Annotated in this window: 93 protein-coding genes, 2 tRNA genes and 1 riboswitch (1 of these 96 running past the window's edge); of the genes, 51 read left to right on the top strand and 44 right to left on the bottom strand. The window is 54.6% G+C overall.

Annotated elements, in window-relative coordinates; genetic code table 11:
- Positions 1 to 881 (bottom strand): Ig-like domain-containing protein (locus tag BM258_RS03550; protein ID WP_175527903.1); only part of this gene is annotated, 881 nt, incomplete at its 3' end.
- A gap of 277 nt (positions 882 to 1,158) precedes the next feature.
- On the opposite strand from BM258_RS03550, the gene BM258_RS03555 reads away from it, so the two are divergent.
- The 8 genes from BM258_RS03555 (at position 1,159) to BM258_RS03590 (ending at position 15,779) form a co-directional block, all read left to right on the top strand.
- A complete protein-coding gene (locus BM258_RS03555; protein ID WP_090069008.1) occupies positions 1,159 to 2,970 on the top strand; it encodes an ABC transporter transmembrane domain-containing protein in 1,812 nt (603 codons plus the stop codon).
- Positions 2,967 to 5,501 (top strand): peptidase domain-containing ABC transporter, encoded by a 2,535-nt coding sequence (locus BM258_RS03560; RefSeq protein ID WP_090069011.1) that lies wholly within the window; start codon positions 2,967 to 2,969, stop codon positions 5,499 to 5,501. The genes BM258_RS03555 and BM258_RS03560 overlap by 4 nt, the downstream gene beginning before the upstream one ends.
- A gap of 216 nt (positions 5,502 to 5,717) precedes the next feature.
- Positions 5,718 to 7,052 (top strand): HlyD family type I secretion periplasmic adaptor subunit, encoded by a 1,335-nt coding sequence (locus BM258_RS03565; RefSeq protein WP_175527904.1) that lies wholly within the window; start codon positions 5,718 to 5,720, stop codon positions 7,050 to 7,052.
- Between the two features lie 179 nt (positions 7,053 to 7,231).
- Entirely contained in the window at positions 7,232 to 8,737 is a 1,506-nt protein-coding gene (locus BM258_RS03570) for a TolC family outer membrane protein (RefSeq protein WP_090069014.1), read from the top strand.
- 227 nt (positions 8,738 to 8,964) lie between these two features.
- Complete coding sequence (locus BM258_RS03575) at positions 8,965 to 11,115, top strand: EAL domain-containing response regulator (RefSeq protein ID WP_090069017.1); 2,151 nt, start codon at positions 8,965 to 8,967, stop codon at positions 11,113 to 11,115.
- Between the two features lie 21 nt (positions 11,116 to 11,136).
- Entirely contained in the window at positions 11,137 to 13,740 is a 2,604-nt protein-coding gene (locus tag BM258_RS03580; protein ID WP_090069019.1) for an ATP-binding protein, read from the top strand.
- Positions 13,741 to 13,841: 101 nt separating this feature from the next.
- Positions 13,842 to 15,092 carry a BaiN/RdsA family NAD(P)/FAD-dependent oxidoreductase gene (locus BM258_RS03585; RefSeq protein WP_090069020.1) on the top strand — a complete coding sequence of 417 codons (1,251 nt, stop codon included), beginning with the start codon at positions 13,842 to 13,844 and terminating at the stop codon, positions 15,090 to 15,092.
- Between the two features lie 189 nt (positions 15,093 to 15,281).
- Positions 15,282 to 15,779 carry an MmcB family DNA repair protein gene (locus tag BM258_RS03590; RefSeq protein ID WP_090069021.1) on the top strand — a complete coding sequence of 166 codons (498 nt, stop codon included), beginning with the start codon at positions 15,282 to 15,284 and terminating at the stop codon, positions 15,777 to 15,779.
- A 106-nt stretch (positions 15,780 to 15,885) separates the two neighbouring features.
- On the opposite strand, the gene BM258_RS03595 is transcribed toward BM258_RS03590, so the two are convergent.
- Positions 15,886 to 16,440 (bottom strand): ActR/PrrA/RegA family redox response regulator transcription factor, encoded by a 555-nt coding sequence (locus BM258_RS03595; RefSeq protein ID WP_244544584.1) that lies wholly within the window; start codon positions 16,438 to 16,440, stop codon positions 15,886 to 15,888.
- 108 nt (positions 16,441 to 16,548) lie between these two features.
- Complete coding sequence (locus BM258_RS03600; RefSeq protein ID WP_090069023.1) at positions 16,549 to 17,937, bottom strand: ActS/PrrB/RegB family redox-sensitive histidine kinase; 1,389 nt, start codon at positions 17,935 to 17,937, stop codon at positions 16,549 to 16,551.
- Positions 17,938 to 18,377: 440 nt separating this feature from the next.
- On the opposite strand from BM258_RS03600, the gene BM258_RS03605 reads away from it, so the two are divergent.
- The 3 genes from BM258_RS03605 to BM258_RS03615 all read left to right on the top strand — a co-directional run bounded on the left by BM258_RS03605 (position 18,378) and on the right by BM258_RS03615 (position 22,364).
- The gene (locus BM258_RS03605) at positions 18,378 to 18,830 is read left to right on the top strand and encodes a DUF2852 domain-containing protein (protein WP_090069024.1); all 453 of its coding nucleotides are present in this window, start codon (positions 18,378 to 18,380) and stop codon (positions 18,828 to 18,830) included.
- Between the two features lie 156 nt (positions 18,831 to 18,986).
- A riboswitch (FMN riboswitch) is annotated at positions 18,987 to 19,172 on the top strand.
- A gap of 124 nt (positions 19,173 to 19,296) precedes the next feature.
- Entirely contained in the window at positions 19,297 to 20,205 is a 909-nt protein-coding gene (locus BM258_RS03610) for a DMT family transporter (RefSeq protein ID WP_090069025.1), read from the top strand.
- Between the two features lie 161 nt (positions 20,206 to 20,366).
- The gene (locus tag BM258_RS03615) at positions 20,367 to 22,364 is read left to right on the top strand and encodes a beta-N-acetylhexosaminidase (RefSeq protein WP_090069026.1); all 1,998 of its coding nucleotides are present in this window, start codon (positions 20,367 to 20,369) and stop codon (positions 22,362 to 22,364) included.
- Positions 22,365 to 22,403: 39 nt separating this feature from the next.
- Here the strand turns inward: BM258_RS03615 and BM258_RS03620 are convergent, their stop codons facing one another.
- Positions 22,404 to 23,378, bottom strand: a complete 975-nt coding sequence (locus BM258_RS03620; protein WP_090069027.1) for a complex I NDUFA9 subunit family protein — start codon at positions 23,376 to 23,378, stop codon at positions 22,404 to 22,406.
- Between the two features lie 297 nt (positions 23,379 to 23,675).
- On the opposite strand from BM258_RS03620, the gene BM258_RS03625 reads away from it, so the two are divergent.
- Positions 23,676 to 23,762 (top strand) — tRNA-Leu (locus BM258_RS03625).
- A 368-nt stretch (positions 23,763 to 24,130) separates the two neighbouring features.
- Here the strand turns inward: BM258_RS03625 and BM258_RS03630 are convergent.
- The 7 genes from BM258_RS03630 to BM258_RS03660 all read right to left on the bottom strand — a co-directional run bounded on the left by BM258_RS03630 (position 24,131) and on the right by BM258_RS03660 (position 31,968).
- The gene (locus BM258_RS03630; RefSeq protein ID WP_090069028.1) at positions 24,131 to 24,913 is read right to left on the bottom strand and encodes a DUF1684 domain-containing protein; all 783 of its coding nucleotides are present in this window, start codon (positions 24,911 to 24,913) and stop codon (positions 24,131 to 24,133) included.
- A gap of 28 nt (positions 24,914 to 24,941) precedes the next feature.
- A complete protein-coding gene (locus BM258_RS03635; RefSeq protein ID WP_090069032.1) occupies positions 24,942 to 25,694 on the bottom strand; it encodes an ABC transporter ATP-binding protein in 753 nt (250 codons plus the stop codon).
- Positions 25,691 to 26,503 (bottom strand): ATP-binding cassette domain-containing protein, encoded by an 813-nt coding sequence (locus BM258_RS03640; protein ID WP_090069035.1) that lies wholly within the window; start codon positions 26,501 to 26,503, stop codon positions 25,691 to 25,693. Before BM258_RS03640 ends, BM258_RS03635 begins: the two co-directional genes overlap by 4 nt.
- Entirely contained in the window at positions 26,500 to 27,345 is an 846-nt protein-coding gene (locus BM258_RS03645; RefSeq protein ID WP_090069038.1) for an ABC transporter permease, read from the bottom strand. Before BM258_RS03645 ends, BM258_RS03640 begins: the two co-directional genes overlap by 4 nt.
- On the bottom strand, positions 27,345 to 28,298 hold the full coding sequence (locus BM258_RS03650) for an ABC transporter permease (RefSeq protein WP_090069041.1): 954 nt from the start codon (positions 28,296 to 28,298) through the stop codon (positions 27,345 to 27,347). The genes BM258_RS03645 and BM258_RS03650 overlap by 1 nt, the downstream gene beginning before the upstream one ends.
- A gap of 200 nt (positions 28,299 to 28,498) precedes the next feature.
- On the bottom strand, positions 28,499 to 30,025 hold the full coding sequence (locus BM258_RS03655; protein ID WP_090069043.1) for an ABC transporter substrate-binding protein: 1,527 nt from the start codon (positions 30,023 to 30,025) through the stop codon (positions 28,499 to 28,501).
- Positions 30,026 to 30,405: 380 nt separating this feature from the next.
- On the bottom strand, positions 30,406 to 31,968 hold the full coding sequence (locus tag BM258_RS03660; RefSeq protein WP_090069045.1) for a putative bifunctional diguanylate cyclase/phosphodiesterase: 1,563 nt from the start codon (positions 31,966 to 31,968) through the stop codon (positions 30,406 to 30,408).
- 404 nt (positions 31,969 to 32,372) lie between these two features.
- Between BM258_RS03660 and BM258_RS03665 the strand changes: the two genes are divergently transcribed.
- Entirely contained in the window at positions 32,373 to 33,584 is a 1,212-nt protein-coding gene (locus BM258_RS03665; RefSeq protein WP_090069048.1) for an MFS transporter, read from the top strand.
- 63 nt (positions 33,585 to 33,647) lie between these two features.
- Here BM258_RS03665 and BM258_RS03670 read toward each other — a convergent pair whose 3' ends face one another.
- Positions 33,648 to 34,895 (bottom strand): ROK family transcriptional regulator, encoded by a 1,248-nt coding sequence (locus BM258_RS03670; RefSeq protein ID WP_090069050.1) that lies wholly within the window; start codon positions 34,893 to 34,895, stop codon positions 33,648 to 33,650.
- 303 nt (positions 34,896 to 35,198) lie between these two features.
- On the opposite strand from BM258_RS03670, the gene BM258_RS03675 reads away from it, so the two are divergent.
- The 4 genes from BM258_RS03675 to BM258_RS03690 all read left to right on the top strand — a co-directional run bounded on the left by BM258_RS03675 (position 35,199) and on the right by BM258_RS03690 (position 38,775).
- Positions 35,199 to 36,215: a substrate-binding domain-containing protein gene (locus tag BM258_RS03675; protein WP_090069053.1), complete on the top strand. Its 1,017-nt coding sequence runs from the start codon at positions 35,199 to 35,201 to the stop codon at positions 36,213 to 36,215.
- Positions 36,216 to 36,290: 75 nt separating this feature from the next.
- Positions 36,291 to 37,352: an ABC transporter permease gene (locus BM258_RS03680; RefSeq protein WP_090069056.1), complete on the top strand. Its 1,062-nt coding sequence runs from the start codon at positions 36,291 to 36,293 to the stop codon at positions 37,350 to 37,352.
- Positions 37,352 to 38,131: an ATP-binding cassette domain-containing protein gene (locus BM258_RS03685; RefSeq protein ID WP_090069059.1), complete on the top strand. Its 780-nt coding sequence runs from the start codon at positions 37,352 to 37,354 to the stop codon at positions 38,129 to 38,131. Before BM258_RS03680 ends, BM258_RS03685 begins: the two co-directional genes overlap by 1 nt.
- Positions 38,128 to 38,775 (top strand): nucleoside/nucleotide kinase family protein, encoded by a 648-nt coding sequence (locus BM258_RS03690; protein WP_244544585.1) that lies wholly within the window; start codon positions 38,128 to 38,130, stop codon positions 38,773 to 38,775. The genes BM258_RS03685 and BM258_RS03690 overlap by 4 nt, the downstream gene beginning before the upstream one ends.
- Positions 38,776 to 38,867: 92 nt before the next feature.
- Here the strand turns inward: BM258_RS03690 and BM258_RS03695 are convergent, their stop codons facing one another.
- From BM258_RS03695 to BM258_RS03730, 8 genes are all read right to left on the bottom strand, one after another.
- Complete coding sequence (locus BM258_RS03695) at positions 38,868 to 39,971, bottom strand: ABC transporter ATP-binding protein (RefSeq protein ID WP_407062696.1); 1,104 nt, start codon at positions 39,969 to 39,971, stop codon at positions 38,868 to 38,870.
- A complete protein-coding gene (locus BM258_RS03700; protein ID WP_090069064.1) occupies positions 39,968 to 41,902 on the bottom strand; it encodes a glycoside hydrolase family 127 protein in 1,935 nt (644 codons plus the stop codon). Before BM258_RS03700 ends, BM258_RS03695 begins: the two co-directional genes overlap by 4 nt.
- A 27-nt stretch (positions 41,903 to 41,929) precedes the next feature.
- Positions 41,930 to 42,799, bottom strand: coding sequence for a carbohydrate ABC transporter permease (locus tag BM258_RS03705; protein ID WP_090070296.1), 870 nt, complete (start codon positions 42,797 to 42,799; stop codon positions 41,930 to 41,932).
- A gap of 26 nt (positions 42,800 to 42,825) precedes the next feature.
- Complete coding sequence (locus tag BM258_RS03710; RefSeq protein ID WP_090069067.1) at positions 42,826 to 43,755, bottom strand: carbohydrate ABC transporter permease; 930 nt, start codon at positions 43,753 to 43,755, stop codon at positions 42,826 to 42,828.
- A gap of 89 nt (positions 43,756 to 43,844) precedes the next feature.
- Positions 43,845 to 45,092: an ABC transporter substrate-binding protein gene (locus BM258_RS03715; RefSeq protein ID WP_175527953.1), complete on the bottom strand. Its 1,248-nt coding sequence runs from the start codon at positions 45,090 to 45,092 to the stop codon at positions 43,845 to 43,847.
- A 128-nt stretch (positions 45,093 to 45,220) separates the two neighbouring features.
- Positions 45,221 to 46,270: a LacI family DNA-binding transcriptional regulator gene (locus BM258_RS03720; RefSeq protein WP_090069069.1), complete on the bottom strand. Its 1,050-nt coding sequence runs from the start codon at positions 46,268 to 46,270 to the stop codon at positions 45,221 to 45,223.
- 370 nt (positions 46,271 to 46,640) lie between these two features.
- Positions 46,641 to 47,711, bottom strand: a complete 1,071-nt coding sequence (arsB, locus tag BM258_RS03725) for an ACR3 family arsenite efflux transporter (RefSeq protein WP_090069072.1) — start codon at positions 47,709 to 47,711, stop codon at positions 46,641 to 46,643.
- On the bottom strand, positions 47,711 to 48,220 hold the full coding sequence (locus BM258_RS03730) for an arsenate reductase ArsC (protein ID WP_090069074.1): 510 nt from the start codon (positions 48,218 to 48,220) through the stop codon (positions 47,711 to 47,713). The genes arsB and BM258_RS03730 overlap by 1 nt, the downstream gene beginning before the upstream one ends.
- Before the next feature lie 177 nt (positions 48,221 to 48,397).
- On the opposite strand from BM258_RS03730, the gene BM258_RS03735 reads away from it, so the two are divergent.
- From BM258_RS03735 to BM258_RS03745, 3 genes are all read left to right on the top strand, one after another.
- Positions 48,398 to 48,763 (top strand): ArsR/SmtB family transcription factor, encoded by a 366-nt coding sequence (locus BM258_RS03735; RefSeq protein ID WP_090069077.1) that lies wholly within the window; start codon positions 48,398 to 48,400, stop codon positions 48,761 to 48,763.
- A gap of 65 nt (positions 48,764 to 48,828) precedes the next feature.
- On the top strand, positions 48,829 to 49,842 hold the full coding sequence (locus BM258_RS03740; protein WP_244544615.1) for a permease: 1,014 nt from the start codon (positions 48,829 to 48,831) through the stop codon (positions 49,840 to 49,842).
- A 24-nt stretch (positions 49,843 to 49,866) separates the two neighbouring features.
- Positions 49,867 to 50,103 (top strand): thioredoxin family protein, encoded by a 237-nt coding sequence (locus tag BM258_RS03745; RefSeq protein ID WP_090069080.1) that lies wholly within the window; start codon positions 49,867 to 49,869, stop codon positions 50,101 to 50,103.
- 92 nt (positions 50,104 to 50,195) lie between these two features.
- On the opposite strand, the gene BM258_RS03750 is transcribed toward BM258_RS03745, so the two are convergent.
- A complete protein-coding gene (locus tag BM258_RS03750; protein WP_175527906.1) occupies positions 50,196 to 51,011 on the bottom strand; it encodes a helix-turn-helix domain-containing protein in 816 nt (271 codons plus the stop codon).
- A gap of 221 nt (positions 51,012 to 51,232) precedes the next feature.
- On the opposite strand from BM258_RS03750, the gene BM258_RS03755 reads away from it, so the two are divergent.
- From BM258_RS03755 to ade, 6 genes are all read left to right on the top strand, one after another.
- Positions 51,233 to 52,999, top strand: coding sequence for an adenine deaminase C-terminal domain-containing protein (locus BM258_RS03755; protein WP_244544586.1), 1,767 nt, complete (start codon positions 51,233 to 51,235; stop codon positions 52,997 to 52,999).
- 123 nt (positions 53,000 to 53,122) lie between these two features.
- Complete coding sequence (locus BM258_RS03760; protein WP_090070305.1) at positions 53,123 to 54,133, top strand: BMP family lipoprotein; 1,011 nt, start codon at positions 53,123 to 53,125, stop codon at positions 54,131 to 54,133.
- 52 nt (positions 54,134 to 54,185) lie between these two features.
- Complete coding sequence (locus tag BM258_RS03765) at positions 54,186 to 55,694, top strand: ABC transporter ATP-binding protein (protein ID WP_090069086.1); 1,509 nt, start codon at positions 54,186 to 54,188, stop codon at positions 55,692 to 55,694.
- On the top strand, positions 55,691 to 56,761 hold the full coding sequence (locus BM258_RS03770) for an ABC transporter permease (protein WP_090069089.1): 1,071 nt from the start codon (positions 55,691 to 55,693) through the stop codon (positions 56,759 to 56,761). Before BM258_RS03765 ends, BM258_RS03770 begins: the two co-directional genes overlap by 4 nt.
- Positions 56,754 to 57,686, top strand: a complete 933-nt coding sequence (locus BM258_RS03775) for an ABC transporter permease (protein ID WP_090069092.1) — start codon at positions 56,754 to 56,756, stop codon at positions 57,684 to 57,686. Before BM258_RS03770 ends, BM258_RS03775 begins: the two co-directional genes overlap by 8 nt.
- Positions 57,687 to 57,700: 14 nt before the next feature.
- The gene (ade, locus tag BM258_RS03780) at positions 57,701 to 59,491 is read left to right on the top strand and encodes an adenine deaminase (protein ID WP_090069095.1); all 1,791 of its coding nucleotides are present in this window, start codon (positions 57,701 to 57,703) and stop codon (positions 59,489 to 59,491) included.
- 141 nt (positions 59,492 to 59,632) lie between these two features.
- On the opposite strand, the gene BM258_RS03785 is transcribed toward ade, so the two are convergent.
- The gene (locus BM258_RS03785; RefSeq protein WP_090069098.1) at positions 59,633 to 61,993 is read right to left on the bottom strand and encodes a 1-deoxy-D-xylulose-5-phosphate synthase N-terminal domain-containing protein; all 2,361 of its coding nucleotides are present in this window, start codon (positions 61,991 to 61,993) and stop codon (positions 59,633 to 59,635) included.
- Between the two features lie 124 nt (positions 61,994 to 62,117).
- On the opposite strand from BM258_RS03785, the gene BM258_RS03790 reads away from it, so the two are divergent.
- A complete protein-coding gene (locus BM258_RS03790; protein ID WP_090069101.1) occupies positions 62,118 to 62,588 on the top strand; it encodes an Lrp/AsnC family transcriptional regulator in 471 nt (156 codons plus the stop codon).
- A gap of 145 nt (positions 62,589 to 62,733) precedes the next feature.
- Here the strand turns inward: BM258_RS03790 and proX are convergent, their stop codons facing one another.
- The 3 genes from proX to BM258_RS03805 form a co-directional block, all read right to left on the bottom strand.
- The gene (gene proX / locus BM258_RS03795; protein WP_090069102.1) at positions 62,734 to 63,744 is read right to left on the bottom strand and encodes a glycine betaine/L-proline ABC transporter substrate-binding protein ProX; all 1,011 of its coding nucleotides are present in this window, start codon (positions 63,742 to 63,744) and stop codon (positions 62,734 to 62,736) included.
- 84 nt (positions 63,745 to 63,828) lie between these two features.
- Positions 63,829 to 64,752, bottom strand: coding sequence for an ABC transporter permease (locus BM258_RS03800; protein WP_090069105.1), 924 nt, complete (start codon positions 64,750 to 64,752; stop codon positions 63,829 to 63,831).
- Positions 64,753 to 64,765: 13 nt separating this feature from the next.
- Positions 64,766 to 65,962: a quaternary amine ABC transporter ATP-binding protein gene (locus BM258_RS03805; protein ID WP_244544587.1), complete on the bottom strand. Its 1,197-nt coding sequence runs from the start codon at positions 65,960 to 65,962 to the stop codon at positions 64,766 to 64,768.
- A 789-nt stretch (positions 65,963 to 66,751) separates the two neighbouring features.
- Here BM258_RS03805 and BM258_RS03810 point away from each other — a divergent pair.
- Both BM258_RS03810 and BM258_RS03815 read left to right on the top strand, forming a co-directional pair.
- Positions 66,752 to 69,139 (top strand): glycyl radical protein, encoded by a 2,388-nt coding sequence (locus BM258_RS03810; RefSeq protein ID WP_210186649.1) that lies wholly within the window; start codon positions 66,752 to 66,754, stop codon positions 69,137 to 69,139.
- Positions 69,126 to 70,043 (top strand): glycyl-radical enzyme activating protein, encoded by a 918-nt coding sequence (locus BM258_RS03815; protein WP_090069111.1) that lies wholly within the window; start codon positions 69,126 to 69,128, stop codon positions 70,041 to 70,043. Before BM258_RS03810 ends, BM258_RS03815 begins: the two co-directional genes overlap by 14 nt.
- Here the strand turns inward: BM258_RS03815 and BM258_RS03820 are convergent.
- Positions 70,037 to 70,567, bottom strand: coding sequence for a helix-turn-helix domain-containing protein (locus BM258_RS03820; RefSeq protein WP_090069112.1), 531 nt, complete (start codon positions 70,565 to 70,567; stop codon positions 70,037 to 70,039). The two genes, BM258_RS03815 and BM258_RS03820, sit on opposite strands and share 7 nt — an antisense overlap.
- Before the next feature lie 82 nt (positions 70,568 to 70,649).
- Complete coding sequence (locus BM258_RS03825) at positions 70,650 to 71,291, bottom strand: GntR family transcriptional regulator (protein ID WP_244544588.1); 642 nt, start codon at positions 71,289 to 71,291, stop codon at positions 70,650 to 70,652.
- 250 nt (positions 71,292 to 71,541) lie between these two features.
- On the opposite strand from BM258_RS03825, the gene BM258_RS03830 reads away from it, so the two are divergent.
- From BM258_RS03830 to BM258_RS03900, 15 genes are all read left to right on the top strand, one after another.
- Entirely contained in the window at positions 71,542 to 72,567 is a 1,026-nt protein-coding gene (locus BM258_RS03830; RefSeq protein ID WP_090069118.1) for a TRAP transporter substrate-binding protein, read from the top strand.
- Between the two features lie 97 nt (positions 72,568 to 72,664).
- Positions 72,665 to 73,168 carry a TRAP transporter small permease gene (locus tag BM258_RS03835; RefSeq protein ID WP_175527907.1) on the top strand — a complete coding sequence of 168 codons (504 nt, stop codon included), beginning with the start codon at positions 72,665 to 72,667 and terminating at the stop codon, positions 73,166 to 73,168.
- Positions 73,165 to 74,442 carry a TRAP transporter large permease gene (locus tag BM258_RS03840; protein WP_090069123.1) on the top strand — a complete coding sequence of 426 codons (1,278 nt, stop codon included), beginning with the start codon at positions 73,165 to 73,167 and terminating at the stop codon, positions 74,440 to 74,442. Before BM258_RS03835 ends, BM258_RS03840 begins: the two co-directional genes overlap by 4 nt.
- Positions 74,443 to 74,444: 2 nt before the next feature.
- Positions 74,445 to 75,434, top strand: a complete 990-nt coding sequence (locus BM258_RS03845) for a phosphoglycerate dehydrogenase (RefSeq protein WP_090069126.1) — start codon at positions 74,445 to 74,447, stop codon at positions 75,432 to 75,434.
- A 38-nt stretch (positions 75,435 to 75,472) separates the two neighbouring features.
- Entirely contained in the window at positions 75,473 to 76,408 is a 936-nt protein-coding gene (locus BM258_RS03850; protein ID WP_090069129.1) for a dihydrodipicolinate synthase family protein, read from the top strand.
- A 5-nt stretch (positions 76,409 to 76,413) separates the two neighbouring features.
- Complete coding sequence (locus BM258_RS03855; RefSeq protein ID WP_090069132.1) at positions 76,414 to 77,331, top strand: ribokinase; 918 nt, start codon at positions 76,414 to 76,416, stop codon at positions 77,329 to 77,331.
- Between the two features lie 405 nt (positions 77,332 to 77,736).
- Positions 77,737 to 78,132: a BA14K family protein gene (locus BM258_RS24725; protein WP_090069134.1), complete on the top strand. Its 396-nt coding sequence runs from the start codon at positions 77,737 to 77,739 to the stop codon at positions 78,130 to 78,132.
- A gap of 504 nt (positions 78,133 to 78,636) precedes the next feature.
- Positions 78,637 to 80,049 (top strand): bifunctional enoyl-CoA hydratase/phosphate acetyltransferase, encoded by a 1,413-nt coding sequence (locus BM258_RS03865; protein WP_090069137.1) that lies wholly within the window; start codon positions 78,637 to 78,639, stop codon positions 80,047 to 80,049.
- A gap of 36 nt (positions 80,050 to 80,085) precedes the next feature.
- Positions 80,086 to 81,288, top strand: a complete 1,203-nt coding sequence (locus tag BM258_RS03870; protein ID WP_090069139.1) for an acetate/propionate family kinase — start codon at positions 80,086 to 80,088, stop codon at positions 81,286 to 81,288.
- A gap of 217 nt (positions 81,289 to 81,505) precedes the next feature.
- Positions 81,506 to 82,516, top strand: coding sequence for an NAD-dependent epimerase/dehydratase family protein (locus BM258_RS03875; protein ID WP_090070309.1), 1,011 nt, complete (start codon positions 81,506 to 81,508; stop codon positions 82,514 to 82,516).
- 243 nt (positions 82,517 to 82,759) lie between these two features.
- A complete protein-coding gene (locus BM258_RS03880; protein ID WP_090069142.1) occupies positions 82,760 to 84,112 on the top strand; it encodes a malonyl-CoA decarboxylase in 1,353 nt (450 codons plus the stop codon).
- A gap of 377 nt (positions 84,113 to 84,489) precedes the next feature.
- Positions 84,490 to 86,169, top strand: a complete 1,680-nt coding sequence (locus BM258_RS03885) for a methyl-accepting chemotaxis protein (RefSeq protein WP_090069145.1) — start codon at positions 84,490 to 84,492, stop codon at positions 86,167 to 86,169.
- A 171-nt stretch (positions 86,170 to 86,340) separates the two neighbouring features.
- A complete protein-coding gene (locus BM258_RS03890; RefSeq protein ID WP_407062697.1) occupies positions 86,341 to 87,567 on the top strand; it encodes a class I SAM-dependent methyltransferase in 1,227 nt (408 codons plus the stop codon).
- Positions 87,564 to 88,415, top strand: coding sequence for a TrmH family RNA methyltransferase (locus tag BM258_RS03895; protein WP_090069149.1), 852 nt, complete (start codon positions 87,564 to 87,566; stop codon positions 88,413 to 88,415). Before BM258_RS03890 ends, BM258_RS03895 begins: the two co-directional genes overlap by 4 nt.
- A gap of 54 nt (positions 88,416 to 88,469) precedes the next feature.
- On the top strand, positions 88,470 to 89,114 hold the full coding sequence (locus BM258_RS03900) for a DsbA family oxidoreductase (RefSeq protein ID WP_090070311.1): 645 nt from the start codon (positions 88,470 to 88,472) through the stop codon (positions 89,112 to 89,114).
- Positions 89,115 to 89,201: 87 nt separating this feature from the next.
- Here the strand turns inward: BM258_RS03900 and BM258_RS03905 are convergent, their stop codons facing one another.
- Positions 89,202 to 91,205 (bottom strand): methyl-accepting chemotaxis protein, encoded by a 2,004-nt coding sequence (locus BM258_RS03905; protein ID WP_090069152.1) that lies wholly within the window; start codon positions 91,203 to 91,205, stop codon positions 89,202 to 89,204.
- Between the two features lie 541 nt (positions 91,206 to 91,746).
- Positions 91,747 to 92,553: an undecaprenyl-diphosphate phosphatase gene (locus tag BM258_RS03910; protein WP_090070314.1), complete on the bottom strand. Its 807-nt coding sequence runs from the start codon at positions 92,551 to 92,553 to the stop codon at positions 91,747 to 91,749.
- 214 nt (positions 92,554 to 92,767) lie between these two features.
- Between BM258_RS03910 and BM258_RS03915 the strand changes: the two genes are divergently transcribed.
- From BM258_RS03915 to BM258_RS03930, 4 genes are all read left to right on the top strand, one after another.
- Complete coding sequence (locus BM258_RS03915; protein ID WP_090069154.1) at positions 92,768 to 93,460, top strand: glutathione S-transferase family protein; 693 nt, start codon at positions 92,768 to 92,770, stop codon at positions 93,458 to 93,460.
- A gap of 24 nt (positions 93,461 to 93,484) precedes the next feature.
- A complete protein-coding gene (gene queG / locus BM258_RS03920; RefSeq protein ID WP_090069156.1) occupies positions 93,485 to 94,672 on the top strand; it encodes a tRNA epoxyqueuosine(34) reductase QueG in 1,188 nt (395 codons plus the stop codon).
- Positions 94,669 to 95,547 carry an SDR family oxidoreductase gene (locus BM258_RS03925; protein WP_090069159.1) on the top strand — a complete coding sequence of 293 codons (879 nt, stop codon included), beginning with the start codon at positions 94,669 to 94,671 and terminating at the stop codon, positions 95,545 to 95,547. Before queG ends, BM258_RS03925 begins: the two co-directional genes overlap by 4 nt.
- 202 nt (positions 95,548 to 95,749) lie before the next feature.
- Positions 95,750 to 95,826: transfer RNA gene (locus tag BM258_RS03930), tRNA-Arg, on the top strand.
- Between the two features lie 43 nt (positions 95,827 to 95,869).
- Here the strand turns inward: BM258_RS03930 and BM258_RS03935 are convergent.
- From BM258_RS03935 to BM258_RS03965, 7 genes are all read right to left on the bottom strand, one after another.
- Positions 95,870 to 96,661 carry a tyrosine-type recombinase/integrase gene (locus BM258_RS03935; protein WP_244544589.1) on the bottom strand — a complete coding sequence of 264 codons (792 nt, stop codon included), beginning with the start codon at positions 96,659 to 96,661 and terminating at the stop codon, positions 95,870 to 95,872.
- Between the two features lie 259 nt (positions 96,662 to 96,920).
- Complete coding sequence (locus tag BM258_RS03940) at positions 96,921 to 97,166, bottom strand: hypothetical protein (RefSeq protein ID WP_090069164.1); 246 nt, start codon at positions 97,164 to 97,166, stop codon at positions 96,921 to 96,923.
- A 3-nt stretch (positions 97,167 to 97,169) separates the two neighbouring features.
- Positions 97,170 to 97,385: a phage head-tail joining protein gene (locus tag BM258_RS03945; protein ID WP_090069167.1), complete on the bottom strand. Its 216-nt coding sequence runs from the start codon at positions 97,383 to 97,385 to the stop codon at positions 97,170 to 97,172.
- The gene (locus BM258_RS03950; RefSeq protein WP_090069170.1) at positions 97,385 to 99,178 is read right to left on the bottom strand and encodes a prohead protease/major capsid protein fusion protein; all 1,794 of its coding nucleotides are present in this window, start codon (positions 99,176 to 99,178) and stop codon (positions 97,385 to 97,387) included. Before BM258_RS03950 ends, BM258_RS03945 begins: the two co-directional genes overlap by 1 nt.
- The gene (locus BM258_RS03955; protein WP_090069173.1) at positions 99,175 to 100,596 is read right to left on the bottom strand and encodes a phage portal protein; all 1,422 of its coding nucleotides are present in this window, start codon (positions 100,594 to 100,596) and stop codon (positions 99,175 to 99,177) included. Before BM258_RS03955 ends, BM258_RS03950 begins: the two co-directional genes overlap by 4 nt.
- Entirely contained in the window at positions 100,593 to 101,075 is a 483-nt protein-coding gene (locus BM258_RS03960; protein WP_090069175.1) for a hypothetical protein, read from the bottom strand. Before BM258_RS03960 ends, BM258_RS03955 begins: the two co-directional genes overlap by 4 nt.
- Positions 101,076 to 101,147: 72 nt before the next feature.
- Entirely contained in the window at positions 101,148 to 101,672 is a 525-nt protein-coding gene (locus BM258_RS03965) for a hypothetical protein (RefSeq protein ID WP_090069178.1), read from the bottom strand.
- 89 nt (positions 101,673 to 101,761) lie between these two features.
- Here BM258_RS03965 and BM258_RS03970 point away from each other — a divergent pair, with 89 nt between their 5' ends.
- Together BM258_RS03970 and BM258_RS03975 are read left to right on the top strand one after the other, a co-directional pair.
- Entirely contained in the window at positions 101,762 to 101,995 is a 234-nt protein-coding gene (locus tag BM258_RS03970; protein ID WP_244544590.1) for a helix-turn-helix domain-containing protein, read from the top strand.
- 4 nt (positions 101,996 to 101,999) lie between these two features.
- Positions 102,000 to 102,662, top strand: a complete 663-nt coding sequence (locus tag BM258_RS03975) for a hypothetical protein (protein WP_090069181.1) — start codon at positions 102,000 to 102,002, stop codon at positions 102,660 to 102,662.
- 8 nt (positions 102,663 to 102,670) lie between these two features.
- Here the strand turns inward: BM258_RS03975 and BM258_RS03980 are convergent, their stop codons facing one another.
- From BM258_RS03980 to BM258_RS04005, 6 genes are all read right to left on the bottom strand, one after another.
- Positions 102,671 to 104,527: a phage terminase large subunit family protein gene (locus BM258_RS03980; RefSeq protein WP_090069183.1), complete on the bottom strand. Its 1,857-nt coding sequence runs from the start codon at positions 104,525 to 104,527 to the stop codon at positions 102,671 to 102,673.
- A complete protein-coding gene (locus BM258_RS03985; protein WP_090069186.1) occupies positions 104,520 to 104,984 on the bottom strand; it encodes a hypothetical protein in 465 nt (154 codons plus the stop codon). The genes BM258_RS03980 and BM258_RS03985 overlap by 8 nt, the downstream gene beginning before the upstream one ends.
- A gap of 282 nt (positions 104,985 to 105,266) precedes the next feature.
- Positions 105,267 to 107,171, bottom strand: coding sequence for an AAA family ATPase (locus BM258_RS03990; RefSeq protein ID WP_090069189.1), 1,905 nt, complete (start codon positions 107,169 to 107,171; stop codon positions 105,267 to 105,269).
- Positions 107,172 to 107,644: 473 nt separating this feature from the next.
- The gene (locus BM258_RS03995) at positions 107,645 to 108,919 is read right to left on the bottom strand and encodes a TRAP transporter large permease (protein WP_090069191.1); all 1,275 of its coding nucleotides are present in this window, start codon (positions 108,917 to 108,919) and stop codon (positions 107,645 to 107,647) included.
- A 15-nt stretch (positions 108,920 to 108,934) separates the two neighbouring features.
- On the bottom strand, positions 108,935 to 109,453 hold the full coding sequence (locus BM258_RS04000) for a TRAP transporter small permease (RefSeq protein ID WP_090069194.1): 519 nt from the start codon (positions 109,451 to 109,453) through the stop codon (positions 108,935 to 108,937).
- 246 nt (positions 109,454 to 109,699) lie between these two features.
- Complete coding sequence (locus tag BM258_RS04005) at positions 109,700 to 110,677, bottom strand: TRAP transporter substrate-binding protein (RefSeq protein WP_090069196.1); 978 nt, start codon at positions 110,675 to 110,677, stop codon at positions 109,700 to 109,702.
- An 823-nt stretch (positions 110,678 to 111,500) separates the two neighbouring features.
- Between BM258_RS04005 and BM258_RS04010 the strand changes: the two genes are divergently transcribed.
- Complete coding sequence (locus tag BM258_RS04010) at positions 111,501 to 112,859, top strand: sigma-54-dependent transcriptional regulator (protein ID WP_090069198.1); 1,359 nt, start codon at positions 111,501 to 111,503, stop codon at positions 112,857 to 112,859.
- 36 nt (positions 112,860 to 112,895) lie between these two features.
- On the opposite strand, the gene BM258_RS04015 is transcribed toward BM258_RS04010, so the two are convergent.
- Both BM258_RS04015 and BM258_RS04020 read right to left on the bottom strand, forming a co-directional pair.
- The gene (locus tag BM258_RS04015; protein ID WP_175527908.1) at positions 112,896 to 114,587 is read right to left on the bottom strand and encodes an ATP-binding protein; all 1,692 of its coding nucleotides are present in this window, start codon (positions 114,585 to 114,587) and stop codon (positions 112,896 to 112,898) included.
- A gap of 685 nt (positions 114,588 to 115,272) precedes the next feature.
- On the bottom strand, positions 115,273 to 115,343 hold the 3' portion of the coding sequence (locus tag BM258_RS04020; protein WP_090069204.1) for a Gfo/Idh/MocA family protein. The gene runs 916 nt beyond the window's last position; the window shows 71 of its 987 coding nt (coding positions 917-987); its start codon lies off the right edge, out of view — the gene reads right to left on this strand; its stop codon occupies positions 115,273 to 115,275.

Raw genomic sequence — 115,343 nt, forward strand, 5'->3', positions numbered from 1 at the left:
TCCACGGAGCTGGATGACAGATCCACCGCGGTTGGCGCATCATTGGTGCCGGTGACTTCAATGGTGACGGTGCCCTGATCGGTGGAGCCATTGCCATCATCTGCGGTATAGGTAAAGGAGACCTCACGGCTCTCACCCACAGCCAGATCATCAAAGGCCGTGCCCGGATCAAAGCTGTAGGAGCCGTCGTCATTCAGCGTAACGATGCCCTCGGAGGGCTGGCCATCAAGGCTATAGCTGATCGTATCCCCATCCAGATCGGTCGCGGTGACAGAACTGGAAAGAACACTATTCTCGCCTGTGGTCTCTGCGATGTCGTCTGCTTCAACAGGTGTGTTTTCCTCTGGTGTGCCGCCTCCATTTGCAGGAGGCAGCGTGCCACCCGAGGGTGACGCCGTGTTGATCGGGCTGCTCTGTGCCGTCGGAAGAACAGAGGCCTCATCGTCGCTAAGCGGAGCTTCGCTGCGCGTCAAGTCTGCCGAGCCATTGTTGATGGAGAGGATAGGGCTTTCCTGACCTGCGTTGGCAATATCTTCCGGGGCTGACAATCCGGAAGAGGAAACAGGAGAGACAAAATCATCACCAGCCGGGGCAGATGCAAGCGAAGAGGGCTGTGTCGACAGAGAACCAGAGCCAACATCGGCAGCGCTGCCATCTGCTTCACCGGGTGACTGCGTCGGAAGCAGCGTTTCGTCCTCATTGGCGAGGCCATAATGAAGGTTCGGGTTCAGGATATCCTGACGCAGTGCAATATGGTCGCCGGTGTCGTAGTCACTGGCTTTTTCCATTTCTGCTTTTTGCAGGGTCTGCTGGGCGCGGTTGGATTCAAATTTGGATGCAGCCGCTTCGGATTTTACATCTGGGGTATTGGTGTCAGCCATTGCCAGGTTCCTTAACTCGATTACGCCTTCTGCGATCAGGCATTTGGCCCTGACGCTATAATATGCGTGCTTAATCGGGCCTTTCGGAAACTGGTTATGAATGGGTTAAGAGCGGCTTTTTCGGTTTAATTGAATTGGAATTGTCTAAAAATTACAAAGGTGGTTAAGAAAAGATCAAGAGAGTTGGCGCCATATTGGGGAAGTCTGGAAATTTCCGTTAACTCAATTGTCCTCCCGGTCACCACTGCGGCAGGGTAATGACACATGAGCGCAATGAATGATGACAGGTCGCAAGCCTGAAAAACCAAACGGCATGATCGCTGCCTTTCGAGCTGGCGTAGCGCGGTTCCACGCGGTTTTTCAACCTCCTAGCTCCATGCAGACAACATGGTTCGCAGAACAGGTACGTGTTCCCAAGCGGATCATGGCGGCGTCTTTTGTCATCAATATGCTCGGACTGGGTATGCCCTTGGTCATCTTGCAGATTTATGACCGCATCATACCCAACCAGTCTTATGCGACGCTGTTCTATTTGATTGCTGGTCTCGTCACCGTGCTGATCCTTGATACCCTTCTGAAAGTGGTTCGCTCGCATATCTCCGGCTGGTCTTCATCCTATATTGATTATGTGTCAGGCGTGGAGGCGATCCAACGGATCTTGCGAGCGCCGCCCGAGGCTTTGGAAAAGAGCGCGGCCAGTACGCATATTGATCGCATGAATGCGCTCTCGACCACTGCGCGTATGTTTGCCGGTCCAGCCCGGATGGGGCTGGTTGATTTGCCCTTTATCTTCATTTTTCTGGGCGTGATGGCCATCGTCAGCCCGACCATCGCCGGATTGCTGGTTGCTGTCTTTTCCATTTTCGCCTGGCGGCTGCTCAAGCGCGCCAAGGATATCCAGAGCCTGCAGGATGAACGCCAACAGTTGGATCGGCGCAAATATGACTTCGTGATTGAAGCTTTGTCGGGCATTGAATCGATCAAGACCATGTCTTGTGAGCCCCAGATGATGCGCCGTTATGAGCGGCTGCAGGAAGCCATTGCCGTTGCCTTTCATCGTTCGGTCAAACTGGACGGGGCAACGCAGTCCCTGAGTGCTTCCTTTGCTTCCATCACCATGATCACGATTGTTTCCAGCGGGGCCTTGCTTGTCATTGAGGGCACCCAGTCCATTGGGTCGCTGGCTTGTTGTCTGCTGCTGGGGGGCCGGGCGGTCGAGGTTCTGGTGCGTTCTGTTCGCTCGTGGAGTGAATTGAGTAATTTCGATCTGGTCAAGCAGAATGTTGACGAACTCCTGTCGGTCAATCCAGAGCCGGACAAGGTGATGGCTCCTGCCGAACTGGCGTCCGGAGAGGTCATCCTGGATGAAGCTGTTATGGCGTCCCGAATGGGCGATGGCCATGGCGCTTACCGGATCTCTATGATCATTCCCCATGGGGCCACCATCGGGATCAAGGGCAATCTGACGAGCGATGATCATGATTTCCTCAGAATTCTGCGCACCAAGATCGCTCCGGACGGGGGCAATATCCTCTTGGGTGGGCGTTCGATCCACGATCTGGTGAACTCTGATGTTTCTGCTTCCATTGCCTATGTTTCCAACAGTCCGGCTATTTTCAGCGGATCGATTCTGGACAATCTCACGCTGTTCAACCCTCGTGAGGGGTTGCAGAATGCGCGTGAAGCCGCCCAATTGATCGGGCTGGAAAGTGACATCCAACAACTGCCTCATGGCTATGACATGATGCTTGGTTCGGGTGGCAACGAAACGCTGCCGCCGAGCTTTCGCCAGCGTATCTGCATTGCAAGAGCCATTGCCAGTAAGCCCAAAATTCTCATTCTGGAAGAAGCCAACGCCATGCTGGATCAGCGCTCTGACACCCTTTTACGCAAAGGGATAGAGGCCTTGCGTGGCTCCATGACCATTATCTTCTTGTCAAACCGTCCCTCCTTTCTCTCCCTTGCCGATCAGCAGGTCATTCTCAAAGATGGTGCGCTCATGCCGTTTGAGGGCGCCCAAGCGCGTCAACAGGCTGCATCGCGACCAGACGCCAAAGACGCCAAATCAGCCGTTGGAGGCGTGGAATGATAGACGATACAAGAAGGAGAAACGGCCAGTCTTCCAATAAGGAACAGCCCGGGCCAGAAGAGCAAAGAGCGCAAGGGGTTGGCAAGCTTCAGATCAAGCCGATTGCACCAGCCAAGCGTAGCGGCAGGGGCAAGGCGCGGGGCAAACCGATGTTGCTCAAGCGGGCCGACGACAATCCGCTTGAAGGCGCAACCCTATCCGAAGCGGCCCGTCATGCCAGCGAAGAGGATGTGAGTCTTGCGGAGCTGGCAGATTATTCGGCTGATCAACATTTTGCGGCAGATGTAGGCAAGTCAAAGCCTGAAGAGCGGAAGGATCGCAACGCTGAGGAAGCGTATCGGCCAGCTTGTAGTAGCGAAAGCTTGTCTGGGCAGGAGATGCCCTTCTCTGATTTTGAACAGCGTCTTGGTATCAAAGAACGCTGGTCGGGGATTGATTATACCAGTTCGGCAGGCCGGTGCGTTCAGGTTTTGCTGGCGCTTATCGGCTGGGCGGGGAGCGGACGTCATCTGGCGCAGGTGCTGCCCCATTTCAATACCGTTCATGACATGACGGGGCTGAGAGCCGTTCTGACACGGCTCAATTATGTAGCCATTTCGGATGAAGCCAAGCTTGCCACCCTGTCGGAAGAAAAGCTGCCCTGCCTGTATCAGGATGAAGCGGACGACACTGTCCGTATCGTTCTTTCCGTCGACTTTGGTGCCGATCGGATAACCTGCTTTAATGGTCGGACCGGCGAGGAGGAGATCATTGCCTGCCCCGGGCAGCCGGTGATCATCCACCATATCAAGCCGTTGGACGTGGTCAGCCGCACCCGTTTTGTCCAATCCTTCGGCTGGGTGACCCACGCTGCGGCATCCTTTCGCAAGCTGTTCTTCTCGCTGTTTGTCATCAATTTCGGCATCAATCTGGCCGCCATGGCCGTGCCCATCTTCATCATGACTGTCTATGGTTACGCGATCCCGTCCAAAGCGCCGGGTAGTCTGATGATGTTTGTCCTCGGCGTGGGCATGATCGTTGCGGCGGACTATGCGCTGCGGTCCCTGCGTACGCGCATTCTGGCCTATGTCGGCGCTCGCTTCGATACCGCTCTGTCGGTTGAGGTCTTCCAGCGCCTTCTCTATCTGCCCTATAGCATGGTGCAGAATGCCTCCATCGGTGCGCAGCTGGCGCGATTGCGGCAATTTGAAAAATTGCGTGAAATCTTTCTGGGTTCCTTCGGCACCGCCGTTCTGGACCTGCCCTTCGTGCTCGTCTTTATCACGGCCATTGCGCTGATCGGCGGCTGGATCGCGGCCATTCCTGCTACGCTGGTGGGGCTCTATGCGATATTGGCCATGGTCACCATTCCGATCGCCAAGCGCCAGACCATGCAATCGGGCGATGCCAAATCCAAGAAACAGAACATCATGATGGAGCTGTTTCTGATGCATCGCGAAATCAAAAATGTCGGTGGGGAAGCCATCTGGCAGAAACGCTATGAGGACGCAGCCGCCAGCTTTGCTGCTCTTGATTTCCGTGCGCAGCATTTCTCCCGCCAAGTGCAGACCATCTCGCAAGCCCTGTCCATGGGGGCTGGCATCACCACCTTGGGAGCAGGTACGATCATGGTGATGGAAGGGGATCTGGGCGTTGGCGGATTGATTGCGATCATGGCCCTCATCTGGCGGGTTCTGGCGCCCCTGCAGAATGCCTTTCTCAGCCTTTCCCGTGTGGGCAAGCTGATTGAAGCCATCCGCATGGTGAATAATCTGATGCGCACCCAGCCAGAGCGCATGCCCGGTATCGTGCCGAGCATTTCGCGTAAATTTCAGGGGCACATATCAACCAAGAATCTATCCTTCCGTTATCCGCAGGCTGCAGACGCCGCGATCAAGAATGCCAATGTGACCATCAATCCAGGCGAAATCGTCGCCATTACCGGACCAAGCGGCGGCGGTAAATCCACTTTCCTTAAATTGCTGGCCGGTCTTTATCGTCCTGTCGCTGGTGCGGTGGGTTTTGACCATCTGGATATCCGGCAGATCGATTTGGGCGAATTGCGCTTCGAGATCAGCTACCAGCCAGACAATGCCACTTTTTTCTACGGAACGGTTGCGCAGAATTTTCATCTCAATGACCCTGAGGCCGATTGTGCCAAGATGGCGGGGCTCATGCAGACCTTCGATATTGAGGCAGACCATCCGGATTTGCCTGAGGGGATGGAAACACGCCTGAAGGCGGAAACCGTGCATCAGATGTCGGATGCGCTCAAACAGAAGCTTTTGCTATGCCGCAGCTTCAGCAAATCCGCGACCTACTATTTTCTTGACGAGCCCGCCAACTATCTGGACTTCGAAACCGATCACAAATTCATGGATCACCTGCAAGCCATGCGGGGCGAGGCTACCATTCTTTTTACCACGCAGCGGCCTAGCCACATGAAAATGGCAGACCGCATACTGGTGCTGCATGAAGGGCAGGTCATCATGAATGGGCCGCCTGAAAAGATCTTGCCGCAATTGGACAGCTTCAACAAATCGGTTGCCTAAGACAGATCTCTCAAACAGACGTCTTTTGGGCAAGGATGTATTAACCCTAAGCGCGCTATTGTTGACTTGGTGTTGTGGCATAGGCTGCTCGCGAACATGTGGGATCATATTCCAGAAGGGAAAGCTGGTCGGTTTTCCGGTCTCGAGTATGAGCATAACGGGTACGGGTCTTGCGCTTTTCCTAGGAAAATGCGAGGGCATTCCGGGGTGAATTCAGTGAAGTTGTTTGCTTCAAAAAGCACAGGTCTTGACTCCAAGACCCTGACATTGCCGCTGGCGCTGGAGGCTGAACAGCCGCCCCAGCTCTTTGCCTATGTGGTGACGGGGTGCTTTATTTTTCTGGGAGCCTTCATCATCTGGGCCTTTGTCACCTCTGTGCTGGAGGTTACCCATGCTGGCGGTCAGATACAGCCGGCTGGCTCTGTCCAGACCATCCAGCATCTTGAGGGTGGCTATATCGACCAGATTCTGGTGTCCGAGGGCGACAGGGTCAAGGCTGGCCAGCCGCTGGTGCGTTTGCGCCCGACGGCAACCGAAAGCGAGCGCGACCAACTGGCCATCAGGGCTGCGTCCCTTCGTATGGCGATCTCCACCACTGATGCTCTCATGCAGCAGCAGGAAAGCGTTTCCTTTGGCGAGGAAGGTCGCCTTTATAGCAACATTGCGCAGTCGCAAATGAGTGTCTTTTCCTCCGAGAAAGACCGTATCAATCGCGAGCTGGCCAAATATGCATCCCAGTTGGCCCGTCGCGAGGCGGAATATCGGGCGACGATTGCAGAGCAGAAAAGCGCCGTAAAGCGCATGGAGATTGCCAAGGAGCAGTTTACGATGCTCGATGGCCTGCTCAAGCAGCAATATGCATCCCGCCGCTCGGTGCTGGAAGCTGAAGCCGCGCTGGAAGAAGCGCGCTCCCGCCTTTATTCTCTTGATGGCCGGCTCTCGACAACGCGCGAGCAGGTCAAGGAAGCCCAGATACAGTTGGAAGAAGCTCGAGCCAAGATCTTTAGCGATCTGGCCAAGGAAAAGTCCAAGAATGCCAGCGAACTGGCCGAGGTGGATCGCCTTTTGACCAAGCAGCAGGATCGTGTCACCAGCCTTGATCTGACTGCGCCGACGGATGGCATTGTGCAGGAACTGCCGGTCAATTCGGTGGGGGCGGTGGTTCGCTCCGGCGAAGTGGTGGCGCGGATCGTGCCCGATGACCGCAAGATCATCGCCGAGGTGCGCGTCAAACCGAAAGATATCGGCCATATCCATCTCAATGCCGACGCCAAGGTAACCGTTTCAACATTCGACCCCTATGTTTTCGGCTCGCTGGAAGGCAACGTGAAGACCATTTCGGCAACCTCCTTTGAGGATGAAAATGGCCAGCCTTATTTCAGGGTTCAGATCGCGCTTGATCACAACGAGTTCAATCGCAAGGGCATGGCCTATCCGGTATTACCGGGCATGGTCGTGACCGCTGATATCGTGACTGGCTCCAAGTCGCTTGCGCGCTATCTGCTTAAGCCGGTCTATCGATCCATGGATGTGGCTTTCTCCGAGCGCTGACACTCCATGAAAGTCCTTGAGATGAATGGGTCGGATCCCGGGCCGCTTTTCTCAACATATCCTTGATTTAATTGCTCATATGGGCCGACAACTGGTTTGCATGTCTGCATATTTCCGCTTTATTAACCATAATTCCATAAGACTGGAGGGAGGTGACGCGTAAGCGGCGAGCTCCAACCATGTCCTCGCAGTGGAAGATCAGCATGAATGGCAAAGAGAGAACAGGTATGGCAATTGCCACGACGGGCAAGGCCGAAGGGGGCTCCCGTCGGGTCGGGCTTGGCGCCCGCTTTGCCTCTTTGCTGCTGAGCGCTTCCCTGTGTCTTTTGGTGCGCCCCGCGCTGGCGGACAATCTGGCACAGATGCTCTATGACGTTTACGACAACAATCCCGAGATCCACGCATCGGAAGCCGGCCTTGCCATCAGGCAGGCCGAAACAAAAAAGGCCAATGCGGCCTTCATGCCGCAGGTCAGCGCTTATGCCTCCCAGTCGATGGTGGAGGAACGGCTCAAGTCGGGCCGCACCGAGCGTACGCGCACCAGCCAGTATGGCATCAAGGCCAGCCAGCGCCTGTTTAATGGTTTTCAGGGCAGGAACAATCTGATCAAGGCCAAATATGAAGAAAAGTCTGGCTTTTATCTGCTGAAAAACCGGGAGCGAGAAGTCCTGCTCGAAGCGGTCAAGGCTTATATGGATGTTTATGCCGCGCGCAGGATGATTGCCTTGCGGCGCGACCATGTGGCCAATCTGGAAAAGCAGCATAGAGCAACAAGAGCCCGCATTCGTGCCGGAGAGTTGACCAGAACCGATCTGGCCAAGACCGAAGCGTTGCTCTATCGGGCCCGAGCTGCACTGGAGGGGGCGCACGCCGATCTGGGCGGAGCGTCCGGTCGCTATGAAGCGCTGGTGGGCTATCGTCCCGGCGAGTTGATTTATCCGCAGATGCCTGTGCGCTATTTGCCTGCCGATGAAACCGAGGCGGTGAAAAAGGCCCTGCGCATGCACCCCGACCTGAGGGCTTCACGCGCCAATGACAAGGCGGCAGACTATGCGGTCAAATCTGCACAAGGGGCTTTTCTACCCACGATCGATCTGAATGGGGATATCTCGGAGAATTTGGCTTCAAGCGCGGCGCAAACCAACAAGTCCGAGCGCAGCCTTTCCTTGCGCCTCAGTCTGCCTCTGTTTGATGGCGGTGCACGCTCCGCCGAAGTACAGAAGGCACGGGCTGCGCACAGCCAGCAGGTTCATCAGACCAATGCTTTGCGGGCGCGGATCAAGGCCAACGCGCGTGAGCAATTTCTCAGATATCAGGCCGCAGTCGCATCCATGCGACAGGCGAGCGCAGAAGTAAAGGCAGCCAGCAACCTGCTGCGCGGCATCAAGATGGAAGAGAAGGCCGGGCAACGCTCCTACCTTGATATTCTGGATGCAGAAGTTTCACTGCTTGATGCCCGTGAGCTGGAAATCTATTCACAGGCAGACAGCGTCATCGCGATCTACAGCTATCTCGCAGCCACCGGTCAGTTGACTGTTTCTGGTGCTCGCAAGGAATATGTAAGCAATGATCCACAAGCCGCCGCTGCTGTTGCCAGAGCCCGGCAAATGGCAGAGCTGAAAGCAAGGCCTGCCAAGAAGGCTGGACCTCGTCTGTCCGATGACCCCTGGAATGGTCTGCGCTGATTAAAACTCTCCCTGCATTCTGCTTTCGATCCAAAGTCCATTTTGGGTTACATGTGTTCATAAATACAATATTTACGATAGTCATACCTTTTGGACATCGGAAGCCAACTTTGCTCATTTTTGACCTGTGTCATTAACGTCTTTGTCCTACAGTGTCTCGAAATTCGTCGAAGCCGTTCGCTCTTGGGGAAGAGCGGAAAACGCACAGGGGACACGCGGGGCTCAAAATGGCACTTATCTTGATCGTTGATGATCAAAACACAAACAGACAAATTTATGCTCAGATCGCACGGCGTATTGAAGCCGAAATCGAAGTTGTTACCTGCTCGGGGCCAATCGAAGCCCTTTCATGGTTGGCACAAAACAGCCCCGATCTGATCCTGACTGACTTCAGTATGCCGGGCATGCAGGGGGATGACTTTGTCGGTCAAATCCGCTCTGACAGACGTCTGGCAGACGTACCAGTCATTGTCATCACCGTATTCGAGGATCGGCGCCTGCGGCTTCGGGCTCTGGATGCAGGTGCGACGGATCTACTCATCAGTCCGGTCGACCACCGGGAGTTCATCGCCCGGGCGCGTAACCTTCTCAAAATGCATCGCCAGAGTAAGGTCCTCTCTAACCGGGCCAACTCGCTGCTTGAGTCCCTGAAAAAAAGCGAAAGCATCCTTGCCTGGACACAGCGCGAAAGTGAATCGCGCCTTGTGAATGTGATCAACACGCTCCCAGTCATGGTCAGCGCAACCGATCTGGATGGTTGCTATCTGTTCATGAATGTCAATCAGGCCAACTATCTTGGCCTCAAGGTCGAGCAGGTTGTCGGGCGCCACAGAGCCGAAATCTTCGGCTCGCAGGTTGCAGAGCGCTATGATTCCATCGACCAACTGGTCATTGCATCCAATCACGGCATCCGTTCCTTTGAAGAAGAAATCGTTGGTGCGGACGGCAACAAACGCATCTTCCTGACCAACAAATCGCCCCTCGTGGAAGGGGAAAATGTCATCGGTGTTGTAACCTCGTCGCAGGATATTACCGACCGCAAGGCGGCAGAAACCCATTTGCATCATCTGGCCCATCACGACACGCTCACCGGTCTGGCCAACAGGGCGTTGCTGAGAGATCGGGTCGAACGCGAAATCGGGCGCTGTCGCCGCGGTGATGGACGCTTTGCCCTGCATTTGATCGACCTAGATGGCTTCAAGCAGGTTAATGACGTGCATGGCCATGCGACGGGCGATGAATTGTTGGCCCGCGTGGCCGAAGGTCTGCGTATTGTCGCGGGCAAGGAAGACCTTGTGGCACGCCTTGGGGGCGACGAGTTCGCCATTCTGCAATCCAACATCACCTCCGAATCGCAGGTGGAGGATATGTGCAAGGCGGCGATGGAAATCATGCCCGGCGCGATTGCCGGTGTGCAGCTATCGACGCCTGTTACAGCCTCGGTCGGTATTTCGGTGCACCCGGAAGACGGCAACAGCTACGAGCATCTCATGCGCAATGCCGACCTTGCCATGTATCGCACCAAGGCCGCGAGCGGCAATGGCTTCAGCTTCTTTGTCTCGAACATGGATGCGCGCGCCCGTGAAGAGCGGCGATTGGATGCCACCTTGCGCGAAGCACTGGAGAGCAACCGGTTCGAACTGCTCTATCAGCGTCAGGTCGACATCAAGACAGGCGCAATCGTTGGCTGCGAGGCATTGCTCAGAATGCGCGAAGCCGATGGCACCCTCGTCGCACCAAGTGAATTTCTGGCCCGGGCTGAACGCAATGGCATGATCATGCCAATCAACGAATGGGTCATTCGGGAAGCCTGCAGGCAAGGGGCCCGATGGCGCGAAATGGGGCTGCCGGAATTTTCCGTCGGGGTCAATCTGTCGCCGGTGCAGTTCCAGCGACAATCGGTGCCGTTGCTGGTCGCGCGCATTCTTTCCGAAACGGGGCTGCCTGCGCACTTGCTGGATCTGGAACTGACCGAAAGCATCGTTCTGCATGATCGCAAACAGGTTGCTCTACAGCTTCAGCAACTACGCGATCTGGGGGTTAAAATCTCTATTGATGATTTCGGAACCGGCTGTTCTTCCCTCTCATATGTGAAGCATTTCCCGGTGGATCGTCTAAAAATCGACCAGTCCTTTGTGCATGATCTTCTTGAAAATCCATCGGACGCCGCCATCGTTCGGGCGACTATCAATCTGGGGCATTCTCTCGGTTTCGAGGTGATCGCCGAGGGGGTCGAGACGGAAGAGGTTCTCCGCCATCTGGAGCTGGAGCATTGTGACAAGGCGCAGGGCTACTATTTCGGAAAGCCGCAATCGGCAGAAAAACTGCAACTGGCCATTCAGGCTCAGATGCCTACCAAACTGGTATCTCTGGGGTGAACAGCGAAAGATTGACTTTTCATGGCCTTGCGGACTTCTTTTCTTGAAACTGTTATCGATCCGGTTATGCGGCTTGTTGGCATTCTGTCTCATAGGCCAGACACGGAGCATGTGGCAATTATCCTGCGTTTTGGCATGATAGTGGCGCTTTGGGCCTTCGTCGCCTTTGACTATCTCTTCCTGCAGAAAATACCTGCAGGTGGGTATGAGCAAATTTTCATGGCAACAAGCCTATATGGGCTTGCTCTGGCTCTGGAATCGACGCATCTGGCTTTTTCTCCCAATGCCTCCAGTGGTCGACGCTTGATGGCGATTTGGGCCGATCAGGTGCTTTTGACCTATTTTGCATTCATTCTCGGGCCAACAGGTACGGTGCTATATCCCTTCTATTTGTGGAATATGCTGGCTGCAGGCTTTCGCTATGGCACGGTTTATCTTTTGATTTCCGCCATTTCTATCGTCGCCGTTCTGTCCGTTCACTATCATATATTCGAACTTTGGCAGACGAGCTATCTTGTCTGTCTGCTGCAAATCAGCTTTGTCATCATTCTGGCCTTTTCGATGACATCTTTCCTCAATACGATCCGGCAGGCCATTGCGACAGCAGAGGCTGCCAGCAGTGCAAAGTCGGCGTTTCTTGCCGGCATCAGCCACGAAGTGCGGACACCGCTGCAAGCCATCAAGGGGCTGAGTGATCTGCTCGACGATACCAGACTGGATACGGATCAGCGGCGCATGGTTGGCACCATCTCTCAGGCTGGTGATACGCTTCTGGGTCTTATCAATTATTTGCTCGATTATGCCAGAGCCGAAAATGGCACCATGCCGGTCAATGATGACGATTTTGACCTGTCCAGGCTCCTGGGCCGCCTTCATCGGCTTTTCTCTGAACAGATGCGGCAGAAACATCTGGATCTTAATATCAATTTTGATTCCTCGCTGCGCCGTCTTTATCGTGGCAATGAGCGCTTTCTGGAAGACATTCTGACCAACCTCATGGGCAATGCGGTCAAATTCACCCATCAGGGACAAATCACCTTGCGCGCACGGCTGGTGGAAGAAAATAGCCAGATGCACCGCATCTGCTTTGAGGTGATCGACACCGGCATCGGCATTGCACCGGAAGCCCAGCAGCGGATTTTCGATCGATTTACCCAGTCCGATGATGATGTGATGGCGCAATTTGGTGGCTCTGGTCTGGGGCTTGCCCTGTGCCGCCAATATGCAGAACTCATGGGGGGACATATTCAGGTCGCCTCTAAACAGGGAGAGGGCAGCACTTTTGCCTTCACCGCTCCCTTCGGCCTCGCATTAAAACACAGTCAGACAGCAACAGCAGAAGATGAAAGCGAAGAGACACCCAAACGGTCGATCATGATGATCACCAGAAACCAGCAGCTGGTTACCATGTTGCCGCCTGCCGTGCCCTATTGTGATGTCCATCACGATCTGCGCACGGCCCTGACGGCGCTTACCAGCTTTTGCGAAGACCAGATGCCGTCCGTGGTGGTGATTGATCGTCAGGGGCTGGAGTGTGATATTGCGCTCACCCAGATGCAGATCGCATCCTGTAGCCGAAGCGGATTGCCTTTTGTGCTCTGGATCTGTCGCGCTGATGAACAGGCGTCCAATCTGGCTCTTGTTCACCCTCAGCATGGGCTGGCTTTTCTCAATCGCACCGACTGGCACTATCGCATGAGCAAATTGCTGCGCCTTGCCGAGCAATTGCATGGACATGGCAGCGTCCGAAGCGCCAGTCGTGACACAGAGATAAGCAAGCCGGCGGAAAGTTTGCAGATTCTCGTTGCCGAGGATAATCGAACCAACCAGATGGTTCTTGAAAGAATGCTGGCCAGCCTGGGGCATCAGGTGACTCTGGCCGAAAATGGCAAACAGGCCATCGCCGCAATTCGCAATCGCAAATTTGATCTGGCCTTTCTTGATATCCGGATGCCGGTTCTGGATGGGCTGGAAACAGCGCGTCGCATAGAGGCTCTGGCGGGTGCCGGGGACTTACAGCACCCACCGCACCTCTATGCCCTTACCGCCGATCCCGGTATGGAGATCAAGGACAGGTGTCTGCAGGCGGGCATGAAAGCTTGCTTGCTCAAACCGGTGGATCGTTACCGGCTCAAGGAATTGCTCGATATATTTATCGAGCAGAAACAGCAAATTGCTGACAATAGAAAAACAATCACTATTTCTGACAATTGGGGGTTAGAAGAAATGTACACCACTCAGATTATTGAAGATTTGAGAGATCTTGGGGGCGACCAGTTTGTCGTCGATCTCGCTCATCAATTCAGTGAAGACGGCATTGCCGCCTTGCATCGCCTGCATGATGCTGTGAATCATCGCGATGATGCCGAGTTCCGTGACGGGGCTCACGCCTTGCGCTCGGCGGCGGCCAATATCGGTGCGCGCTCGGTATTCGATCTCTGCCTCTCATGGCGAGACATGACTGCGGCCGAACTCGATCAGGAAGGCTCGGGTCACATGGTGCAACTGGCCGCCAATCTGTCCGAGGCCATTACGGATCTTGAGCATATCCTGTCGGTTTCGCTGCCAAAGCCGGAGGCTGCGCGGCAATCATCCTATCAGAAAGAGTTGATCGTCAATCACTGACAGGATCGCGCCCTTGCGCTTATTCCTTGACCTTGCGAGACGTCTCCCCTATTGCCTGAGAGCCAAAATGGCCTTCGCGAGCAATAGGGGCGCTTTTCGTCATGCCTGAAGACAAGACCAATACTCTCAGCTTTGAGACCAATCCGTCTCATAATCCGACGGGCAAACCATCTGGCAAGCTCTGGGATGCCATCATTCTGGGGGCCGGTGCTGCGGGGCTCATGGCCGGGATTACGGCAGCAGGCCGTGGCAAACGCGTGCTTGTGCTTGATCATGCGCGCAAGGCTGGCGAAAAGATCCGCATTTCCGGCGGAGGGCGGTGCAATTTCACCAATCTTGACGCCAGCGCCAAAAATTACATCTCGAACAATCCGCGTTTCTGCATTTCAGCCTTGAAGGCCTATACGCCAAAGGATTTCGTCAAGCTCATTGATCAGCACGCCATTGCCTGGCACGAAAAGGCCGCCGGGCAGCTTTTCTGCGATGAAAGCGCAAAAGACGTCGTGGCCATGCTGCTTGATGAACTGGAGGCCGCCGGAGGGCGTTTGCTCCTTGGCACGGAGATCAAGGTTGTCGAACAGCGCGACGGGCTGTTCCATGTCGCCACAAGCCGGGGCAGCGAGCAGGCACGCGCCTTGGTCGTGGCAACTGGTGGTAAGTCGATCCCGAAGATGGGCGCCACAGGTCTTGGCTATGACATTGCGAAACAATTCGGCCTTGATGTTTTGCCCACGAGAGCTGCCCTTGTGCCGCTCACCTTCTCGGATAGCCAGAAGACATTTGCTGCCGGGCTCGCCGGCCTGTCTGTGGATGCGGAAGTGCGGTTTGGCAAGGTCCGGTTCCGCGAGGGACTGCTTTTCACTCATCGCGGCTTATCCGGCCCGTCCATCCTGCAAATATCGGCCTATTGGCAGGAAGGCAGACCGGTTACTATCGATCTGGCTCCGGATGGCAATTGCCTTGAGACCCTGATCGCTGCGCGCAAGAGCAACCCCAAGCAGGATATTGCCACCAGTCTGTCTACGTTGCTTCCTAAACGGCTGGCCAAGGCCATTGCCGAACGGGAAGGCATGAAGGGCCATATTGCCGAGCAAGGCGACAAGCTGCTGCGCAAACTCGATGAAGTCGTGCATCGCTGGCAGGTGGTGCCGGTTGGCACCGAAGGCTACCGTACCGCAGAAGTGACGCTCGGGGGCGTTGATACCAAAGGGCTTTCTTCCAAGACCATGCAGGCCAATGCGATGCCTGGCCTTTATTTCATTGGCGAGGTGGTGGACGTGACCGGTCAGCTTGGCGGTTACAATTTCCAATGGGCCTGGGCGTCCGGCGTGGCGGCAGGTCGTGCGCTCTAGCCTTCACAGTCCTGTAGAGCTACGCCATCCATCATATAACCGCCTTGGCAGAAAAGGCTTGCAGGGCGTAGCGAATTGATCTCAAATCGGCCTGTCTGCGTACCAACGCCAGACGGGCTGCACTGCTCGATAGGCAGTCTTTCTGGCATTCAGGCAAAAAGACAACCTCGAACCGATCCAAGACCGACCATGAGCAAGATGATCAAACCGGACCTTTCCGCTCCCGTGGATGGGCGACAGTCTGAGCGTGCGCTAGAAATTCAGCGCGGCACAGGGCGTCTTTTACGCCGCCACGGCTTTGTCTCCCTGCCAGAGGTAACACTCAAGTCAGGCCGTCGGGCCGATCTGTTGGCCATCAACACCAAGGGCGAAATATGGATCGTCGAGATCAAGTCCTCGCTGGCCGATTTCCGTGCCGACAAAAAGTGGCCCGATTATTGGGACTTTTGCGACCGCTTGTTCTTCGCAACAAATCAGGAAACACCCGAAGAGATCTTCCCCGAGGAGGCCGGCCTGATCATTGCTGATGCCCACGGCGCGGAGATCATCAGGGATGTGGAACAGCGCAAGCTGGCCGCAGCCCGTCGCAAGGCCCTGACGCTGCGATTCGCTCAAATCGCTGCCTCGCGTCTGCATGCGATCCATGATCCGGGCGTGCCGACGCATATCGAGCCAGCCAAATTGTAGTAAAGCAACCTTCCAAGCCGCATCGAAAGATGCGACCAGACCATGGTTGGGAAATGCTTTTGCTGAAAGCGGCAGAAGTACCAGAAGCAGCCAGATGGGCCTGGCTTTAGCGCGGAGCGCGCTTGGCCAGAATGCGTTGCAAGGTGCGTCGATGCATGTTGAGCCGGCGGGCGGTTTCAGAGACGTTCCGATCACACAGCTCATAGACCCGCTGTATATGCTCCCAGCGCACGCGGTCCGCCGACATCGGATTTTCCGGCGGCTCGATCTTGACTTCACCATCATTCAGCAGAGCGGCAAAAATATCGTCCGCATCGGCTGGCTTGGCCAAATAGTCGACAGCGCCGAGTTTGACGGCCGTTACCGCTGTGGTGATATTGCCATAGCCGGTGAGCATGATTGTGCGCGCATCAGGATTGGAATCGCGAATGGCCTCGATGACGTCCAGACCATTGCCGTCGCCCAATCGCATGTCGACAACAGCATAACGGGGCGGCTCTTCTTTCACCGTGGATAGGGCTTCGGCAACATTATCTGCAGATTTTACCGTGAATCCCCGGCTTTCCATTGCGCGCGACAGGCGAATGAGAAAAGGCCGATCATCATCTACCAACAAGAGATAGCCCGGCTGGGTGCTTATTCCTTGTTCAGTTACTGTCATTTCTGCTAGTCCTGTCATGATTGCGCGTCTTCCATGTCTTTAAAATACGATATCCAAAGGGGTGTGGCAATCGGTCTCGCTTTTAATCTAGCATCGAATTTGCCGCTTTTATTGATCTGCCTCAAGCAAAAGGCGGGGCCAAGTGATTTCGATTACTGCTCCACTGATTTCGTTTATCTTTTTTGACACTATTTCCTTTTGAACTGTTCCACTCCTGCGAATGGTTACTTTGGCGCCGCTGCGCTCAAGCAAGGTCTTGGCAATGAAATAGCCCAAACCCAACCCGCCACCATTGAGCCCCGACTTCTGCCTTCGTGCCAAATCTGGCCCGGAGGTTGCATCGCGATCCACTTGGCCTTTATCCATGCGGCTTGTCACAAAGGGATCGCCAAGGCGCGTCATGATTGCCTCGGAAAAGCCCGGACCATCATCGCCGATCACCAGCGTTATGGTGCTATCGGTCCATTGCGATTCAAGAACAACCCGACTGCGTGCAAAGTCGACGGCATTCTCCACCAGATTGCCCAGCCCGAAGAGCAGACCGGGATTGCGCATGAGAATGGGTTGATCGCTTTTATCCTCTGGGAATATACGTTCGATCGTGACATCCGGATTTTCAAAAGGTTCAACAATTTCCGAAATGAGCGCCTCGAACTGCATCTTGGTGAAATTGCTGTGGTCATCGCCAGAAAGAGAGCGCAATTTGCCGAGAATGTCGCGACAGCGCTCGGCTTGAGAGCGGATAAGCGACACATCTTCAAAGATCGGATCATCTTCCAAGAGCTCATGTTCAAGCTCTTTGGCCACCAGCTGGATCGTGGCCAGCGGCGTTCCCAGTTCGTGGGCGGCAGCCGTTGCCAAACCGTCAATGCTCGTCAAATGCTGTTCGTTGGCAAGAATAAGCTCGGTGGCTGAGAGGGCGTTGGCCAATTGATGGCCCTCGCGGGCAATGCGTGAAGTATAGACACTCAGGAACAGCATGGTCACGATGAGCGCAATCCAGATGCCATAGACATAAAGCTTGGGCAGATCGGGCGGCGTGGCCTCGGCCCATGGCAGGGGATGATGGAAAAAGATAAGCGCGGTGGCGATCAGCGTGATGAGGGTCGAAAGAAAGGCGGTGAAACGTGCCGGTTGCATGGTGGCAGAAACTACTGCGGGCACCAGAAGAAGCAACGCAAACGGATTTTGCAGGCCCCCCGTCAGATAAAGAAGCCCGCCCAGCTGGGCTGCGTCATAGCTCAAAAGTCCAGTCGCCGGCAGGGGCGACAGACGCACGCTCTTGCGAAAGCGCATCTGCAAGAACAGATTGAGCAGAGCCGAAAGCCCGATCAGATAGAGGCAATAATGGGCAGGATATCGATAGCCAAATCCTTCCGAAACAGCGAGAACAGCGACCCCCTGGCCACCAATGGCCAACCAGCGCAGCCGCACAAGCGTGTCGAGCTTTATTTGTCTGTCTGCAAATATCGGATCGGATGAAGAAGCAAAAAGCATCGTTTCCCGTAGGCTCTTCTGGTCTCAGAAATCATCATGGCAGTCGAAATCTGGCTGAAAACAGCAGGCGTGATGACCCTTGACCCCTTCTGACAAGGTTTTGTTTCTGTAAAAGCTGCAAATACTTGATTGTTTCTATCGCAAATTCCGCTCCACAGGAATGCCTTTGAGATGACACTTTGGTGAAAAAGAACCTGTCGGTGTAAAACGACGGAATTCAGCGGCCAACCAAGGTCGTATCTTGACGTGCGAATGGTAGGTTTTGCACCGTTTCAAGACCTGAAGGCAAAAATATATTTAACAAAAAATATCTTGAACTTCGGTTTTTACTTACCCACCTCTTGTTGTGTGAGAGAGCGTTGAACAGTTTAGAGATATTCATGAGGGAATACTTCAAGTTCAATGCATAAATGAGACGTAAACCATTCGAAAGGAAGACAATGTCACACAGTGCAACAGCCAAATCATCTTGGAAGGGTTCTCATGTAGCTCTGATGATACTTGGCTTTATTCTCTTCTGGCCGCTTGGTCTTGCAATGTTGGCCTATATTATCTGGGGTGATGAAATGCGTGAAATGTTCAAGGACTTCAAGACGAGAATAGACCGCGAATTCAAAGGCTCAGGCTGTGGCCATCGTCATCGTCACCGTTCCCATGGGTTTGAAAGAACCGGCAACGTGGCTTTTGATGAATACCGCAAGGCAGAGCTGGAGCGACTGGAAGAACAGCGCCGCAAACTGGAAGCGCAGAAAGAAGAATTCGAAGAGTTTCTGGCCGAACTGCATCGTGCCAAAGACAAGGAAGAATTCGATCGCTTCATGGCAGCGCGCCACAATGCCAACCAATATGGCCCGGCAGGCGGGTCCGGTTCGGACAATCCGTATCAAGGCTAATAGCTTCAAGACCGGAAGCAACGAAGCGGGACAATGGTCCCGCTTTTTTGTTGATGCATCGATTTTGTTCATCAGACCTATCTATAAATCCCTACTTGCAATTTTCGCGGATTTCCCCCATTTTAGCGCAGCTCAGCCCAGGTGTCCTGAGGTGAGCCTTGTTCTCGGGGCGGGGTGAAAGTCCCCACCGGCGGTGAAAGAGGGGTGTTAACGCAGTGCGACAACCCGCTCTTGCAGCCCGCGAGCGCGTTTGGAAGGTGGCTCATGGTCTCTTTCGAACGGTCAGCAGATCTGGTGCCATTCCAGAGCCGACGGTAACAGTCCGGATGAAAGAGAACGTGACAAAAGCATGTTTCATCAGGAGGCTCTCCCGGTGAGATAAGGCTTAGCTGTCCGTGCGTCCTGATTCTTTTGGCTTTGGTTCACTCATCCGCAATGGATGAGGGATCTGTTTTAGGTATGCGAAATGAATCAGATTTCCCAATCTACCAACGCGGCGACCGTGCCACTGATGCGCTCAGGCGCGGTGTGGGGCGCCATCTATATGGTTCTGGCTGGTCTTGCCTTTGCCCTCGTCAATCTCTCAACGCAATATCTGACGATGAAGCTGGGCGTCAGCTCGCTGATCGTCGCTTTCGGGCAATATTTCATTGCCTTTTTCTTCAGTTTGCCATGGTTGCTCAAAGTTGGTCTCAAAGCGGCTCGTACCAATCAGGTGGGCAAGCATGTAGTGCGCGTGGTGTTCGCCGTGCTGGGCACCCAAGCCTGGACAGCGGGGTTGGCTTATGTGCCCATCTGGCAGGCCATCGCCCTGATCATGACATCGCCGTTCTTTGTTACTCTCGGGGCCTATATCTTCCTGCATGAAAAGGTCGGACCTCATCGATTGGCCGCGACCATCGTGGGCTTTGTTGGTGGCATGATCATTCTGGCACCGTGGTCCGATGCCTTCTCCCTGCACGCGCTTTGGCCGGTTGTGGCGGCTGCCTTCTGGGCTGCGACCTCTGTCATGACCAAGACGCTCACCGATGACGAGGCGCCCGAAACTGTGACCATCTATCTGCTCTTGCTTATGAGCCCGGTCAATGCCTTCATGTTGCTGGGTAGTGATCTGGTGATGCCTTCCATGCTGGCTTTGGGCGTCATCGTGCTTTCCGGCCTGCTGGTTTATCTGGCTCAGCTCTTGTGCGCTCGGGCCTATGCGATCGCGGATGCGGCTTATGTGCAGCCATTTGACCATGTCAAACTGGCCTTCAACGTGCTGTTTGGCTGGGTGGTCTTCGGCTTTGCGCCGGTTGGCCAGTTCTGGCTGGGGGCTTTACTCATTCTGGCGGCCTCCTTCTATATCCTCAGGCGCGAAGCGCGAGACTATTAAGCCGACAGAGCCCCAAACAGGCCCAGACAGGTTTTGGCTTGCAAGCAAAGACGAGTGATACAAGATGCAACGAAGGGGCCTGTGTGGCCCCTTTTTTCTTTTCATGGACATGATTCTTCAATAAAAACAGGAGCAGTAGATAGCATCAAAGGAGGTGCGACATGGCCCGTAGCGACCAGAAAAATACAGACCTGCTTCTGCGTAGCAAATGGATTGATGACAACAGCAAAACCGGACAGATGGTGCTGAGCCTGCTCGCCCCGCCGGATGCGGCCTTTCCGGCCACTGTGCGTCTGGCCTATACGGCAATCACTCGCATCCCGCCTGAAACCGAGCTGATCGGCGCTCACTATATTGCACGCACGGCCAACTATCATGAGCTGCAGCCTCTTGCGCCCCTCAAGGCAGGCCCAGATGGGTTGTTGTGGCAGATCACGATCCCTGTGCTTTCTCACAAGCCGAACCACTGCACCGACGGGCCGTCCTCGGCCTTCCTGATTCTGCCGGATAACAGCACCATCGATATCGATTGCGACCCCTTGCGCCCCGAGAATGAGACTGCTGAGGGCAGTGATGAACAAGCGGATGTCGCGACAAAGGCAGAACCCTCCTCACAGACCGCTCCAACCGCACCCATGTTGGCCATGCTGCCAATGCCCAATCAAAGCTCGGTAGCTGCATGGCGCGAGGCTGCACCCTCAGCTTTTGCGCTGGATGAGTCTCTGAAAGATGTCGGCGACAGAGTGAACGCGCTTTACATCAGGCTCTTTGGCGAAAAGCCCCCCTTTGGTGAAGCGTCCTCCAGCATCACGCTGCGCCTTGCCACTGATGGCGGGCAGAGGGCAAAAGATGACGCGCGGGCAGGGGCCTACAGGCTGACTTTCTCGGACAAGGAGATTGTCATCAACGCCGATGACAAGGGGATCTTCTATGCTCTCATAGCCCTCGCCCAAATCTGGCGCGGGGCGCAAAAGGAGCCAGCGCTGTTCGCGTTCCCCGCCAGTGGTACGATTGAAGATTGGCCGAGCCATGATTGGCGGGGCATGCATCTGGATGTCTCACGCCAATTCTATAGCGCAGAAACCGTAACGGCCTTTCTGGATTGTCTTGCGTGGCATCGGCTGAACCGTTTCCATTGGCATTTGACCGATGACGAGGGCTGGCGGTTGGAAAGCAAAATCTATCCGCACCTGACCGAGATTGGCGCGTGGCGCGGCCATGGGCTGGCGCTTTTGCCCCAGCATGGGTCAGGGGCTGCGCGCTATGGCGGCTTTTACACGCAAGAGCAGGTGCGAGATATTCTGGCCCATGCAGCAAGCCTACAGATCGACGTCATGCCTGAGGTGGATGTGCCGGGCCATTGCCACGCGGCCATGATGGCTCTGCCAGAGCTGATTGACCCCAGCGCCATGCAGGGCAACGCCTCGGTGCAGGGCTATGTCAACAATGCCCTCAATCCCGGCCTTGGAGCGACATGGCTGTTTCTGGAATCCATCTTCGGCGAGTTGGCGGATCTCTTCCCTGGTGCCTGCGTCCATATCGGCGGCGATGAAGTTCCCCATGGTGCGTGGGTTGGCTCGCGTGGCGCCAACAGTTGGGCAAAGGCCAAGGGGCTGCTGGATACCGATGGCAAGCCGGACAGCATGAAGATGCAGGCCGCTATTTTGCGTTTTGTGGTCAACCGTCTGGAGGACGCAGGCAAGGTGCCGTTCGCGTGGCAGGAAGCGGCCAAGGGCGGAGGCGTCGACCCAGAAAAGGTCACCCTGATGGCTTGGATGAATGCTCAGAGCGCTCGCGATCTGACCGATCAGGGCTATCGGGTCGTCATGTGCCCGGGCGAGGTTTACTATCTCGATATGGCCCAATCGACCAATTGGCAGGAGCCGGGCTTGAGCTGGGCTGGCACGTCGAGTCCGGCCGATACCTATCAGTTTGATGCGCAGGCATCTTTGGGCAAGAACAAAGATTTGCTTGTCGGCATTCAGGGCGGGATCTGGAGCGAAAATCTGATCAGCCGAGCCCGCTTCAATCATATGGTCTTCCCGCGTCTCTCAGCCATTGCTGAAAGCGCATGGACACTGCCAAAGCATAAGCAATGGTCAAGCTTTGAAGCGCGTCAGCGCCTCATGCCAACCCTGCCTGAAACAATCAAGGCATAGGGCATGTCATAGATCGGGCAGCCAATAGCCTTTGCAAGCTTACGCCCTGCGGTTGGCTTCATATTGCCCGCCGGGCCGATAGGACCAGAGATAAGAGGGGATAACGGCCTCAATGGCCAGTGGCGTGATGCCGATCCCCTCAAAGGTCCGGTGTTCCAGACTGGCCTGCTCGGAAACCACATTGTCGCTCTTGAGCAATGTCACCTGATCCCGCGTCAAAGCCGGCTTCATGGGCAATTTCTCGAAAAACCATCCCATGGTCGAAGCCATCCAGAAAGGCAATGGCAGCAACAGCCGTTTACGGTGAATTTCATCCAGTGTCATGGCGAGAAGCTGTTTGAAGCTTTTGATTTCCGGCCCACCTAGCTCATAGGTCGCACCCGCGTCAAGATATCCCTTGACTCCCAGCGCAATCACCTGAGCCACATCGCCCACGAAGGCGGGCTGGAACTGGGTGTCTCCACCACCCACAAGAGGCAGGAAGGGCGACAGCTTCGCCATGGAAGCGAACTTGTTGAAGAAGTCATCTTCCGGGCCGAACAACAGCGATGGGCGAACGATAATGGCGTCTGGCAGGGCGCTGAGTACTGCTTGCTCGCCCTTTGCCTTGCTACTGGCATAGGCGGAGGGCGAATTGATATCAGCCCCGATCGCAGAAATCTGCACCATGCGATCGATGCCTGCCTTTGCGGTCTCCTCGGCAATCACCTTGGCACCAAGATGGTGCAGCCCGTCAAAGGTGGCCTTGCCCGTTTCATAAAGAATCCCGACCAGATTGACGACAGCATCACTGCCCTCAATCGCGTGCGCCACAGAAGCCGGGTCGCGCAAATTGGCCTGTATCGGCATGATTTGTCCCACGGTGCCCAGCGGCTGGAGAAAGCCTGCGAGGTCTGGGCGACGGACCGCGACCCGAATGCGATACCCCTCATTGGCCAGCGCCCGCACCACATGGCGCCCCAAAAACCCTGAGCCACCAAAAACTGTAACAATTTTTCCTGCCTGACCGGTCATGGTGCTTTCTCCTGATTTGGGCTTTATACGCAAGCGATTGTGGCCGTATCCACCCATCGCAAGGAACTTGCTGCAACCTACTGTGTTTCTATACGAAAATCCACGCACATACATCTGGGCATAAGTCGACATCTGTGATTTTTCCCCGCGCGAGTAGGGGCAAGATCATCATCTGATCGGACTTTTTCACCGTTCCAAACGAAAATAAACAGGAATGATGTGAATTGTGCATTTTTTCAAAATCTATGCGTTGACAATAGCATGCAGGAGCCGTAAATACCCCCTCACACCTTAAGTGCCCAGGTGGCGGAACTGGTAGACGCGCTAGCTTCAGGTGCTAGTTTCTGTATGGAAGTGGAGGTTCGAGTCCTCTCCTGGGCACCATTCATCCTTAAAATTGAATGGTAGAAAAGAGCAAAGCTCTTTCAATGGCTTGGTTGTCACCCGGTGGTACAAACGGGTGGTACAATGGTCCTCTCAATACCCACCCTTTCAAGCATCCAAAGACCGGCATTTACGACTATCGCAAGGTCGTTCCAGAGCCTCTCGGTGCGTTGTCAGGAAACGAAAAGAGAAACGATCCCTCAAGACAAAAGATCCCCAGATAGTCAAGCAGAGGCATATTGAAGTGTCTCTGGAGATCGAGCACCATTGGGCGGCGGGGGCTTCAAATCCGCAGATGACAAGAAAAGCCCGCAAGAGGGTATCTCACGGGCTTTGATCGAAACACTATCCGAAACACCGTTAGCTAATCAGATGCGACGTTCGCCTGCTTCAATGCGCACGGGGAAAAGATTCTCGCGCGGCGGCAGCGGGCAGACGGCATGGTGGGTGAAGGCACAAGGCGGATTGATCGCCCGGTTAAAGTCAATCACGACGCTATCTTCAGTCACCTCTTCGCCGAAGATGAAACGGGACTTTTCATAGGTGTCATCCATGGACGTCAGGTCGCGGATTACAAATTGCGGTCGATCAGCGGTGCCATAGGTGGAGAGCAGCGCCATCTGATGACCGGCGAATTCAAACTTCGCCACATGCGTGACCGGCACCTTGACCGGCAACCCGATGATGGTGTCCAGCGTCAGGTCCATCGGCTCGGGCAGCTTTTCCCAGCGCGCGGTGATTCTGAGGGCAGGATCCAGCGGGAAAAACTCAATACCAACGGGCTGCTGGCGTTTTTCTGACTCCTTGTCACGAATACGAAGGGCACGCAGCTCGTTGCTGACAGTGATCTCGAGAAGGAAGCGATCACACTCCCACGAGAAGGTTCCTGCGGCCCGATCAAGCGCGATGGCTTCGCCAGCTGTTGGCTCGAACAGCCCGGTATCATCGCCATTGAAGGTCAGCGTACCAAGGCTTTCTGGGCCAACGGGCAGCTGAATATCATTGGTCAGGCCTTTGCCTATGGTCAGCTTGCCCGGCGTCAGCCACCAACGGCCAACCAGATTGAGCCAGCCATTTTCGGCTGTGAGCTTGTCCATGCGGGTTTTGAACCATGCCTCATGGGCGGCTTTGAAGTCTGATGAAACTGTCATCGTCGTTCCTTTCTTATCATTCTTGTTATCAGGAGCCAGCTGGCATGCGGGGGATGCTGGCAAGCAGACTTTGCGTGTAGGGATGCTTTGGAGCGCGCAGGATATCGTTGGTCAACCCCGCTTCGACGATGCGGCCCTTATCAAGCACGACGATCTGATCGCAAAGCGCTGCGACAACGCCCATGTCATGGGAAACGAAGACCATCGTCATTGCTTCGGAGATTTCCTCGAACAGATCTACCACGCGGATGCGGGTGGAGAGATCGAGCGCGCTCACGGCCTCGTCAGCCAAAACCAGATCTGGGCGCGCAACGATGGCCCGTGCAATGGCGATACGCTGGCGCTGGCCCCCGGAAAACTGGTGCGGATAGCGTTCAAGGCTGTCTGGTGCCAGGCCGACGGCCGTGATGGCTTTTGTTGCCATCTGTCGATGATCGCCGGGAATCTTGAGCGCGCGAAGAGGCTCCGTGATGATGCGCAGAATGCGATGGGAAGGATCAAGCGAAGAGTAGGGGTCTTGAAACACCGCCTGCACCCGTTTGCGATAGCTACGCATGTAGCCTGAACTGCGAGCCTCCAACGGCGCACCATCAAATAGAATGCGGCCCTTCTGCGGGCTATCAAGGCCAAGCAGAAGGCGCAACAGGGTTGATTTGCCCGATCCGCTTTCTCCCACCAGTCCAACATTGGCCCCGCGCGGGACTGTGAAGGATATGTCCTCCAGCACTGGTTTTCCGGAGCGGTAGGAAAAGCCTACATTTTCAACACTGAGCAACGTCATGAACGACCCTCCAGAGCGGCATCGAAGCGGTGGGCCGCATCGACCAGAGTTTGGGTGTAGGAATCCTTGGGTGCCGTCAGAACATCAGCCGCCAGGCCGCTTTCTACGCATGCGCCATTGCGCATGACCATGACACGCTCTACCATCTGCCCAACGACGGCAAGATCGTGGCTGATGAACATCAGGGCAATGCCCAACTCGTCGACCAGAGAGGTCAACAGCTTGATGATCTGGTCCTGCGTGGTCACATCGAGGGCTGTGGTCGGCTCATCGGCGATCAGCAGCTTGGGGCGGCAGGCAAGAGCCATGGCAATCGCCACACGCTGGCGCTGGCCACCGGAGACTTCATGCGGATAGGCTCGCACAAGCCGCTCCGGATCGGGAAGGCGCACCTGATCGATCAGATCTCGCATATGCCTGTTGACCTCGGCGCGTCCGCTGGGTTTGCCTTCACGACGCAAACGACGGCGCAAGGGCAGGGCAATCTGCTTGCCTAATGGCATCAGCGGATCAAGGGCTGTCAGTGGCTCCTGAAAAACGGTTGCGACGGCATCGCCGCGCAGGCTGTCGAGCTGTTTGCCTGGCGCGCCGACAATCTCTTGCCCGTCCAGAATAATCCGCCCGCTGGGTTTGATGGATGGTGGCAAAAGTCCGGATACTGCCAGCGACGTCAGCGATTTGCCCGACCCGCTTTCGCCAATCAGGCCAAACCGTTCGCCGGGGGCGATGGTAAAGGACAAGTTCTTGACCAGCCCCTTGTCGGCGGTTGAAAGGGAAAGATTTTGTACTGAGAGAAGATCTTGCGTCATACCTGCCTCCGGGATGCATCGAGACGATCACGCAGACCGTCGGTCAGTAGATTGACACCAATCACAAGCGCAAAGATGGCAAGGCCGGGCAGGATTGCTCCCCAAGGCGCAGTATAGACCGTGCCTTGCGCTTCTTGCAGCATGCGACCCCAGGAGGCGTTGGGCGGTGGTGCCCCGAGCCCCAGATAGGAGAGCGACGCTTCCGCCATGACGGCAAGGCCGAATTGCAGCGCAAGATTGACCCCAAGGAAGGGCAGAATATTGGGCAAAATGTGCCAGAAGACGATCGACGGCCAAGATGAGCCGGAAACACGGGCTGCCGTGATATAATCCTGAGACAGCACCTGCTTGGTTAGAAGGCGCGTAATCCGTCCGACAATAGGCGACAGGCCGATACCAAGCGCCAGAATGGCTGTTCCAAGCGAGGCTTCATCGCTTGCCGCCACCACCAGCATGGCGGTCAGAAGTGTCGGGAAAGCGATCAGGATATCGAAAAAGGCAGCAAGGGCGTCGTCGAGAAACCGCGTAGCAAAAGCGGCAAGAATGCCCGTGGTAACACCAATCGCAGCGCCAATGGCAACGGCGCTACAGCCGACAATCAAGGCGATCTGTGCACCGATCATCAATTGGGTGAACAGATCGCGGCCAAGACGATCAGAGCCAGCCCAATGCTGCCAGCTCGGCGCCTCCAGCCGACCCGCTACCATGTCGGATAGGTCATAAGGGGTCCAGACAAGGGAAAGAAGGCCGGTGAGGGTGATGGTGCCCACGAGAAGAAGCCCCAGCCAGAAGGTGGCGTTGGTGCCCGAGAAGCGGGTGAGAATTGACTTGGAAGCAGACATCAGCGGGCCTCCTGACGCAAACGCGGGTCAAGCAGGCGCTGCAGGATGTCAGCCAAAAATCCGGTGAGCAGAACCAGCAAGGTCGAGACAATCAGCACACCCTGAATATTGGGGTAATCGCGTTGCTGGATACCCAGCAGCAACATGGATCCCATGCCCGGAAGGGAGAAAACCTGCTCGACCACCACGGCACCAAGGAAGGTGGTAGAAAGCTCGATACCGAGGACCGAAACAACCGGCACGGCCGCATTGCGTAGCCCATGGCGAATAAAGGCCTCAGGGAAGCTTTCGCCGAGCGCTCGCGCCGTGCGCAGGAAGTCCGACCCAAGCACCTTCAGTGTCGTGGCGCGGACATAGCGCATCAGGGACGCGGACATAATGAGCGCAATGGTCAATACCGGTAGCACCATGGATTCGATGGCGCGACCCGGGTCAGCGTAGCCGCGCAAGGGAAAACCGCCCGAAGGCAACCAGCGCAGATTGAGGGCGAAGGCATAGACCATCAGAATACCGAGCCAGAAAACCGGCACAGCTATGCCGATCTGCGAAATGATTGAGAGAACGAGCCCATACCAGCGGTTGGCCTTGACCGCCGCAAAGACACCCAATGGAACGGCGATCAGCAGCGCAAGAAAGAAGGCAGACAGCGCCAGCGGCAGGGTGACGCTGAGGCGGCGCGTAATTTCATCCAAGACGGAAGAGCGCGACACGAAGGAGGTTCCGAGATCAAAATGGATGAGATCCCCCAGATAGGTGAGGAACTGCATGCCCAGCGGCTGGTCCGACCCGATTTGCGCTTGTGCGGCAGCAATCTGCTCAGGCGTCGCCCCGACTCCGAGCAGGGCGTTGGCGGGATCCCCCGGCAACAGCCTTAACAGAATAAACAGAACGACCGAGGCGACGAACAGGGACAGAAGCAGGATCACCAGCCGCCGAATGAGATATTTTAGCATGATCGGATGCGTATCCTCGCAAGGAAGAGAGAGTTTACAGAATGAGTCGGGCACGCCCCGAGACCCGGAGATGATATCCCGTGGTCGCAGGGCGTGCCCTTTGTGTATAGCCAGTCCTTGACAGAGAGGCGAACCCGTTTTGGAACACACGCCCCTCGCCAAGTTTTTATTGCAATGGCCTTCGCCAGGGTTTGTCGCGATTAGTCGACTTTCTTGATGTCGGCCGCAAAGAACTGGGAGTTCAACCCGTTGAGCGGATAGCCGCTGACATTGGACGTGGAAACCACGATCTGCGGATAAAGATAGAGCCACATGCTGGCTGCGTCTTCTGCGATGATCCGGTTGGCTTCAGTCAGCATCTTTGTCTGTTCGTCGATGCTTTTGGCGCTCTCGGAGCCAGAGATCAGTTTGGTCACTTCCGGATTGTTATAGCCCCAATAAAAATCAGGGTTGCCATAGAAGACGATGTCGCGATGGTTGACATGCTCCTGCAGAGTCGCCTCAAAATCGTGGGACTTGTAGATCTTGGTGTACCATTCGTTGGCGGTGATGATGTTGATCTTCACATCCACATTGATCTTGGCCAGTTCATTCTGAAGGAATTGGGCGACCACGGGATGCGGGTCATAGTCTGGTGTATCCAGCGTGAAGGAGAAGCCATCGGCATAGCCTGCTTCAGCCAGCAGCGCTTTGGCGCTTTCCGGATCATAGGCATTCACGTCGTTGAGATCGACATACCATGGATCGGTTGGCGGCACGAAAGAGCCAATCAAAGTGCCATAATCGCCCCAGATTGCTTGAAGCAATTTTTCCTTGTTGACGGCACGCGACAGCGCCGAACGCACTTTCGCATCGTTGAACGGTTCGATGCGATCATTGTAGGCCAGAAGTTCCTTCGTGGTGGAAGCGCCTTCCGACACGGTGAAATCAGGATTGTCGACAAACAACGACAGGGCATCAGGGCTCTGGATGGAGGTGATGATATCAACCGCACCGGTCAGCAGGGCGTTATTCTGTGCCGTTGCATCGGTGAAATACTGGAACATTACGCCGCCATTGGTTGGCTTGTCGCCCCAATAGCCATCAAACGGAACCAGAGCCAGAGCGGAGCCGCGACGCCATTCCTGAAGCTGGTAAGGACCAGTGCCGTCTTCGGAATTGCTGATGTCGGTCGCCGCATCATTGACGATCCAGACATAGGACAGATTGTAGGGCAGCGAGATGGAAGGCTTCTCAAGCGTGATCACGACCGTCTTGTCATCTGGCGTTTCGATGCTGGCGATGTTGCTCAGGCTCTTCTTGCGCGAGCTGGAGGAGGTCTCCGCCGTGACGCGCTCGATCGAGTTTTTGACGTCGGTTGCCGTCAAAGGATCGCCCGAATGGAAGGTGACGCCATCCTTCAGGGTGAAGCTATAGGAAAGACCGTCATCACTGATCTCATAGCTCTCTACCAGCTTGGGCTTAACGTCCCCGCCATCGGTAAGCACGAAAAGGCCTTCATAGACATTGCCGTTGAAGGCTTCGTTGATGCCCTGTCCGGCGCCTCCGGTATTGTCCAGATTTTGCGGCTCATACAGGGAGCCGATATTGACGACTGCATCGGGAGTATAATCCTGAGCCAGACCGGCGGCAGGTGTCAGTGTCAGCGCAGAGGCCGTCAGCAGGGCTGCAAATGCAGCACGCCCGGATAGGTGCAATGCGCTGGAAAGTTTCGGCAAAGAGAACATGAAAGAACTCCCCCTTGTTTTGATTAATTCGCACTCTTATCGCAACCGGTGCTGGTGCGTGTGTTTAAGTTGGAGGCGCATTGAAGCAAAATGTCGTCAGGATTTCAATGCCAGTGCAGTCTAAGGGGCACGCGCTCATTCGGGCGATGGAAACCTGATTTTGACGAGGAGAGAATGGCTCAGATGTCGATGCTAACGAATCGGGATCTGGGGCAACAAATTTTTACAATCAGCCCCGAAATTGGATTTGAAATTTCGGTAGATGAAATGCCAATCAGGATCGTCGTCCCCTTTTCATTTTGTCATGGTCAGCAAAGAACGGTGCTTACCTGTACCGAAGCTCTGAAAAGAAGCGCGCTTCCGCTTTCATCTTGCAAGGTCTATGCGTTGGCCGTAAATCCACGAGAGTGCGGCGTTTCGAGCAGTTTGAGGGTTTCTTCGCTGCTGGCTGGTGTACCCAGATAATATCCCTGACCGCGACTACAGCCAAGCTCTATCAGGGCTGCGAGCTGATTGCTGGTCTCGACACCCTCGGCGGTGGTCTCCATGCCAAGGGAAGAGCCGAGCGCCAGCATGCTCTTGACGATTGTCATGCGCTTTTCATCGGTCTGGAAACTGTCGATGAAGCTGCGGTCGATCTTGATTTTGTTGAAATCGAGATGGGAGAGCTGAGACAGGTTGGAATAACCGGTTCCGAAATCATCCAGAGAGATGCGGATGCCCAATTGGTGCATCTGATAAATGATCTCGGTGGCCGTATCCAGCTCGTTGATCAGGGCCGTTTCGGTGATCTCCAGCTCAAGGCGATGGGGTGGAAAGTCCACCTCATTGAGTAGCTTGAGGATGCGCAGCCCAAGATGCGGATCGGAGAGCTGCAGCGGAGAAATATTGAAAGACAGCGAAACGGTATCGGGCCACTTTTGGGCATCAAGGCATGCCACCCGCAGCAAATGATCCGAGAGTTCGGTGATAACGCCGATTTCTTCGGCAATCCGGATGAATTCTGTCGGAGGGACAAAGCCATGCCCCTTGCGATTCCAGCGGGCCAGCGCTTCAAAGCCGGAGATTTCGCCTGTCTCAAGGTCAACCAGAGGCTGGTAGAAGGGCTTGATTTCATTGTTGGCGATCGCGTTGAGTAGATCTTTTTCCAGCTGCGCCCGTTCCATATTGGTAATAAGCATCTCCGGCTCGAAGCGGGCAACGCGCTTGGTCCGGGACCGTTTGGCTGAATACATGGCCAGATCGGCAAAATGGATGGCATCGGAAAGTGTGTCTGCATCTTCTCCAAGAATGCTCAACCCAACGCTGACGCCGACAATCTGGGTCGTCCCGTCGACTTCGATAGGGCGCACCAGTTGCCGTGCAATCTCGTCGGCAAAGACTACAGGGTCAGTGTTTGATGGAATATTTGTGAAGGCCAGAAACTCGTCACCACCAAGGCGGAACGCCAGTTCAACGCCTTTGGCGTTCATGATGCGTTCGGAGATTTCCTTAAGAACAGTATCTCCAGCCTTATGCCCCAAAAGATCGTTTGCTTTCTTGAAATCATTCAAATCCAGCGACAAAAGACCGAAGCGTTTGAACTTGGCCGTATAAGCCTCGCAGCAATTGTCATCCATCAACTTCTGCAAATAGCGCCTGTTGGGCAACCGAGTGAGACTGTCATGCTTGGAGAGCCACTCCAGGTCATCTTCTGCACGGATCCTGCGTTTGATTTCCTTGTTTTTCTGCAATTGGTATCGCAGCATGTAGAACAGGCCTGCATTGCCGAAACAGAGAATGGCCCAGACAAGCTCATCTACCTCATAGGATTCATGGGATCTTGAATAGGAATTAAACACTTCAAACACATCATATGAGGCCCCGACCAGCCAGAACATCGCGGCAATTGACATAACGATGCCTAGCTCTAGATATTTTTTCCCGAAGGCCACGACTGACATGTGGGCTCATGCTCCTGAGGCAGAATTGCTTTTTATTTCTTCTAAAATCGCACAAGATCGTAGAGAATTTCTTAATCGCACTTGTTATTTTTTACGATTGATGCCGTCAGGTGTTCCGGGTTTTCTAAAGTTTAGCGATGCAAAACAGATAGTTGTGGGATCCCCTAGGTCTTAAGAAGGGGGCGAGAGCTGGGAGCAATAGAGGACGAAGCGCGAGCTTGAGAGTCATTATGCAATATCACGGGAAGCCTCAGGTTGCATATTATGCTATTCGTATGCAAAATGCGGGGCTGTCATGACATGACAAACGCGCAAGTGGTTCCTTCCCGAAAGATCCCTCACATATGCGACGCGATAGCCATTGGGCCATGATTTAGGACACTGACAGGTGCCTCAGGAGAGACATGCTCACATTTATCAGACAAAATAGTCGGTGGCTCAGCGCAGGCCTCTTGCTCACTTTCGCTTCCTCTTTCGGCCAGACCTGGTTTATTTCGCTTTTCGCTACGGAAATAAAACTGGAATTTGGCTTGAGCGATGGCGCGTGGGGCTCTCTTTATACCGCTGCGACCCTCAGTTCTGCTTTGCTGATGTTCTGGCTGGGCTCTCTGGCCGACAAGATCGCTCTGTCTCGTCTAGCGCCTGCCATCACGCTCATTTTTGCCATTGCTGCTCTGGGCTTCAGCTTTTCCAGCTCGGTGGTCATGCTCGGAATCTTTCTCTTTTTATTGCGCTTTTGCGGGCAGGGGATGTTTGGCCACCTTGCCATGACAGCCATGGGGCGCTGGTTTGATGCTTCGCGCGGACGAGCCGTTTCGATCGCCATGCTGGGGCACCCCTTGGGAGAAGTGATTGTTCCGCTGGTAGCCGTGTTTGCCATCGCAACCATTGGCTGGAACCTGACTTGGGTTACCGTATCAATGATCCTCATTTTGATTGTGGCTCCTGCCGTATGGTTCCTTTCTCTTGATGATCGCTCTCCGGTTGGCCAAAAGGCAGAGCAGACCCTGACCAAGGGCCTTGGCGGACGCCATTGGACGAGAAGCGATGCGGCGCGGCACTGGCTTTTGCCCGCTCTGATTCCGATGTTGCTGACACCTGGTTTCATCGCAACCGTGATGTTCTTCCACCAGACCCATATTGCCAACGTCAAGGGATGGTCGCTGATGGAGATGGCGCCGGGTTATTCCTTCTTTGCCTCGGCAACCGTTGCCTCCACCTTTCTCATGGGCTGGGCGTCTGATCGCTTCGGTGCGGAGCGCCTGCTCCCGGTCATTCTGATTCCCATGGGGTTTGGAGTGCTGCTGATAACCGTCGGCGAGCCGGTATGGAGTTGGTACGCCGTTTTGGCACTGTGCGGTGTTACTCAGGGGCTGTCGGGTGCCTTCTGGGGCGTGTTCCTGCCGGTGGCTTATGGGACGCGCTATCTTGGTGCCATTCGCGCCTTGACGACCACTGTCATGGTCTTCTCGACCGCAATCGGGCCGGGCATTACCGGTCTCTTCATCGATGCTGGTGTGTTCTTTCCCACGCAGAGCATTTTTATGAGCATCTGGTGCTTTATCTTCTCGCTGATCAGTTTCATCATCGCGCGGCGTTTGAAGCGGGAAAACTGATGTCTGGCTAATGCCTGACTGGTGTCTGGCGCTGTAAAGAGCGAGAGACGCGCCCGGATTGCGTCACTGTGACCGCAAGAGCGTGTTCTGGTCGATCATGTGGTTCTGATTGATCAAGGTCGCCGCGCCGCCCAGAATGCGGGCCTTGCGCCCCACATGCCCGGCATCTATCTCCGGCATCGTGACGCCCTGCAAATCGATGATGTCCATCTGGTGCCGAAATTCATCGACCAGACGCTGGCGGATTTCTGCCGGAAAGGCGCCGTCAATCACCACGCCCTCAAAGTCGATCACGGCAAGGGCCGAGACGGTTGCATGCGCCAGATTGCGAGCGGCACGGTGTATCCAGTTCGAGACATAGGGCTCCAGTGTGCTCCAGTCTGTGGCTTCGTCATAGATATCCAGCGGTTCGCGATTGTCTGCCTTCAGCCAATGTTCTAGCACCACCAGAGAGGCGTGGTCGACCAACCGGTCACCCTCCTTTCCCGGTACGCGCATGGGACCAAAGCCGCCTGCATTGCCCTTGCGGCCGGCAAAGACGCTGCCATTGAGTACGACGCCGCCACCCACGAAGGTGCCGATGAAAAAATAGATCCAGTCCTGCAATGTGCTGCGTGAGCCGAAGACGAGTTCTGCGCGACAGGCCGCTGTTGCATCATTTTCAAATACGATGGTCCATGGCACGAGCTCTTGCAGTGCTTCGACAAGAGAGAAATCACGCCAGGCACTCATCACCTCGGAAGGGGCGTCAAACTCACTCGTCCAGCTCCAGAGCTCGAATGGCATGGCGAGGCCCATCCCTGCAATAGAGCCGCGGGTCTGCTTGGCCGCCCGGAGCAGAGGGGTCAGGTTGTCTTTGAAAAATGTCAGCGCTCCTTCCGGCGTTGGATAAGGGATGATAAGGCGCTTGGACGCTTTGACCTGACCGAGGAAATCGATGACGGCAAGTTCCATACTCCGGCGCCCGACGGCAAAGGCCACATAGTGGCGGACCTCCGGATCAAGACGCATCGGCGTTGATGGCTGACCGATCCGACCCCGGATTGGTTCATCGCGTAATAGGAACCCGTCCTCTTCCAGCGTACGGAAAATCGTAGAAATGGCATTGGGGGAAAGGCCGGTCGCACGGGTGGCATCGGCCTTGGTGACAGCACCCTGTTCCCGGATCAATTGCAGCACCAGACGCTCATTATAGCTTCTGATCGCGACCTGATTGGAGCCTTTCTGAAAGCTGCGCTGGAGCGTGTCGGGATTGTTCTTGTTCATATTATCGACTTTCAAACGAGCGCTTCTGATCAGGCCGGATGCCATGATTGCTGTTCCGCCATACTAGAAATCCCCCCTATTGTCTGCAAGCGCAAATGCGCGTCAATGCGCCCATTGTCTTATTAATTCATTAGGAAGTATTTATTGACAAGCCTTTCGGAACAGGGGTACGAAAGAGCATGACGGCGGTTTGGCCGTCGGGAGGAAGCTTCGAGACGACATTTCAAAATATGAGCCGATTGTGCCCATTCGAGGCTTTTTGCCCATGGAGGAGACTTCTGCTGGCCGGGTTGGGGGACCTTGCCCGAGAGAGCAGAAGATTGAGGCAATAGAACCTGGAGTTCACTTATGAAATATCTCACTACACTGGCAACTGCCGCGCTCATGACAGCTGGCATGTCCGTCGCTGCGTCTGCTGCAGACACCTCTGTCTGTCTGATCACCAAGGACGCAACCAATCCATTCTTTGTGAAAATGAAAGAAGGCGCCCAGGCCAAAGCTGACGAACTTGGTGTCGAGCTGCGCAGCTTTGCGGGCAAGTATGACGGGGACCACGAAACGCAGGTATCTGCCATTGAAACATGCATTGCAGCAGGCGCTGGGGGCATCTTGCTGGTGGCAACCGATTCCAAGGCCATCACCGGTCAGGTGAAAAAGGCCCGCGATGCTGGTCTGGTGGTGATTGCTCTGGACACACCGCTTGATCCGATGGACGCTGCCGACATGACCTTCGCCACGGATAACTTCCTGGCTGGTGAACTGATCGGTAAATGGGCCGCAAAAACCGTGGACGATCCTGCCAACGCTAAAATCGGCCTCATCAACATCAACGTAACGCAGCCATCCGTTGGCGTATTGCGCAATCAGGGCTTCCTCACCGGCTTCGGTATCGATATCGGCGACAAGAGCAAATGGGGTGACGAAACCGACAGCCGCATCGTCGGTCAGGAAATCGGCAACGGCAACGCAGAAGGTGGCCGCAAGGGCATGGAAAACCTGCTCGCTATCAACCCTGATATCAATGTGGTCTACACCATCAACGAACCAACCGCAGCCGGTGCCTATGAAGCTCTGAAAGCCTTTGGTAAACAGGATGACGCCGTGATCGTATCCGTCGATGGCGGCTGCCCGGGTGTGGCCAATGTGGAAGCAGGTGTGATTGGAGCAACCGCTCAGCAATATCCGCTTGATATGGCAGGCAAAGGGGTTGAAGCCATCGTTAAAGCCGTGGAAACCGGCGAAATGCCAGCCGCAACCGAAGGCAAGGACTTCTTTGATACGGGCGTTGGCCTTGTAACCGATAAACCGGTTGAAGGGCTCGAACAGCTGACCGTTGAAGAAGGCAAGAATCTTTGCTGGGGCTAATGCCTCTTTGAAAGATCTAATCGCGGGGCGCCCGGTTGCGTCCCGCTCCCGTGCACTCATTAGGAATGCGATCTCATGACTGATGCACCTGGATCTGCTGAAGAACGCTTGCCAGAGCAAGAGACCGTCGCAGAATTCAACAGCTCCCACAAATCAAACTTCCATCGCTTGCTGGGCTTTCTTCAGACGACGCCCTCTGCCATTCCGCTTTTCGTGCTTGTCACGGCAGTGATTATATTTGGCATCCTCAACGGCAATCGCTTTTTCTCGCCCTTCGCGCTGACATTGATCCTGCAGCAAGTGGCGATCGTGGGCATCGTGGCCGTGGCGCAATCCCTTGTTATTCTCACCGCAGGCATTGACCTTTCCGTTGGCGCGATAGCAGTCATATCCTCGGTTATCATGGGCAAATTCACCTTTGATCTCGGTATCCCGGGCGAGCTTGCCGTTTTGTGTGGGCTGGCAACCGGCCTGTTTTTTGGCACGGCCAACGGCCTTCTGGTCGCCTTCGTCAAGCTGCCCCCCTTCATCGTGACGCTGGGCATGTGGCAGATCGTTCTGGCTGCCAACTTCCTCTATTCGGGCAGTGTGGTCATCCGCAGCGAAGAGATCGCGCAGGTTGCTCCGATCCTGCAATTTTTCGGACGGACCATAACGGTGGGTGGCGCGGTCTTTACCTATGGCGTTATCCTGCTGCTCTTTTTGGTGCTGCTCATGTCCTACATTCTCAGCCAGACAGCCTGGGGACGCCATGTCTATGCGGTGGGCGATGACCCGGACGCTGCCGAGCTTTCCGGCGTCAAGGTGAAAGCCACTCTGGTGTCTGTCTATGCCATTGGTGGCCTGATCTGCGGTTTCGCCGGCTGGGCATTGATCGGTCGTTTGGGCTCGGTGTCGCCACAAGCCGGACAGTTGGCCAATATCGAGAGTATCACCGCTGTGGTGATCGGTGGCATCTCGCTGTTTGGCGGGCGCGGTTCGGTGGCTGGCACCCTGTTTGGTGCTCTGATTGTTGGCGTCTTCACCCTCGGTCTGCGCCTGCTTGGAGCTGATGTGCAGTGGACCTATCTGCTGATTGGTGCCCTGATTATTTTCGCAGTAACCGTCGACCAAACCATTCGGAAAGTGAGCCTGTGATGACCAGCCCTATTCTGACCGCACGCAAACTGAACAAGCGATATGGGCGCGTTATCGCCATGGAAGACTGTGATTTCGATCTGATGCCCGGAGAAATCCTCGCTGTCATTGGCGACAATGGCGCAGGCAAATCAACTCTCATCAAGGCCTTGTCTGGCGCTCTGAGGCCGGACAGTGGCGAAATCCGCCTTGAGGGCAAGCCGGTGCATTTCTCTTCGCCAATACAGGCCCGTGAACATGGCATTGAAACCGTCTATCAGACGCTGGCCCTCTCGCCCGCGCTGACGATCGCTGACAATATGTTCATGGGACGCGAGATCCTCAAGCCGGGCATTATGGGCAGCGTGTTCCGGCAACTGGATAAGAAGAAGATGCAGAATTTTGCCCGTGACAAGCTCACTGAGCTCGGGCTGATGACAATCCAGAATATTGCCCAGACCGTGGAGACTCTTTCTGGTGGCCAAAGGCAGGGGGTGGCCGTGGCGCGCGCTGCAGCGTTCGGTACCAATGTTGTTATTCTCGATGAGCCGACTGCGGCCCTTGGCGTGAAGGAAAGTCGCAAGGTTCTCGATCTTATCAAAACGGTGAAGAGCAAGGGTATTCCGATCATTCTGATCTCGCATAACATGCCCCATGTCTTTGAAGTTGCAGATCGAATTCATGTGCATAGGTTGGGTAAACGGCTCTGCGTTGTTGATCCCAAGCAATATTCCATGTCAGATGCGGTTGCTTTGATGACAGGGGCAATGGCCCCTCCGGATCAAGAGGCGGTTGCATGAAAAAAGAAAGCCTGAAACAGAAGACGGCAGAGGTCTGCGCGCTTGTCGAGCAGCATAAACGACCGGATGGACGCACGATTCTCGCCATCGCCGGAGCGCCTGCGTCAGGCAAGTCCACGCTCGCCGAGAGCGTGGTCAAGGCGCTCAATGCGGGTCATGAAGGTGAAGTGCCCAAGGCGGCACTTCTGCCGATGGATGGCTACCATCTGGATAACCGGATTCTAAAGGCGCACGGTCTGTTTCCTCGCAAAGGGGCGCCGGAAACATTTGATGCGATCGGATTTTGCGAGGCCGTCAAAAGTCTCTCAAGATCTGGTGGGCTCACCTACTTTCCCACCTTTGATCGCAGCCGGGATATTGCCATTGCCGGGGCCATAGAGATCGCCCCAAAAACGCCGATCATCGTGGTGGAGGGCAACTATCTGTTGCTTCGCACCGCACCATGGAATGCGCTGGCCGATGCTTTTGCTGCCAGTGTGTTCGTCAATCCGGGGCTTGAAGAACTAACCCGGCGCCTCAACAAGCGCTGGCTGCGCTATGGCCTTGATCCGGAAGCCGCCGCCAAGCGCACGGAAATGAATGATCTGGTCAATGCTCGCCTTGTTCTCAAGCAGAGCATCAAGGCTGATATGGTGCTGGATTAAATCGCGCAGACAAGTGCAGGAAGGCAACCCACCCCAAAGCGTGTATGACGCTCCGGGGTGGCTGGAATCTTGTTTTCAAAAAAGCGGGTCTTCTAGCGAATGCGCCGCTCATTCTGGTCGAACAGGCAGATGTGATCTGCATCAGCCATCAGATTGAGCACGGAGCCACGCTCGGAGATCGCCTCGCGCTCTACATTCACCGTGCAGCTCTTCTCCCCGATTGTGCCATAGAGATAGCTGGCGCCTCCCAGAAATTCTGAAAAGCCCACCTTGAAGGGGACCGCCGTCTTTCCCTCTTCTGCCAGTCGCCAATGCTCAGGCCGAATGCCCACATGCACTGGCGTTCCATCCGCAGGGCGGTTGGTGATCGGCCGGGTTTGCAGAATAACTCCGGCGACCTCAACGCCGTTCTGGCGCATGACCCCGTCCATGAAATTCATTTTCGGACTACCGATGAAGCCGCCGACAAACATGTTGTCCGGATCATCATAAAGGGTTGAAGGCGAACCAACCTGCTCGATGCGTCCAGCGCGCAGAACCACGATCTTGTCCGCCAGTGTCATGGCCTCGGTCTGGTCGTGGGTCACATAGATCATCGTATTACCGAGCTTCTGGTGCAGGCGGGCAATTTCGATCCGCATATCCACGCGCAGTTCGGCATCAAGATTTGAGAGCGGTTCATCGAACAGGAAGACATCGGGATCACGCACAATCGCCCGTCCGATGGCCACCCGCTGCCTCTGCCCACCCGAGAGCTGCCCTGGGCGTCGATCGAGATAGTCGTTAAGCTGCAGAACATCGGCTGCCTGTCCCACCTTCTCTTCGACCTCGGTTTTGGACCGTCCGGCCACCTTGAGTCCAAAGCCCATATTCTGTGCCACTGTCATATGCGGATAAAGGGCATAGGTCTGGAACACCATGGCGATGCCCCGGTCGGAAGGGTCTTCCTCGGTGACATCCTTGCCTGCAATCAGCACATCGCCGCTGGTAACCTCTTCCAGTCCGGCAATGAGCCGCAACAGCGTTGACTTGCCGCAGCCGGATGGCCCGACAAAGACGACGAATTCGCCACCCTCGATATCAAGATCAACATCGCGGATGACCTCGACCGAGCCGAAAGACTTGCTAACACGCCGTAAACACAGGCCCGCCTGTCGTTGAATGCGTTGTAGATTGACTTGCTCGTTCATCGTCATACCTCCCTGCGTAACCAGACGAGCATTTCGCCCGGCTCGCGATTATCCCAAAGATAGTAAGGAATAGCCTTGAGTGTTGCAGGCTTGCGCAAGGGGGGCTCTGTATTGTAGAGGGCGTCGTCCTTGCGATATTCCACCAGAGCCTCGACTTCCAGCGCCACCGTATCAGGCCAGGCCTCAATGGTTGATGGTGTAATAGGAACCGCATCCTTGACCAGATAGGTATTCAGAGGTGCATCGTGATCCACCCCTTCGATGCAATAGACAATGGGACCACGCAGAATGGCGGTGCGGCCCTGATCATGAGCGACCTGCGTGTTGGCGTAGAGCTTGTGCGGCTGCATATCGAGATCAAGGGTCAACTGGTCGCCAGCTTGCCATGTGCGGGCAAGGCGAATATAGCCCTTCTCCGGCTTGGCATCGACCGTTTCTCCATTCAGCTTCAGGCTGTAACCATCGGCCCAATCGGGAATGCGCAGCGAAAGCGTGAAGGGACATGCTTCCTCAGGATCGATCTGGAATGCGATCCTACCGTCAGCCGGATAGTTGGTGGTCTGGCCAAGGCTCAGCTTGCGCCCGGCAACTCTCAGATCCGCCTTGTTGGAGCAGTAAAGATGCACAGCAACCTCGTCCTCGGACACACCATAGAAATAGGTTCCGATGGATGCGAGCAACCGCGAAACGTTCGGCGGGCAACAAGGGCAACGATGCCAGCGCCAGCGATGATGATAGCCGTGGCTTTCTAGCGGATTGTCATAGAAGAAGTGGCTGCCATCATCAGACAGGCCCGAAAGCACATTGTTATAGATGGCCCGTTCCATGACATCCCCATAGCGTGCGTCAGGCTCACGCCCGAGCATCCGGCTCGCCCAGAAGACCAGAGCCACCGCAGCGCAGGTTTCCGCATAGGCGGAATCGTTGGGCAGATCATAATCGAAGGTCAGACCTTCATTGTCCTTGGACGGCCCGAAACCACCCGTAACATAAAGGTTGCGTTCGGTCAGGTGAGACCAAAGCGCGTTGAGAGCCGGGTCGAGGCTGGTATCGGAGAACTCGGTCGCCACATCCGCCATCCCCGCGTAGAGATAGGCGGCACGCACGGCATGCCCCACCACTTCTCTCTGCTCTCGTACGGGTTTGTGCGCCTGACAATATTCCAGCGTTGAGAAATGGAAGTCCTCCGGTTTCTCCCCGCGTGCATTGGCTTCCTCATCGAAATAGCTGGGCGCCTCGCCGCGCACATCGACAAAGAATTTCGCCAGATCGAGATAGCGCTGCTCACCGGTAACACGGCCAAGCTTGATAAGCGCCAGTTCCAGCTCCGGATGGCCCGGATAGCCGCGTTTCTTGCCTGCTTCCGGCCCGAATGTGGCGTCAATGCAATCGGCATAGCGACTGAGAATGTCGAGGAATTTGCGTTTGCCGGTTGCATGATAGTAGGCAATGGCTCCTTCTATCAGGTGCCCTGCATTGTAGAGCTCATGCCGGTCTCTCAAGTTGGTCCAGCGTTTGCCGGGCTCGATGCGCAGATACCAGCTGTTGAGATATCCATCCTCGGTCTGCAGGCGGCCATAGGCGTCGATCACCGCGTCAACGCGGGCTTCAAGTTCGGCGTCGCGCTGCCGGTTAAGGGCGTAGGCTGCCGTCTCGATGCTCTTGCCGAAATCGGAATCCCAGAACATTTGTGTGGTGACGGTATTGTTATGCTGAAAAGGGATCACAATCCCCGGGTTGGGCAGGTCAGGGTCGACCTGTTCCAGCATCCGTGCCTCTATGCAGCGATCAAACAGGATTTTCGCCGTAGTGGTGGCAATAACATCCAGCTTGGGTCCGAAGAAGCCGCTCACCTCTATCTGGTTGACGGCAAGCGGCCGGAATTTTGCTTTTGGCTGCAGGGCCTCGCCGGCTTTGGTAGAAGAAAGTGTGTTCATTGTTATATCCTTTCGCGGGAGGGCTGCCTATTTCACAGCACCGGCCGTGAGGCCTCGGATGTAGGAGCGTTGAAGAATGAGGAAGAGGATCATGCAAGGGATCATCATCAGCGTGACGCCAGCCTGCACGGCCCCCCAGTCCACCGAGCCATACCGGCCGTGCTGGACGGCAGTCATCAGAACCGGAAGCGTGAACTTGCTTTGATCCGTGAGCAGCACGAGAGCTGCGAGAAATTCGTTCCAGGCGTTGAGGAAGGCAAACAGCCCGACTGTTACCACGCCGGGCAAAACCAGCGGTCCCATTACCTGAACCAACATGCGCCAGCCCTTGACGCCATCCATCCGGGCGGCTTCCTCGATTTCTTTTGGCACAGCGTCAAACGCGTTGCGCATCATGAAAACCGAGAAGGGCAATTGCAGTGTTGTATAGATGAAGACCAGCCCGATGAGCGTATTCTGTAACCCCATCTTGGCCAACAGCAGAAATAGTGGCGTCAGGATCGACTGGAACGGGATCATCATGGTGGACAGGATGAGCACGAAGGCGAGCCCCTTGAGCGGAAAGCGATAGCGCGAGAAGCCATAGCCTGCCAGAAGCGAAACCACGATGGTCAGCATCGAGGTACCCACAGCCACAAACAGGGAGTTGCCCGAGTAATGAAGCACCGACTGGCCGAAATTTTCCAGCCTGTCATAGCTTGAGATACTGAAGCCATCCATCGGCCAGGGCGGAATGGGAGGCTGGGTGGATTCAGCCGGTGAGCGGAAGCTTGAGAGCACCACCCATACCAGCGGCGCCAGAAACAGCAGGGCAACCAGAACCGACGTGGCATGAAAGATCAGCGTGTGATAGCGCAGCCGTCCCTTACGCTGGGTGGGGGCAGCCGAAGCTGCCATGGCTTGATCGGAGAAGGTCACGGCATTCATTTTTTCGGTCCCTTGTCGCTCAGGAATGTAAGCTGAATGACACTCAGCGCCAGAAGGATGACCAGCAGCACCATGGAGAGCGCAGCGCCATAGCCCAGGCGGAACGAGATGAAGCTTTCATTGAAGATCTTGTAAACGGCAGTAACCGTCTGGTTGCGCGGGCCACCGCTGAGAATGATGTAGAACTGGTCAAAGGCCAGCATCGAACCCGAGATGCACAGGATGAGCGCCAGCGCGAAAGGCTTGCGGATGAGTGGCATGATGATGAAGCGGAACCGCTGGCTCCATTTGGCACCATCAATGCGCGCCGCTTCGATATAGTCGGTCGGAATGGATTGCAGGCCACTCATCAGGATGACCATGTAGAAACCGGCCATCTTCCAGATGACCATGAAGATGACTGACCAGAAGGCTGGCGTGAAGTTGGCCAGAATATTCACACGCCCTTCTGTAAGGCCGATATCCTGCGCCAGGGGTGAGAACAGGCCCGTATCCACATTTGACAACCACACCCACAACAGGGCGGCAGAGGCAAAGCCGGTGACAACTGGCAGGAAATAAATGGTTCTATAGGCTGAAATCGCCTTGCCTTGTCCCTGAACGATCAGGGCCAACGCCATGGCGACGCCCAGAAGGCCGATCGTGATAACGACAGTATATTCGATCGTGAACCAGAGAGAGGACCAGAAGCTCTTGTCGGTCAGAAGGCGTTCGTAGTTGTCGAACCCGACCCAGCGGGGCACGCCCATCAGCGGCCATTTATGCAGCGACATCCACGCCGCCATGCCCAACGGCACGATAAAGAAGATGGTAACCAGAAGAAGCGAAGGTAGAACGAACAGCAATCCGTTCCATTGGGAATGCCTGCGTCGCCTGCGGCGCGTAGGCATAGGAGTCTCCGGAACTGCCATGAGACCGTCAGTCATGGTGTAATCCTTTGAAGCAGGAATGCGAGGGACACCGCCGACTGAAAATGGGTCAGTCGGCGGCTCTTGCTAGGCAGATTTTGGAGGATCTACCGGGAAGAATCGATGATGGACTGCATCTCTTCCTGTGCTTCATCCATCGCCTCATCAACCTCTTCGGCGCTATCGGCAAAGAAGGCCTTGTTTAGCATGTTGACCCATGGGCCATTCAGCGAATTGATGAGATCATTAAATACCGGAGTGTAAGGCGTCCGGCCCTTGTCCATCGCCTTGGCGGCAATCAGATAGCGGCTATCAAGTCCTTTGAGGGCTTCTTCGGCGACATCGGCGCGCACAGGCAGCGAGCCGTTCTTGGCCAGAATGGTCTGTCCTTCAGAGGAATAGGCGAACTTGATGAAAGCCTCGATCGCAGGCATCTTGTCTTCATCGGTCTTGGCCGAAACCACGATATTGTCTCCCCCGGCAAAGGAAGACCAGTCGCCATCCTTACCCGGCAGGTAGGTAACCCCGTAGTCCAGATCCGGATACTGGTTGTTGAGCGCGCCAATGGCAAAGGAACCAGATGGCGTGAGGCCGATATTGCCGCCTGCAAAGGCTGCAAAGAAGTTGGAGCCAGAGTCCGTCTGTGAACCGGCAGGCACCAGGTCGTCCTTGGCCATGCCACGATAGAATTCCAGCGCATCTTTCATCTGTGGTGTCTTGACGGTGGCCTTGGCGCCTTTATCTTCAAACAGATTGCCGCCTGAAGCCCAAATCAAAGGCGTGAAGGTGAAGATATTGCAGCCACCGCAATTGCCCGAGAAATAGAAGCCGTAAGTATCATCACCCAGCGCGCCAATGGCTTCGGCGGCCTTGCGGATGTCGTTCCAGTTAGCGGGAGCCTTGTCAGGATCAAGGCCAGCCTTCTTATAAAGGTTCTTGTTCCAGACCAGCACGGATGCGTCAGCCGAGAATGGCATGCCGTAGATCTTGCCATCATAGGTGCCCACGCTCAGATGGGCCTGAGACAGGCTGTCATAATAGGGCAGAGACTTGGCAAAGTCCGTCATATCCTTGAGCTGCCCGGCCTGGGCGAAAGAGGGTGTAAAAATGAGATCCAGCGAAAGAGCATCGGGCTGAGATCCCCCGGCAGCGGCGATGGCATATTTTTGTACCAGCTCATTGACCGGCACGATCTGCAACTCGGCCTTGTCTTCCCCCTTGGCGTTGAAGGCGTCCACCAGCTTGGGCATGAATTCCGATCCGTCCGAGCGAACCCAGAGCGAAAATGTTTCTGCCTGAGCCAGTCCGGGCAATGCAATTGCAGCCATGGCAACACCGCCAAGCAATGCTTTGATAGTCACGATAAATCCTCCTCTATGGTTGTCCCAGGCAGTCCTTGCACCACTGAGACAACGTTTGCGCAAAATGTGCGTCTTAAGCCCTTCCAAAATGGTTCCGTCACAAAAAAGGGCTGCTCGTCCTCCTATTCGGACGCTTCTCCTCCACAGGATTGCCGTACAACGAGACGACAGGGCAACTGCCGCAAGCCTGCTTCAATCGGCTTGCCTTCGATCATGTCCAGCAGTGCCAATCCTGCACTTTTCCCAAGACAGGTAAGCCCCATATCCACTGTGGTCAGAGGAGGGCGGGTTGCCTTGGCAAATACTTCCCAATTGTCGAAACCGACAATGGCAACATCGTCGGGAACCTTGATCCCTAACTGCGCAAAGGCGTCCACGACGCCTCTGGCGATCTGGTCGTTGCCGCAGAAAATGGCATCGGGCCTGTCTGCAGCAGCATCAAAAAGCTGGAAGGCGGCCGCATAGCCATGGGCCTCGGTCCAGTTGTCAAACAGCGCCTCGCCAAATGGCGCAAGACCATGCTCCTCAAGCGCGGCGTGCCAACCGGCTTTGCGCAAGTGGGCGGCCTTGAATGTGGACATGCCCGTGATATGCGCGATTTTGCGGCGCCCCAGCTTGATCAGATGCTCGGTTGCCATTTTGGCCGCGTTGAAATCATCGGGCACAAAGCCGATACCCCCATCGGGACATTCGGAATAAACATAAACAACGGGCATACCCAGACTGGATACATCCACTGGCAGGCAACGATCGATGCGTTTGCCGGTAATCACCAGCCCGTCGACCCGTTTTTCCTCCATGGCGCGCAGATTGAGCTGCATGCGCTTGGGTTCCTTTTCGCCGGCACTGAGAAAAACCGACACGCCACGATCTGTCATGGCCGAGGAGAGACCTGCCGCGACGGGCAGGGTAAAACGTCCATAAGTATCGTCTGTCAAAAGACCAAGCGTGAAAGAACGTTGCTGAACCAGCCCACGCGCCATGCTGTTTGGCCGATAGTCCAGATCCTTGGCCACCTGCTGCACACGCAATCGTGTCTCTTCAGACATTCTGCCCGTGCCGTTGAGGGCGCGAGATGCAGTCGTTACACTTACGCCAGCTCTGGCGGCAACATCGCGGATTGTCGCGCGCTGAATAGCGCCTGCAGGTCTGGTGCTTGTCTCTGTAACCACGGCTTCCTCCTCTTCCGCAAAGGGAAAATTTCGGTGAGATAACGTTTGCTCACCGTTGGTTTACCGTTTGCGCAAGCTCAGAATTGCACTGGCACCCAAATATTGTCAAGGCGATATTTTTGCACTTCAAAGCACTGCAACCGGTTGCAGTCTCTTCAAAACAGGCTGTGCAAACCACCTACGGGATAGCCCCGGCCATGCTGGCGGCTCTGCGCAAATTTCTGCGCAACAGGGCAGCGCCTTGAATTCAGGAAAAGAATTGAAAATGAGAAAATCCTGTACCGGTTTTGGGCCGATACAGGATTCAGAAAGAGGTGATAGACAGGAATTTTTATAAAAAGGCAGTTGAAAACCTGCCTTCGGCAGCCCCTTAGGTTGGAAAATGCTGGCGGGTGCGATTGGCAAAGGCGACCAGAGACAACATCACGGGCACTTCCACCAGAACGCCGACAACCGTCGCCAGAGCCGCACCGGAATTCAGTCCGAACAAACCGATGGCAACAGCAACTGCCAGCTCGAAGAAATTCGATGTACCGATCAGGGCACATGGAGCAGCAATCCGGAAGGGCACCTTCATGACCCACGCTGCCGCATAGGCTACTGCAAAAATGCCATAGGACTGAAGCAGCAAAGGCGCAGCGATGAGCGCGATCAGCAGAGGCTGAGACAGAATGACCCCGCCCTGAAAACCGAACAGCAATACCACCGTAGCCAGAAGGCCGATGACGGAAAGGGGCTTCAGCTTTGCTGTGAAATCAGCCACGGCTTCGTCTGTCTTGGTACTGGAAACCAGCGCCTTGCGGGTGAAATAGCCCGCGACCAAAGGCACGACTACATAGAGCAGAACCGACAGCAGAAGCGTATCCCACGGTACAGGAATGTCGGTAACGCCCAGCAACAGCGCAACAATTGGCGCATAGGCGAAAACCATGATGAGGTCGTTCACGCTAACCTGCACAAGCGTGTAGTTGGCGTCGCCGCGGGTAAGCTGAGACCAGACAAAGACCATCGCCGTGCAGGGGGCAGCGCCCAGCAGAATGAGGCCCGCAATATACGAATCGGCATCCGCTGTGCTGATCACGCCGGCAAAGAGATATTTGAAGAAGACCACGCCCAGAACGGCCATGGTAAAGGGCTTGATCAGCCAGTTGACCGCCAGCGTGATGATTAGGCCCTTGGGCTCGTCGGCCACATGGCTGATGCTGGAGAAGTCGACCGATACCATCATCGGATAGACCATCGCCCAGATGAGGATGGCGACCACCAGATTCACATGGGCATATTCAAATCCGGCCAATAGACCAAACAGAGCGGGATACAGCTCGCCCAGCACCAGACCGGTAACGATCGAAAGGGCGACCCATACGGAGAGCCATTTTTCGAAGAATCCGATGCCCCCGCTCTGGGAGGCGTCGGGCAGGGTATTTGCGTCGACGGACATTATTCTGCTTTCGCTTGGTTTTTGCCGATTGCATCAAGCCTGTTCTGGAGAGACAGTCGATCAATGCTGGCTATGGGAAGGGAGGAAAAGATGGAAATTCTGGAATTGAGCATGCGATAGGCGTCTGAGAAGGCAAGGGCGATCTCGCTTTCCGAGCCGGTTACGGCCGCAGGGTCGGGCACGCCCCAATGCGCAGTCATCGGCTGGCCCGGCCATATGGGGCAGGTTTCACCGGCAGCATTGTCACAAACCGTAAAGACAAAATCGAGCTTGGGGGCACCTGGCTTCGCGAACATATCCCAGCTTTTGGATGCGGCAAAATCGGTGTCGTAATTCATGCGTTTGAGCAATGCGATGGCATGGGGATTAACGGTGCCCGTCGGATGTGACCCCGCAGAAAAGGCCTTGAAACGGCCCCCTCCCGTCCGATTGAGGATCGCTTCGGCCAGAATGGATCTGGCGGAATTGCCCGTGCATAGAAACAAGACATTGTAGGTGATTTGGGTCATGCTCGACCTCCTGCATTATCATGTTGTCCGGCCCGATTTGCTGGTTTGGGCTCAGATCATTTTATTATATCGAGAAATCTTGAATAATTGATTTATTCCTCTGTGTCAATGCGTCGCAAATGCATTTTAGCGAATATGCGTTGATTTGCATATTCGAGTGGGTGTATATAAAGAGCTATGGAAAATCTCACAAATATCTTCAGCGCCCTGTCAGACCCAATCCGCTTGCGGATATTGGCGCTCATCGCCAAAGAGACCGAGCTTTGCGTGTGCGAGCTGGTCGGTGCGCTGCAATTGCCCCAGCCCAAAATTTCACGCCACTGCAAGGTGCTGAGCGAAGCCAACCTCCTGGTGAGCCGCCGTGAAGCGCAATGGGTGCTCTATTCTCAGGCTGATGACATGCCGGACTGGAGCAGGCAAGCTCTGGAAGCCGCAGTCGAAGGCATCAAGCAAGATGCCCAATATGCCGAGGATTGTGCGCGCCTCTCAAAGGTTGAGAGGCCACCCGTACGCTGTGACGGAATGGAGAAACAAGCATGTTAGACAATGGCTCAACCATGGGAGAAAGCAAACCATGGATGAAGGGCTCCGGCAAACCGGGGCCTGTGATGCTCATTATCGGCACGCTGATTGGCGTGGCACTCTGGTGGACGGTCTATAGCCAGCTCATTCCCTTTTCCGAAGCTGTGACGGCATTATTCCCCGTTGAGCGCCATAGTCACACCGGCGAGGCCATCGCCTTCTTCTTTTATGATGTGCCCAAAGTCCTGATGTTGCTGACGCTTATCGTCTTTGCCATGGGTGTTGTGCGCTCATGGTTCAGCCCCGAGAAGACCCGCGCCTTGCTTTCGGGTAAGCGCGAAGGGGTGGGCAATGTCATGTCGGCATGCCTCGGCATCCTGACGCCTTTCTGCTCCTGCTCTGCAGTACCGCTCTTTATTGGTTTTGTCTCTGCGGGGGTGCCGCTTGGCGTCACCTTCTCTTTCCTGATTGCCGCACCGATGGTCAATGAGGTGGCCCTCATTTTGCTAGTCGGCCTTGTCGGCTGGAATGTGGCGCTGACCTATCTGTTTTTCGGGCTTGGCGTGGCTATTCTGGCTGGCTGGGTGATTGGTAAGCTGAAGCTTGAAGGCTGGTTGCAGGACTGGGTGCAGGAGATCCATTCCGGTGCCAATGCACCAAGTGCCGTCGAAGCTGAAAAACTGACCCTTTATGATCGCTACAAGCTTGGCTTTGAGGCGGTGCGCGACATCCTCTCCAAGGTCTGGATCTGGATCATCATTGGTATCGCTCTGGGAGCCCTCATTCATGGCTATGTGCCCGAGGATATGATGGTCGACATCATGGGCGCCGATGCCTGGTGGTCAGTTCCGGCAGCCGTTGTTATGGGCGTGCCGCTCTATACCAACGCAGCGGGCGTGATCCCTATCGTCGAAGCCCTGTTGGGCAAAGGTGCAGCGCTGGGCACCGTGTTGGCCTTCATGATGAGCGTCATCGCGCTCTCTTTGCCCGAAATGCTGATTTTGCGACAGGTGCTGACCTTGCGTCTGATCGCCGTATTCATCGCAGTGGTAAGCAGCGGCATTCTTGCCGTCGGCTTCCTGTTCAATGCTATTTTCTAAATATCAAGGAAGGAAGAGACTGATATGAAACAGGTTAAGGTTTATGGCCCCGGCTGCAAACGCTGCGAGACGACCGCCCAGATGATGCGAGACGCCGCCAGCAAACTAGGCATCGAAGCCAACGTTGAGAAGGTGACCGACCCCAAGGAAATCGCCATGGCGGGCGTCATGTCCACGCCGGGCATCGCCGTGGATGGCAAATTGGTGCATACCGGTGGTCTGCCTGATGAAGCCAAACTGGCGGGGTGGCTGAAAGATTGAATCCAGAGTGGGTCTGGTGAGCAAGAGAGAAAGAGGCGGCTTTGTCTGCCTCTTTCTTTTTGGGTTGAGGTCAAGGCTTTGACCTTTTGGGCCTAGTTGGGGTGGCGAGTCCAACTCTCGGCGCGTAACTTACGGGGCGAGAGGCCATAAACTTCCTTGATCTGGCGTGAAAAGTGATTGGGTGTCTTGAACCCCACCTCATAGGCAATCTGGCTGATCTGCTTGCCGGTGTGGCTGAGCAGATAGGCACCGCGCCGCACACGCAACCGCCACAGACAGTCGAGCGGATTTTCGTCAAAGGCGGCCTGATACAGTCGGTTGAGATGTTGCGGCGAGAGCCCTGAAAGCTCTGCCAGTTGTTTCATTGTGATGGGCGAACCCAGATGGTCCTCGATATAGCGGCGCACGAGTTGTACTTGCGGCGGGATCTTGTCGACAGATTCGAGGGCCAGTCGACGCACCATCAGATTTTCCATCACGGCGATGCCCAGCGCTGAGCATAAATCTTCCATTCCGGCGTGAAATTCGGTAGGCAGGTCTGCCCCGATCTTTAAAAGGGAGACGGAGGCAGGCGACACATCCATCGGCCCGGCCCCGCGGGCGAGATAGGAAAAGGTGCGGCTATCGAGCCTTTCAGAAAGATACTGGCACCAGACAACATTGCTGAGGTTCGCTGGCCCATAGCGATATTCCAGCCGCTTTTGCGATGCTATTAGAGCCACTTGTGGCGCCGTCATGGAAAAGACCTCATCATCGCAATGCACTTCCACCTGCCCAACCCGCAGATAGATCGCTTCAAGCTGGTAGCCTTTCAAGGGGCCGAAAATCTCACCTGCCTGATAGGCCGTTTCTCCAAAGGCGAAACGGGCGTCGCTACCAACTAGACTTGCAACAGATGGCTTAGACACGGGTGTGTTCATTTTGGGCATGTTGCTATTTACCATGTTACGCCGAAATGCTGAAAGTTTGATATTTTGCCCGAAAAATAAGCAACTAATCAATCATACGGATGATGATACAAAATAACAATATTCATTTCAGATATTTTTTCAAAGCTTCAGACACGTAATTCCTATTGAGCTCCTCCTGCTGTTGCCAATATCTAAAAGGCAAACAGGAGTGCAGGTAAGTGAACCTTAGAGAATTGATCCGAGCCGGTAACGGCGATATCAAGGCCGATCTGGTGATCACCAACGGCAAACTGATCAACGTAGCCACCGCTGAAATTTACCCCGCAGAAGTCGCAATAAAAAAGGACCACATCGTCGCTATCGGCGATGTGGACCATTGCAAGGGGCCGCAGACGCGCATTCATGATGCACAAGGCCGCTATCTGGCGCCTGGCATGATCGACGGGCACCTTCATGTGGAATGCTCCAAGCTGTCGGTTTCCAGCTTTGCCGATCTGGTTGTACCCTTTGGCACCACGTCGGTTGTCTCGGGGCTGGATCAGATTCTCGTGGTCGCAGGGCTTGAAGGCGTACGGCATTTTCTCGATGAGGCGAACGCCAGCCCGCTGACAATCCATTGGGGTGCGCCTTGCAAAACGCCTTACACCATGCCGCGCTCAACGGTGAACCACTATTTCGGCCCCGATGATCATCGCGCTACCCACGAATGGCCCGAATGCATCGGCATCTGGGAAACCGTGCGTGAATTCATTCAGGAAGAAGATGACGATGTCATCGAAGCGCTGGAGATTGCACGCCAGCACAAGCTGCCGGTCTTTGGCTGCTCTCCCATGTGCAAAGGCTCCAAGCTCGCCAGCTATGCCAGCGCCGGCATTCGTCTAGACCATGAAAGCTATGAGGTGACTGAAGCGCTCGAGAAGATGCGCAACGGCATGTTCATGCTGATCCGTGAAAGTTCCATCAGTCATTTTCTCGAAGAGAATATCCAGCTAGCCACCAAATATGTGCCGCAGGCCGACCACCGCATCAGCTTCTGCACCGACGATGTGGTGGCGACCGACGTGCTCAAGCGCGGCCATGTTGACAATATGGTGCGCATGGCCATTGCCGCAGGTGTTCCACCGATGGCGGCGATCCAGATGGCGACCATCAACAGCGCAGTTGCCTGTCAGATCGATCATAAGGTTGGCCTGATCGCGCCAGGCCGTCAGGCTGATATTCTGCTCATCGACAGCCCGGAAAGCTTTACCGTCGAGCAGGTCATTGCCAAGGGCCGTTTCGTGGCTGAAGGCAACCACATGATCGAGCCGGTCAAACGGCCTGAGCGCCCGACACTGTTGACCGACACCATGCATGTTGCTCCCGTCAAGGCAGAGGATCTCAAGAAGCGGTCCGAGGCCCAAAAGGTCAAGGTCCTGTCCATGAACATGTCGCTGGATGTGCCCTTCGTGCGCAATCGCCGCGATGTGGTGCTGGACGTGGTTGATGGCGAGATCAAGCCGGACACCGAGCAGGATGTGCTCTATGTCTGCGTTGTCGAACGTTATGGCAAGACCGAGAACAAGCCGGTTGCCTTCGTCTCCGGCTTCGGTCTCAAATATGGCGCCATGGCAACCTCCACGGCGCCGGACGACAACAACATTGTCTGCATCGGTACCAACGCCGAGGATATGGCTGCGGCCATCAACTGGGTCATCGCCAAGGGCGGTGGTCAGGTCTTCATGCGTGATGGTGAGCCGGTGGTCGGTCTCGAGCTGCCGATTGGTGGCATCGTGTCGGATATCGCTCCTGAAGAAATGGCTGCCAAGGAAGAAGCCCTTGATGAGGCCGCCCGCGAGGCCGGATGCGCTCTGGCATGGCCCTTCATGAACATGTTCGTGCTCTCCATCACCGCCATTCCCGATTATGCCATCACCGATCTTGGCGCCGTCGATTGCGTTGGGCTGAATATTTTCGACCCGGTTCTGGAAAGCATTGCCGATTGATCGGCCCCGCAAGTGAGCCTGCCGCATGACCATGGGGCAGGCGCGAAACTGTCAAATTCTGAAGGAAAGGGCGTGCAAAAGCCGCCAACCAACGATAAGACCTTAGCCAACCTGGAGAACAGTATGAACATCTTTAAGAAGCTGGGCAGCGCTGCCGCGATGATGTTGCTTGCCACGCAAGTCTTCGCCGCAGAGCCGACGAAACTGGGCATCGGCCTCATTCTGGCCACCGGCCCGGAAGCGGCATGGGACGCAACCCTGATGCGCGATGTCGAGAGTGTCGCTGAGGCTGCACCGCATGGCCTTGATATCTCCTACAAGAATGTAAACGGCGTCTGGGGCGAAGAAGCCGGTGATGCCATGGAGCTGATGGCCCGCTCTGGCAAGTACCAGATCATCTGGGCACATAGCAGCTACTCCGATCAGGTGAAGGCGCTGCAGGAGAAATATCCTGACGTGCTGTTCGTGGTTGTCGGTTCCGGCAACGAGGGCCTTGGGGGCAATGCCTATTGGGTTTACAAACGCGCCCATGAGCCATCCTACCTGCTGGGTGTTCTGGCTGGCCGCCTGACCGAAAGCGATGTTGTCGGTGTTGTCGGTCAGTTTCCTTCCGAGGATGTGAACGACCAGATCAACAGCTTCTTTGCCGGTGCCCGCTCCGTTAATTCGGACGTGAAACGCAAGGTCGCCTTCATCGAAAGCTGGTATGATCCGGCCAAGGCCGAACAATTCACCAAGGCACAGATCGCCGCTGGCGCTGATTTGACGTTCCAGCTGGTTGAAAGCTTTGAAACCTGCGAGAAAGAAAAGATCCTGTGCTTTGGCAACTATGTTGACCATGGGGCTTCCGCACCCAAATCTGTCGTTGCCAGCGCTCTCATCTCCTGGACGCCAGATCTCAACTGGATCATCGACGAATGGTACGACCACGCAGCCAATGGCGCGCCTTACGAGGGCAACACCAAGGAACATTGGTTCTCCATGGCTGAAGGGGGCTCGTCCCTGTCTGGCTACCACGACTACGAGACCAAGCTGCCAGATCAGCTCAAGGAAGAGATTGCAGATCTCTCCAAGCAGATCGAAACCGGTGCGCTGGACATTCCGGTAAACCTGTCTCTGCCAACGTCTGACTGACAAGACCGTGCCTCTGCTTCTGGCAGGGGCACCCAACTGGTGAAATGCGTTTATGACAAGTCCAACGCTTGAGGTTACTGCTCTGTGCAAGAGCTTTGGTTCCGTCAGGGCCAACCATGATGTGACCTTCTCGGTCGATGCCGGAGAACTGCTCTGTCTCTTTGGCGAAAACGGAGCGGGGAAATCCACACTCTCGGCCTGCCTGACCGGCCTCTATCGCCCCGATAGCGGCGAGATCGCGTTGGAGGGAACTCCTTTGCGCCTTTCCTCGGCTGCTGATGCCATCCGGCATGGCATCGGGCTTGTGCATCAGCATTTCGTTCTTGTGCCCGATTTCACGGTGCTGGAGAATATCGTTGTTGGCTCGGAGACGGGCCTCTTCGTTGATTTTGCCAGCGCCGAAGCCAGGCTGCGGCAGATCTGCGAAAGCTACGGCATTGACATCGACCCCAATGCGCGGGTGGAAGATCTTTCGGTTGGTGAGCAGCAATGGGCGGAGCTTCTCAAGGCCCTATATTTCGATGCCAAGCTGCTCATTCTGGATGAGCCCACCGCGACGCTGGATGTGGAAGGCTCCAAAAAGCTGTTCCGCATCATCGACAAACTCAAGGCCGACGGCGTTGCGATCATCCTCATCACCCATTTCCTTGAAGAGGTGATGCAGGCTGACAGGGTTGCCGTGTTGCGGCAGGGCGCCGTGGTTGGCATCAAGAAAACCGCGGAGACCTCGCCAGAAGAACTGACACGCATGATGGTCGGGCGCGATCTAAAGCGCCAGACCCGCCAGTCGACGCCGATGGGGACAGCGCGCCTGGCCCTCGAATCCGTAACCGTTGAAGGGCTCGGAGAGCGCCCCGATCTGGACGACATCTCATTTTGTGTGCATGAGGGTGAGATCTTCGGCATCGCCGGAGTGGCTGGCAATGGCCAGCGCCCCCTGATGGAGGTCATCGCCGGAGTGCGCAAGCCAAAGTCTGGAATCATCTCACTGGATGATACCGTGATCTCCAGCAAGGGCGTTCATGCCATCAAGTCTATGGGATTGGGCCATATCCCAGAGGACCGTTTCGCCGAGGGCCTTGTGCGTGATTTCTCGATTGAGGAGAATCTCATTCTGGGTGAGCATCGCGGCACTTTCGCCAAAGGTGGCCTGCTCGATTTTCGCAAGATGGCCCAGAATGCCAAAAGGTTGATCGCTGAATTCAGCATCGCGGCACCATCGGGTGAGACGCTCGTGGGCAATCTTTCCGGCGGCAACGCACAGAGGGTGATTCTGGCCCGTGAGATGCAGCTTGCCAGCAAGGTGCTTCTGGCCAACCAGCCCACCCGAGGGCTTGATGTGGGCGTTATCGACTATATCCATCAATGCCTGTTCAACAAGAAAGCCGAAGGCGTGGCCGTGGTGATTGCTTCTTCCGAGCTTGAGGACCTCATTGCCCTGTGCGACCGCATCGGCGTGCTGTTTCAGGGCCGCCTGATGGGCATTGTCGACGCGCGCAAGACCAATCTGGAAGAAATCGGTCTGCTGATGGCCGGACACGCACTGGAGACCGCAGTATGATCGAGATTACCCGACGCCAAACGGTCGGCTACAGGGCGCGGATTGTTGCCTATCTGCTTGCGCTCGTGATGGGCTTTGCCTGCACATCCCTGTTGATTTGGCTGAGCGGTGCCAGTGTCATGGAAGGCTTTTCAGCCCTGTTTGAAGGGGCCTTTGGCTCTGAGGAAGCCATGCTGCAAAGCCTTGTGGCGGCAACGCCGCTGATCTTTACCGGCCTTGCCACCGTCATCGCCTATCGTGCTGAAATCTGGAGCATCGGGCAGGAGGGGCAGATGTTTGCCGGAGCCATGAGCGGCTATTTTGCCTCACTCTATCTGGGCGGAGCGCCAATGGTGGTTGCCGTGCCGGTGATCATTCTGGCTGCCATGATTGGCGGCGCTCTGCTGGGCATGCTCTGCGGCTGGCTCAAAAGTCGCTTTGCCGTCAACGAGATCATCTCCACCGTGATGCTCAACTATGTGATTGTCTATTTCCTCTCCTATCTGCTGGCTGGAGGTCCATGGACCGCGGAGGGCTCAACCTCTTACCACCAGACAGCCTTACTGGCAGATAATTTCCGCCTGCCGCTGATCGTCTCAGATGTCAAACTGCATATCGGTTTCCTGCTGGCCATTCTGGCCACCGTCCTGTGTTGGGGCATCCTCAAATTCACGCCCTTTGGCTTTGAGATTCGCGCGCTCGGGGCCAACCCGACGGCGCTGCGTTTCAAGGGCGTCAATGTTGCTCGCACCATCCTGATTGTCATGGCGGTGAGCGGAGCCCTGTCGGCGCTTGCTGGCGTATCCGAGATTTTCGGCGTCAACTATCGCCTCAAGGGGGATGTGCTGACGGGCCTTGGCTTTACCGGCATTATCGTGGGCATGATCGGCGGGCTGAACCCGTTTGGCGCCCTTATCGCGGCGCTGCTATTCGGGGCGCTGGAAAATGGTTCCCTCTATATGAGCGTCCTCTCCGACATCCCGCCCGCGCTTGTGCCTGCCATGCAGGGCATTTTGCTGCTTTTCTTTCTCAGTGCCTCGGTGATTGTCCGCTATCGTGTTCGCATCCGGAGGGCCTCCTATGTCTGAGTTGCTGTCTCCTGAAATTCTCATGTCCATCATGGTTGCCGCCATGGGCGGAGCGACGGTCATCCTGTTCGCAGCTTTGGGCGAACTGGTCACCGAGCGGGCAGGCATCTGGAATATGGGCGTGGAAGGCACCATGCTGGTCGGCTGTCTCGTCGCCTATTTGGTGATGGCTGGCACCGGCTCGCCTATCCTTGCTTCTATCGCGGCCATCGGGGCGGGCATGGTTGCAGGGCTCATCATCGGCTTCATGACAGTGACCTTGCGGGTGGATCATTTCGTGACCGGCCTTGGCTTTAATCTTTTGGCCAGCGGCCTGACGCTCTTCTGGTTCCGCAGCTATGTTGGCGGCGGCAAACCACCCAGCTATTCCACCATCGATACTGTGCCCATTCCGGGCCTTGCAGACATCCCCATACTCGGCCAGATCCTCTTTAATCAGCATCTGCTGACCTATATCGCGCTTCTCAGTGTGCCAGTAATCGCAGTCTTCCTGCGCCGGACCACCTTCGGGCTGGAAACGCGCGCTGCAGGTGAAAATCCACAATTTCTGGAGGCCAAGGGGCTTTCGGTCGCCACCCGTCAATATGCTGCTCTGTTGTTTGGTTCGGCGCTCACCGGCCTTGGCGGGGCCTTCCTGATGCTCGCCTTCGCCGATCAGTTCCGCCCGGACATTTCTGGCGGGCGCGGTTGGCTCGCCATCGTTGCCGTCATTGCGGGTAACTGGAAGCCTCTGCGCACCATGGCGGCGGTGCTGATTTTCGCCATTCTTGACAGCCTTGCAGTTCATGCCCAAGGTGTCGGGGTCGATGTGCCCTATCAATTCTTTCTCATGTTGCCCTATGTGGCGTCCATCGGCCTGTTGATTTTGATCCGCAGTCGGTCCGGCCAGCCAGCTAAACTGGGCGTTCCTTATCTGCGACACTAAATTCGGAGGTCTTTATGCCTATCCCATCCTGGAGTGAACTAGCCCCACAATTGGTTGATGTGGCCATGGGTCGGCGCATGGCCGACAGCGTTATTCGCAAGGGCAAATGGGTCAATGTCCATACTGGTGAAATCATTCCCGATATGGATGTGGCCATTTCTGGCGGCCGCATTGCCTATGTTGGCGCGGATGCCAGCCACGCCATTGGCGACGACACCAAGGTCATAGAGGCCAACGGGCGCTATATGGTGCCTGGCCTTTGCGACGCGCATATGCATGTGGAAAGCGGCATGATCACCGTCAGCGAATTTGCCCGCGCCGTCATTCCCCACGGCACCACATCCATGTTCATCGATCCGCACGAGATTGCCAACGTGTTGGGCCTTAAGGGCGTCAAGGTGATGCATGACGATGCCGCCAACATGCCGATCAACATTCAGGTGCAGGTGCCATCCTGTGTGCCATCTGCTCCGGGCCTGGAAAATGCCGGAGCGGAAATCACCGTCGATGACGTCAAGGAAGCTCTCACATGGCCGCAGATCTGCGGCCTGGGCGAAATGATGAATTTCCCCGGTGTTGCCATGGGCGACGCCAAAATGCTGGGCGAAATCGCGGCCACGCAGGACGCCGGCAAGACCGTGGGCGGCCATTTCCCGACGCCAGAGCTTGACCTGATGTTCCATGGTTATGTGGCTGGTGGTCCGGCTGATGACCATGAAGGCACCCGCAAGGAAGATGCCATTGCCCGCGCCCGTCAGGGCATGCGCCCGATGATGCGTCTTGGCTCGGCATGGTATGACGTGGCCGAACAGGTAAAAGCCATCACCGAAGATGGCCTTGATCCGCGCAGCTTCATCCTTTGCACCGATGACAGCCATTCGGGTACCATCGTCAATGATGGCCACATGAACCGCGTTGTACGGCACGCCATCGCACAAGGGCTCAAACCCATCACCGCCATTCAGATGGCCACGCTCAACACCGCCCAGCATTTCGGTATGGACCGAGACATCGGTTCCATCACGCCGGGGCGCCGCGCCGACATTATCCTGACCTCGGATCTGCCGAGCCTGCCGATCGAGCTGGTCATGGCGCAGGGAGAGGTCTTGGCGGAAGACCAGAAACTGCTCGTGGACATTCCCGAAGCCAGCTATCCCGATTTCTGCCGCAACACCGTCAATATGGGCAAGAAGCTGGCTGCCGATGATTTTGACATCTTTGCTCCGAGCGGTGCCAATCAGGTGCGTGCCCGTGTCATCGGGGTCATCGAAAATCAGGCCCCGACCAAGGCGCTGGAACGCACCTTGCCGGTCGAGCGTGGTCTGGTGCAGATGGATGGCGAGGGCGATGTTTGTCAGATCGCGCTTGTCGAGCGCCATCGCGGCACCGGCGGCGTGGTCAATGGCTTCGTATCCGGCTTTGGCTACAACAAGCCTTGCGCGGTGGCCTCCACCGTTGCCCATGACAGTCATCACATGATCGTGGTCGGCACCTCCAAGGAAGATATGGCAGCAGCAGCCAATCATCTGGGCAAGGTCGGGGGCGGCATAACCGTCTTCTCGGAAGGCAAGGAACTGGCGACCGTCGAATTGGCCATCGCCGGACTGATGTCTGAAGAGCGCGCCGAGATCGTGGCTGAAAAGGCGACAAAGATGGTCGAGGCCATGGCCGCCTGTGGTTGCACGCTCAACAACGCCAACATGCAGCATTCTCTGCTGGGGCTGGTGGTGATCCCTGAAATCCGCATCTCCGATGTCGGGTTGGTGGACGTAACCAAATTCGAGACGGTGGATCTATTCCTGTAAATTCCGTTGCGAATGAACGAGAAAAAGAAAAGGGCCGCGTCGACGGCCCTTTTTGCGTTCTCGATTTTATACGCCTGAAATGGGAGCGCCCCAAAGAAGCCCTCTCCAGATGAGGCCTCAAATGAGGGTGCCGGATATTCCTTATCTGACGCGGCGACCGGCGGACAAGCCTTCGACCTTCTCGATGATGGAGGCGGCATCGATGCCATGATGGCGATAGAGATCGCCGATCGTGCCGGTCTGGCCGAAATGCTCGATGCCAAGCGAGATGGTGCGATGCCCTGCGACCCCGCCAAGCCAGGCCAATGTGGCCGGATGGCCGTCTATGACGGTCACGATCTTGCAATGCTCGGGCAGATCATCCAACAGATGCTCCACATGGGAAATAGCCTTTTCGTTGCCCCTTGAACGCGCCCGCTGGGCCGCTGTCCAGCCCGCATTCAGGCGGTCTGCCGAGGTGACCGCCAACACGCCGATATCGCGACGGGCTTCTGCAATCGCACCCGCAGCCTTGATTGCTTCGGAGGCCACAGCCCCTTGATAGGCGATGACAATCTCGCAATTGGGTCCCGGTTTGCGCAGCCAATAGCCACCATCGATAGCGCCTTGCACAAAGGCGTCATCCGCCCGCTTGCCCGGTTGCTCAATCGGGTTCGTCGTCAGGCGCAGATAGACTGAACCGCCGGTTTCATCGCGCAGCCATGTGCGCTCGTCCGGATCGCCTTCGCCATCGCGCTGCATATAGTCGAAGGCCCATTCCATGATAACAGCCAATTCATCAGCAAAGGCTGGCTCGAAAGCGGCCAGACCATCTTGGCTCATGCCGATGAGCGGCGTGCCGACAGACTGGTGCGCGCCCCCTTCAGGAGCCAGGGTGACGCCGGAGGGCGTGCCAACAATCATGAAGCGGGAATCCTGATAGCAGGCATAGTTGAGGGCATCGAGGCCACGGCAGACAAAGGGGTCATAAACCGTGCCGATGGGGATCAGCCGCTTGCCAAACAGCGAGTGGGACAGCCCCGCCGCGCCGAGCAGCAGAAACAGGTTCATTTCTGCAATGCCAAGCTCGATATGTTGCCCTTCCGGATCGAAAACCCATTTGGCCGTTGAGGGGATGCGGTGCTCGATGAAAGCATCCTTTTGAGCCGTGCGGGCAAACAGCTTGCGCCGGTTGACCCATGGGCCGAGATTGGTCGTGCCTGTCACATCCGGAGAGGTGGTCACGATCCGTGCTGCCAATTCGCTGTCGCCCTTGGAAAGCGTATCGAGGATTTTGCCAAATGCTGCCTGCGTGGAAAGGGTGCGGGCGCTGTCCATCTCGATGGCCGGAACGGACAGTTTGTGGTCATGATAGCGGCGCGTGCCCTTGGCAAAAAAGGGCACCTCCTTCAGAAACGCCTTGAGAGCGTTGGTGTCTTCCACGGTGGCGAAAGGCTCCCATTCCTCTCCCTTGGCAACGCCCATATGCGCCTGCCATGCATCCATCTGTGTCGGGTTCATCAGGCCGCCGTGGTTGTCCTTGTGTCCGGCAATTGGCGTGCCCCACCCCTTGACTGTATAGGCAAGGAAGCAGGTCGGGCGATCATGGTCGATGGAGGCAAAAACGTCGGCCATGGTGGTCACGCAGTTGCCGCCGAGATTTTCCATGAGCGCTGCCAGTTCATCGTCACTGCGTCGCTCGATGAGCGCCGTGACATCGCCCTGATCGCCGAGATCATCCATCAGGCGCTTGCGCCATACCGCGCCACCCATGAAGGTGAGGGCCGAATAGTCCTGATTGGGGCAGGCATCAATCCATGCTTTGAGCTTGTCGCCTCCGGCCTCCTCAAAGGCCTCCCGCTGCAATTTGCCATATTTGACCCGAACGACATCCCAGCCGAAGGCATCGAAGATTTTCTCGACCCGCTCGAAGAGCCCCTCGCGCACGATCCCGTCCAGAGACTGACGGTTATAGTCGATAATCCACCAGCAGTTCCGCAGGTCGTTCTTCCAACCTTCCTGCAGGCATTCATAGATATTGCCCTCATCCAGCTCGGCGTCACCAACCAGAGCCACCATGCGACCGAGGGCTTGTTCCTGTCCCCAGCTTTTGGCCTTGATATAATCCTGAATAAGCGAGGCAAAGGAGGTGATGGCAACGCCTAGCCCGACCGAGCCGGTGGAGAAATCCACATCATCAATATCCTTGGTGCGGGACGGGTAGGATTGCACCCCGCCAAAGCCGCGGAAATTCTCCATCTTTTCCCGTGTCTGGTTGCCCATCAGATATTGCATCGCATGGAAAATGGGCGAGGCATGGGGCTTGACGGCGATGCGGTCTTCCGGACGCAGAGCGGAGAAATAGAGCGCGGTCATGATCGAGACCATGGACGCCGAGCTGGCTTGATGCCCACCCACCTTGATGCCATCCGCCTTGGGGCGGATATGGTTGGCATTGTGAATCATCCAGTGAGACAGCCACAAAAGGCGCTGCTCGATTGTCTTTAAATGGGTGCTCTGCATGTCTTGCCTCGCGTCAAGGGATAGATCTGGCATGCATCTTAATGGATCCAATCAAGATGATCCTCGCTTTTTCAGTCTGGCACAGTTATAAATTTGGAGGATATAACTACGAATAGAAAAGAAAATGAAGAAATCCACTTCACTTGATGCCTTCGATATCCAGATCCTGCGTGCCTTGGGGCAGGACGGCCGCATGCCTCTGCAGGCGCTGGCGGATACCATCAAATTGAGCGCAACGCCGACGGCAAGGCGCCTCAAGCGGCTCGAAGAAAGCGGCATTATCACAGGATACAGCGCCCTGATCGATGAGGCTGCTCTTGGCTTTGATGTGACGGTTTTCGTCTCCGTGCAGCTGGATAGGCAGGTGGATGACGCTCTGGCCCAATTCGAGGCGGCGGTCGATACCTTCGACGAAGTGGTCGATTGTTGGCTGATGACCGGCAATCGCGACTATATGATGCGCGTGGTCACTCGCAACCTCAAGGAATTCGAGACCTTCCTTGTCGGGCGTCTGACCAAGGTGCCCGGCGTTGCCAATATCGAGAGCTCGATCCCACTGCGGCGGGTAAAGGAAGGGGTGGCGCGTACGCCCTGATCCGGTTTTTTGGGGCCGAAGTCTTTCCTGCTGCCAACAACAGGCACACGAATAGACACAAAAAGCCGCCACGACTTTCCAATCGTGACGGCTTGTCTTATGAACATTCAAAATCGGGCGCGAGGCGCCAAATCTGTCAGGTCACTTATTTTGCAGCTGCGCGTGCATCGTCGAGCCATTTGTTGACTTCGTCCTGATGCTTTTCAATCCATGCAGCAGCCTGTGCTTTCACGTCATCGTCGCCTTCGTTCATGGCAGCGTTCTGTGCGTAGATGTCCTGAACCGGAATGCGGACTTCATCAAGAAGAGTCTTGATTGCAGGGTTCTTTTCGATGAAGGCATCGTTGGCAACCGGCAGGATATCAGCTGCAGCAAAGCCCATGGAGCAAGGATCGGATACGCAGGTCTCAAGACCTTTCACGGCCGGAGCGGTGTCAACACCATCGCGTTCCGGTACGGTGATCCACATGACATCTTCACCCGGCTTCAGCTGGTTCACAGTCCAGTTCGGGGTCCAGGTGTAGAACAGGATATGTTCGCCAGCTTCATAGGAAGCAACGGCGTCAGCCATGGAGGCAGAATAGCCAGCCTTGATCGTGTTGATATCGTCGCCCAGATCGTAGGCTTCCATATGTTCGGAGATCTTGACTTCGCAGCCCCAGCCCGGAGGGCAGGCAACCAGATCGGCTTTGCCATCGGCATTGCGATCAAACGCTTCCTTGACTTCTGGGCGTTTGAAATCGTCCAGAGACTTGATGCCGAATTCATCAACGGCAGCCTTGTCGACGAGATAACCCTGAAGGGCGCCCTTCTCGGCGACAGCGCCAACGATGGAAGCGGTATCTTCAAAAGCAGGCTTGTAGGTGTCATGCAGCGGGAACCAGCCGTTGACCCAAAGATCCAGATCGCCAAAAGCGACGGACTGATAGAAAGCCGGTACGTCAAGCGTGGTCGGACCATCAACAGAGTAACCAAGCTTCTGGAACAGCTGGCTGTAGATTTCGGAGTGGAACCAACCGGTATCCCAAGTGGCCTGACCCATTTTGATGGTAACGCCTTCACCTGGCATGTCAGCTGCGATGGAAGGTGCAGCATAAGCGAATACAGCGCCGGACAGAGCGGCGGCGGCAGCAAATTTACGGATAGCATTTGCCATAATAAACTCTCCTCTAGTAATTTAGTGGTTAAAAATAGCAAAAGCCAGACAGACAGAGTCCATCCGGCTTTCGCAGTTGTTTCATCAAGCTTTTTGTTTGTCGGAAGCCGTTGCGGACTGCCCCTTGAAAATGGATGCAATGAAGCCCAGCAGAGACGTGTTGCTTGTGCTTGGTTCAGCGAAGCCCTGCGTGATGCGGTCAAGAATGATCGCCAGAATGACGATACCGACACCGCCGGCAGTTGCTCCGCCAACGTCAAGGCGACCAAGACCGGTGTTTACCACCAGCCCAAGACCACCAGCACCAATGAGAGCGGCAATAACGACCATGGACAAGGCCAGCATCAGGGTCTGGTTTAGACCAGCCATGATGGTGCGCAGAGCCAGAGGAATCTGGACTTCCCACAGAATCTGGAAATAGGTCGCCCCGAATGACTCCGACGCCTCGATCAGATCCTTGCGCACGTTGCGAATGCCAAGGTTGGTCATGCGAATGATCGGCGGCAAGGCAAAGATAATGGTTGCAATGATACCCGGAGCCATACCGACACCGAACAACATGACAATCGGCACAAGATAAACAAAGCTTGGAACCGTCTGCATTATATCCAGAATGGGGCGGACGATTTTCCAGGCCGTATCGCTGCTTGCGGCGAGGATGCCGACGGGAATACCGATCACGGCGCAGAAGAGCACCGATGTAATAATCATCGACAGGGTTGTCATGGTTTCCGGCCAAAGGCCGATCATATCAATGAAGAAGAAACCGATAATGGTCGCGATGGCCATGGTGCGGTTGACAACGCGCCAGGCGACCAAAGCAAAAACGAGTGTGATAATGAGCATCGGCATCCAGGCAAAGAAGCCATCAAGTGCCTGAAGAACCTCGTTCACCGGCACCTGCATCGCCCTGAAAAACGGGCGAAAGTTAGGAACCAGAAACCCGCGAACGAAGCTGTTGACCACGTCATCAAACGGAATGGTTAAAAAGTCTGAAGGGCTGATCAAGTCAGTCTCCTAATTATATTGCTGCGCTTGTGATGCTGTCCGGGCCGGTCTCTTCTTCATCTGAAGCCAGATGCTCGAAGATATTCTCGGCGGAAACAACACCAACCAGCTTGCCGTCATCATCGGTTACGGCCAAAGGCATACCGGTTTGCGCTTCTGAATAGATTTCATTGAGATAAGCGTCTTGTGGCACGGTCGGCGGGTGGGCATGCATGATGTCCATGACGCGTGCCGATGTTTTTGCTGATTCCACGTCGCTACGGGTCAGAAGCCCGGCCGGAACGCCATCCTTGACCACATGAATGATCTCGGTTTCGGTCCGGTCCATTGCTGCAATGGCATCGGAAACCCGCGCGGTGAGTGGAACGCGAGAGGCATCCTCGGCAATGTCGGAAGCGGTGTAAACGCGGCTGCGGTCGATATCGGCGACAAACGCTTTCACATAGGCGTCTGCCGGATCGGAAACAATGTCCTGCGCCGTCCCTACCTGAACGAAGGCGCCATCTTTCATGATCGCAATGCGATCACCCAGAAGCAGGGCTTCGTTGAGATCGTGGGTAATGAAGATGATGGTTTTCTTCAGCTCACGCTGGAGAACGACCAGTTCATCCTGCATCTCGCGGCGGATCAACGGGTCAAGCGCGCCGAACGGTTCGTCCATCAAAAGGATTTCCGGATCGTTGGCCAGACCGCGTGCCAGACCGACACGCTGCTGCATGCCGCCCGAAAGCTCGCCGGGATAGCTGTCTGCATGCGCATCCAGCCCCACTTTATCAAGGGATTCAAGCGCTCTCTTGTAGCGTTCCTCTTTGGGAACACCGTTGACCTTCAAACCGAAGGCCACATTATCCAAGACAGTCTTGTGCGGGAAAAGCGCGAAATGCTGGAATACCATGCAGCATTTCTCACGCCGAACCTTTCGAAGCTCTTCCTTTGAGCAGGAGGCCACGTCGACGTCGTCGACCCAGATCTCCCCCGCTGACGAAGGGATAAGGCCGTTCAAAGTGCGCACCAGTGTGGACTTGCCGGATCCGGAGAGACCCATGATAACGAAGATCTCGCCTTCGTTCACGTCAAAGCTGACATTGTTGATCCCGACGGTGACGCCGGTCTCGCGAAAAATCTGCTCTTTGCTTTGTCCTTGCTGAACGCGCTTCCAGCCTTCACCACTCTCATCATTAAAGAGCTTGGAAACGTTCCTAACTTTCATTTTAATAGTCATGGAGTAGGCCTTTAGCACACTCGTGCTGAAAATGAAACCGTGATCAAAATTTTCATCAAAATTTCAAATTGAATGCCTAAATTAAATGCAAGATGAACTTCTTGAATTTCGTATTTTTCAGCCACGAAAACCAATGAAATACGCTGCATTTGGGCGTGTCGATTGCGAATGACTGAAGGGCTATATAGTTTTACACAAAACAGCTTTTAACATGAGGTGTAAATATTTAAAAACTTCGTTTGTCAATAAAACATAATCTTATACAGTATTTTTATTTTTATTATTGGTAATTCTATTTCATGGAAGTCTGAAGGTTCAGTATATGTGGAAAGAAGTGAGCTTAAAAGAATTTACATGTGAGATAATTTGTAAATTATCCGAAAAATATGCGTATAGTTATCTATTTAATTTGTATATATGGTAAGCGAAAATTTTATAGAGCGAAAAATTTAGTATTTGTCGTCTTTATGAGCGTCAGGGTAAGAGTTTTATATTTTTTATAACAAAAATAGGATTTGAATTTTGCTTCAATCTCATACCTAGGTGGAAGCATCTCTACCTGATTGCGGACAGGTTGTGTGTCGTGAAAATGCGCGCCGAAGAGAAAGGTTAAGTGGGTACAAACACTTAAGTAGAATACGGCAAGTTGACTTGTGCAAATCTGTTTCATAAAAAGATTGTGCGTAATAACGCACAATCTGGGGCGCTATGACGCAACAACGCGGAATAGCGCGTAGCGTCGTTTCGCGCGCATGATGACGCAAGCGGAGCAAACTGATGCTTAAAACGATGACGCCTGTTTCTGACCGCATCGAACGGCTGCGGCAGAATTATGTCAATACCAAACCCTCTATCTGTTATGAGCGCGCCAAGATCTATACGGAGTCGCACAAGAAGACCGAAGGCAAGCCGACCATTCTGCGTCGTGCTCAGGCTTTTTATGATTTCTGCGCGCAATTCCAGGTCCGCATTTTCGAGGATGAGCTGATTGTCGGAACGGCTGGCAAGTTCCGCCGGACAGGGATTCTGACGCCGGAATATTCCTGGAAGTGGGTCGACAAGGAAATGGACACCTTCCCCACACGTCCGCAAGACCCCTATCAGATTACGCCGGACCAGTGTGATGTCGTGCGCGCAGAGATTTTCCCCTATTGGCATGGCAAGTCGCTGGAGGAGCATTTTCTAGCAGCGTTGCCTGAAGAAACCGCCAGAATCGCTGTGGATACGGGCATCATCGACAATGATTCCAAATGGCGACAGGCCGTGGGTGAAATCACGCCGGACTATGAAGGCCACCTGTTCGTCAAGGGCTATGGCGGCATTCTGAAAGATGCAGAAGAAAAGCTCGCTACGCTTGATTATCTCAACGCCGAAGATATCGATCGGATCCACTATTATCAGGCGACCATCCTTAGCGCCAAGGCTATTATCCTGCTGGCCAATCGCTATGCCGATTTGTCAGAAAACATGGCGGAAGAGGAAGCTGACGCTGACCGTATGGCCGAGCTGTTGGAGATTGCTCGCGTGTGTCGTCGCGTGCCGGAATATCCGCCGCAAAGCTTCCATGAAGCCACACAATTCATCTGGTTTGTTCAGCTGGGCGGCATCATCACCGAGAATCCGCTGGCGCTCAATCCGGGCCGCTATGACCAGTTCATGTATCCCTACTATGCGGCAGACATGGACAAGGGGCTTCTGGACAAGGCCGGCGCCAAGGAACTGATCCACGCTCTGTGGCTAAAATATTCCGAATGGGTCTGGACCATCTCGGAAAACACCACAGGCTATTTCGCCGGCTATAACCAGTTTCAGAATCTGACCGTTGGCGGCAAGAAGCGCGATGGCAGCGATGCCACCAACGAGCTCACCTATCTTTGCCTTGAGGCAACCGATGAAGTGCGCACCCACCAGCCGGGTCTCAGCGTGCGTGTACAATCGGATTGTCCGCCAGAATTTCTCTATGCCGTGTCCGATCTGGTTAGTAAAGGGACTGGCTTTCCGGCAATCCATAACGATCAGGCCGGAATACAGATGCTGTTGCAGGCCGGTTATGAACCCGAAGACGCCCGCGACTGGAACAATTGCGGCTGTGTTGTGCCTCACTTCCGCCAGACAGGGCAATGGACCAGCGCGGTCAATGTCAACTTCGCCGCAGCGATGGAATATGCCCTTAATGAGGGCAAGAGCCGCCTGACGGGCGAGAAAATGGGGCTTGAAGCCAAGCCTCTGGCAGACTATGCCAGCTATCAGGAAATCGAGGATGCCACCTTCGAGCAGGTGGGTAATCTCATTCATCATTCGGTGGTCTCCACCGTCATCGCCCAGAAACTCCACGCGGAAATGGTGCCGCGTCCATTCCTGTCCACCTGCATTGGCCATTGTCTGGAAGAGGGCAAGGATCTTTCTCGCGGGGGCGCGAAATATAATGTTGGTCCGGTTCTAACCGGTATCGGCCTTGCGGTCGTCGCTAACTCGCTGGCTGTCATCAAGAAGCTTGTGTTCGAAGACAAGGTGACCACGCTCGCCGAACTGGATGCCGCGATGAGCGCCGACTGGGAGGGCTATGACGCCCTGCGTACCAAGGCGCTTGCTGTGGTCAAATATGGCAATGATGATGACTATGTCGATGCCATCGCGCGCGATCTGGCTAACTATTATTATCGCAAAACCCGGGCCTATAAAGACAATTTTGGTTCGCCCTTCAACTCGGCCTTCATGGGCATTTCCAACTATATCCCCACGGGCCGGATTGTCGGGGCCACCCCTTGTGGGCGCAAGGCGACCAAGCCGATTACGGAAGGGGTTTCTCCCTTTGCCGGCAGCGATGTGAAAAGTCCGCTTGCGGCCATGCGCTCCAGCGCCAAGATGAACCATGATGTGCATACCGGCGGCACATTGCTCAACTTGCGTCTCAGTGAAGATCTGGTCAGCACGCCAAAGGGCAAGCGCGATCTGGGCGGCATCATCCGCGCCTATTTCTCGCTCGGGGCTTTTCATGTGCAGTTCAACACGCTGTCCACCGAAACCCTGCGCAAGGCCCAGAAAAACCCTGAAGATTATAAGGATCTTCTGGTGCGGGTGGCTGGCTACAGCACGCAGTTCGTCAATCTTTCGCCTGAAATGCAGGAGGCGATCATCGCGCGGTCGGCTCATGGCAGCTATTGATCGCGGTGAATTAGGCAACAGCGGAGTAATCCTGCAAATGCAGGATTACTCCATCCATGATGGAGAAGGTGTTCGTACGACCATCTTTTTGGCCGGATGCGGCCTCAGGTGCCAGTGGTGCGCCAATCCGGAGAGCTGGACACAGCATAAAAAACTCGCCTATCACGCCCACAAATGCAAAGGTTGCCACACGTGCCGCTCTGTCTGCCCGGAAGGGCTCGACCCGGCGTCGGAAGGCTTTGATATTGCCCGCTGCACTTTCTGTGGGGACTGCGTAGCCGCGTGCCCGGAAAAGGCACTTCAGCTCGCCTGTGAAGCGATGGATGCCGATGCGGTTCTTGACCAGATTCGCCGCGACGAGATTTTCTTCCGCCATTCCGGCGGTGGGGTGACCTTCTCAGGCGGAGAGCCTTTTGTGCAGCACCAGTTTCTTCGGCGTCTAATGGCCGGTTGCGAAAAGCTCGGTGTTTCGGTCTGGGTGGAAAGCTGCGGCTTTTTCAAATGGGACCAATGCAGCGACCTGATGGCGGGCATTGACCATATCTTCTTTGATATCAAGCATATGGATAGTGAAACTCACCGGAAGTTTACCGGCTTGGGCAACGAAACCATTCTTGAAAACGCCAAGAGGATCTGCGCTGCAGGCGTTCCGATGACGGTTCGTATTCCCCTGATCACGGAAGTGAATCTGGACGGCAGGAACCTCACCGCAACGGCGCGCTTCATGCAGGAGCATCTGCCGGGCAGCCTGATCGAGCTGTTGCCCTATCATGAGCTTGGAAAGGCCAAATACAGCGCCTTTCGCATGCAGGATGACTTTCATGCCTTTACTACGCCGACCGCAGCGCAAATCGAGGCTGCCTACAGCATCTTCGAGCATCACAGCATTGGGCGCTATCAGTAGCTGACAATATTCTGGAAGACGACCATTTGGCTCGCCGCGCGATATCCATGGGGCTGATCGGCGTAGAAGCGGAAGGATCCGCCCTCTCTTACCGTCTGCCAGTGACCATCGGCAAAGATCTCCAGAGTTCCCTTCACAACAATCACGCTCTCCACCACGCCATGGGCATGAGGATCGGACATCTGGCAATGATGATTGGTCAGAGTGATTTCATGGATCTCGAAATTCACCGCTTCGCTATAGGGAAAGATCGACACCATTTTCATGTCGGGATCGTTTGGAAAGCTCGGACTTTCTTCCGGATCGGTCGATTGGCTGAGAAAGGCGGAGAAGGAGGTTTCCAGCCCGGTCGCGATTTGCCAGAGCTTGGCAATGGTGGGGCTTGATTCTTCCCGTTCGATCTGTCCGAGCATCGCCTTGGAGACACCTGTCAGTTTGGCGACATCATCAAGGCTGAGTTTGCGCTGGCTGCGTATCGTCTTCAGGTGGGCTGCGACAGAGTGTTTGAACCGGTTTTCCGACACGATCGAATCTCGTTCTTCATGGTCTTTGCTGGACTATTCATACCAGCAAGACCACATCTCTGGCTATGCCCAAAACCAAAGGCTATAGCTGTTCCCCCAGTGCAAGATGCAGGGAATTGTTGATGTGGCGCTCAAGAGCCTCTTCGGCTTCGGCAATGTCGGACGAAAGCATGGGGCGCAAAATGGCCAGATGTTCACCTGTGATGCGCTCTGCGTTGAATGGAGTGACTTGAAGGCGAGATTGTACGACCATGTGAATCTTGACCGAATTGACGCGGTAGACATTAGCGATCAGCGCATTTTGCATGCTGCCAATCAAGGCTGCATGGATATCCCAGTCGAGCTTCTGCATAGCATCGGCGTCATCCTGATCGGATTTAGCCTGTATGTTTGCCAGATAGGTTTCATGCTGCTTGATCCACTCTGCAATCGTCTCCTTGGGAATGCGCTTGACCGCAGAGCTGATCGCACTCAATTCCAGAATACGACGCAGCTCATAAGCATCACGCACAAAGGAAACATCAAGAGAGGGCACCATCAGGCCGCGCTTGGGGATGGTTTCAAGAAGGCCGTCAGCTTCTAGGCGCGGAATGGCTTCTCGGATGGAGCCAAGCGTCGAACCGGTCATTTCCATCAGTTCGCGTTGCGACACCAGCGTACCCGGTTTCAGGGCACCCTGATCGAGTAGTTCCACGATGCGTTCATAGGCCGCGCGCTTTAGCATTCTCAAGTCCTGTCTCATGCATTGGGCTGCCGGATTGCCGTATCCGGCTTGTTCCCTCAATACGCGCCCCGGTTCGTCAGTGCAACCATGTTGCTCACATCCAACCTATGCGCCAAGAGGGCCCATTCTATTCACAAATTTTCGTAACAGGTCAAAGTTGTGATTGCTAACATGTTACTTGCATGTTAATACACCAAGTCAGCATCAGGCGCAAGGAGGCGCCGTTGCTTCGGAGGAATTAGGAGGACTTATGAAACGTTCAGTTAAATTGCTGGCCGGTGTCGCCGCAGTAGCCCTTTCAGCCATGGTTTCCATGTCAGCACAGGCCGAAACCCTGCGTTTTGCCACAACCCTGCCAGAAGCAGATAACCCAGAAACCCACGCCATGAAGGCGTTTGAGCAATATGTCGAGTTCCACACCAATGGCGACATTGATGTGCAGCTGCTTCATGGTGGTGTCGGTGGCGACCGTGAAATTCTGGAAAGCGTTCGCAACGGCATCTTCCAGATGACCGCAACAACCGATGGGGCTCTTGCCTCTTTCTATCCGGGTGTGCAGGTCTTCTCGATGCCATATCTGTTCCGCTCGACCCGCCATGCTGTGGAATTCATGAATAACGCACCTGTCATGGATGACTTTGTGGCTGACGTGGAAAAAGAAGCCGGTCTTCGCATTGTTGGCTTTGCGGCTGATGGCTTCCGTAACTTTGTGAACAACAAGCACCCGATCAAGACCCCTGCAGATGTGGAAGGCCTCAAGCTGCGTTCCATGGAAAGCCCCGTCATGATCGCGCTGATGAAAAGCCTCGGCGCTGCGCCAACGCCAATTCCGTTCCCGGAAAGCGCCATGGCGATCCGCCAAGGTGTTGTTGACGGCGGCGAAAACCCCCCATCCACCGTTATCAATGGCGGCTGGGCCGAAGTTATCAAATATATGTCTCTGGATGAGCACATCTTCTCTGCCGTGTTTGCCTATGCCAATCCGGCTTTCCTTGATGGCTTGAGCGAGCAGAATCGCGCAGCGGTTCTGGATGGCGTGAATCTTTACACCACCATCATGCTGGCTGGTAAAGGGCAGGGCTACCTCTCCGACACCCAGAAGATCAGCGATATGGGCGTTGAGGTCTATGTGAACTCGCCTGACGAGAAAAAAGCATTCGGTGAAAAGGCCCAGAAGCCGGTACGCGAGTTCCTGTCTGAAGAACTCGGTGCTGACTATGTGGATGGTTTCCTGGCCGCTGTGTCGGATACTGAAGCCAAACTCTACGGCGAATAAGTCTTTTTCGCTGTAACCAATGCGCCTGCCGGCTCCGAGCCTCCCTTTCACATCCCTCTATGGGAGCCGGCAGGCCTTATCCGAATGGAATTTTCTTATGGCATCTTCTCTGACACAGAGTTATCTGCGTTGGACAGCCAAGCTGTCGAACGCTACGGAATATCTGGCGGTGGCGATATTTGCCGGGATTGTATTGGTCAACTTCATGGCTGTGGGGGCGCGCTATGTGCTCGCCGATCCCATTGGCTGGAGTGAAGAAGCCCTGCGCTATGCCATTGTCTGGGCTGTGTATCTGGTGGCTGGTGCCACCTTTCGTCATGGCGAACAGATGATGATCGACCTCATCGTCATCATTCCGTCCGACATGATCAAGCGCATCGCGGCCCTTCTTTCCCTTCTGACCACATTGGTACTGGCTGCAATTGTTGTCGCGCTCGGCATTCCATTTCTTATGGACACGGGGCAGGTTTCCCCCTCCATGCGCCTGCCTATGTGGATCCCCTACGCGTCAGTTGTCATCGGCTACCTGATGATCGCGATCCAAGCGATTGCCGGTTACATCGAGCAGCCTGTGCTTGGCAACAAGGAGCCTGCAAAATGAGCCCGGCAGCAATCTTTTCAACCTTCTTCTTTCTGGTATTGATCGGCTCTCCCATCGCCGTGGCGCTGGGTTTGACGGGTGCCTCTGCCGCCTGGTTTGCGCATCTTCCGATGGTCATCATCCCGACGCGCTTTTTCAGCTCTCTGGACAATTTCTCACTCCTCGCCGCGCCGTTCTATATTTTTGCCGGTGAAGTGATGAACCGGGGTGGCATTACCGAAACGCTGATTACCTTCGCGGCAAAGATCACCCGCTTTGTGTCCGGTGGTGCTGCCTATGCCAATATTCTGGCCTCTGTGCTATTTGCCGGCATCTCGGGCACAGCGATTGCCGATACGGCAGCTCTTGGCAAGATATTTATCAACGGCATGCCCAAGCAGGGCTATACCAAGGAATTCTCTGCCGCTGTTACCGTTGCCAGTTCCATGATCGGACCGATCATTCCCCCTTCGGTGATCATGATCGTCTATGCGTCGGTGGCTCAGGTTTCCATCATCAAGTTGTTTGTCGCTGGCATCGTTCCGGGGTTGATCCTCGGGGGCGCATGCGCCGCCATTGTGCTGATCACCGCTCTGACCAAAGGGTTGCCAAAGGGCGAGATCAAGGCGGTCGACAAATCGGATAAACAGCTGGTGTTCGAAACCGCGCTGGTCTTCTCCATTCCGCTGTTCATCGTTTTCGGTACGCTTTCGGGTGTCTTTACGGCAACCGAGGCAGGCGGCATTGCCTGTGTCTATGCGATGGTTCTGGGGCGGTTTGTTCTCAAGACCCTGTCGGGACGCAACATCCTCGCCTGCATGCGGGCCTCCATGCGGACAACAGCAAGCCTTTATCTGGTGATCGCAGGGGCATCGGTGCTGTCCTACATTCTCACCGTAACCGGCGCCATTTCTTCGGTTCGATCTTTGACTGCGATCTTCTCGGGCGATCCGACAATCTTTCTGTTCTTTGTGCTGGGCATTCTGATTGTTGCAGGCTTCTTCCTTGAGCCGGGCGTTCAGGTACTGCTGCTGGCGCCGATCTTCTTGCCGATCTCCCGCAGCCTGGGCATCGACGAAATGCAATTCGCCATGGTCTTCCTGCTTTCGGGCACCCTGAGCCTGATGACCCCTCCTGTCGGCATCTGCCTCTTCGTGGCCGCGCAAATAGGCGAGATAAGCATCGGGCGCATGTTCAAGGCGATCATGCCCTTCCTGATCGCCCAGATCATCGCAATCTCTCTTCTCATCATTTGGCCGGATCTTGTCACGTTCCTGCCCAACATGGTCAACTAGCAATGACAAAGCAAAAAATCCTCGTTCTGACGGAACAGTTCACCAATGAATGCCCTCTGTTCGATCCTCTGCGTGATGCGGGATATGACGTGGTCGTGAACGAAACCGGACGTCTCCCCGACGAACCGACCCTTAAGGAAATGCTCTCCAGCGGTGTGGTGGCCACCATTGCCGGAGGCGAACCCTATACCCCTGACGTGATCGCTTCAGCCAAGGATCTCAAGATGATTGCGCGTTGGGGCGTCGGATATGACAAGGTCAATGTCCCCGCAGCGACCGAGCATGGCATCCCCCTTGCCATGGCTTTTGGTCAGAACCACGAGAGCGTGGCCGAATATGCGCATGCAATGGCTCTGTCTCTTGCCTGCGGTATCGGGCGCCGCGATGCCATGGTGCATGGCGGTACATGGATGTTTGATGGTTTCCATCCCGGTCTTTGGGAGCGCACCGCTGGTCTCATTGGCCTTGGCCGCATTGGTGGAGCCATGGCACGACGCCTCAATGGGCAATCCATGCGGGTTCTGGTCTATGATCCATATGTGACCGAAGAACAGGCCGAAGCTGCTGGTGTCGAGAAATGTGATCTCGATACGCTTCTGGCCGAGAGTGATCTCATTTCGGTCCATGCTCCCTCAACCCCAGAGACGCGCCACACGCTGAATGCTGAAACCTTCGCCAAGATGAAGGATGGCGTCATTGTCATCAACACCTCGCGCGGGCCGCTGATTGACGAGGCCGCTCTGGTCGATGCGATCAAATCCGGCAAGGTCTATGGTGCTGGTCTGGACGTGTTCGAGACCGAGCCTCTGCCGGCCGATAGCCCGTTGCGCAGCTGTGACAATGTCATTCTCAGCCCGCATGTGTCCGGTATGGACAAGATGGCCGAGAAGCGAGTGACCCTGCGCTGCGTCTATAACATTCTGGCTTGGCTCAACGGCGATCCCAAAGAGCTTCTGCCCTATGTGGTCAATCCCGAAACGCTGAAAATCTGAACGGCAAATCCCGAAAGTCTAATAAGAGGAATATAACAATGACCAAAGAAATCTCGGGCATCATCCCCGTTGTATTGACGCCGTTCACCGACGACAACAAAATCGACTGGGCTGGCTATGAGCGCCTGATCGAGTGGTATCTGGAAAATGGCGCAACAGCGCTGTTTGCGGTCTGCCAGTCGTCCGAAATGCTGTTCCTGAGCGTTGAAGAACGCGCCGAGTTGGCTCGCTTCACGGTCAAAAAGGTGGCCGGGCGTGTGCCTGTCATGGCATCGGGTCATATCTCCGATTCTCTGGCAGATCAGAAAACCGAGCTAGGCGCCATGGTTGATACCGGTGTTGACGCCATTGTTCTGGTGACCAACCGCCTTGATCCGGACCAGAAAGGTGCAGATGCCTTCCGCACCAATCTTGATGCGCTTCTCGACTTCCTGCCGGACGATCTGCCTTTGGGCCTTTATGAATGTCCCGCTCCCTATCGCCGCCTGATGAGCGACGATGAAGTGACCTATTGCGCCAAATCGGGCCGCTTTGTCATCGTCAAGGATGTCTCTTGCGATCTGGAAACGGTCAAGCGCCGCGTGGAACTGGTCAAGGGTACGCCGATGAAAATCTGCAACGCCAACGCCGCCATCGCGACGCCAGCCATGCAGGCGGGCTCGGCAGGCTTCTGCGGCGTCTTTACCAACATCCATCCCGATCTCTATCGCTGGGTGATGGACCATGGCGCAGAGCATCCAGAGCTGTGCGAAGAACTCTCCGTCTTCCTCGTTCTCGCAGCCACGGTTGAGCCAATGGGCTATCCGAAAATGGCCAAGCTCTTTCATCAGCGTATGGGCACATTCTCCAGCATTCACAGTCGCGTGGTTCCCTTCGATATCGAAGAGAAATTCTGGGCTCTGGGGGCTATCATCGACCGCATCGAGCAGGGCACGGATCTGTATCGCAAGAAAATCGCGGCTCTGGGAGAATAGCATCCATGTCGATCACGGTATTCGGATCTGTCAATCTGGATCTGACGGTATCTGTTGAGCAGATGCCGGAACCGGGCGTAACCAGCCATGCCACCGGCTTCCTCAAGGGGCTCGGTGGCAAGGGCGCCAACCAGGCGGTTGCGGCCACCAGACTGGCCAGGGGGGCGGTGCGCTTTGTGGCCGCCATCGGTGCCGATGCTTTTGGCGATAGTCTGAAGGCCAGCCTGGACGGGCTTGGTGTTGATACCAGAGATCTGGTCACGATGCCGGAGCATGATTCCGGTATCGCCCTTATCCATGTCGATGTCTCTTCACAGAATACGATCACCGTCGTTGGCGGGGCCAATATGGCCTGGTCAGCTGAGGGACCTGATGCGTGCTGCTTTGATAAGTGCAAGGTCGCCTTGTTCCAATTGGAAACGCCACAGGACGCCACCATTGCTGCCATGCGCAAGGCACGCGCAGCCGGTGCCTCCGTCATTCTGGATCCCGCACCGATCACCACTTCCGGCATGGATGCCCTGTTGGCCGAGGCGGATATCATTACCCCAAATGAAACCGAAGCGGCCGGCCTTTCGGGCACCAAGCCAACCAATCTGGAAGAAGCGCGGGAGGTTGCCCGCAGTCTTTGCGCACGCGGTCCTCGAACCGTTATCGTCAAGCTCGGCGCCAAAGGGCTGGCCTATGCCAGTAGTGAAGGGCAGGGCGGCATAATGGAGCCTTTTAAGGTCAAGGCGATAGATACCGTGGCGGCGGGAGACAGCTTTAATGGTGCCTTGGCTGTGGCTCTGTCAGAGGGTATGCCGCTTGAGGCTGCTCTGCGCTTTGCCTCCGCAGCAGGGGCGCTGGCCACTACGAAAAAGGGCGCCAGCGAAGCGGTTCCCGATCGCGCCGCAGTGGATGGCTTGATTTCGAACGCTTGAAATGAACGCTACAAGAGAAAAGACAGCTAAAGGGCTGGGCTTGCAGATGCAGGCTCTGCCCTTTGCGCATTCAGGACTCGCCGCCGGTCCCTTCGGCTCGCTATCACGACAATGTGAATGGGCCGGTGCAAAATTTGGCTCATATGCGCGCAAATGAGGTTAATAGGGAACCATTACCGTCGTGGCGCGTTCCCTTCAAACTGGAAAAAAGCCGGGTTTTGTGGTAAAATGTTCCCTCATAATAACGGGTTGAATTTGGCTGATCCCGGTGCGCTGTACCACAAATCCGCTTTTCAAAGGTGGCCTGTGGGAAGCCTGATTGTCTCTAGACTATGAGACAGTTTCATTCGTTCATCGCCTCGGTGTCGGGCATGGCAAACCAACAAAGCAAGCGGGGACAAGGATATGAAATTACGTAGAACAATCGTGGCTTCGGCTATTGCACTGTGTATGGGAATTACCGGTTTGCCTCTGGGCAATGTCAACGCATCACTGGGCGTGGTTGGTGTTTCCGAAGCGCAAGCCCAACCGGCTCCGAGATGGCGGAAAAAACCAATTCGTCGCAGACCGCCAGTTCGACGTAGAAGCAACAGCAACAATGTGGGCGCTGGCGTCGCAGGGGCGATCATCGGACTGGCCGTCGGTGCCATTGCAGCAGATGCTGCACGCAAGAATTCCAATCGCTACCGTGCGCCGGAATGGTGCAACGTGCGTGCCTGCTCAAGCCGCTACAGAAGCTTCCGGGCCTATGACTGCACCTTCCAGCCTTATAACGGCCCACGCAGATATTGCCGCATGTAGGGCATTGGACGCATGAAGGGACGATGCGAACGCGCCTCTTGATGGTCATTGTTACGAGCCGATCATCCGGGATACCGGGTGGTCGGCTTTTGTGTGCAACTGCTAGCAATTTCTTGTGACCAAACCATGCTAGCGCAGCAATTTTCTGGCTTGGAGAGGATCAAAAGGTGTTTCTTGTGGTAAGACAAAATTCGGTTTATAGGGTTGGTCCCGTCAACTATTTGATACTTTAAGTAGTTGTACCTATTAGGAAATCTTTGAAACTATTTTCGATCCATGTGACGATACGCTATCAGCACATATCTGCCATGCAATTAAATTCATCATTGCGAATCCAGCGATTTAAAGGAACTATTAGAGCTGTTCTAATTTTGATTGCACTGCACAAAAATGATAATCTGTGTATCTGATCTGCGTTTGAGGAATAGGTCGTCATCTGGACGTGCATTCCACGCAAGTGATATACCAATGTCTAGTTCTAGAATGAAGTGATGTAGAGAGTTCATGACCGTCCCTCCCTCCGCACTCCAGCAACCGATCACAAAGCTCACGTCTCTGACTTTCGATGAGCTTATGATTGGTCAGTGTGCCAGCGTAACCCGAAGCCTGACACAAACAGATATGAATCTGTTTGCGACGGTCTCTGGCAACGTGGATCCTCTTCATTTTCCTGAAGGGGCGGATAATGCTGTCTTCTCGCAGCCGGTTGGTCATGGTATGTGGGCTGGCGCTATTTTTTCCGGCTTGCTCGGCTCGCATCTGCCCGGACCGGGCACCATCTATCGCAAGCAGAATTTGAAATTCCGCGCCCCCATTCCTCTGGGGGCCTGCGTTACGGCTTCGGTTTCCGTGGTCTCCAAAAGAACCACGCCCAAGGGCCACAAGCTGGTAAACTTTGATTGCCGGATGACGGATCAAGAGGGCACAGTGCTGGTGGAAGGCACAGCAGAAGTCATTCCGCCACGCACCCATTCCGATCAACCCGGGCACAGTTTGCCGGATTTTCAATTTATCACGCATGACCAGTTGACATCCCTGTCAGACCAGTGCGCGAATTATGACCCTCTGCCTACTGCAATTATCTACCCCTGCGATGCCCTGTCCCTGCAAAGTGCGTGTGACAGTGCAAAAATGGGGTTGATTGATCCGGTTCTGGTCGGGCCGCAGTCTGTCATTGAGGCGCTTTCCCGTGATCTGGAGCTTGATATATCAGCCTTCCGCCTTGTGGATGCGCGCCATGAAAAGGACGCTGCGCTCAAGGGTGTTGCTCTGGCAAAAGCCGGTGAAGTGGGCGCCGTGATGAAGGGCTCCCTGCATACGGATGAACTGATGGCAGCCGTCGTGCGTCGCGATAGTGGTCTGCGTACCTATCACCGCATTAGCCATGTGTTCGTCATGAACGTGCCGACCTATCACAAGCCCTTGCTGATCACCGACGGTGTCGTCAATATTTCTCCCAACGCCGATGACAAGGCGCATATCATTCAAAACGCAGTTGCGCTGGCCCATGTGCTCGGGGTGGAAACACCCAAGGTGGCCATTCTCTCTGCGTTGGAAACCGTAAATCCGAAAATCATTTCCACCGTTGATGCTGCGGTTCTGTGCAAGATGGCAGACCGAGGACAGATCAAGGGTGCCATTCTTGACGGTCCCTTGGCCTTCGACAATGCCATTTCGAAGGACGCAGCAATGACCAAGGGCATCAAATCAGAGGTTGCTGGTGATCCGGACATTCTTCTGGCTCCGGATCTTGCATCCGCAAATATGCTGGTCAAGCAGCTTTCATTTCTGGCCCATGCCAATGCCGCCGGTATTGTTTTGGGGGCTGCTGTTCCGGTTATCCTGACCAGTCGTGCTGACAGTTTGTCGGCGCGCCTTGCTTCATGTGCTCTGGCTGTTCTGTTGTCAAACAGATAGTCGGGCCTCCTAGTTTGAATAGAAAGAAAAGAACCAATGACAGATATTAAAAAAGGCGCTTTGCTGGTCCTGAATAGTGGATCATCAAGCGTAAAATTCACGGTATTTCAGGTTGGTGACGCTGACCAGAAAATTGCGCTTTATTTCGGTGGTCAGCTCGATGGCATCGGCTCTTCGGCTCACCTCAAGGTGAAAACTGCTGCAAAGGAACTTCTGGCAGACGACTCCTGGGAGCATCTGGATCAGGGCACGGTTCCTGCGATTCTGCCACATCTGTTGGAATGGATCGAAAGCAAGTTGCCTGCAGATCTGCCGCTGATCGGCGCAGGCCATCGCGTGGTTCACGGTGGTGAAACCTTCGACAAGCCAATGCTCATCACAGATGAAATCATCGAAAAGCTGACCAGCCTTGCTCCGCTTGCCCCTCTGCATCAGCCGCAGAATGTTGCTGCCATCAAGGCCTTGGCCGCCAGCCGTCCTGATCTGCCACAGGTTGCCTGCTACGACACCGCTTTCCACCGCACCATTCCGGCCATCAACGGCACCTTCGCCATTCCCAAGGAATATACCGACGCCGGTGTGACCCGCTATGGCTTCCATGGTCTGTCCTACGAATACATCGCCTACAATCTGCGCCAGAACAAACCGGACCTTGCCAAAGGCAAAGTCGTGGTAGCTCACCTTGGCAGCGGCGCGAGCCTTGCAGCCCTGCAGGATGGTGTCAGCATCGACACCTCCATGGGCTTCTCCGCGCTTGATGGCATCCCGATGGGTACCCGTCCGGGCAGCATGGATCCGGGCGTACTCATCTATTTGATGCGCGAGCACAACATGGATGTCGATGATCTGGAGAAGATGCTCTATTACAAATGCGGTATTCTGGGCATTTCCGATATCTCCAACGACATGCGTGACATTGAAGAAAATCAGGAACCGGGAGCCGTTCTGGCTCTGGACATCTTCTGCCAGCGCACAGCCAAGCAGATTGCTTCTCTGGCTGTCTCCCTTGGTGGCATCGACGCTCTGGTCTTCACCGCAGGCATCGGCGAAAACGGCCCGATCATCCGCGACAAAGTCTGTGCCGATCTGGCCTTCATGGGCATCAAGCTCGACGCTGAGAAAAATGACACGCGCGGTGTGGAACTGATTTCTACAGAAGAATCTGTTCCAGTCATGGTTATTCCGACCGACGAGGAATTCATGATCGCGCAGCATGCCGTGAACATCCTGTCTGCGTAAACCAGACAAACAGACATAAGATGCAAACCGGCTTCAGGAAACTGGAGCCGGTTTCTTTTTGGCCGATATGTGCCTTTGTGGCAGGCTCTTTTGTCGAGGATGCGGATAAAGAGTTGCAAGCCAGCTGGCCGATACGCTAAGCACAAAGCCTCAACATCAGGTGGTTGCGCCCAGCCGGGGCCAAGCGCTGAGCCGCCGCAGGAAGAAAGAAAAAGTCTTGAAACGCGTCTTCATTACGGGCACCGCCGGCTTCATCGGTTTTCATCTCGCCAAATTGCTCCTTGCCGAGGGGTTTGCTGTGCATGGCTATGATGCCATGACCGACTATTACGACGTGAGACTGAAAGAGCGTCGCCACGCCATGTTGCAGCAAAATGAGCATTTTCAGGCAACCATCGGCATGCTGGAAGATGCTGACCTGCTCAATCGGGTGATGGAGGATTTCCGGCCCGATGTGATCGTGCATCTGGCCGGTCAGGCTGGCGTGCGCTACAGCATGGAAAATCCACGCTCCTATCTGGAATCCAATATTGTCGGTAGCTTCAATATTCTTGAAGCCGCCAACCAGCTCAAGGTCGAGCATCTGCTGATGGCTTCCACCTCGTCGGTCTATGGCGCCAACGAGGTTCAGCCTTTCCGCGAAACAGACAAGGTGGATCTTCAGGTCTCCTTCTATGCGGCTACAAAGAAGTCCTGCGAGAGCATGGCCCATTCCTATGCCCATCTGTGGGGGCTGCCGGTGACCATGTTCCGTTTCTTCACGGTCTATGGTCCGTGGGGACGGCCAGACATGGCGCTGTTCAAATTCACCGATGCCATTCTCGATGGTCGCCCGATTGACATCTATAACAATGGCGAAATGTATCGCGACTTCACCTATATCGACGATCTAGTGCGCGCCATTCACCTACTGATTGAGGCGGTGCCTGAGCGCCCGGAAGACGGACAGGTGGACGAAGGGGACAGTCTGTCTCCTGTTGCCCCTTATCGCGTGGTCAATATCGGCAACTCCAATAAAGTACGCCTGCTTGATTTTGTCGATGCCATCGAAGCGGAATTGGGCATCAAGGCCGAGCGTAACTATCTACCCATGCAGAAGGGCGATGTCTATGAGACTTACGCCAACTGCGATCTGCTTAAATCATTGACCGATTATGCGCCAAAAACCGATATTCGCGCTGGCGTTGGCAAATTCATACACTGGTTCCGCGATTATTACGACAAGTGATGGCCCGTGAGAGCATAGCGCGGCTGTGTAATTGGCAAAGCTTGGCATCGGCTCTTGAGCAAAATCGGGAGTATGAAGCCATTTCTGCTGCCTTTTTGCAGCCTGCGTCATGATGACTGCTGCAAAAAGATAACTTGTTCCCGCCCTTTACGGTTCCTATTTTTTGCTTGAAATTCAAAAAAATGTCATCTTTAGCGGTGACATTTTGCCTTCAAGATCAAAGAGACCAAAGGGGTTTACACTATGGCAGCCAAGAGTTTTCTCAGTGACATGCTTCAACGCATTGCAAACGCAGGCCCCTTCCTGTCGTCCAAGGCGGCTATGACGCCGGATCATCTGATCCCGCTTTGCAAGGAACTGGTCGGCGACAAGGGCGAAGCCTCGGGGCTGAAAAATGCTCTCAAGATTCTGGAGATCTATGAAGCAGCCTCTGAAGAAGAGCGCCACAGTTTCTTCGTCAAGGTCGCAGAAGAATTCGGCGTTGATCACGATGCGCTGGCAAAGGCCGTCTCTCAATGGGAACCGGGAGATCACGCAGCCGCTCGCGAACTCTATTTCGCTGCCGAGCCCAAAAGTCAGGAACTTATCCGCCGCCTCAATCGCGTGCCCGGCTCAACGGCACGTCTTGTGAATATGCGCGCTGATTTGTTGAGTTATGTAAAGGCCGAGCCAGAACTCAAGAGCCTGGATCATGATTTTCAGCATCTGTTTTCCGCATGGTTCAACCGTGGTTTCCTCGAAATCGAGCGGATCGACTGGTCCACGTCAGCTGAAATTCTGGAAAAGATCATCGCCTATGAAGCGGTACACCGTATTCATGGCTGGGATGACCTGCGCCAGCGTGTGGCCGATCCGGACCGCCGTCTGTTTGCCTTCTTTCATCCGGCGATGCCAACAGATCCGCTGATCTTTGTGGAAGTGGCTCTGACGCGTGAAATTCCCAAATCCATCGCCTCCATTTTGGAGCAGGAAAGGGAGCATATTGAACCGGGTGCAGCCAATGCCGCGATTTTCTATTCTATCTCCAACTGTCAGGTTGGCTTGCGCGGCATTTCTTTTGGCAACTTCCTGATCAAGCAGGTTGTCGCCGAGCTGCAGAAGGAATTCCCGGCTCTGCACACCTTTGTCACCCTGTCTCCGGTGCCCGGCTTCCGCCGCTGGGTCAAGAGTGCCATTGAAAATGAGGATCCGCTTCTCAAGCCTGAGGAACGCGCGGTTCTGGAACAGCTTGGCGATGATGAGCTGCCAGCGGATGATTTCGTCCAGCGTCTGGCTGCACGGTATCTGGTCAATGCCCGCAGCAAGAAGGGCACGGCCTATGATCCTGTTGCCAACTTCCATCTGGGCAATGGTGCGCTGCTGCATAAGGTTCATGCCAATGCCGACCATTCCGAGCGCGGCAGAAGCATCAGCTGGGGCGTGATGGTCAACTATCTCTATGACGAGAATAAAATTGAAGAGCACCATCAGGCCTATGCAACGGACGGAACGGTTGCTGCGTCCTCCGAAGTCAAGTCTCTGGCCAATGCCAAAGTCAAGTTGGCCCCGGTCGCTGCAGCCAAGGCTGCCACGCCTCCTAAAGCAGAAACCGCTTGAGTCTGCTGAGGCTTATTCATCAAATAAGACACCCGGCAAGCTTTCGCGTGCCGGGTTTTTATTTTTTCTGAATGCAACCAGAACAATACTGATATTGTATCATTATTTTCTTGCATCAGAAAGTCGATTGAAGACTTTAGGTGAATGCTCTTATTCTATTGCAGTAATATATTGTAAATTAGCATACATATTTCTTTTTCTTCTTAACCAACTGTCCACTATATCTGCCTACCCTATCAAAAAAAGGCCCTGCACTTATGGATCTAAGGCGCTCGCCTTTTCGTCCCAACAGGCTCAGGGCTTTGATTGCATCGCATGATAAGAGCTGATGCCATTCTGTTGAGGTTGAGTGTTGCTGGTGCAACAGAAGGGGAGACATGATGCGTTTTACCATTGCTAAACGGCTGTATTTGCTAGTGGGCCTGTTTTTTGTCGGCCTTTCTGTGCTGACTATCACGATGGACTTCAGCTTCCGAGGCGAGCTTTCAGAACAGAAAGCGGCAGAACTAGAGAGCCTTGTTGATGCCGCGGTCAATGTGGCCGAGTCGAAATATGAGTCCTTCAAGGCAGGAGACCTCAGCGAAGCAGAAGCTCAGGCTGCAGCTGCCAAGGCAATTGAGGCGATGCGTTACCGTGGCAAGGAGTATTTCTGGATCAATGACATGAAGAACGTCATTGTGATGCATGCGGCCAAGCCGGAACTGGTCGGTAAGGATCTCTCAAGCCTCAAGGATGCCAATGACGTCGCCATCTTCCCCACATTCGTGAAAACCGTACAAGCTGAGGGCGCTGGTTTTGTAGGCTATATGTGGCCCAAGGCTGGCTCTGATACGGCTGTCGACAAGCTTTCCTACGTGAAGGGCTTTGCACCTTGGGGCTGGGTCATCGGCACTGGCGTCTATATGGATGACCTGCAGGCGATCCTCTGGACCAATACAAAGATCATGTTCGGCCTTGGGGGGCTCGTGCTGTTGATCTGCTTTCTGGCCGCGTGGTTTACTCTTCGCTCCATCATAACGCCAATGGGGTCGTTGAAAAGGGCCATGTTGTCGCTGGCTTCAAACCAAACGGTTACCGAGATTCCGGCAGAAGGGCGAAGCGATGAGTTGGGCGAAATGGCCGAAGCGGTCAAGACATTCCGCGATATGGGGGCCGAACGCAGACAGCTGGCCATGCAGCAGGAGAAGGATCAGGCGGCACAGGCCGAGCGTCAGGCCCGCATTGACCAGTTGATTGCGTCCTTCCGTCAGGAAGCCAGCCAGGAGCTGCATGTGGTGTCCGAGCAGATGCAACGCCTTCAGGCGACGGCCAACAATCTGGCAGATCTGTCGCAATCCTCAGCCACCCGCTCCCATCAGGCACAGGATGCAGCAACTCTTGCTTCTTCGAATGTGCAGACCGTGGCTGCGGCCAGTGAGGAATTTTCTGCTTCCATCGGTGAAATCGCCCGACAGGTTGATCAGGCGACCAGCGCTGTCAACACGGCGATGATCACGACTGGAGCTGCCAATGATCGCGTTGGCAGTCTGGCAGAGGCCGCCCAGCAGATTGGAGATGTTGTCAGCCTCATTCGCGATATTGCCGAACAAACCAACCTGCTGGCGCTGAATGCCACCATCGAGGCGGCCCGTGCTGGGGAAATGGGTAAGGGCTTTGCCGTCGTGGCAGCCGAAGTGAAAGAACTGGCCAATCAGACCAGCAAGGCAACCGAGCAGATCTCTGCCCAGATCAACGCCATTCAGGGCGAAACGCAGGAAGCGGTGCAGTCCATCGAGGAAATCGGCACGACGATCGAGCAGGTCAACAGCTTCACCGCGTCGATCTCCGAAGCCGTCCAGCAGCAGAATCTGGCGACCAACGAAATCGCCAACTCTATTCAGGAAGCTGCCAGAGGCACAACGGCTCTCAGTCAGGATATCAGCGTTGTGTCAGGCGCGGTGGGCCAGACAAACAGTGCGGTGGATGAAGTCAATACCGTGTCCAGAGATGTGAATGCCTGTGCAGACGGGCTGGCCAACACGGTGGACCAGTTCCTGCTCAAGGTATCAAAAGCATAGAGGCTTGGGGCGGCTGCGTTGGCTTTGGTTCGCGCTGTACTGGTACTATGTGCATAGAAAAGCAAAGGGCGGGGTTTCCGCCCTTTTTCTTGCGTGTCTCCCTGCCAGTCGCTATAGAAGAGCCCCAGATACGGTGTTTGATCCGGTACTCCAGACAGATAACGCTCAAGGATGATTATGGCACAGCGGCGCGGCGGACAGTCTTCCAGACAGGGAAACCCCAAAGGCGGGGCAAAAGCAGGCTCAGGCGGCAAACGCGGCGCTACGGGTGCTCCGCGCGGCAAGGACGAGCGCGGCGGACGCAGCAACTTTTCAGGCCGCAAACCCGAGTTCAAACCGGGCCGTATTGTCAAACATGGCGACCAGGACAAATCCCAGTCGAAAACTGCTTCCAAGTCTCAGAGCCAAACACAGGCGAAAACGCAGCATGAAGCGCGTGAACCCTTTGTGCTGCCGCCACGCCCTCAGGGCCCTCAGCCACGCCGGGCACCCTTCGCGCTGATGGTGACCAAGCCTTGGCAAGACTATGCACTGCTGGATATGGGCCACGGTCGCAAGTTGGAACGCTATGGCCCTTACACCATCGTGCGCCCCGAGCCGCAGGCCATGGGCAGTCCACGCCTGAGGGCGGATATTTGGGAAGCTGCCGATGCATTTTTCACCGGCGATCTGGAAGAAGAAGGTCCGGGCCGCTGGCGCTATCCTTCTCCGCTGGGAGAAACCTGGGAAACCAGCTGGGACGATATCCGCTTTTACGGACGCTTCACGGCCTTTCGCCATGTGGGCTTCTTCCCTGAGCAGGCCGCTCATTGGGCCTGGATGGACAAGCAGATTCGCTCCGCCTATCTGGGACGTGCACCGCGAGTGCTCAACCTGTTTGGCTATTCCGGCGTTGCCTCGCTGGTTGCGGCCCGTGCTGGCGCCGAAGTGACCCATGTGGATGCCTCAAAGAAGGCCGTGGGCTACGGCAAGGAAAACCAGATGCTTGCCGGTCTTGATGACAAGCCCATCCGCTGGATTGTCGATGACGCCATGAAATTCGTTCAGCGCGAGATCCGTCGCGGCAATGTCTATGACGGCATTCTGCTCGATCCGCCCAAATTCGGGCGCGGGCCCAAGGGCGAGGTCTGGCAATTGTTTGAAATGCTGCCCGAGATGCTGGATGCCTGCCGTCAGATCCTTTCGAAAGAAGCGCTCTTCTATACGCTCACTTGCTACGCCATGCGCGCTTCCTACGCGGCCTTTGACGAGTTGATGATCGAAGTGATGACCGGGCAGGGTGGGATCGTTGAATCCGGCGAGTTGATGATTGCCGAGGAGGGCGGAGCCCGCACGCTCAACACCTCACTTTATACCCGCTGGCGACCACTCACCAAAGAAGAGGAGGCGGACCAATGACAGAATTGGAAAGCCGCGCGACCAAAAAAGGTCTGATCAAGGAAATCACAGCCGTTTCCAACCAGCATATCAAGGATATTCGCGCCCTTGAGCGGCGCAAGGTGCGCAATCAGACCGGCCAGTTCATGGCCGAAGGGTTGCAGCTGGTGGCCTTCGCGCTGGAAGCGGGCTGGGATGCGGACATTCTGGTCTATGCCAAGAATATCAAGAGCCATGAGCTGGTCCAGCAGGTTGCCGCCAAGGTCTATGCCAGGGGCGGGCTCATTTTGGAAGTCTCCGAGCAGGTGCTCTCCAAGCTCACCCATCGTGATAACCCCCAGCATGTAATCGGCGTCTTTCGCCAACGTTATGGCAAACTCACCGATCTGGCTTCTGACCTTGAAGCTGCCGGAGGCGATATGGTCGTGGCCATGGAAGGGGTGAAAGATCCGGGCAATCTGGGCACCTCCATCCGTACTTCCGATGCTGTGGGCGCCAGCGCCTTGCTTCTGATTGGAGAGACCACGGACCCCTTTAGTCTTGAAGCCGTGCGGGCCACCATGGGCTCCATTTTCCATGTGCCGCTCTATCGTGCGACACGAGAGGAATTTCTCAGTTGGCGCAAGAGCTGGCCCGGCGACATTGTCGGCACCCATCTGAAAGGTGCGGTAGACTATCGGTCCGTCAAGCCGAAGGATCCCCTGATGGTGATGATGGGCAACGAACAATCGGGCCTGCCTGATGAGTTTGCAGAAAGCTGCGATCATCTGGTCAAGATCCCCATGGATGGAAGGGCCGAGAGCCTCAATCTGGCCGTTTCCACCGGCATCACGCTCTTCCGTTTGCGCGAAGGCAAGCTGGGGCTTTAATTACGTCACAAGGGTTCCTATATGGGCTGGACTGTTGCTCACAAAGGAATCCTCATGACCAAAGCTGTTCATATCGATATTGTCTCGGATGTTGTCTGCCCGTGGTGCGCCATCGGTTACCATCAGTTGCGCACCGCGCTTGATGAACTGGGAATGGACGCCGAAATCCACTGGCAGCCCTTTCAGCTCAATCCGGATATGGGCCCCGAGGGGCAGAATCTGGGCGAACATCTGGGCGAGAAATACGGCATCACACCTGCGCAGAGCCGTCAGAACCGTGATCATATCACCGCAGTCGGTGCCGAGCTTGGTTTTACCTTCCGCTTCACAGATGAGATGCGCATGGTCAACACCCACGATGCGCACCAGCTCATTCACTGGGCGGCCCTTGAGGGGCGCGACACCGAGGTCAAGCAAGCCTTCCAGAAAGCCTATTTCACTGATGGGCTTGATGTGAGCGATCGGGACGTGCTGGTCAAACTGGTCTCCGATCTTGGCTTTGATGCCGATGAGGCACGCGCGATCCTTGAAGATCAGCGCTATGATGGTGCGGTGCTTGAGCAAATGGATTTCTGGCGCCAGCAGGGTATCAACAGCGTGCCCGCTATCATCTTCGAACGTAAATATCTGGTACCCGGTGCGGCAGGTGTAGAGCAGTTCCGTCAGGTGCTCTCCGAAGTCGCCCAGCAACAGGCCTAGAGCAGAACAGCGTGGTGCAGACAATAAAAAGCCCTGCTCAGAGGCAGGGCTTTTTTGATTGATTGCCAATCCGGATGGGGCATTGGCTCAGGCGGCGCGGACCGTTTCCAGAAACTGGCTCATCTGCTCCTGAAGGGTGCGGGCCTGATTGGTCAGGTTCTGCGAGGCCGCCAATACCTGCGTTGCACCACTGCCCGTGCTTGTAGCCGTCTGGGCAACTTCCTGAATGCTGTTGGACACATGGGTTGTACCTGATGAGGCATTGACCACAGCCTGCGCAATTTCGCCCGTTGCATGGCCCTGCTCTTCCACTGCAGACGCGATGGCTCCTGAGGAGCTGCTGATCTCCCCGATAATTTCAGAGATGCTGCCGATGGCATCCACCGCCTGATCCGTGGTGAGCTGGATATGGTTGATTTGCTGGCTGATCTCCTCGGTGGCCTTGGAGGTTTGGTTGGCCAGCTCCTTCACCTCGGCAGCAACGACAGAGAAGCCCTTGCCTGCTTCGCCTGCACGCGCAGCCTCGATGGTGGCGTTGAGCGCCAGGAGGTTGGTCTGTTCGGCAATGCCGGAAATCAGATTGACAATATCACCAATATGGATGGCTGCCTGTTGCAGTTCGCCGACAATGACGCGGGTGTCCTCCGCTTTGCCGGAGCCTTCATTGCTCTGGGATGCGGAATTGTCCACGAGGCGTTTGATGTCGCGGATAGAGGCTTCCAGCTCTTCGGCGGCACTGGCCACATAGGAAACATTGGCCCCGGCCTCTTCTGCCGATGAGGCAACAGACCCTGCCTGCTGGGACGTCTGGTCCGCAGAGCGTTCCAGTTCAGAGGCTGTCTGGTGCAACTGGCTGGCCGAGCTCGACACTTCGCTGACAATGCCGCCCACGGAATGCTCGAACTGGTCGGCAAGCTGCGCCATCATGGCCTTGCGCTCATTCAGTGCATTGTCTTCACGCTCGCGGGCGTCTGCTTCTAGCGTCCGACGCCTGAGCAGGGCCGCGCGCAACAACTCCGAAGAGCGCGCCATTTGCCCGATTGCGTCATTGCGGCTGGTATAGGGGATGCTGATTTCGAGCTTGTCTTTGGCCAGTTCTGCCAGAACCGTCTCGCTGTCACCGATCAGCCTTTGCAGGGCGCGCAGGCCAAAGAAGCTGACGCCAATGGCCGCGAGTAGAATAACAAAAGTCCCGATCATGTAGATCAGCAGATTGCTGTGGGCATTGGAAAGCTTGTTGGCTGCTAGCGCGCTGCTGGCTTCGAATGCATCGTGGGTCAATTGCAGGGTTATCTTGTCATGCGCTTGCGCTGCTTCAGTCCAGAGCCCCTTGATGCCCTCGGGCAACTGTTCGTGATGGGCGATGATCTGATTGAAAAAGCGCGAGATGTTTTCGCCATCAGGCCCGTTTCGGTAGGCCTTGTAGGCAGCGACGGATGCCGCAGGACCATTATCCTCGAAAATCGGCGCAAAATAGCCTTCCTGCAACTGGCCGCGCAAGATAATCGAGATCTGGGGGACGTTGGCCGCATTGGCTGCGAAAACCGGCGGAACAACACTGCTGATCATATTGTGGCTGTCTCGGATCTGCTGGCTTGCAAAATAGGCGAGCAGGGTGTTCGACAGGTCAGCATCGGGAATAAGAGAGGCACCGCGCCGCATCAGCTTGTTGGCCAGAGCTGAAATGGGTTGGAGATATTTGACACCCAGAACGGGCGAATCGTTGCCCTTGTCTATCTCTGCACGGAAGGCGGTCACGTTGGAGCGTATGGCGTTCAGCTCACGCTGGATTTCAATGAGGCCCGGATCGGACGAGCCGACCGCATCAAACTGCCCCAGAACTTTGTCATACAAGCTGTCGGTCTCCTGACGCTTCTGGCTGCGCTCGCTCGGAGAAGCGAAGACTTCTCTGGGCAGCCCCTCTGACAGCTGGCCACCCGCATTACCCAAGGCAACCAGATCGGTGGCATATTTCATTTGATGGTAAGTCTCGTAGGATTGATAGGAGAGAAACCCTCCAAGACCGAGGATAGCCAGAACCGGGATAGACACGATCGCGGCAAGCAACCGGTTGAGTAAAAGATGCCTCATCAAACGTTCCTCAAAGTAAATCGAGCGCCTCCTTCATAGAGGACACTTATGGATTTCAAGACCTTTGGATTACACGCTGTGAGCAATCTGTTAATTTGTTATAAATGGCCCAAAACCCTCAAAACCGCAGATTTTGGGCATAAATCGAGAGAGAATGAGGCCTTTTGGGGTGCACTTTTCGATAGGTATTTATGACAGGGTGGAAAGAATGCTCTGACCTAAATGTATGAAAAGCCGAGGAAAATCGGAAGGTAATTTTCCAGATTAAACTTGGGTGAAGGTGCGTGGAATATTTACCCATCTGGAAAAGCTAAGTAGATTTCCCTTTAAAAGTATCGCATGGTGATACGAAAATCGGCTCCTTTGTGTAAAAGCCAGCCAAAATACCCTTCAATTCTGTAGCTGAAGTAAGTCTTTACAAGGTGAAGAGGGGGAGGGAAGGTAAAACGGCATTTTATGAAGTGCTGTTTGTAGACCTCTTTGTGTTTGCTCACTATGCCAAAAGACCATGGCTTGCTCCACCATGCATGAGTTGGTGCTGTTAGCCGACCATATAAAGTCCGATAAATCCCGCAACCCCCACGACAATACGCCAGATGGCAAAGGGCATGAAGCCATGGCGGGAGACGAAGTCGAGCAACTGCCGCACGACAAAGACTGCAGCGATGAAAGCGGCAATAAAGCCTACCGTAATCACGCCAGCCTGATCCAGACTGATAATGTCCCGGTTCTTGTAGAGATCATAGGCAAAGGCGCCTGCCATGGTCGGCATGGCCAGAAAGAAGGAAAATTCCGCAGCCGAGCGTTTGTCTGTCCCCATCAATAAGGCTCCGGCAATCGTCGAGCCCGATCTGGACATGCCCGGTACCAGCGCCAGACATTGGAACAGGCCGATCTTGAAGCAGAGCGAGAGGGGATAATCCATAATGTCGGTATAACGTGGCTTGAGATCGAGCCGATCAATCCAGGCCAGTGCAACGCCGCCAACAATCAATGTGGTGCATATGAGTCTTGGGCTTTCAAACAGCACCTGCTTGATGAAGCCATGCAAGCTTGCCCCCAGCACGGCTGCGGGTAGAAAGGCCAGCAGAATACCAGCCACAAACAGACGCGCCTTTTGGCTGGTGGGCAGATCAACCGCAATCTTGATGAGCCGGTGCGAATAGACCGTGAGAATCGCCAGAATGGCGCCGAGTTGGATCAGAACCTCAAATGTCTTGCCGTCATTTTGAAATCCCAGAAAGTGTCCGGCGAGCAAGATATGGCCGGTGGATGAAACAGGGAGAAATTCGGTAAAGCCCTCAATAAGGCCGAGGATGACAGCTTCGAAATATGTGGCAAGATCCATTTTTATCTCATTCTTTCTCTGGCAGAAAAATGCTTCTGCCACTATGGTCCCCTTTCAACCCCAAATCGGGTGAAAGTGCGGCACCTAATGGACGTTTTTAAATCACGTCTGTTAAATAGCTGATAATCATTTCATACTTGAATGGTTGAGCGTCCACACTTTTGCCAGTTTTCTGCTCGAAGAAGCGTTAGGCACGAAAGGAATCGCACGGGCAATGCTACTGCTCTACCACACCATGATGTCAGTTCCTTCTCGCTTTACACGGCTGATTTTGGCCGAGTGCAAGGCGAATGCAGAATTGACCGAAGTTCTTCCCTGGGAGCGGACAGAAGAGTTTCTGCTGGTCAATCCGGCGGGTACTGTTCCTGTGCTCAGAGAGAATGACGGGCCACCGGTATGTGGAGCGATGACCATCGCCGAATATTTGGACGAAACCCGTGGCTATGCGCTCGGCAGCCGTCGCCTTTTGCCAGACCATCCCAACCATCGCGCTGAAGTGCGCAGGCTCGTGCACTGGTTTCTCAACAAGGCCGTGGATGAAAGCGCCCGCTTTTTCGTTGACGAAAAAATCTACAAGCGCATGCGCCGCCCGAGCGAAGGGGGCGGGTCTCCCGACTCAACCCTTCTGCGCGCAGCCAGAGGCAATCTGAAGATTCATCTCAACTATATCGCCTATCTGGCCGAGCGCCGGAAATGGCTCGCTGGTGAGAATTTCTCCTATGCCGACCTCGCAGCAGGGGCCATGCTTTCGACCATCGATTATCTGGGCGAAGTGCCATGGGAGAAGGAACCGATCGTCAAGGATTGGTATCAGCGCATCAAATCACGTCCGGCGTTCCGCCCCATTCTGGCCGATAGCCTCAAGGGGATACCACCTTCGAGCCAGTATATGGATCTGGACTTCTAGTCTCACCTCCTACAATGATGGTGCATGACCGTGCCAAACCCGGATAAACAGGCAAAATTGCGCGCCTTCATTGACAAAGAGACTCAGGCGCTGGGCTTTGCCCAATTGCGGGTCTGTCGCGCCAGTGATGCCAAGAGCCGCGAAGCAGTTTTGCGGCACTTTGTCGAGAAGGGCTATCACGGCTCCATGGACTGGATGGAGGAGACGCTGGACCGCCGCGCCCACCCGACCAATCTGTGGGATGATGTGCAATCCATCCTCATGCTTGGTTTTAACTACGGTCCAGACGAAGATCCTCGAGATCTTCTGGCGCATCCCGACAAGGCCAATATTTCGGTTTATGCCCGCCATCGCGATTATCACGACCTGATCAAGGGGCGATTAAAGCAGCTTTCAGCCAAGCTGCTCTCGCGCGTGCGCGACAGCCAGCCGGATGGTGCCATCAAGGTGTTTGTCGACACTGCCCCCGTGATGGAAAAACCGCTGGCAGAGCTTGCCGGACTGGGCTGGCAGGGAAAGCACACCAATCTGGTTAGTCGTGAGTTTGGCTCATGGCTGTTTCTGGGCGCAATCTTCACCAATCTGGACCTTGTCCCCGATGAAGCCGAGATGGACCGCTGTGGCTCCTGTGTGGCCTGTCAGGAGGCCTGCCCAACGGGGGCCTTCCCAAAACCATATCAGATCGACGCCAGCCGCTGTATTTCCTATCTGACCATCGAGAATAAGGGCCCGATCCCGCATACTTTGCGCGGGGCCATCGGCAATCGCATCTATGGCTGTGATGATTGCCTGGCCGCTTGTCCATGGAACAAGTTTGCGCAACAGGCCAGCGAAGCCAAGCTCAAGGCGCGCGCCGACCTCAAGGCTCCGGCGCTTGTCGATTTTCTGGCGCTGGATGACGCGGCCTTCCGCCAGCATTTCTCCGGCTCTCCCATCAAGCGCATTGGTCGCAATCGCTTCATGCGCAATGTGCTGATTGCTGCAGGCAACGCAGGTAAGGGAGACGATACGGAAATATCCGGGCTGATCGGGGCGGTCACACCGCATCTTGGAGATGCTGATCCTCTGGTCAGGGGGGCCGCTATCTGGGCGCTTGGGCGCCTGATGCCCGCACAGGAATTTGTTCAAATGGCAAAAGACCGCATTGACGGGGAAACAGCCCTGGATGTGAATGAAGAATGGCACTTGGCGCTGGAAGGAAAGACCCAATGAAACTGTTTATCTTCGGATATGGCTATAGCGCTCGAGCCATTGCGCAGGAACTGGCTCCAGACTGCGACTGGATCGCGGCAACCACACGCTCGGAGGAAAAAGCCGCAGCGATGACTGCCGCCGGGCTGCGTGCCTTTCCATTTGATGGCGAAAGCCCTTCTACAGCCCTTAAGGACGCGCTGGCAGAGGCAACACACCTGCTTATTTCAATCGCGCCGGGGGCCGAGGGCGATCCTGTTCTCAATTGCCTGCGCGAAGACCTGAAACGGCTTCCCGCGCTTTGTTGGATCGGTTATCTCTCAACCGTTGGCGTCTATGGCAATCATGATGGCGCATGGGTGGATGAAGACACCGAATGCCGTCCCGTTTCGCGCCGATCGGTGCAGCGGGTAGCGGCTGAAAAAGACTGGCAAGCACTGGCATCAGAGCTGAACATGCCACTTGGCATCTATCGGCTGGCTGGCATTTATGGCCCCGGGCGCAACCAGATGATCAAACTGGATGCAGGCACCTGCCGGGCCATCAACAAACCCGGACAGGTGTTCAATCGCATTCATGTGGCAGATATCGGTCTGGCCGTTGCCAAGGCCGCCAGGCTGAGCCACAACGGAATTCTCAACGTGGTGGATGATGAACCCGCCGCACCACAAGAGGTGATTTACTATTGCGCCGATCTGATGGGACTGCCTCGCCCCGAAGAGCAGTCATTCGAGCAAGCCGACATGAGCCCCATGGCGCGCAGCTTCTATGGCGAGAATAAGCGTTGCAGCAATATTCGTCTGCATGAGTTGATCGGTGGCATCTTGCACTATCCGACTTATCGGGAAGCATTTGCCCATATGTGGCAAACAGATAGCTGGCGCAAGAAAGACTAGATCGATCCACAGGGCGTTTGTGCACCGCTTTCAAACGCCCTGACAACGGCTCTTTCGCGGCTTTCCGCCATCTCTTTTCACAGGCTTGCTCAACGCTGTTAAAAAAATGAAATAAAAACCAAAACGCCCTTGCCAACTCGGCCAATAGGGATTAGACAACAGCCTCACTTGCCGAGCTCAAAACGAGCATGGCACACAGGTTGCGCTGGTAGCTCAGTTGGATAGAGCACCAGACTACGAATCTGGGGGTCGGGGGTTCGAATCCTCCCCAGCGCGCCATTTTCCCCTTTATTATCAATGCTCTTTTCCATGGTCATTGTCCCTATTGGGCTTTGGTTTGCAGTTGGTTTGCAAATTCCGTTCCCTGAGCGTTCTCAAATTTGCTCATTGCTTGATCTGCAAGGGTTCGAGTTTTGGCAAGGTACTTGTCCAGTATTCCAGAAACGTGTCTGAGGCTGTGCCCTGTGATAGCTGCGATCTGGGGAGCGGTGCATCCCGCTTCTGCTAGCATCGTTACTGCTGTGCCTCTGAGGTCATGAAAGTGCAAATCTTCAATCTTTGCCGCAACCATGGCGTCTTTCCATCGATGCTGAAAATTCTTAGATTTCCAAGGTTGCCCTGATGCACTGAGAAGAACAGTGGCGGCCTCACGGGGCATATTGTCCAGCATAGCCCGCAATGCCTTTGTGCATGGTATCTCTACTAAGACGTTACCCTTGCCTTGCCGGAGGCGAATATATTGGCCGTCGTAGTTACTCCATGAGAGTTTGAGCAAATCACCTTGGCGTTGCCCCGTATGCAAAGCCAGAATCAATGCTCGCTGCAATCCTATACTCGCCTTAGACATGAAACGTTCGATATCCGAAGGAAGCCAAATCTTGTCTGCACGATCTGAGTTGTAAACCCGCTCAAAACTCTCAAGAGGATTCTTTTCAATCAGGCCTCTGTCGTAAGACCAAGATAAGACGGCTTGCAGTGTCGCCAGTCGGTTGTCTGCCTCACGAGGGGCCCGCCTAGCTGTTTCGTCTCGCCAATCCAGAAAGATGGACTTAACCCGCCGATCTTCTAGAGCTGCGAGTGGCATTGTCCCGAACTTGTCTTCAATTTTACGCATCAAGCGGCGTCGATCTGACTTCGTGCTAGTCGCGAGGCGATCAAACTTCAGAGAGTTGCTATATTGCCGCAAAAGGCCTGCTAGTGTATTCCGGTCTCTCTGTGTGAAGCTGGCCTCAGCTTCGGTATAAGAGGTCGCAAAAGACACGTCTCCGGGCTTGCCAGCCAAACGCCTGTTTGTCGCACGATGATAGTAATAAACACGCTTAGCACCGCTCGCCAACGTCTTAGTGACACGGTTGACACCGGGAAATGAGGCTCTAACCATCTCTAGCCATCCCTTGATCCAGTGCGTTTGATGTGGTGGTGTTTGTGGTGAGGCCACTTAAGCGATCCAAGGCGGCATCCAGTGCACACCTGTCCCAACGCCTGGTTTCGGGAATGGGGCCTGGTATTACAAATTTGCCCACAAGGCGAGTAAAGGCGCTGGCTGAGAGGCCGCAATATTCTGCCGCCTCTTTTTCATTCAGCCCTCTTTTGGGGATGTTCATAGGAAGAATGGTCATTACCTAAGCCCCCTTATTGGAAATGATGCGGGCACGTTTGAGTGTCTTGCCGCTCATGGATGAAATCTGGCGTTCGATGCGCAACAAAGCTGCGCGCATCTCACTATCGCTTTTGTATTCAGTCTTTCTTCCGTCGCTGAATTCGACGGATCTGACGCCACTTGCCTTGGCTTTTTCAAGGGCATCGCGCCAGATCATCAGCTCATTAAGGCTAGGCATCAGGCTCCCTCGTTGAGTTGCCATCCGCGCCAGTCCATAAAGGCAGCGCCGAAATCGAGACGAACTTTAACGGCCACCCCGTCGACTTCGAAACCAACTTTGGTTTCAGTTTGCGGACCGGGTTCACCTTCAAGATAGGCATATTCAAGCCCGTCGATCACGCCATTTCCCGCCGCTACATACCAACGGTCGGCATTAGAAAATCTGCCCTCAACAACCATTTCAAGATTGGAAAATGGGTTTGCATTGTCTGTCGAAGTTGGAGTGATGGCTGTCAACAGCATCTCTGTGGTAGTTTCGAGGTCGGCCGGTACAACAACATATTTGGGACTGAGATTGAGCCTCTTGCCAGACATGCTTGTTTGATGGCGTAGCGCCTTTCTCATTGCTGAGAGTGTGTCTGAGGTTGGGGCAGCTCCAGTCGCTGCAAGGTTGTTGTGATCGGCATGAAATAGAGTTTTCCCGTCTGCCATATTCGGTCCGAGTCCATCGTTCTGATCAAGCAGATCGACGAAGAACTCAGCTTCAAAATCAGCAGCTGCAATGCCCATTTTACGGGGAACATCCTGCAGTGCACCCAGATCATCATTAATCATCATCTGGCGTGAAAAACGCATCATTCGTCCGAAAGTGTCGACTTTGATGCTTTCGCCTGCTTCGAGCATGTAGTCATCTTGATACTCACCGTTTTCTGCTACGAGTTTCAGATCAGGTGCTTCAGACATGGTGATGGCTTGGCGAGTGCGAAAATCCTTCACGGTAATTTGTCGAGCCAATCTTTTGAGTGCGCTTGGAGCACTTTCATATGACTGGCGAAGGACGCGTCCAACGGTGTCCCCCATGATCAATGGATAGTCGCTGGTGCTGAGCGCACGGGTCACAAGCGTTGATGCCGACATGCCCATCGTGTTGACATTGGAATTGCGTAGGCAATCGCGGGCGATCTCCGGGATAGTCAGGCCAACAAATTCGCGGGCGCTTTCCTCAGGGGTATGAGACGGGTCTATCCGGACTATCAACGCGTCGGTCATGCGCTGGGCACGAGCAATCGGATCAGTGTGGTCGGTGATAATTCGGGCTGTCTGTGTCCGGATCAGTGGTGTGGCCCTCTTCTCGGCCTCAGCGATTGCTGCAGCCCGGACTTCATTCAGTTCGCAGTCGGAGTCGATCTGGGAATTGGCCCATTCATCGCCGAGCTTCAGGGTGGTGGCCATGGCGCGGATTTGCTGATTGCGCAAAGCCATTTCGTTGGCCTTGGGTTCAGTTGTGGAGAGTGCCTCCGGTTTATTTGGCATGCTTCGAATCCTTGCATCAGTGTCAGCCGGTACGCTTACGAAGCTCACTTCCTTGGGGGTAAACTGTGTGATGGTCCGAATAAGCCGGCCAGTGTCCTGGGCGCGCTTGTCTGTCCATTTCATTGGCTGATAGCCAATCGAGACGCCAGTGATCAAACCGTCGCGAATGTCTGCGATTACGGGATCTGCCCGGCTGTCGGATGTGAATTTGATAGTAACAATAATGGCTGTGCCTTCTCGTTTGGCATTTGTCACCGCGCCAAGGACAGCTTGAAGGCTATCTTGGCGGTGACTGTCCAGAACGGGGCAACCGATGAAGGCTTCCGGATTGGTGGCCTGCGGGTCGAGCCTTTCGATAAAGGCTCCCCGGTCGACATCCCCGAAGGCTGTTGCAACGGCAACAACTGTGCGGTCTTCTTCACTTAGCGTTCGAGAGCCAATAGAGAAATCTCTCGTTTCTATGGTACCAAGCTGGTGATGGTCGACTGGGGAATTCATGCTGCATCCTCCGTTTTGGGAGCGGGGTTGGTACCGGCTGACAGTGGGTTGGTAAGACCCCGCTCCCTCTCGCTATCGCGCTTGCGTTCCGCGTCGATCTCTTCGACGGAGAAGCCACGTTGCGCGACAACTCGGCTACGACTTGTCAGCCCGTTTTCGATTTCAAGGATTGCTGCCTTGGCATCACTTTCAGGATCTACCCACGGCCATGCTGGCGGTAGATACTCGGCTTTATGAAAGGCCTCTGGCTCTGCTGAATAGGCGGATAGATCGATTGTGCCTTCAAGCGCCCAGAGGGCAACAAGGCGTTCATAGATTGGTTGCAGGCATTGTTTAACCAGAACTGTGTGCTGGATGCTTTCAATTCTGCGGCGAAATTCCAGAAGGGCTGCGCGGCTGGAAGAATAAGTTGAGTTTGAATAGTCGCCAGTCAGCTGCTCATATGTGAGGCCAAGCCCTGCCGCCATGGCTCGCAATTGCCACTGAATAAAAGAGGGAAAATCACTGACATCTGGCATGTTGGGAAATTCAATGTCAGATCCTGCTGGCAGGAAATGCACCGCCCCCGGCTCAATGCCGCTTTCAAAGATGCCGTCCTTTTGTTCTCCTTCCAGAGGATTGGACGTTCCGTCGACGTCGCGAATAAATCCGGCAAAGAGAGCGGCGACCTGTTGTCTTTTGAGCTGCGCGTCTTCATAGCTATCCAGCGTTTGGGCTCGCAAGAGCACAGACGTGAACCACGAAAGACCGCGCACTTGTCCCGGCTCAATCGAAACAAAGACATGAAGCATATCTTCTGCAGGAATGCGAACATGTCCTAAATTCTGTAAGATAGATGTTCCGCGTCGTCGCGGGAGTACATGGTAGGCGATGCGCTGGCCATATTCGTCAAACTCGATCCCCGCTGTGATATAGCGATTCTCACCCAACTCGCGGTTAAGCGAGGCGTCAACCATATCGGCAGGGATAGTCTTGAGGCTGAGCTTCGTGCCTTGCTGAATGAGCTGCACAAAGGCCTCACCCTTGATCACCAATTCTCGGGTGATCTGGGTTTGAAGGCCATAGAAATCATGGCGTTCCTCAATGTCGCAAGTTTCAAGCCACCGCTCCAGTTCGTTTTGAAGCTGCTCGCGAATGCTATCTGTTTCACATTTGGAGCGCGTTACAATGCCTGATCCGATCAGGTTGGAAACAAGGCTTTCGACTGCCTTGGCGAGCCATGGATTGTTGACCACTCCGCCGATTGTGCGGCTTTGGATGGTTCTTGACCCTGCATGTGCAGCCTCGGAAAGATTGCTGATGCTGCTGACGCCCTGCCAACGTGGGCCATATCCTGCAGCTTCAATCTTGCCGCCAAACATGCGATAAAGCCAATCACCAGCGCTTTGCGCTACGGACTTCTTTGCTTGTCTACTCATTCGTTGGCTTCCTTTATAACGGCAGTATTCGTCGCATTCCAGAAGCTTCGGAATTCGTTTTTGACCGAACTTGGTAGCCGCTGGACTAGACCTTCAAGACTGAACAAGAATCCCCCGATATCGGACTTCTCCATCATCTCATTTGGTTGTTCCAATAGAGCGTGGCTGAATTGATTGCCTTTCGGGTAAAGCAGCATGAAGCGGTTTGGCTGGTCTGGCTGGCGTACAAGTGAGTGAAGATACATTTTGAAGTTGAGTTCATGATCAAAAATGGTCTTCAGCTCTAATCCCATTTCTATGAGAATGGGAACTGAACTCAGAAATAGCACCTCTCCGATGCTATAATTCCAACGTCCTCGATTGTCTTGTTGTCCAATGCCATCCAGCAGACCACGCCTGCGCCAGTCGCGCAAATTATCAACGCTCAGCGAGTTTTCGACCAACTTAACGACTTTAGAAGGGCTGAAGGCATCTGACATCTTTTAATCTCCGTGAGAATATCTCACAATAATATGTGTGAGATATTCTCACATGTCAAGTCTTTTCATGGTTTAGTTACTTCTTGGAGGAACCTTTTTTCGTAAGTCGGCCCATTGCAACACCCCTAAGGTGTTTATTATCCGGTAAATCCCAAATTCATCAGGCATACATCTACAGCCTTTAAAGACGAATTGTTCACCGCTTACAGGTTCTTCGAGGACAGCATAGTCAGCATGGCAATCGATAAGGATTCCGCAATACTCAGTTTCTTCTCGATCACCCGTTTTTGCATCTTCGGTTATCACCGAGACTAATGCGAGTTCGCCAATCTTCCTTTTGAATAATGAGAAGAAATAGGTTTCATGCCTCTGATATTTGGGCTCGAAGTTATCGGCCAATAAAGTACGAGAGTTAGGATGAGAATTTATCTCGGCTAAATATAAAAAATACTCCATTTGCTCTTTTGAAAAATTGTCTTCGTTTACATCTGACAAAGCTAGAGGTTGATGATCCATTTTAGTCTCTAAAGTATGAGGATTAGCTTTGTAATTCATAGCGGTCGCAGCGAGCAAAGTGGGGTTGACGTGCATGTTCATTGGTGTGCTCCAATTATTGCAAAATGTAGCGGAATCGCTACTATGTAATCATAATAAGGAAAATCACAACGTCAAGGCGAAATCGCTACATGGAAGCGAAAATTACATCTGAACAATGCAAAATGGCGAGGGCAGGGCTTGGACTCGGCGTTCGTGAACTGGCTGAGCTTGCGAAAGTGTCAACAAATACAGTTACGCGATTTGAGCGAGGTGAAGAATTGAAGCCGAGAACAATCGACGCATTGCAATCAGCGCTAGAATCGGCTGGAGTAGAATTCATTCCAGAAAATGGCGGTGGTGCCGGAGTGAGAATGAAGAGGTAGTTTGATGGAGTGGCTAACCCAGCTTCCTGAGTTTACTAAGGATCCCACTTTTCAAGGCACAGTCATGGTTGGCTTGCTTTCAATTTTATTAAGTGTCGTCAAAGGGTACCGAGATCGGAAAGGGCGCATCGCATGGGGGGTATCTCACGGGCACACTTACGCATTTCCCAATACAACTCCAGCAGAAGAGAATGTGGAGGTTGATGGTCATGATGAAATTGAAGAAGACTCTGATGTATCAGATTCAAGGGAGATAGATCGGAAGGAGATAGAGAACCAAAGTGTGATAGTCAGAACTATCGAAATTTGGGTTCAAAACATCGGTGGGGCAACAGCAAGTGACGCTGAAGTGATATTAAATTATCGGCCTCAGCACTTCGATATTTGGCCTCCTTTGCAATATAAAGAGCTCGTAAATTCAGATGGACGCTTTGTTGTCATTGTGAAGAAATTGCACAAAAGACAACATTTCACTCTATCGATGCTTGTTGTTGGAGGGGAAATTCCACATGTTGTTGGCGTCTCGTGGAACCAAGGATTGGGAAAAGAAGTTCGTATAGGGCCTCAACAGCTGTTCAGTCCGTGGGTTGGACGTGTGTTCGCTTCTTTGATGTTTATTGGAATTTCGTCAGTTCTGTATTTTTCTGTAAGCTTGATATTTGGATAGTAAAAGTTTTACCTTGCCATCCATTTTGACCGGACAACCTTGCGATTGTCTGCTACACACATTTGTTTTTCCATCGTTTCTGACTTGATCGGTTTTTCTGCCAACATATCAGCTAACTCGTTGAGCCGGATGCCCGTTGTGGCGACACCGTGCAAGGCCGCATAGGCATAGACACGGCAATCTAGCGGCTCGTTTCTGACCCCGGAAACTGGCACCCATTTAATTCTGGCCACGCCATTCTTGTAGACCTTAATCGGCTTTTCTGCGGTAATGCCACGATAATAATCCAAATCGCGCTCCTGAGGAAAATGGCAGTAGCCGGGACCGGGTTCTTCAATCCGGAGGCGTGAGAGGAATGTGTGCTTGATTGCATCAACCCCGATAATGAATAAGGGAGCACTGCCCTTTTTCGGTTTTGGTGGTCGCTTTGGCCAAGCAGGAATGCCAGGTCCGCCTCGTCCCTTGATAGCCCAGATCCTTCTATTTTGACGCTGGCGGCAGAATGACATTACGTTGGGCGTCCTGTGGCCGCCGCTGTCGATTGAAGCGGCATAGATGGATAGGTCGGAAACATCCCTTGGATGCGGGTAGGTTTTGGCGAGTAGTCGTTCCAGTTCCTTCCAGACATCGGGTTTTGAAGGGTCTCCCCAAAGGACATGATACCCGAGTGACCAGCTTTCCTCATCCTTACCCCAGCCGACAATCTCCATTTCAAGCCGGTCGTCTTGGGTGTCAATCCCGGCTGTGATAAGTGCGACACCATCAGGAAGGATAGGCCCAGCTTGTTCCGACCTGTTGAGCAGGCGTTGAGCTTCAATCGGGGCAAGATCCCGATCTTCGAAGGCTTCACCCAAGCGCGTGTTGATAAAGGTTTGGAGACGGGGTGGATCATTTTTGACAGTGACAAATTCGCGCGCCATCTCACCCCAACTTTCAAATGGGGAATAGAGGCCGGGGAGCCAAAAGCCTGCCGTACGTCCATCGCCATGGCCGGTGGAACGCCATTCGCCCAAGGCAAGCATTTTGTGCTTTTGAGCCTCATGGATAGCGTGACCGCAATGTTCGCATTCAAGGTACGCGTCTTCAGGGAATCCGCTGGGCCATTTGATGCGTTTCCAAGCTATGGTTTGGAAGCCGCCACATTCAAGGCAGGGGACAAAGTATTTTCGCTGGTCGCTTTCGTTATATGCCTTCTCGATGCGGGACACTCCGGCGACTGTGGGAGTAGAGCAGAGATAAATCTTTCTTCGCCCTTTATAGGTTGCTGTTCTTCGAATGGCGAGTTCTACAGGGTCGCCTTCACCACTGGCGTCTACGGGATATCCGTCCACCTCATCAAGGAAGATATAGCGTACAGGGGTAGAACGGAGGCCGGTTGGTGAATTGGCTCCGGCCATGACCAGTTCTCCACCAATGAAGCTTTTCAGGTCAATGGTATTGCCCTTCTCTCGCGCCTTCGGCGGAGCCACCTTGTCCTTGAGGGCCGGAGTTGACGCGATCAAAGGATCTATACGAGTGCGACTATTGCGCTTGAGCATGTCCAGCGATGGCATAACGAGAAGCATGATACCTGGTGCGTGATCGATGACATAACCAATCCAGTTCAATCCAGCCTCGGTTTTGCCGATCTGTGCGCCAGCCATGAAGACCACACGTTCAACGCTGGAAGCAGTAGAAAGGCAGTTCATGATTTCTTGCAAGTATGGAACCCGATTTGTTCTCCAGCGCCCCGGCTCGGCACTCGTTGAAGGGAGTTGGCGATACTTGTCAGCCCATTCGCTGACAGTTAGCTGTCGCTCTGGGGCGAGCCCTTCGCGCCAGATTTCATCAGCCCAGATCATTGTCAGTTCTGCAAGATCAGTCATCGGCTAGCTCCTTCAGGGGCAGTTCTGCAAGGTCTGCAAGGTGATCGCGGACAAGCTTGTCCATTAGCGCAAAGGCATCTTTGGGGTCTGCTTCCAGCTCGCTGGCAAGTGCCACACTGGCCCGACTTGCCCAACCGATCCATGCATCACGTTCCGCTCTGGCTCGTGAGAAAATGGCTTGTTTTGCGGCCATCCGGTCAATCAAGTTGCCTTTCTCTCGTTCGAGGTCCAGCTTGGCTCGTTCCACTCTGACTGCATCAAGCTCAGCACGGGCGCTTGTTGGGATGTTTTCAGTCAGAGCTTTGCGACGATTTGGGGAGCAATGCGCGGAATACCATGTCTTGCCTGCTTCGGAATCGATCATGCCATTGGGTTCGACGGGCAATCCGTCCTTTATCAACTGACTGACGCGACCTTTGGAAATTCCTAGAAACTCGGCGAACTTCGTCTTTGCCATCAACCGTTTTTCTTTGGCTGATAGAGGCAAAAGTAACGAATTTTGATCCTCGCTTGAGCTATGCGTAGACTGCATGAACGTTCCGTTTTACCTCGCTAAACCTCACTAAAGTTTAGATAAATTCCCAAGTTCAGTGTAAATAACCTTGGGGCCCAGCCCACCCGTATTGCTCTGATGCCGCAAGGACCCGAGCCGTTGGGATCGGACACCGGACACCCCTTTAGGGGGGGTGTCCGGTGTCCGTCCCCTGCGGGACATTAAGGGACATGTCCCTGCGGGACATCATTGTCTCGTATTCCATACATAAGGTTCACATATGCCGATAAGCCCTTTTTCTTGAAGCGTGCGGCAGGCTCGTTGGAAGGCTTTCTTCTTCGCTTCATCGCTGCCTGTTGGACTGATACCAAGCAAATAGGCTCGTGCTCTCCAAGCCTCTATAGAAACCACTCTGACATTCTCAGGAATAATCTTGCCGCCCGGAGAAGACTGCCCATCGTCGACCAATGCATCGTTCAATGCGCGTCGGGCAATTTCTGCAGCTCCAGACAGCCGAGGTCTATCCCCTCTTTCTCCCTCACTGTTACCCGTGGGCTCAACAATGCATGAGGTAATTTCATCCCCATCTTCATCAAGACCAAGAGCAACCTGTGAGAGTTTGAAGCGGAAGGTTGTTCCGTCCTCGCCATCTTTCTGCTTATCGATGGTGGCTTTGCAGATGTCGCTATCACCTGCCTTCTCCAACTCGATTACTGTGTCAGAGCAGTCTCGAAGGGTAGTTGCTCCCCTCATGCCGCGATCCCTATCCTTGCCGGTGTGGTGGACTATCAAAACATGTGCATTTGTCTTCTCCCTGAGTTTTTCAACTTGGACTATAAAGCTTGCCATATCGCGCGGATCTGCGTCAGTTCCGCCCGCCATCATGCGAGATAAAGTATCGATGATAATCAGTGAAACAGGCGAGCCCGCCCTCCGACCTATCTCCTTTATGTCCGCGGCAAGTGAGGATATATCCGAGCTATCTGGCGACCTCATATCAACCGCTTTGGGGATCATGACGAAGGGAATCGGTGTATCTATCGATTGATGCTCTCGCCATGCTTTGAGGCGTTGCCTTGCACCGGTGCCCCCCTCTCCTGCGACGTAGACAACAGGCCCGGATAAAACCTTGTTTTCGAACCAAGGAAGGCCAGCGGCTATCCTGAGGCCCAGATCAATAGCCAAGAAGCTTTTTCCAACACCTGATGGGCCGTAGATGACTGACATTTCTCCTGTCGCCAGCACTTTCTTTACGAGCCAACTTCTTGGAGGAAGGTTGTCCTCTTCTCCGTACCAGATCATAGGGAAATGGGTTGGCGTTGGGGCAGGTTCCCAATCCCGGGCGACTTCAGAAAGCCGGTAGAATTCTTCGATAGTTCTTCCACCCTCAAGCCAATCAGAGACATCCCCTTTTTTGGGAAGGTTTGGAAGATCTAGTACACGGATGCGCCGCGCAATACCGTCTAGGCTTCTGGCAACTATATCCCGATGCTCGCGGCCTGCATCATCATTGTCAGGAATGATGAAGACATCAGCTTGCAAGAAATGTGAATTAACGCTTTCTGGCCACTTCTTTGCGCCACCTGGATTGCATGTCGCTACTATTCCAAGCTGCTCCAAGCGCTCAACATCCTTTTCGCCTTCAACAATATAGATCGGTTGCTCTTGGGCAATGGCTTCCAAGAGCTCTGGCAATCTATATGGCGCAAGGCGAGTGCCTTTGACCTTCCATTCCCAGTCGCTATCCTTTTGGGGGTGCTTAACTCCCGGCTTTGGGCGCCGTTGTCGAAAATCCTTCGGGTCCATGCGGACGACTTGAAAAAGAAGACAGCCTTCTTCATCCACATAGTCGTAGGCTGCGACAATATTGGAACGATTTTGGTGTTGACGAAATCCAGATCCAAATCTTAAGTCAATCCAGATGCCTGCGTCTTCCTTTGAGCAACCGCGTTTTTCCATCACTAGATCAATAACGCCGCCGCCTTCATTTGTTTCGTGATTAAAAAAAGTTCCCTTTTCTTCTCCCGTGGTCTTAACGCTTAGACTTCCACGGTTCCCAAAGCGCAGCTCCCCGTTTTTAGACAAGTGCTTGTTTGGCTCACCACACAGTTCGCGAGATATCGGATCAATCAAGTCACGAATGTCCATCATCGCTATGCCTCTATTTGGCGAGCAATGACATTCAGGCGCTCGAATGCATCGTGCTTGGCTTCTAGAATGGTCTCAGGGGTTTGGGCTCGGTCAAATCCAATTCGTCGAATATCGCGGGCTACTTCGCGAATTTGCCCTGCAATTTGGTTTGCAGACCGCCTACTAAGTGATTGATCTTTGGTCGGATAATTTGAAGAAGTTTGAGGTGAACTGTTTGACTTTCCAAAGCTTTGGATGTGCCTACGAATCTGGGGGTCGGGGGTTCGAATCCTCCCCAGCGCGCCATTCTCCCCTTTACATCAGTATCTTATCGCTTAGGCAGCATGCTGCATATGTGTGTTCGTATGGTCTTTTGGCTGTGCCTGCAGTATACCCCCTCATGCATTGGCAAAATGCTTTGCCAAAAAAAAGGCCCCGTTTCCGGGGCCAAGAGGGGCACTGGCAGAGGATTGCCAGCGCATGTGTTTTAGGGCTTATTTGAAGAGATACGGCAACGTGGTGGAAATCGGTTCAATCATCGTGATCATCAGCAAGGCGACGATCAGCGCGCCTAGATAGGGAGCGGTCGATTTCATGACCTTTTCCAACGGGACCTTGGTGATGGCACTGGCCACGAACAGATCCAGCCCTACCGGAGGCGTGATACAGCCGATGGCAAGGTTGACGACCATGATTACGCCGAAATGGATCGGGTCAATGCCCATGTTGAGGGCGACCGGCAGGAAGATCGGAGTCAGGATGACCACCGCCGCCGACGCATTCACAAGGGTTCCCAACACCAGAAGCAGCACGTTCATGATCAGCAGGAAGACGATGCCAGAACTGGTGAACTGGATAATGGCTTCACCGATCATGTGCGGGATCTGCAGGTTGGTCATCAGCCAGCCGAAGACCTTGGCAGCGCCCACAAGGAACATGATGAGCGTTGTGCCGATCACTGCCTTGAAGACGATTTCAGGGAAATCCCGAATGGCCAGCTCTTTATAGATGAACAGACCGACCAGGATGCCATAGACCGCAGCAACAGCGGCCGCTTCCGTTGGCGTGAAAATACCCGAATAGATGCCGCCGATAATGATGACCGGCGTCATCAGAGCCCAGAAGGCGTCCTTGAGGGCCAGAGCGAGGCGCTTGCAGGAGAAAGACCCGTCGGGGGGGATCTGGCCTTTCTTGGCAAGATACCAGCCCATGCCGCACATGGCGCCGCCCATCAGCAGGCCCGGAACAACACCGGCCATGAACAGATCGCCGATCGAGACGTTGGCAATAACCCCATACACCACGAAGGTGATGGAAGGCGGAATGACGATGCCGACTGTACCGGCCGCAGCCACGATGCCGGTTGCCATTTCGCGTTTATAGCCCTTCTGCTCCATTTCGTTGACCATGGTTGAGCCGATGGCTGCCGTGGTCGCAGCGGAAGACCCCGAGATGGCAGCAAAGAACATGCCGGCCACAGCCACGGCCTGAGCCAGACCTCCGGTAAAGGAACCGACCATCGCTTGCGCCACATTGACCAGACGCGAGGTCACCCCGCCTGCGGACATGAAGGCACCGGCAAGCATGAAGAAGGGCACCGCCATGAAGGAGAAGGAATCGATGCCGGAGAAGAGGTTGTTGGTAATGAGAACCTGTGGCAGGTCCATGTAGAACGCCAGAACGAAGGAGACCGAAAGAGCCAAGGCATAAGCCACCGGCACACCGATCAGCGCCATCGCGACGAAGGAAAGAATAAGTGCGACTTCCATGATATCAGGCTCCCGCTAGTCCGTTACAACCGATGTGTCATCGGCATTGTCGTCTTCAGCTTTGCCAGCGAGCGAGCGGAAGATGCTTATGGTGTCCTTGATGTGATACATCAGCATGAGAACACCCGAGACGGGCATGATGATATAGACATAGCTCATCGACAGGCCGAGACCGGGAGAGGTCTGGAAGGTCATGGTCTGCGTCATTTTCCAGCCCTGTATGATTAGCAGCAGGATGAAAACATAGCCGCAGGCATTGATGAACAGATTGAGCACGAAGCCGGGCTTTGTGCCATTGAGAAGGCGCGGGACCAGCTCAACAGCCAAATGGCCGTCTTCGCCCATTATAAGCGCGGAGCCAAGGAATACGACCCAGACAAACAGGAAGCGGGCCAGCTCTTCGGACCACTCGAACGAGAAGCCGAACAGATAGCGGGTGATCACCTGTATGAAGATGATTGTCAGCATGACAAGCATGGCAACGACGGAAATCCCATACAGCAACTTGCGCAGGATTTTGAATATGGCGTCCATGAATTGAGACCTTTTATGAGGCCGGAGAAGCCTTCGGAAACGCTCCGGGCCAAGCCTTGTTGTTGATTGGATCATGAATTCGGGTGATGAGGCCCGAGGAGCCTTGCGCTGCGGACTGGCCGAATTGGCCAGAATGGATGTGCGCAGTGGGCTGACCCGGGGTCTTGCGACCGGGCCAGCCCCTGCCCAAGCTCGGCACGAGCCCTGATATGTGTTTGTTGTGGGCTCTCTTGGGGCTGGCTTTTGTTATTCGGCCAGAGCGTTGATCTTGTCGATATTGTCCTGACCAACGGTATCGGCGAACATTTCGATCACAGGAGCCGTAGCGGCCTTGAATTTGGAGCGATCAACGTCGATGACTTCCATTTTGCCAGTCGCGATGATCTGATCCCAATATTCATTGTCCTGCTCTTCAGAGATCTTGCGCTGCCATGCAATCGCTTCCTTGGCGGCGTCCTGAATGATGGCTTTCTGCTCATCATTGAGTTTTGCCCAGCTGATCATGGAAATGATCATCGGTTCCGGAGAATAGGCGTGTGCAGTCTTGGAGGCATATTTCTGGACTTCATAGAAGCGTTTGGTGAAGATATGCGCAGAAGGGTTTTCCTGACCATCAACCGTGCCCTGCTGCATGGCAGAATAGAGTTCGCTGAAGGCCATAGGGGTTGGAGATGCACCCAGAGATTTCATCATTTCAACAAAGATCTTGTTGGTCATGACGCGGATCTTCAGGCCTTCCATGTCGGCCGGTTCCTTGATGGGGCGGACATTGTTGGTAACGTGGCGGATGCCGTTTTCCATATAGCCCAGCAGCTTGATGCCGCGGCCTTCCAACTCCTTGCCAAGCTCCATGCCGACGCTGTCCAGAGACTTGTAGGCATGCGGCCGGTCGTTGAAGATGAAGGGAAGGTCGAAGATGGAAATCTGTGGCTGGAACTGGCCCAGAACAGCGGTGCCGACCAGAGCCATGTCAACAGCACCGAAAACCATGCCTTCGATCAGGTCTTTCTGACCACCCAGCTGGGAGCTTGGAAAAACCTTGACTTCGATGGAGCCGTTGCTCTTTTCGTTGACGAGTTTGGCGAAATAGTCAGCGCCCTTGCCATACGGATGGTCTGGCACGGCAATATGGCCGAGCTTGAGGGTGACGTCGGCAGCGAAAGTCGGGGCTGCGAGCGACAGGGCCATAAGGCCAGCGCCGAGAATACTTGCGAGACGGATCATTAGGTTTCCTCCCTATCCTGTCTTCAAAAAAAGCCTGTTATTCGAATGTAGCTTCGACACCGCGAGGGTGTCTGATCTGTGAGTCGAACCGCCCTCATAGCAATAGAAGCCGGATCAACCTGATTTCTTTTGGATCCTGCGATCCGGGTTTCATTTCATGATGGGGCGAGGCCTCACCTCGCTCCCTGTATGCTCCTCCTTCATAGGATCGGTTGATCCTGAGCACGCCAGTCCCCGGTTCGATTGTGGAGTTCCACCCAACGAGCTTGCGTGCCGCTTGTACAAACATCAGCAAGCCCCGTGCCAAATAGTAGCCGAAGGCGCACAAAAACGGTGTGCCGGAAGGCACAAGCGGAGCTTGCAGCCTGATCGCTCAATCATTAACCATTTGTAACATTGATGCTTTTTCACCAGTGAGCAGGAGAAGGACTCTCATGGTGATGCGGACAAATTTTTTCAAGAAGGGCTCAAAGAAAATTGGAAGAGGTTAGGAGGCTTGATCCTTAGTCTAACGAAAATGCGCGGGATTGTGCGGATTTCCAGACACCCTCAGGAGCAAGTGTCACGATATCCGCACATAGTTGCGTAGAGTGCGGGGACAAGATGCCGCATGGACCTGTTAAAACCGGCAAAAAGTCAGTTTTGGCCACTTCCTTCTATCGAGCGCCTCGACGCTTGCTTCGTTATGTGTATAAAGTTGAAGGGTTGGAGGAGGGCAAGAAGAGCGGTTCGCGGGTGGTATGGTCCGAAATAAGGGACAGCCCGATGAACTGCCCGCCGTGGTGAGGACCTTGCGGGTTGCCCTGTCAGAGAGGACCAAGGCGTGGATCAAATCGATATTTCGATACTTTACATCGAAGACGATAAAAGCGTGCAATTTGCGTATCAGCAATCCATGGAAATGGCTGGCTTTACTGTTTCTACAGCAGACAATGCGGAAGACGGGTTGAAGCTGGTGCGAAAGCATCCGGCCTCGGTCGTTCTGACCGACATCCGCCTGCCGGGCATGTCTGGCGTCAAGTTAATGGAAAAGGTACTCGCCATTGATCCGGCTATTCCCGTGGTGCTGATCACGGGGCATGGCGATGTGGAAATGGCGGTCAATGCCATGAAGCAGGGCGCCCATGACTTTATCGAAAAACCATGCAGCAACAAGCGCCTGACGGAAATCCTGCAGCGGGCGGTCGACAAGCGTCGGCTGGAGCTGGAGAATGTCCAGTCACGCTTGCAGCAAAAGGCGGCCAATGGCCCCGTGATGATTGGCTCGAGCAAGGCGATGAACCGTATTCGGGAGATGATCCTGAACATCTCGGATACAGATGCCGACGTGCTGGTGCAGGGTGAAACGGGCACAGGCAAGGAAGTGGTGGCCAATGCCATCCATATGTGGAGCGATCGGCGCAATGCCAATTTCGTGCCGCTCAACTGTGCTGCCTTCCCCGATAGCCTGTTTGAAAGCGAAATGTTCGGTCATGAGGCAGGCACCTTCACCGGCGCCACCAAAAAGCGGATCGGCAAAGTGGAATATGCGCATAAGGGTACGCTGTTTCTCGATGAGATCGAAAGCATGCCGCTGGATATTCAGGCCAAATTTCTGCGCGTGTTGCAAGAGCGCACCGTCGAGCGATTGGGCAACAATGTGCTCGTGCCGGTCGATTGCCGTGTGGTGGCAGCCACGAAGGAAGATCTTCAGGAGCTGAGCGAAAAGAAGGCCTTTCGCTCAGACCTCTATTATCGGCTGAATGTCGTTACCATTCATCTGCCACCCCTGCGCGAGCGGCGTGAAGACATTCCCGAGCTGTTTTATCATTTTGCCTTTCAGGCCGCCCAGCAATATCGGCGCCCGATGCCGGACATTAAGCCCGAGCTTATTATTTGGCTACAAACCCAGAAATGGCCGGGCAATGTGCGCGAGCTGAAACATTTCGCCGACCGCTATATTCTCGGTTTTGTGCCCCCTGAGACGGACGGCTTCTCCATTTCGGATGAAAACCGCATGAGCCTCACGGAATGTCTGGATTCCTTTGAGAAGCAACTGATTGAGGATGCCCTGCGTCAGACCGGAGGACATGTCGGCTCGGCTGCCAAGCAATTGTTGCTGCCGCGCAAGACCCTTTATGACAAGCTCAATCGCCACGACATCAAGCCCGATGCCTTTCGCTCGAACAACCTGGCGGATTAGGCCAGCTGTCGGTTGTGCGCTTACAAGGCTTGATGCCTAGATGGTGTCTTCTGATGGAACTTGCGTCGCGTCGACCCATTCGCGCCATTTGATAATGAACTCGGCCCCGCCTGCGGCATGATTCTGCGCCTTGATGGAGCCACCGGAATTCTCGACAATCCCCTTGATGATCGCCAGCCCGAGACCGGTGCCCCGCTGCTTGGTGGAGAAGTAGGACTCAAAGATCCGTGTCGGATCGGAAATGCCGCAGCCATTGTCGCGCACCCGCACCTGCACCTTACCCTCTTCCTTGCTGATCAGTATGAGCAATCTCTTCTTTTCACGATTGCTCATGGCGTCAAGCGCATTGGTGATCAAGTTACTGAAAATCTGCTCCAGACCAATGTCATTGCAGGGCACCTGTATGACATTGTGACTGGCCTGGAATTCGAGTTGCACATTGCTCTTCTTCAGTGTGGCCTGAAACAGCTTGATGGAAGAATTCGCTACCAACACGATGTTGGCATTGCCGCTGGAGATGCGATGCCGGCTGGCAAAGGATTTGAGTTCCGATATCTGTTGCGTCATGCGCTCGATATGAGAGGCCACCAGCGCCAGATTTTCGTCCACCTGCGGATAGAGCTTGCGTTCAAGCAACAGTCGGGAGGTATCAAGCAGCATATAGATGGCCGAAAGCGGCTGATTGAATTCATGCGCCAGTTCCGTCGCCATCTGGCCAATCGAGGCCAGCTTGCTGTTTTCAACCAGCTGGTTCTGCAGTTTCTGGATGCTGCGTTTGTATTTGTTGCGGAAGTTCCGATAGGCAAACAGGATGATGCCATAGATCAGCAAAGCTAGAAGGACAGCAAGTACGGCGAGCGCATAATAATAGTGTGTGCTTTGCAGCGACAGAATAGTCCAGCCATAGTCGAGAATGTCCTCTTGGATAGAAAAGATACCCGGAAGCGCGCAGCCGAACTTGGAATTGCTGTAGAAGGTCATTTCGCCCACGCTATAACAGCGCGACAGGGCAATAGGGCTCAGCAGATGCCGGACGAACTGCTTCTCCGAATCCACCTTGTCGATGGCCCGCGCGCTGATATCGCCAAGGGTCTTGTTCTTCCAGGCCTTGTTGGAACTCAGAAAGATAATGTTATGGACATCCGAGACGATGATTTCATCGGGACCGGACGCCCAGACGTCCTCCAGATCGGAGAGATTGATCTCGATTGTAATGGTACCGATGATCTCTCCGCCCGACTTCAACCCGTAGGAAATGAAGTAGCCCGGGGTGAGAGATGTGATGCCAACCCCGTAAAACTGGCCAAGTCGTCCCGCCATGGCGGCCTTGAAATAGGGTCTGAAACCGTAATTTTTGCCGATATAGCTATCGGGCCTGTCCCAGTTGCTTGAGGCGATGGTCTTGCCGGATTTATCCTGAACAAAGACGGTGGCAACGTTGGTGGCATATTTGATGCGCTGCAGGAAATAGCCGCTTTCAACCGAATCCAGATCGCCTGTGGTGATGTCGACGATCTTCTGGTTTTGCGAGAGGATGAAAGGAAGAAATTTATATTGGTAAATCGAGGATTCCAGGCTCGATTTATACATGTTGATGATCAGCTTGCTGGCATTGATCCGGTTCTTCATCTCCTCATAGAAGGGAAAGGAAATGATCAATATAAGCAGAGTGATGATGAGCAGGTGAAAGGACTTGATCCTTATAAAGGGTATCAGCTTTTCAACCATTTGCTCTGCTCGCCGTAAAGGACTGAAAGAAGCCGCAAAGCGCACATGCGCTCTAGGCCGTTGCAACATGTCATTATAGGCGTGTTTGTGCCCATCGTGCCAGCCCGCTTGCGCTCCGACCAAAGAAGAGCATCAAACACAATGGTGAAAAGGTCAGGATTTCCTTTGGAGGGAAAGGCAAAGCCGTGCGGGGTGCAGACATGCGAAAGGCCGCGAACCGCGGCCTTTGAAATAGACGAACCTGTATGAGCAAATGTGGGCTCATTATGCTCATTTGACAGCAGGGCCCTTACAAAAAACAATGCCTGCTTATGGTTCTGATCGAGAACCCAAGGCTAAAAAAGCAATGCTCCAGTAACAAGGCCGAATGTGAAGCATACAGAGAGTATGCTCAAACCGACATAAAACATCTCTTTCCTCCTTAGACTTGCTGATCATCCCGTCAAGTCACGCTTTTATTAGACCGCAACAGGATGAAAAAGTCTCTTCACTCTTACAATTATAATGTAATGTCGTTAACAAATAATACAACATTCAGAGATGCTTAAAGTTCCATATAGCCTTTTCGGCTGGCCGCTGGATGGGCATTTGGCTGGACATGAAAAAGGGGGCCCGATGAGCCCCTTTCCCTTTAATTTTCGCTGCGACAAGAGAAGGCTTCCCCATGAGGGAAGCCGGCCTCTCCTTAGATATCAACCCAGCCGTCGTTGAGGTCCGCTGCATACAGTGCGTCAATAGCAGCCTGATTGGCGCGTG

It is taken from the genome of Cohaesibacter marisflavi (assembly GCF_900115225.1).
Lineage (GTDB): Bacteria > Pseudomonadota > Alphaproteobacteria > Rhizobiales > Cohaesibacteraceae > Cohaesibacter > Cohaesibacter marisflavi.

Bases quoted from the DNA above. Each gene is read 5' to 3' on its own strand.
- BM258_RS03555 (WP_090069008.1), top strand. From the start codon at position 1,159: ATGATGACAGGTCGCAAGCCTGAAAAACCAAACGGCATGATCGCTGCC.
- BM258_RS03560 (WP_090069011.1), top strand. From the start codon at position 2,967: ATGATAGACGATACAAGAAGGAGAAACGGCCAGTCTTCCAATAAGGAA.
- BM258_RS03570 (WP_090069014.1), top strand. From the start codon at position 7,232: ATGTCCTCGCAGTGGAAGATCAGCATGAATGGCAAAGAGAGAACAGGT.
- BM258_RS03575 (WP_090069017.1), top strand. From the start codon at position 8,965: ATGGCACTTATCTTGATCGTTGATGATCAAAACACAAACAGACAAATT.
- BM258_RS03580 (WP_090069019.1), top strand. From the start codon at position 11,137: ATGGCCTTGCGGACTTCTTTTCTTGAAACTGTTATCGATCCGGTTATG.
- BM258_RS03585 (WP_090069020.1), top strand. From the start codon at position 13,842: ATGCCTGAAGACAAGACCAATACTCTCAGCTTTGAGACCAATCCGTCT.
- BM258_RS03590 (WP_090069021.1), top strand. From the start codon at position 15,282: ATGAGCAAGATGATCAAACCGGACCTTTCCGCTCCCGTGGATGGGCGA.
- BM258_RS03595 (WP_244544584.1), bottom strand. From the start codon at position 16,440: ATGACAGTAACTGAACAAGGAATAAGCACCCAGCCGGGCTATCTCTTG.
- BM258_RS03600 (WP_090069023.1), bottom strand. From the start codon at position 17,937: ATGCTTTTTGCTTCTTCATCCGATCCGATATTTGCAGACAGACAAATA.
- BM258_RS03605 (WP_090069024.1), top strand. From the start codon at position 18,378: ATGTCACACAGTGCAACAGCCAAATCATCTTGGAAGGGTTCTCATGTA.
- BM258_RS03610 (WP_090069025.1), top strand. From the start codon at position 19,297: ATGAATCAGATTTCCCAATCTACCAACGCGGCGACCGTGCCACTGATG.
- BM258_RS03615 (WP_090069026.1), top strand. From the start codon at position 20,367: ATGGCCCGTAGCGACCAGAAAAATACAGACCTGCTTCTGCGTAGCAAA.
- BM258_RS03620 (WP_090069027.1), bottom strand. From the start codon at position 23,378: ATGACCGGTCAGGCAGGAAAAATTGTTACAGTTTTTGGTGGCTCAGGG.
- BM258_RS03630 (WP_090069028.1), bottom strand. From the start codon at position 24,913: ATGACAGTTTCATCAGACTTCAAAGCCGCCCATGAGGCATGGTTCAAA.
- BM258_RS03635 (WP_090069032.1), bottom strand. From the start codon at position 25,694: ATGACGTTGCTCAGTGTTGAAAATGTAGGCTTTTCCTACCGCTCCGGA.
- BM258_RS03640 (WP_090069035.1), bottom strand. From the start codon at position 26,503: ATGACGCAAGATCTTCTCTCAGTACAAAATCTTTCCCTTTCAACCGCC.
- BM258_RS03645 (WP_090069038.1), bottom strand. From the start codon at position 27,345: ATGTCTGCTTCCAAGTCAATTCTCACCCGCTTCTCGGGCACCAACGCC.
- BM258_RS03650 (WP_090069041.1), bottom strand. From the start codon at position 28,298: ATGCTAAAATATCTCATTCGGCGGCTGGTGATCCTGCTTCTGTCCCTG.
- BM258_RS03655 (WP_090069043.1), bottom strand. From the start codon at position 30,025: ATGTTCTCTTTGCCGAAACTTTCCAGCGCATTGCACCTATCCGGGCGT.
- BM258_RS03660 (WP_090069045.1), bottom strand. From the start codon at position 31,968: ATGTCAGTCGTGGCCTTCGGGAAAAAATATCTAGAGCTAGGCATCGTT.
- BM258_RS03665 (WP_090069048.1), top strand. From the start codon at position 32,373: ATGCTCACATTTATCAGACAAAATAGTCGGTGGCTCAGCGCAGGCCTC.
- BM258_RS03670 (WP_090069050.1), bottom strand. From the start codon at position 34,895: ATGGCATCCGGCCTGATCAGAAGCGCTCGTTTGAAAGTCGATAATATG.
- BM258_RS03675 (WP_090069053.1), top strand. From the start codon at position 35,199: ATGAAATATCTCACTACACTGGCAACTGCCGCGCTCATGACAGCTGGC.
- BM258_RS03680 (WP_090069056.1), top strand. From the start codon at position 36,291: ATGACTGATGCACCTGGATCTGCTGAAGAACGCTTGCCAGAGCAAGAG.
- BM258_RS03685 (WP_090069059.1), top strand. From the start codon at position 37,352: ATGACCAGCCCTATTCTGACCGCACGCAAACTGAACAAGCGATATGGG.
- BM258_RS03690 (WP_244544585.1), top strand. From the start codon at position 38,128: ATGAAAAAAGAAAGCCTGAAACAGAAGACGGCAGAGGTCTGCGCGCTT.
- BM258_RS03695 (WP_407062696.1), bottom strand. From the start codon at position 39,971: ATGACGATGAACGAGCAAGTCAATCTACAACGCATTCAACGACAGGCG.
- BM258_RS03700 (WP_090069064.1), bottom strand. From the start codon at position 41,902: ATGAACACACTTTCTTCTACCAAAGCCGGCGAGGCCCTGCAGCCAAAA.
- BM258_RS03705 (WP_090070296.1), bottom strand. From the start codon at position 42,799: ATGGCAGCTTCGGCTGCCCCCACCCAGCGTAAGGGACGGCTGCGCTAT.
- BM258_RS03710 (WP_090069067.1), bottom strand. From the start codon at position 43,755: ATGACTGACGGTCTCATGGCAGTTCCGGAGACTCCTATGCCTACGCGC.
- arsB (WP_090069072.1), bottom strand. From the start codon at position 47,711: ATGTCCGTCGACGCAAATACCCTGCCCGACGCCTCCCAGAGCGGGGGC.
- BM258_RS03730 (WP_090069074.1), bottom strand. From the start codon at position 48,220: ATGACCCAAATCACCTACAATGTCTTGTTTCTATGCACGGGCAATTCC.
- BM258_RS03735 (WP_090069077.1), top strand. From the start codon at position 48,398: ATGGAAAATCTCACAAATATCTTCAGCGCCCTGTCAGACCCAATCCGC.
- BM258_RS03740 (WP_244544615.1), top strand. From the start codon at position 48,829: ATGCTCATTATCGGCACGCTGATTGGCGTGGCACTCTGGTGGACGGTC.
- BM258_RS03745 (WP_090069080.1), top strand. From the start codon at position 49,867: ATGAAACAGGTTAAGGTTTATGGCCCCGGCTGCAAACGCTGCGAGACG.
- BM258_RS03760 (WP_090070305.1), top strand. From the start codon at position 53,123: ATGAACATCTTTAAGAAGCTGGGCAGCGCTGCCGCGATGATGTTGCTT.
- BM258_RS03765 (WP_090069086.1), top strand. From the start codon at position 54,186: ATGACAAGTCCAACGCTTGAGGTTACTGCTCTGTGCAAGAGCTTTGGT.
- BM258_RS03770 (WP_090069089.1), top strand. From the start codon at position 55,691: ATGATCGAGATTACCCGACGCCAAACGGTCGGCTACAGGGCGCGGATT.
- BM258_RS03775 (WP_090069092.1), top strand. From the start codon at position 56,754: ATGTCTGAGTTGCTGTCTCCTGAAATTCTCATGTCCATCATGGTTGCC.
- ade (WP_090069095.1), top strand. From the start codon at position 57,701: ATGCCTATCCCATCCTGGAGTGAACTAGCCCCACAATTGGTTGATGTG.
- BM258_RS03785 (WP_090069098.1), bottom strand. From the start codon at position 61,993: ATGCAGAGCACCCATTTAAAGACAATCGAGCAGCGCCTTTTGTGGCTG.
- BM258_RS03790 (WP_090069101.1), top strand. From the start codon at position 62,118: ATGAAGAAATCCACTTCACTTGATGCCTTCGATATCCAGATCCTGCGT.
- proX (WP_090069102.1), bottom strand. From the start codon at position 63,744: ATGGCAAATGCTATCCGTAAATTTGCTGCCGCCGCCGCTCTGTCCGGC.
- BM258_RS03805 (WP_244544587.1), bottom strand. From the start codon at position 65,962: ATGAAAGTTAGGAACGTTTCCAAGCTCTTTAATGATGAGAGTGGTGAA.
- BM258_RS03810 (WP_210186649.1), top strand. From the start codon at position 66,752: ATGCTTAAAACGATGACGCCTGTTTCTGACCGCATCGAACGGCTGCGG.
- BM258_RS03815 (WP_090069111.1), top strand. From the start codon at position 69,126: ATGGCAGCTATTGATCGCGGTGAATTAGGCAACAGCGGAGTAATCCTG.
- BM258_RS03825 (WP_244544588.1), bottom strand. From the start codon at position 71,291: ATGCTAAAGCGCGCGGCCTATGAACGCATCGTGGAACTACTCGATCAG.
- BM258_RS03830 (WP_090069118.1), top strand. From the start codon at position 71,542: ATGAAACGTTCAGTTAAATTGCTGGCCGGTGTCGCCGCAGTAGCCCTT.
- BM258_RS03835 (WP_175527907.1), top strand. From the start codon at position 72,665: ATGGCATCTTCTCTGACACAGAGTTATCTGCGTTGGACAGCCAAGCTG.
- BM258_RS03840 (WP_090069123.1), top strand. From the start codon at position 73,165: ATGAGCCCGGCAGCAATCTTTTCAACCTTCTTCTTTCTGGTATTGATC.
- BM258_RS03845 (WP_090069126.1), top strand. From the start codon at position 74,445: ATGACAAAGCAAAAAATCCTCGTTCTGACGGAACAGTTCACCAATGAA.
- BM258_RS03850 (WP_090069129.1), top strand. From the start codon at position 75,473: ATGACCAAAGAAATCTCGGGCATCATCCCCGTTGTATTGACGCCGTTC.
- BM258_RS03855 (WP_090069132.1), top strand. From the start codon at position 76,414: ATGTCGATCACGGTATTCGGATCTGTCAATCTGGATCTGACGGTATCT.
- BM258_RS24725 (WP_090069134.1), top strand. From the start codon at position 77,737: ATGAAATTACGTAGAACAATCGTGGCTTCGGCTATTGCACTGTGTATG.
- BM258_RS03865 (WP_090069137.1), top strand. From the start codon at position 78,637: ATGACCGTCCCTCCCTCCGCACTCCAGCAACCGATCACAAAGCTCACG.
- BM258_RS03870 (WP_090069139.1), top strand. From the start codon at position 80,086: ATGACAGATATTAAAAAAGGCGCTTTGCTGGTCCTGAATAGTGGATCA.
- BM258_RS03880 (WP_090069142.1), top strand. From the start codon at position 82,760: ATGGCAGCCAAGAGTTTTCTCAGTGACATGCTTCAACGCATTGCAAAC.
- BM258_RS03885 (WP_090069145.1), top strand. From the start codon at position 84,490: ATGATGCGTTTTACCATTGCTAAACGGCTGTATTTGCTAGTGGGCCTG.
- BM258_RS03890 (WP_407062697.1), top strand. From the start codon at position 86,341: ATGATTATGGCACAGCGGCGCGGCGGACAGTCTTCCAGACAGGGAAAC.
- BM258_RS03895 (WP_090069149.1), top strand. From the start codon at position 87,564: ATGACAGAATTGGAAAGCCGCGCGACCAAAAAAGGTCTGATCAAGGAA.
- BM258_RS03900 (WP_090070311.1), top strand. From the start codon at position 88,470: ATGACCAAAGCTGTTCATATCGATATTGTCTCGGATGTTGTCTGCCCG.
- BM258_RS03905 (WP_090069152.1), bottom strand. From the start codon at position 91,205: ATGAGGCATCTTTTACTCAACCGGTTGCTTGCCGCGATCGTGTCTATC.
- BM258_RS03910 (WP_090070314.1), bottom strand. From the start codon at position 92,553: ATGGATCTTGCCACATATTTCGAAGCTGTCATCCTCGGCCTTATTGAG.
- BM258_RS03915 (WP_090069154.1), top strand. From the start codon at position 92,768: ATGCTACTGCTCTACCACACCATGATGTCAGTTCCTTCTCGCTTTACA.
- queG (WP_090069156.1), top strand. From the start codon at position 93,485: ATGACCGTGCCAAACCCGGATAAACAGGCAAAATTGCGCGCCTTCATT.
- BM258_RS03925 (WP_090069159.1), top strand. From the start codon at position 94,669: ATGAAACTGTTTATCTTCGGATATGGCTATAGCGCTCGAGCCATTGCG.
- BM258_RS03935 (WP_244544589.1), bottom strand. From the start codon at position 96,661: ATGCGTAAAATTGAAGACAAGTTCGGGACAATGCCACTCGCAGCTCTA.
- BM258_RS03940 (WP_090069164.1), bottom strand. From the start codon at position 97,166: ATGACCATTCTTCCTATGAACATCCCCAAAAGAGGGCTGAATGAAAAA.
- BM258_RS03945 (WP_090069167.1), bottom strand. From the start codon at position 97,385: ATGCCTAGCCTTAATGAGCTGATGATCTGGCGCGATGCCCTTGAAAAA.
- BM258_RS03950 (WP_090069170.1), bottom strand. From the start codon at position 99,178: ATGAATTCCCCAGTCGACCATCACCAGCTTGGTACCATAGAAACGAGA.
- BM258_RS03955 (WP_090069173.1), bottom strand. From the start codon at position 100,596: ATGAGTAGACAAGCAAAGAAGTCCGTAGCGCAAAGCGCTGGTGATTGG.
- BM258_RS03960 (WP_090069175.1), bottom strand. From the start codon at position 101,075: ATGTCAGATGCCTTCAGCCCTTCTAAAGTCGTTAAGTTGGTCGAAAAC.
- BM258_RS03965 (WP_090069178.1), bottom strand. From the start codon at position 101,672: ATGAACATGCACGTCAACCCCACTTTGCTCGCTGCGACCGCTATGAAT.
- BM258_RS03970 (WP_244544590.1), top strand. From the start codon at position 101,762: ATGGAAGCGAAAATTACATCTGAACAATGCAAAATGGCGAGGGCAGGG.
- BM258_RS03975 (WP_090069181.1), top strand. From the start codon at position 102,000: ATGGAGTGGCTAACCCAGCTTCCTGAGTTTACTAAGGATCCCACTTTT.
- BM258_RS03980 (WP_090069183.1), bottom strand. From the start codon at position 104,527: ATGACTGATCTTGCAGAACTGACAATGATCTGGGCTGATGAAATCTGG.
- BM258_RS03985 (WP_090069186.1), bottom strand. From the start codon at position 104,984: ATGGCAAAGACGAAGTTCGCCGAGTTTCTAGGAATTTCCAAAGGTCGC.
- BM258_RS03990 (WP_090069189.1), bottom strand. From the start codon at position 107,171: ATGATGGACATTCGTGACTTGATTGATCCGATATCTCGCGAACTGTGT.
- BM258_RS03995 (WP_090069191.1), bottom strand. From the start codon at position 108,919: ATGGAAGTCGCACTTATTCTTTCCTTCGTCGCGATGGCGCTGATCGGT.
- BM258_RS04000 (WP_090069194.1), bottom strand. From the start codon at position 109,453: ATGGACGCCATATTCAAAATCCTGCGCAAGTTGCTGTATGGGATTTCC.
- BM258_RS04005 (WP_090069196.1), bottom strand. From the start codon at position 110,677: ATGATCCGTCTCGCAAGTATTCTCGGCGCTGGCCTTATGGCCCTGTCG.
- BM258_RS04015 (WP_175527908.1), bottom strand. From the start codon at position 114,587: ATGGTTGAAAAGCTGATACCCTTTATAAGGATCAAGTCCTTTCACCTG.